At 71.5% G+C, this 115,343-nt stretch carries 101 protein-coding genes, 5 tRNA genes, 2 pseudogenes and 1 riboswitch (1 of these 109 running past the window's edge); of the genes and pseudogenes, 82 read left to right on the top strand and 26 right to left on the bottom strand.

All coding sequences use genetic code 11. From position 1 onward, the window contains the following. Positions 1-1,309: the beginning of a nitrate- and nitrite sensing domain-containing protein gene (locus HTV45_RS19025; RefSeq protein WP_215207011.1), read on the bottom strand. Its footprint begins 2,546 nt before the window's first position; only the first 1,309 of its 3,855 coding nucleotides appear in the window; its start codon is at positions 1,307-1,309; the stop codon falls past the left edge of the window. A 622-nt stretch (positions 1,310-1,931) separates the two neighbouring features. Between HTV45_RS19025 and HTV45_RS19020 the strand changes: the two genes are divergently transcribed. From HTV45_RS19020 to HTV45_RS18980, 9 genes are all read left to right on the top strand, one after another. Beyond that, positions 1,932-2,105, top strand: a complete 174-nt coding sequence (locus HTV45_RS19020) for a hypothetical protein (protein WP_251692377.1) — start codon at positions 1,932-1,934, stop codon at positions 2,103-2,105. 166 nt (positions 2,106-2,271) lie between these two features. Then, the gene (locus tag HTV45_RS19015; RefSeq protein ID WP_215207009.1) at positions 2,272-3,057 is read left to right on the top strand and encodes a fumarylacetoacetate hydrolase family protein; all 786 of its coding nucleotides are present in this window, start codon (positions 2,272-2,274) and stop codon (positions 3,055-3,057) included. Next, positions 3,050-4,573: a glutamate--tRNA ligase gene (gene gltX, locus HTV45_RS19010; RefSeq protein ID WP_215207008.1), complete on the top strand. Its 1,524-nt coding sequence runs from the start codon at positions 3,050-3,052 to the stop codon at positions 4,571-4,573. Before HTV45_RS19015 ends, gltX begins: the two co-directional genes overlap by 8 nt. Positions 4,574-4,646: 73 nt before the next feature. After that, a complete protein-coding gene (locus tag HTV45_RS19005; protein WP_215207007.1) occupies positions 4,647-5,378 on the top strand; it encodes an HAD family hydrolase in 732 nt (243 codons plus the stop codon). A gap of 91 nt (positions 5,379-5,469) precedes the next feature. Continuing rightward, positions 5,470-5,541, top strand: a tRNA-Gln gene (locus HTV45_RS19000). Between the two features lie 39 nt (positions 5,542-5,580). After that, positions 5,581-5,653, top strand: a tRNA-Glu gene (locus HTV45_RS18995). Between the two features lie 62 nt (positions 5,654-5,715). Next, positions 5,716-5,788, top strand: a tRNA-Glu gene (locus HTV45_RS18990). 21 nt (positions 5,789-5,809) lie between these two features. Then, a tRNA-Gln gene (locus HTV45_RS18985) sits at positions 5,810-5,881 on the top strand. A 27-nt stretch (positions 5,882-5,908) separates the two neighbouring features. Then, positions 5,909-5,981: transfer RNA gene (locus HTV45_RS18980), tRNA-Glu, on the top strand. Between the two features lie 127 nt (positions 5,982-6,108). On the opposite strand, the gene ndgR is transcribed toward HTV45_RS18980, so the two are convergent. After that, positions 6,109-6,822: an IclR family transcriptional regulator NdgR gene (gene ndgR, locus HTV45_RS18975; RefSeq protein WP_215207006.1), complete on the bottom strand. Its 714-nt coding sequence runs from the start codon at positions 6,820-6,822 to the stop codon at positions 6,109-6,111. A 196-nt stretch (positions 6,823-7,018) separates the two neighbouring features. Between ndgR and leuC the strand changes: the two genes are divergently transcribed. The 4 genes from leuC (at position 7,019) to HTV45_RS18955 (ending at position 10,328) form a co-directional block, all read left to right on the top strand. After that, positions 7,019-8,449 (top strand): 3-isopropylmalate dehydratase large subunit, encoded by a 1,431-nt coding sequence (leuC, locus tag HTV45_RS18970; RefSeq protein WP_215207005.1) that lies wholly within the window; start codon positions 7,019-7,021, stop codon positions 8,447-8,449. A gap of 5 nt (positions 8,450-8,454) precedes the next feature. Then, a complete protein-coding gene (gene leuD, locus HTV45_RS18965; RefSeq protein WP_215207004.1) occupies positions 8,455-9,048 on the top strand; it encodes a 3-isopropylmalate dehydratase small subunit in 594 nt (197 codons plus the stop codon). Between the two features lie 277 nt (positions 9,049-9,325). After that, on the top strand, positions 9,326-9,556 hold the full coding sequence (locus HTV45_RS18960; RefSeq protein ID WP_215207003.1) for a hypothetical protein: 231 nt from the start codon (positions 9,326-9,328) through the stop codon (positions 9,554-9,556). A gap of 136 nt (positions 9,557-9,692) precedes the next feature. Continuing rightward, positions 9,693-10,328: an HU family DNA-binding protein gene (locus HTV45_RS18955; protein ID WP_215207002.1), complete on the top strand. Its 636-nt coding sequence runs from the start codon at positions 9,693-9,695 to the stop codon at positions 10,326-10,328. A 127-nt stretch (positions 10,329-10,455) separates the two neighbouring features. On the opposite strand, the gene HTV45_RS18950 is transcribed toward HTV45_RS18955, so the two are convergent. Further along, positions 10,456-10,659, bottom strand: a complete 204-nt coding sequence (locus tag HTV45_RS18950) for a hypothetical protein (protein ID WP_215207001.1) — start codon at positions 10,657-10,659, stop codon at positions 10,456-10,458. 9 nt (positions 10,660-10,668) lie between these two features. Then, positions 10,669-11,307, bottom strand: a complete 639-nt coding sequence (gene cofC, locus HTV45_RS18945; protein WP_215207000.1) for a 2-phospho-L-lactate guanylyltransferase — start codon at positions 11,305-11,307, stop codon at positions 10,669-10,671. A gap of 230 nt (positions 11,308-11,537) precedes the next feature. On the opposite strand from cofC, the gene HTV45_RS18940 reads away from it, so the two are divergent. The 3 genes from HTV45_RS18940 to HTV45_RS18930 all read left to right on the top strand — a co-directional run bounded on the left by HTV45_RS18940 (position 11,538) and on the right by HTV45_RS18930 (position 14,585). Beyond that, a complete protein-coding gene (locus HTV45_RS18940; RefSeq protein ID WP_215206999.1) occupies positions 11,538-12,335 on the top strand; it encodes a 1-acyl-sn-glycerol-3-phosphate acyltransferase in 798 nt (265 codons plus the stop codon). Further along, on the top strand, positions 12,332-13,342 hold the full coding sequence (locus HTV45_RS18935; RefSeq protein ID WP_215206998.1) for an NAD(P)H-dependent glycerol-3-phosphate dehydrogenase: 1,011 nt from the start codon (positions 12,332-12,334) through the stop codon (positions 13,340-13,342). The genes HTV45_RS18940 and HTV45_RS18935 overlap by 4 nt, the downstream gene beginning before the upstream one ends. A gap of 82 nt (positions 13,343-13,424) precedes the next feature. Next, complete coding sequence (locus HTV45_RS18930) at positions 13,425-14,585, top strand: D-alanine--D-alanine ligase family protein (RefSeq protein ID WP_215206997.1); 1,161 nt, start codon at positions 13,425-13,427, stop codon at positions 14,583-14,585. A gap of 45 nt (positions 14,586-14,630) precedes the next feature. Here the strand turns inward: HTV45_RS18930 and HTV45_RS18925 are convergent, their stop codons facing one another. Together HTV45_RS18925 and HTV45_RS18920 are read right to left on the bottom strand one after the other, a co-directional pair. Next, the gene (locus HTV45_RS18925) at positions 14,631-15,140 is read right to left on the bottom strand and encodes a DUF3515 domain-containing protein (protein WP_215206996.1); all 510 of its coding nucleotides are present in this window, start codon (positions 15,138-15,140) and stop codon (positions 14,631-14,633) included. A 20-nt stretch (positions 15,141-15,160) separates the two neighbouring features. Continuing rightward, positions 15,161-15,394: an Lrp/AsnC family transcriptional regulator gene (locus tag HTV45_RS18920; protein WP_103543226.1), complete on the bottom strand. Its 234-nt coding sequence runs from the start codon at positions 15,392-15,394 to the stop codon at positions 15,161-15,163. Between the two features lie 206 nt (positions 15,395-15,600). Between HTV45_RS18920 and HTV45_RS18915 the strand changes: the two genes are divergently transcribed. Together HTV45_RS18915 and thiD are read left to right on the top strand one after the other, a co-directional pair. Next, positions 15,601-16,566, top strand: coding sequence for a thiamine-phosphate kinase (locus HTV45_RS18915; protein ID WP_215206995.1), 966 nt, complete (start codon positions 15,601-15,603; stop codon positions 16,564-16,566). Continuing rightward, on the top strand, positions 16,563-17,372 hold the full coding sequence (gene thiD, locus HTV45_RS18910) for a bifunctional hydroxymethylpyrimidine kinase/phosphomethylpyrimidine kinase (RefSeq protein ID WP_215206994.1): 810 nt from the start codon (positions 16,563-16,565) through the stop codon (positions 17,370-17,372). Before HTV45_RS18915 ends, thiD begins: the two co-directional genes overlap by 4 nt. 291 nt (positions 17,373-17,663) lie before the next feature. Here thiD and rpmB read toward each other — a convergent pair whose 3' ends face one another. Further along, the gene (gene rpmB, locus HTV45_RS18905; protein ID WP_003993230.1) at positions 17,664-17,849 is read right to left on the bottom strand and encodes a 50S ribosomal protein L28; all 186 of its coding nucleotides are present in this window, start codon (positions 17,847-17,849) and stop codon (positions 17,664-17,666) included. Positions 17,850-18,117: 268 nt separating this feature from the next. Here rpmB and HTV45_RS18900 point away from each other — a divergent pair, with 268 nt between their 5' ends. The 9 genes from HTV45_RS18900 (at position 18,118) to mutM (ending at position 27,806) form a co-directional block, all read left to right on the top strand. Next, positions 18,118-19,809 carry a DAK2 domain-containing protein gene (locus HTV45_RS18900; protein WP_215206993.1) on the top strand — a complete coding sequence of 564 codons (1,692 nt, stop codon included), beginning with the start codon at positions 18,118-18,120 and terminating at the stop codon, positions 19,807-19,809. Positions 19,810-20,146: 337 nt separating this feature from the next. Further along, entirely contained in the window at positions 20,147-22,351 is a 2,205-nt protein-coding gene (gene recG, locus HTV45_RS18895) for an ATP-dependent DNA helicase RecG (protein WP_215206992.1), read from the top strand. A gap of 131 nt (positions 22,352-22,482) precedes the next feature. Then, a complete protein-coding gene (gene rsmD, locus HTV45_RS18890; RefSeq protein ID WP_215206991.1) occupies positions 22,483-23,070 on the top strand; it encodes a 16S rRNA (guanine(966)-N(2))-methyltransferase RsmD in 588 nt (195 codons plus the stop codon). A gap of 26 nt (positions 23,071-23,096) precedes the next feature. Next, on the top strand, positions 23,097-23,576 hold the full coding sequence (gene coaD, locus HTV45_RS18885; RefSeq protein WP_215207025.1) for a pantetheine-phosphate adenylyltransferase: 480 nt from the start codon (positions 23,097-23,099) through the stop codon (positions 23,574-23,576). A 143-nt stretch (positions 23,577-23,719) separates the two neighbouring features. After that, a complete protein-coding gene (locus tag HTV45_RS18880) occupies positions 23,720-24,835 on the top strand; it encodes a cell division initiation protein (RefSeq protein ID WP_215206990.1) in 1,116 nt (371 codons plus the stop codon). A 149-nt stretch (positions 24,836-24,984) separates the two neighbouring features. Continuing rightward, the gene (locus HTV45_RS18875) at positions 24,985-25,629 is read left to right on the top strand and encodes a DUF177 domain-containing protein (protein ID WP_215206989.1); all 645 of its coding nucleotides are present in this window, start codon (positions 24,985-24,987) and stop codon (positions 25,627-25,629) included. Between the two features lie 2 nt (positions 25,630-25,631). Continuing rightward, positions 25,632-25,805, top strand: a complete 174-nt coding sequence (gene rpmF, locus HTV45_RS18870) for a 50S ribosomal protein L32 (protein ID WP_007493396.1) — start codon at positions 25,632-25,634, stop codon at positions 25,803-25,805. Positions 25,806-25,824: 19 nt separating this feature from the next. Next, positions 25,825-26,646: a ribonuclease III gene (rnc, locus tag HTV45_RS18865; protein WP_215207024.1), complete on the top strand. Its 822-nt coding sequence runs from the start codon at positions 25,825-25,827 to the stop codon at positions 26,644-26,646. Between the two features lie 299 nt (positions 26,647-26,945). Continuing rightward, a complete protein-coding gene (gene mutM / locus HTV45_RS18860; protein ID WP_215207023.1) occupies positions 26,946-27,806 on the top strand; it encodes a bifunctional DNA-formamidopyrimidine glycosylase/DNA-(apurinic or apyrimidinic site) lyase in 861 nt (286 codons plus the stop codon). Here the strand turns inward: mutM and HTV45_RS18855 are convergent. Together HTV45_RS18855 and HTV45_RS18850 are read right to left on the bottom strand one after the other, a co-directional pair. Beyond that, positions 27,779-28,180 (bottom strand): helix-turn-helix domain-containing protein, encoded by a 402-nt coding sequence (locus tag HTV45_RS18855; RefSeq protein ID WP_215206988.1) that lies wholly within the window; start codon positions 28,178-28,180, stop codon positions 27,779-27,781. The genes mutM and HTV45_RS18855 overlap by 28 nt on opposite strands. Positions 28,181-28,388: 208 nt before the next feature. Further along, positions 28,389-29,690, bottom strand: coding sequence for a CAP domain-containing protein (locus tag HTV45_RS18850; protein WP_215206987.1), 1,302 nt, complete (start codon positions 29,688-29,690; stop codon positions 28,389-28,391). A 176-nt stretch (positions 29,691-29,866) separates the two neighbouring features. Here HTV45_RS18850 and HTV45_RS18845 point away from each other — a divergent pair, with 176 nt between their 5' ends. From HTV45_RS18845 to ftsY, 5 genes are all read left to right on the top strand, one after another. Continuing rightward, the gene (locus tag HTV45_RS18845; protein ID WP_215206986.1) at positions 29,867-30,148 is read left to right on the top strand and encodes an acylphosphatase; all 282 of its coding nucleotides are present in this window, start codon (positions 29,867-29,869) and stop codon (positions 30,146-30,148) included. Positions 30,149-30,517: 369 nt separating this feature from the next. Further along, positions 30,518-30,721 (top strand): hypothetical protein, encoded by a 204-nt coding sequence (locus HTV45_RS18840; protein WP_215206985.1) that lies wholly within the window; start codon positions 30,518-30,520, stop codon positions 30,719-30,721. Positions 30,722-30,995: 274 nt separating this feature from the next. Continuing rightward, entirely contained in the window at positions 30,996-34,730 is a 3,735-nt protein-coding gene (locus tag HTV45_RS18835) for an AAA family ATPase (protein WP_215206984.1), read from the top strand. Positions 34,731-34,924: 194 nt separating this feature from the next. Next, on the top strand, positions 34,925-36,343 hold the full coding sequence (locus tag HTV45_RS18830) for a sugar porter family MFS transporter (protein ID WP_215206983.1): 1,419 nt from the start codon (positions 34,925-34,927) through the stop codon (positions 36,341-36,343). Positions 36,344-36,632: 289 nt separating this feature from the next. Further along, complete coding sequence (gene ftsY / locus HTV45_RS18825; protein WP_215206982.1) at positions 36,633-37,835, top strand: signal recognition particle-docking protein FtsY; 1,203 nt, start codon at positions 36,633-36,635, stop codon at positions 37,833-37,835. Between the two features lie 187 nt (positions 37,836-38,022). On the opposite strand, the gene HTV45_RS18820 is transcribed toward ftsY, so the two are convergent. After that, on the bottom strand, positions 38,023-38,688 hold the full coding sequence (locus tag HTV45_RS18820; RefSeq protein WP_215206981.1) for a bifunctional DNA primase/polymerase: 666 nt from the start codon (positions 38,686-38,688) through the stop codon (positions 38,023-38,025). A gap of 446 nt (positions 38,689-39,134) precedes the next feature. Between HTV45_RS18820 and HTV45_RS18815 the strand changes: the two genes are divergently transcribed. From HTV45_RS18815 to ffh, 5 genes are all read left to right on the top strand, one after another. Further along, complete coding sequence (locus HTV45_RS18815) at positions 39,135-40,631, top strand: hypothetical protein (protein ID WP_215206980.1); 1,497 nt, start codon at positions 39,135-39,137, stop codon at positions 40,629-40,631. 344 nt (positions 40,632-40,975) lie between these two features. Further along, a complete protein-coding gene (locus HTV45_RS18810; RefSeq protein WP_215206979.1) occupies positions 40,976-42,316 on the top strand; it encodes an ammonium transporter in 1,341 nt (446 codons plus the stop codon). Then, positions 42,313-42,651, top strand: coding sequence for a P-II family nitrogen regulator (locus HTV45_RS18805; RefSeq protein WP_215206978.1), 339 nt, complete (start codon positions 42,313-42,315; stop codon positions 42,649-42,651). The genes HTV45_RS18810 and HTV45_RS18805 overlap by 4 nt, the downstream gene beginning before the upstream one ends. A 44-nt stretch (positions 42,652-42,695) precedes the next feature. Further along, the gene (locus HTV45_RS18800) at positions 42,696-45,176 is read left to right on the top strand and encodes a [protein-PII] uridylyltransferase (RefSeq protein ID WP_215207022.1); all 2,481 of its coding nucleotides are present in this window, start codon (positions 42,696-42,698) and stop codon (positions 45,174-45,176) included. Positions 45,177-45,373: 197 nt separating this feature from the next. Next, complete coding sequence (gene ffh, locus HTV45_RS18795; protein WP_215206977.1) at positions 45,374-46,924, top strand: signal recognition particle protein; 1,551 nt, start codon at positions 45,374-45,376, stop codon at positions 46,922-46,924. 61 nt (positions 46,925-46,985) lie between these two features. Here the strand turns inward: ffh and HTV45_RS18790 are convergent, their stop codons facing one another. Next, the gene (locus HTV45_RS18790) at positions 46,986-47,840 is read right to left on the bottom strand and encodes a methyltransferase domain-containing protein (RefSeq protein ID WP_215206976.1); all 855 of its coding nucleotides are present in this window, start codon (positions 47,838-47,840) and stop codon (positions 46,986-46,988) included. A 504-nt stretch (positions 47,841-48,344) separates the two neighbouring features. On the opposite strand from HTV45_RS18790, the gene HTV45_RS18785 reads away from it, so the two are divergent. The 17 genes from HTV45_RS18785 to HTV45_RS18705 all read left to right on the top strand — a co-directional run bounded on the left by HTV45_RS18785 (position 48,345) and on the right by HTV45_RS18705 (position 61,763). After that, on the top strand, positions 48,345-48,941 hold the full coding sequence (locus tag HTV45_RS18785) for a hypothetical protein (protein ID WP_215206975.1): 597 nt from the start codon (positions 48,345-48,347) through the stop codon (positions 48,939-48,941). A gap of 370 nt (positions 48,942-49,311) precedes the next feature. After that, complete coding sequence (gene rpsP, locus HTV45_RS18780; RefSeq protein WP_215206974.1) at positions 49,312-49,740, top strand: 30S ribosomal protein S16; 429 nt, start codon at positions 49,312-49,314, stop codon at positions 49,738-49,740. A gap of 2 nt (positions 49,741-49,742) precedes the next feature. After that, on the top strand, positions 49,743-49,982 hold the full coding sequence (locus tag HTV45_RS18775; protein ID WP_215206973.1) for an RNA-binding protein: 240 nt from the start codon (positions 49,743-49,745) through the stop codon (positions 49,980-49,982). Between the two features lie 109 nt (positions 49,983-50,091). Continuing rightward, positions 50,092-50,646, top strand: coding sequence for a ribosome maturation factor RimM (rimM, locus tag HTV45_RS18770; RefSeq protein ID WP_215206972.1), 555 nt, complete (start codon positions 50,092-50,094; stop codon positions 50,644-50,646). Further along, positions 50,646-51,479 carry a tRNA (guanosine(37)-N1)-methyltransferase TrmD gene (trmD, locus tag HTV45_RS18765; protein ID WP_215206971.1) on the top strand — a complete coding sequence of 278 codons (834 nt, stop codon included), beginning with the start codon at positions 50,646-50,648 and terminating at the stop codon, positions 51,477-51,479. Before rimM ends, trmD begins: the two co-directional genes overlap by 1 nt. A 131-nt stretch (positions 51,480-51,610) precedes the next feature. After that, positions 51,611-51,961: a 50S ribosomal protein L19 gene (rplS, locus tag HTV45_RS18760; protein ID WP_215206970.1), complete on the top strand. Its 351-nt coding sequence runs from the start codon at positions 51,611-51,613 to the stop codon at positions 51,959-51,961. A gap of 45 nt (positions 51,962-52,006) precedes the next feature. Next, a complete protein-coding gene (gene lepB / locus HTV45_RS18755; RefSeq protein ID WP_215206969.1) occupies positions 52,007-52,741 on the top strand; it encodes a signal peptidase I in 735 nt (244 codons plus the stop codon). Further along, positions 52,734-53,804, top strand: a complete 1,071-nt coding sequence (lepB, locus tag HTV45_RS18750) for a signal peptidase I (protein ID WP_215206968.1) — start codon at positions 52,734-52,736, stop codon at positions 53,802-53,804. The genes lepB (HTV45_RS18755) and lepB (HTV45_RS18750) overlap by 8 nt, the downstream gene beginning before the upstream one ends. Beyond that, positions 53,713-54,699, top strand: coding sequence for a signal peptidase I (gene lepB / locus HTV45_RS18745; RefSeq protein ID WP_215206967.1), 987 nt, complete (start codon positions 53,713-53,715; stop codon positions 54,697-54,699). The genes lepB (HTV45_RS18750) and lepB (HTV45_RS18745) overlap by 92 nt, the downstream gene beginning before the upstream one ends. A gap of 33 nt (positions 54,700-54,732) precedes the next feature. Beyond that, positions 54,733-55,509, top strand: a complete 777-nt coding sequence (gene lepB / locus HTV45_RS18740) for a signal peptidase I (protein ID WP_215206966.1) — start codon at positions 54,733-54,735, stop codon at positions 55,507-55,509. Further along, positions 55,499-56,029: an NUDIX hydrolase gene (locus HTV45_RS18735; protein ID WP_215206965.1), complete on the top strand. Its 531-nt coding sequence runs from the start codon at positions 55,499-55,501 to the stop codon at positions 56,027-56,029. The genes lepB (HTV45_RS18740) and HTV45_RS18735 overlap by 11 nt, the downstream gene beginning before the upstream one ends. A 53-nt stretch (positions 56,030-56,082) precedes the next feature. Next, positions 56,083-56,391, top strand: coding sequence for a DUF2469 domain-containing protein (locus HTV45_RS18730; protein ID WP_003965949.1), 309 nt, complete (start codon positions 56,083-56,085; stop codon positions 56,389-56,391). A gap of 206 nt (positions 56,392-56,597) precedes the next feature. Beyond that, a complete protein-coding gene (locus tag HTV45_RS18725; RefSeq protein ID WP_215206964.1) occupies positions 56,598-56,999 on the top strand; it encodes a YraN family protein in 402 nt (133 codons plus the stop codon). 1 nt (position 57,000) lies between these two features. Continuing rightward, complete coding sequence (locus HTV45_RS18720; RefSeq protein WP_215206963.1) at positions 57,001-58,635, top strand: YifB family Mg chelatase-like AAA ATPase; 1,635 nt, start codon at positions 57,001-57,003, stop codon at positions 58,633-58,635. A gap of 209 nt (positions 58,636-58,844) precedes the next feature. Continuing rightward, complete coding sequence (dprA, locus tag HTV45_RS18715; protein ID WP_215206962.1) at positions 58,845-60,002, top strand: DNA-processing protein DprA; 1,158 nt, start codon at positions 58,845-58,847, stop codon at positions 60,000-60,002. A 271-nt stretch (positions 60,003-60,273) separates the two neighbouring features. Continuing rightward, a complete protein-coding gene (whiG, locus tag HTV45_RS18710; protein WP_215206961.1) occupies positions 60,274-61,116 on the top strand; it encodes an RNA polymerase sigma factor WhiG in 843 nt (280 codons plus the stop codon). Positions 61,117-61,205: 89 nt separating this feature from the next. Further along, positions 61,206-61,763, top strand: a complete 558-nt coding sequence (locus tag HTV45_RS18705) for a TetR/AcrR family transcriptional regulator (protein ID WP_215207021.1) — start codon at positions 61,206-61,208, stop codon at positions 61,761-61,763. Positions 61,764-62,251: 488 nt separating this feature from the next. Here HTV45_RS18705 and HTV45_RS18700 read toward each other — a convergent pair whose 3' ends face one another. Next, on the bottom strand, positions 62,252-62,857 hold the full coding sequence (locus HTV45_RS18700) for a M23 family metallopeptidase (protein ID WP_215206960.1): 606 nt from the start codon (positions 62,855-62,857) through the stop codon (positions 62,252-62,254). A 282-nt stretch (positions 62,858-63,139) separates the two neighbouring features. Between HTV45_RS18700 and rpsB the strand changes: the two genes are divergently transcribed. From rpsB to HTV45_RS18675, 5 genes are all read left to right on the top strand, one after another. Continuing rightward, entirely contained in the window at positions 63,140-64,069 is a 930-nt protein-coding gene (gene rpsB / locus HTV45_RS18695; RefSeq protein ID WP_215206959.1) for a 30S ribosomal protein S2, read from the top strand. A 151-nt stretch (positions 64,070-64,220) separates the two neighbouring features. Then, positions 64,221-65,057 carry a translation elongation factor Ts gene (gene tsf / locus HTV45_RS18690; protein ID WP_215206958.1) on the top strand — a complete coding sequence of 279 codons (837 nt, stop codon included), beginning with the start codon at positions 64,221-64,223 and terminating at the stop codon, positions 65,055-65,057. Positions 65,058-65,247: 190 nt separating this feature from the next. Next, positions 65,248-66,006: a UMP kinase gene (gene pyrH, locus HTV45_RS18685; RefSeq protein WP_215206957.1), complete on the top strand. Its 759-nt coding sequence runs from the start codon at positions 65,248-65,250 to the stop codon at positions 66,004-66,006. 120 nt (positions 66,007-66,126) lie between these two features. After that, positions 66,127-66,684 (top strand): ribosome recycling factor, encoded by a 558-nt coding sequence (frr, locus tag HTV45_RS18680; protein WP_215206956.1) that lies wholly within the window; start codon positions 66,127-66,129, stop codon positions 66,682-66,684. Continuing rightward, positions 66,684-67,820, top strand: coding sequence for a phosphatidate cytidylyltransferase (locus HTV45_RS18675; protein WP_215206955.1), 1,137 nt, complete (start codon positions 66,684-66,686; stop codon positions 67,818-67,820). Before frr ends, HTV45_RS18675 begins: the two co-directional genes overlap by 1 nt. A gap of 202 nt (positions 67,821-68,022) precedes the next feature. Here the strand turns inward: HTV45_RS18675 and HTV45_RS18670 are convergent, their stop codons facing one another. Next, on the bottom strand, positions 68,023-69,216 hold the full coding sequence (locus tag HTV45_RS18670; protein ID WP_308309707.1) for a PP2C family protein-serine/threonine phosphatase: 1,194 nt from the start codon (positions 69,214-69,216) through the stop codon (positions 68,023-68,025). A 477-nt stretch (positions 69,217-69,693) separates the two neighbouring features. Here HTV45_RS18670 and rlmN point away from each other — a divergent pair, with 477 nt between their 5' ends. The 5 genes from rlmN to HTV45_RS18645 all read left to right on the top strand — a co-directional run bounded on the left by rlmN (position 69,694) and on the right by HTV45_RS18645 (position 75,637). Beyond that, complete coding sequence (gene rlmN, locus HTV45_RS18665; RefSeq protein WP_215206954.1) at positions 69,694-70,800, top strand: 23S rRNA (adenine(2503)-C(2))-methyltransferase RlmN; 1,107 nt, start codon at positions 69,694-69,696, stop codon at positions 70,798-70,800. A 35-nt stretch (positions 70,801-70,835) separates the two neighbouring features. Beyond that, positions 70,836-70,941: riboswitch (TPP riboswitch) on the top strand. 80 nt (positions 70,942-71,021) lie between these two features. After that, positions 71,022-72,107: a thiamine ABC transporter substrate binding subunit gene (locus tag HTV45_RS18660; RefSeq protein WP_215206953.1), complete on the top strand. Its 1,086-nt coding sequence runs from the start codon at positions 71,022-71,024 to the stop codon at positions 72,105-72,107. 47 nt (positions 72,108-72,154) lie between these two features. Beyond that, the gene (locus HTV45_RS18655) at positions 72,155-73,756 is read left to right on the top strand and encodes an iron ABC transporter permease (RefSeq protein ID WP_251692383.1); all 1,602 of its coding nucleotides are present in this window, start codon (positions 72,155-72,157) and stop codon (positions 73,754-73,756) included. Further along, a complete protein-coding gene (locus HTV45_RS18650) occupies positions 73,757-74,776 on the top strand; it encodes an ABC transporter ATP-binding protein (protein ID WP_215206951.1) in 1,020 nt (339 codons plus the stop codon). A 24-nt stretch (positions 74,777-74,800) separates the two neighbouring features. Then, complete coding sequence (locus HTV45_RS18645; protein WP_215206950.1) at positions 74,801-75,637, top strand: maleylpyruvate isomerase N-terminal domain-containing protein; 837 nt, start codon at positions 74,801-74,803, stop codon at positions 75,635-75,637. A gap of 67 nt (positions 75,638-75,704) precedes the next feature. On the opposite strand, the gene HTV45_RS18640 is transcribed toward HTV45_RS18645, so the two are convergent. The 7 genes from HTV45_RS18640 to HTV45_RS18610 all read right to left on the bottom strand — a co-directional run bounded on the left by HTV45_RS18640 (position 75,705) and on the right by HTV45_RS18610 (position 82,606). After that, the gene (locus HTV45_RS18640; RefSeq protein WP_308309706.1) at positions 75,705-76,406 is read right to left on the bottom strand and encodes an LAETG motif-containing sortase-dependent surface protein; all 702 of its coding nucleotides are present in this window, start codon (positions 76,404-76,406) and stop codon (positions 75,705-75,707) included. Positions 76,407-76,554: 148 nt separating this feature from the next. Continuing rightward, positions 76,555-77,676 carry an LOG family protein gene (locus HTV45_RS18635; protein ID WP_215206949.1) on the bottom strand — a complete coding sequence of 374 codons (1,122 nt, stop codon included), beginning with the start codon at positions 77,674-77,676 and terminating at the stop codon, positions 76,555-76,557. A gap of 25 nt (positions 77,677-77,701) precedes the next feature. Further along, a complete protein-coding gene (locus HTV45_RS18630; protein ID WP_215206948.1) occupies positions 77,702-78,109 on the bottom strand; it encodes a VOC family protein in 408 nt (135 codons plus the stop codon). 135 nt (positions 78,110-78,244) lie between these two features. After that, complete coding sequence (locus HTV45_RS18625) at positions 78,245-79,753, bottom strand: hypothetical protein (RefSeq protein WP_215206947.1); 1,509 nt, start codon at positions 79,751-79,753, stop codon at positions 78,245-78,247. Then, positions 79,735-80,484, bottom strand: a complete 750-nt coding sequence (locus HTV45_RS18620) for an ABC transporter ATP-binding protein (RefSeq protein ID WP_215206946.1) — start codon at positions 80,482-80,484, stop codon at positions 79,735-79,737. Before HTV45_RS18620 ends, HTV45_RS18625 begins: the two co-directional genes overlap by 19 nt. A gap of 227 nt (positions 80,485-80,711) precedes the next feature. Then, positions 80,712-82,085, bottom strand: coding sequence for an aspartate aminotransferase family protein (locus HTV45_RS18615; RefSeq protein WP_215206945.1), 1,374 nt, complete (start codon positions 82,083-82,085; stop codon positions 80,712-80,714). A gap of 2 nt (positions 82,086-82,087) precedes the next feature. Next, positions 82,088-82,606 (bottom strand): Lrp/AsnC family transcriptional regulator, encoded by a 519-nt coding sequence (locus tag HTV45_RS18610; RefSeq protein ID WP_215206944.1) that lies wholly within the window; start codon positions 82,604-82,606, stop codon positions 82,088-82,090. A 203-nt stretch (positions 82,607-82,809) separates the two neighbouring features. Here HTV45_RS18610 and HTV45_RS18605 point away from each other — a divergent pair, with 203 nt between their 5' ends. Continuing rightward, positions 82,810-84,249: a gamma-aminobutyraldehyde dehydrogenase gene (locus HTV45_RS18605; protein WP_215206943.1), complete on the top strand. Its 1,440-nt coding sequence runs from the start codon at positions 82,810-82,812 to the stop codon at positions 84,247-84,249. A 177-nt stretch (positions 84,250-84,426) separates the two neighbouring features. Continuing rightward, positions 84,427-84,978, top strand: coding sequence for a hypothetical protein (locus HTV45_RS18600; RefSeq protein ID WP_215206942.1), 552 nt, complete (start codon positions 84,427-84,429; stop codon positions 84,976-84,978). On the opposite strand, the gene HTV45_RS18595 is transcribed toward HTV45_RS18600, so the two are convergent. Further along, positions 84,914-86,920 (bottom strand): AfsR/SARP family transcriptional regulator, encoded by a 2,007-nt coding sequence (locus tag HTV45_RS18595; protein ID WP_215206941.1) that lies wholly within the window; start codon positions 86,918-86,920, stop codon positions 84,914-84,916. The two genes, HTV45_RS18600 and HTV45_RS18595, sit on opposite strands and share 65 nt — an antisense overlap. A gap of 131 nt (positions 86,921-87,051) precedes the next feature. Between HTV45_RS18595 and HTV45_RS18590 the strand changes: the two genes are divergently transcribed. Further along, positions 87,052-87,933: an alpha/beta fold hydrolase gene (locus HTV45_RS18590; RefSeq protein ID WP_215206940.1), complete on the top strand. Its 882-nt coding sequence runs from the start codon at positions 87,052-87,054 to the stop codon at positions 87,931-87,933. On the opposite strand, the gene HTV45_RS18585 is transcribed toward HTV45_RS18590, so the two are convergent. Together HTV45_RS18585 and HTV45_RS18580 are read right to left on the bottom strand one after the other, a co-directional pair. Next, positions 87,934-88,629, bottom strand: a complete 696-nt coding sequence (locus HTV45_RS18585) for a glycerophosphodiester phosphodiesterase (protein ID WP_215206939.1) — start codon at positions 88,627-88,629, stop codon at positions 87,934-87,936. A gap of 23 nt (positions 88,630-88,652) precedes the next feature. Next, positions 88,653-89,808: pseudogene (locus HTV45_RS18580) on the bottom strand (adenosine deaminase); the annotation flags it as partial. Positions 89,809-89,867: 59 nt separating this feature from the next. On the opposite strand from HTV45_RS18580, the gene HTV45_RS34365 reads away from it, so the two are divergent. After that, the gene (locus HTV45_RS34365; RefSeq protein WP_251692370.1) at positions 89,868-90,764 is read left to right on the top strand and encodes a DUF4190 domain-containing protein; all 897 of its coding nucleotides are present in this window, start codon (positions 89,868-89,870) and stop codon (positions 90,762-90,764) included. Between the two features lie 224 nt (positions 90,765-90,988). Here the strand turns inward: HTV45_RS34365 and HTV45_RS18570 are convergent, their stop codons facing one another. Beyond that, the gene (locus tag HTV45_RS18570; protein ID WP_215206937.1) at positions 90,989-91,618 is read right to left on the bottom strand and encodes an NADAR family protein; all 630 of its coding nucleotides are present in this window, start codon (positions 91,616-91,618) and stop codon (positions 90,989-90,991) included. A gap of 224 nt (positions 91,619-91,842) precedes the next feature. On the opposite strand from HTV45_RS18570, the gene HTV45_RS18565 reads away from it, so the two are divergent. The 6 genes from HTV45_RS18565 to HTV45_RS18540 are packed head-to-tail and all read left to right on the top strand — an operon-like array spanning position 91,843 to position 99,039. Next, positions 91,843-93,378: a gamma-aminobutyraldehyde dehydrogenase gene (locus tag HTV45_RS18565; protein ID WP_215206936.1), complete on the top strand. Its 1,536-nt coding sequence runs from the start codon at positions 91,843-91,845 to the stop codon at positions 93,376-93,378. 49 nt (positions 93,379-93,427) lie between these two features. After that, entirely contained in the window at positions 93,428-94,675 is a 1,248-nt protein-coding gene (locus tag HTV45_RS18560) for a spermidine/putrescine ABC transporter substrate-binding protein (RefSeq protein ID WP_215206935.1), read from the top strand. Positions 94,676-94,679: 4 nt separating this feature from the next. Continuing rightward, complete coding sequence (locus HTV45_RS18555) at positions 94,680-95,852, top strand: ABC transporter ATP-binding protein (protein ID WP_215206934.1); 1,173 nt, start codon at positions 94,680-94,682, stop codon at positions 95,850-95,852. Next, positions 95,852-96,781, top strand: a complete 930-nt coding sequence (locus HTV45_RS18550; protein ID WP_215206933.1) for an ABC transporter permease — start codon at positions 95,852-95,854, stop codon at positions 96,779-96,781. The genes HTV45_RS18555 and HTV45_RS18550 overlap by 1 nt, the downstream gene beginning before the upstream one ends. Continuing rightward, on the top strand, positions 96,782-97,582 hold the full coding sequence (locus tag HTV45_RS18545) for an ABC transporter permease (RefSeq protein WP_215206932.1): 801 nt from the start codon (positions 96,782-96,784) through the stop codon (positions 97,580-97,582). A 38-nt stretch (positions 97,583-97,620) separates the two neighbouring features. Then, on the top strand, positions 97,621-99,039 hold the full coding sequence (locus HTV45_RS18540) for an FAD-binding oxidoreductase (RefSeq protein WP_215206931.1): 1,419 nt from the start codon (positions 97,621-97,623) through the stop codon (positions 99,037-99,039). Positions 99,040-99,082: 43 nt separating this feature from the next. Here the strand turns inward: HTV45_RS18540 and HTV45_RS18535 are convergent, their stop codons facing one another. Together HTV45_RS18535 and gabT are read right to left on the bottom strand one after the other, a co-directional pair. Continuing rightward, positions 99,083-99,739, bottom strand: coding sequence for a phosphatase PAP2 family protein (locus HTV45_RS18535; protein ID WP_215207017.1), 657 nt, complete (start codon positions 99,737-99,739; stop codon positions 99,083-99,085). A 453-nt stretch (positions 99,740-100,192) separates the two neighbouring features. Beyond that, a complete protein-coding gene (gene gabT / locus HTV45_RS18530; protein ID WP_215206930.1) occupies positions 100,193-101,527 on the bottom strand; it encodes a 4-aminobutyrate--2-oxoglutarate transaminase in 1,335 nt (444 codons plus the stop codon). A gap of 319 nt (positions 101,528-101,846) precedes the next feature. On the opposite strand from gabT, the gene HTV45_RS18525 reads away from it, so the two are divergent. The 8 genes and pseudogenes from HTV45_RS18525 to ispG all read left to right on the top strand — a co-directional run. Continuing rightward, the gene (locus HTV45_RS18525; RefSeq protein WP_215206929.1) at positions 101,847-104,264 is read left to right on the top strand and encodes an ATP/GTP-binding protein; all 2,418 of its coding nucleotides are present in this window, start codon (positions 101,847-101,849) and stop codon (positions 104,262-104,264) included. A gap of 121 nt (positions 104,265-104,385) precedes the next feature. After that, positions 104,386-105,942, top strand: a complete 1,557-nt coding sequence (locus HTV45_RS18520) for a PucR family transcriptional regulator (RefSeq protein ID WP_215206928.1) — start codon at positions 104,386-104,388, stop codon at positions 105,940-105,942. 194 nt (positions 105,943-106,136) lie between these two features. Beyond that, positions 106,137-107,108 carry an alpha/beta fold hydrolase gene (locus HTV45_RS18515; protein WP_215206927.1) on the top strand — a complete coding sequence of 324 codons (972 nt, stop codon included), beginning with the start codon at positions 106,137-106,139 and terminating at the stop codon, positions 107,106-107,108. Between the two features lie 348 nt (positions 107,109-107,456). Continuing rightward, a complete protein-coding gene (locus tag HTV45_RS18510) occupies positions 107,457-108,902 on the top strand; it encodes an aldehyde dehydrogenase family protein (RefSeq protein ID WP_215206926.1) in 1,446 nt (481 codons plus the stop codon). A 403-nt stretch (positions 108,903-109,305) separates the two neighbouring features. Beyond that, entirely contained in the window at positions 109,306-111,246 is a 1,941-nt protein-coding gene (locus tag HTV45_RS18505; RefSeq protein ID WP_215206925.1) for an acyl-CoA dehydrogenase family protein, read from the top strand. 125 nt (positions 111,247-111,371) lie between these two features. Beyond that, positions 111,372-112,634 (top strand): 1-deoxy-D-xylulose-5-phosphate reductoisomerase, encoded by a 1,263-nt coding sequence (gene dxr, locus HTV45_RS18500; protein ID WP_215206924.1) that lies wholly within the window; start codon positions 111,372-111,374, stop codon positions 112,632-112,634. An 8-nt stretch (positions 112,635-112,642) separates the two neighbouring features. Further along, a complete protein-coding gene (locus tag HTV45_RS18495) occupies positions 112,643-113,935 on the top strand; it encodes an RIP metalloprotease (protein WP_215207016.1) in 1,293 nt (430 codons plus the stop codon). A gap of 193 nt (positions 113,936-114,128) precedes the next feature. Beyond that, positions 114,129-115,343 (top strand): annotated as a pseudogene (ispG, locus tag HTV45_RS18490) (flavodoxin-dependent (E)-4-hydroxy-3-methylbut-2-enyl-diphosphate synthase); the annotation flags it as partial.

The following is a 115,343-nucleotide window of genomic DNA, read 5'->3' as shown; positions in this document are numbered from 1 at the left end:
CCTGGGCGACCCTGGTCGCGGTCTCCTCCAGCCGGCGCAGCGAGCGGATCATGGAGCGGGCCACGACGAAGGCGCCGACCAGTGACACACCGAGCACGATCAGGATCAGCGCACCGGAGATGATCGCGTCGCGCTCGGTGGCGCTGCGCAGCTCGCGGGCCTTCTGTTCCATCTCCTCGAGCAGCGAGAGCTCGATGTTCTTCATCTGCTGGATCTTGGTGGAGCTGTCGTCCAGCCAGTCCCGGTAGGAGCGGGCGCCGACCGAGGCGAGACCGAACTCCGAGGCCAGCGCGCGGCCGGCGTACTCGTCGGTGGCCTTGATCGTGGTGTTGCCCTCTTCGATCGGCAGCAGCAGGCGGGCGGCGGCGGCCTCGCCGTAGATGCTCTTGAAGCTGCGGATCTCGGACTTCTGGCTCGCCAGGGAGGACTCGGCGTAGAGCCGGTCGTTCTCGGAGAGCTCGCCCTTGGTGGTGTTGCTCGCGGGCAGAGCCGCGGCGAGGACCGCGCGCTGGATCGAGGCGTATTCCTTGGCGGAGGAGAAGGACGCCAGGGCACGCGTGCGCTGGATCATCTCGGGGTTGCTGGTCGCCTCGGCCATGTCCTGCGAGAGGTCGATCAGGTTCTCGATCAGACGGTGGTAGCCCTCGACGGTCTGGGTCGAGTTCTTCTCCGTCTGGAAGGCCGTGTTGCGGATCTTCTCGAGCTCACCCAGGTCGCCGGCGAGCTGCACCAGGTTGTCGCGGACTCCCTTGAGGTTGCCGTCCTTGCTCGCGGCGTCGATCGCCTCCGAGCTGTCCAGGAAGTTGTTCCGCGCCCGGTCGGTCTTCTCGCGGTGGCCCTTGACCGAGAAGTCGGTGCCCTTGCCGCCGTGCGCGAGCGGGCCGGCCGACTGGTCGCGCTCCTCCTGGAGCGCGGCGGCGAGTTCGGTGGCCTGCTGGGTCATGTCGGTGAGCAGCTTCATGTTGTCGAGCTGCTGGATGTCGTCCATCGACTGCTGGATACGCAGGGCACCCAGCGAGGTGGCCGCGACCACCGGAAGGGCGAGCAGCGACACCAGTCGGGTCGAGATGCGCCAGTTGCGCAGCGCTATTCGGGGCCCGGGGCCGGTCGGGCCCTTGGGGGCGGCCGGTGCCTGGGCCGGCTGTGCCGGCGGCGCGGAGCCACCGGACTGCTCGCCGTTGCTCCCGGGCGTGGTCGGGCCCTGGTTCTGGGCGTGCTGGGGCGAGGAGCTGACGGCCTTGGGGCCAGTCCCGCCCTGCGGCTCCGGCCCTGCCGAAGCGCTGCCATCCCTCTTGAAACGTCCCTGCACTAGCGTCGCAACCTCTGAACCAGGCACCCCTCCGCGTGAACGGCGAGGCACGGTGTCGGCGTCATAGGGGCGCCCTGAATACGCCCCCGTGGTGTCGTGAGTGACCGGCGCCGGTTCCCCCTTCTACGCCCGCCACTCGGCGCGTCTGTGCGCCGCCTGTGCGCCGGCTTCGATCCCTGCGGCGGTCCGTGGAATTCCAGCACAGTGCAGGATCTCCAACAAGGCCCGTGGCCTTACAGGTGAGATACGTGACAGGGCGTGAGTGGTGGATCACCAGGGGTAGAAAGTGATCCCGTGCATAACGGGCGGAACGGGGCGTACACCCCTGGCAGGCCGGGTGTCCCAGTCGGCATGATCAGGAGCGGAATGGTGGCTTCAGTGAGTGAATGTCCGATTCCGCCGTTCCGGAGGCGGGACCGGATTGGCCGGTTTGTCCCGCCCTCAGTGAGCAAACTCACACCTAGATCATGTGCTCCGGCCCCGGCCGGGCGGGAACCGGATGTTTAGCCTGACGCTTTACAGGGATGGCAGAACCGACAACCCGCGTCCGCGGCCGGTGTGACGCACCCCGCCGGGCGCCCGTGAACAGGACAGGGCCGAGTAAACAGTGAAGACGACGACGATGTTCCACAGAATCGCCAACCCGCGGCGCACGACGCTGGCTCACCTCGAAGGCGCCGGCGATCTGCAGACGCCCCTCCAGCCGGAGCACACCGTCGACCTCCCGGCCCAGACTGCCAATCCCAAGCGCACCGTCCTCATGGAGATCCCGGCCGCGGCAGGCGTCGCGGTCTGACACCGATCCATACGCACGGCGGCCGCGAAACGCTCAAGGTTCTCGGTGCGACGCCGAAGGGGCGCCCCTCCAGGGGCGCCCCTTCGTTATTGCGCGAGGCCACGGCCCCCTCGCGTTAGCCTGGAGCGTCAGACTCCAGCCGATCGGTCAAGGGGACAAGCATCCCGTGCGCATCGCCAGATTCTCCATCGACGGGAACGTCGCCTTCGGCGCGGTCGAAGGTGAGAGGCAGGACGAACTCGTCCTGGACATCATCAAGGGCATCCCGTTCGCGGACTTCGAGCTCTCCGGCACCAAGGTCCCGCTGAGCAAGGTCAGGCTGCTGCCGCCGGTGCTCCCCAACAAGGTGGTCGCCTTCGGGCGCAACTACGCCGACCACGCGAGGGAAATGGGCGGCGAGGTACCCGACGCCCCCTTCGCCTTCTTCAAGCCGGCCACCTCGGTGATCGGGTCCGGCGACGCGATCCAGTACCCCTCCTTCTCGCAGGAGGTGCACCACGAGGCCGAGCTGGCCGTGGTGATCGGACGGATGTGCCGGGAGGTCCCGCGCGAACGCGTCCGGGACGTGATCTTCGGCTACACCTGCGCCAACGACGTCACCGCCCGGGACGTGCAGAGGCGCGAGAAGCAGTGGGCCCGAGCCAAGGGCTTCGACACGTCCTGCCCGATCGGCCCCTGGGTGGAGACGGACCTGGACCTCGCCGCGGCGAACGACCTGACGGTCCAGCTCACGGTCAACGGTGCCCAGCGCCAGCTCGGCCGCACCAGCGAGATGATCCACTCCATCGAGGATCTGATCGTCAACATCACCGAGGCCATGACCCTGCTGCCCGGCGACGTCGTCCTCACGGGCACCCCGGCCGGAGTCGGCCCCCTCAACGTCGGCGACGAGGTCGCCGTCACCATCGAAGGCATCGGCACTCTCACCAACAAGGTTGTCAAGCGTGGCTAGCGCATCCGGCTCCTCCTCCCCCAAGTCCTCGACGGCGCTCGGACAGGGGGCACCCCCACGCGTCCGTTTCTGCCCGTCGCCCACCGGTAACCCCCATGTGGGCCTGGTCCGCACCGCCCTGTTCAACTGGGCGTTCGCCAAGCACCACGGCGGCACCCTGGTCTTCCGGATCGAGGACACCGACGCGGCCCGCGACTCCGAGGAGTCCTACCAGCAGCTCCTCGACTCCATGCGGTGGCTGGGCTTCGACTGGGACGAGGGCCCCGAGGCCGGCGGCCCCCACGCGCCGTACCGCCAGTCGCAGCGCATGGACATCTACCGGGACGTCGCGCGAAAGCTCCTCGACGCCGGCCACGCCTACCGCTGCTACTGCTCCCAGGAGGAGCTGGACAGCCGCCGCGAGGCCGCCCGCGCCGCCGGCAGGCCCTCCGGCTACGACGGCCACTGCCGCGCGCTCACCGACGCCGAGGTCGAGGAGTACACGGCCCAGGGCCGCGAGCCGATCGTCCGCTTCCGGATGCCCGACGAGACGATCACCTTCACCGACCTGGTCCGCGGCGAGATCACCTATCTCCCGGAGAACGTCCCGGACTACGGCATCGTGCGCGCCAACGGCGCACCGCTCTACACCCTGGTCAACCCGGTCGACGACGCCCTGATGGAGATCACCCACGTCCTGCGCGGCGAGGACCTGCTCTCCTCCACCCCGCGCCAGATCGCCCTCTACAAGGCCCTGACCGAGCTGGGCGTCGCGAAGGGGACCCCCGCCTTCGGTCACCTGCCCTATGTGATGGGCGAGGGCAACAAGAAGCTCTCCAAGCGCGACCCGCAGTCCTCGCTCAACCTCTACCGCGAGCGCGGCTTCCTCCCCGAGGGCCTGCTCAACTACCTCTCCCTGCTCGGCTGGTCGCTCTCCGCCGACCAGGACGTCTTCACCGTCGACGAGATGGTCGCCGCCTTCGACGTCGCCGACGTGCAGCCGAACCCGGCCCGCTTCGACCTGAAGAAGTGCGAGGCGATCAACGCCGACCACATCCGCATGCTCGAGGTGAAGGACTTCACCGAGCGCTGCGCCCCCTGGCTCAAGGCCCCCGTCGCTCCCTGGGCCCCGGAGGCCTTCGACGAGGCCAAGTGGCAGGCCATCGCCCCGCACGCGCAGACCCGCCTCAAGGTGCTGTCCGAGATCACGGACAACGTCGACTTCCTCTTCCTGACGGAGCCGGTCCTCGACGAGGCGAGCTGGAGCAAGGCGATGAAGGAGGGCAGCGACGCCCTTCTCCGTACCGCCCGGGAGAAGCTGGAGGCCGCCGACTGGACGTCCCCGGACTCCCTGAAGGAAGCCGTCCTGGCGGCCGGCGAGGCCCACGGCCTCAAACTCGGCAAGGCCCAGGCCCCGGTCCGCGTCGCCGTCACCGGCCGCACGGTCGGCCTGCCGCTCTTCGAGTCCCTGGAGGTCCTGGGCAAGGAGAAGACGCTCGCGCGCATCGACGCGGCGCTGGCGAAGCTCGCCGCCTAGCCACACGCCGTCGAGGGGACGCCCGCGGAAGCGCCGGGCGTCCCTTTCGCCGTCTGCGGGTACCGTCGGGGACATGGTGATCCGAGCAGTTGTCTGGGACGTCGACGACACGCTTTTCGACTACACCACCGCAGACCGGGAGGGCATGCGGGCGCATCTGGCCGCCGAGGGGCTGCTCGCCGGGTATGCCACCGTCGAGGAGGCGCTGACCCGGTGGCGGGAGATCACCGAGTTCCAGTGGGCCCGGTTCGCCGCCGGGGAGGTCGACTTCGAGACGCAGCGGCGCGACCGTACCCGGGTCTTCCTGGGACGTGAGATGACCGACACCGAGGCCGACGACTGGTTCCGGCGGTACGTCACGCACTACGAGTCCGCGTGGAGCCTCTTCCCGGACGTGCTGCCCGTGCTCGACGCCCTGGCCCCCAGCCACCGCCACGCGGTGCTCTCCAACTCCAGCCTTCGCGTCCAGGACCGCAAGCTGCGCCTGCTCGGTGTGCACGACCGCTTCGAGACCATCCTGTGCGCCGCCGAACTGGGCGTGTCCAAACCCGAGGCCGGCGCCTTTCTCGCCGCCTGTGACGCGCTGGCGCTCCCTGCGGACCAGGTCGCGTACGTCGGGGACCACCCGGAGATCGACGGCCGGGGCGCCGCGGACGCCGGTCTGCTCTCGGTCTGGATCGACCGCGGGGGCGTGTACGCCACCGTCGAGCCGCCCGTGGGGCCGCGGCGTATCGCCTCGCTCGCCGAACTGCCGTCGCTGCTGCGCGCCGATACTCGTTTTGGAGCCCCGTCGACCTTCGGGTAATGTTCTTCCTGCGCCGCGGGGAGCGGGCCGGAAGGCCGGAGCCCCGAAGCGTACAACTAGAACAAGAAGCCTTCAGGGGCTTGCGTTCCAGTGGCCTATGGTGTAATTGGCAGCACGACTGATTCTGGTTCAGTTAGTCTTGGTTCGAGTCCAGGTAGGCCAGCTCGCAGAGCTCATCTGCAATCGCGGATCGTATCCGCAGGCCCCCGTTGTGTAGCGGCCTAGCACGCCGCCCTCTCAAGGCGGTAGCGCCGGTTCGAATCCGGTCGGGGGTACAGATCCTTCCCGCGAGGAGAGATCGGGTCGCACCCTCTCTCTTCGACGCAGGATCGCTAGGGCCCCCGTTGTGTAGCGGCCTAGCACGCCGCCCTCTCAAGGCGGTAGCGCCGGTTCGAATCCGGTCGGGGGTACTGACTGGTCTAAACCATCATTGGTCTATGGTGTAATTGGCAGCACGACTGATTCTGGTTCAGTTAGTCTTGGTTCGAGTCCAGGTAGACCAGCAGGATCTGCGGAAACGCGTGATCCGAGCCCCCGTTGTGTAGCGGCCTAGCACGCCGCCCTCTCAAGGCGGTAGCGCCGGTTCGAATCCGGTCGGGGGTACATATGAGGAAGGCCCTCCACTTCGGTGGAGGGCCTTCCTCTCTGTTCCGGGCTTGTGCCGGGATCCGGGGAGAGGCCCGCCGCGGCGTTGAGGCGGGCCGGTCCCACGGGGAGGTGCGGACGGTGGTCAGGTGCGGCGCAGCGCCTCGGAGAGGCGGCCGGCGGCGTCGATGATGGCCTGGGCGTGCATCCGGCCCGGGTGACGGGTCAGCCGCTCGATGGGGCCGGAGACCGACACGGCCGCCACCACGCGGTTCGAGGGTCCGCGCACCGGCGCCGAGACGGACGCCACACCCGGCTCGCGCTCGCCGATCGACTGGGCCCAGCCCCTGCGCCGTACGCCCGACAGGGCCGTGGCCGTGAAGCGGGCGCCCTGCAGGCCGCGGTGCAGCCGCTCGGGCTCCTCCCAGGCCATCAGGATCTGCGCCGAGGAACCGGCCTTCATCGTGAGCGTGGAGCCCACCGGGACCGTGTCCCTGAGGCCCGACAGCCGCTCCGCCGCGGCGACACAGATACGCAAGTCGCCCTGGCGGCGGTAGAGCTGGGCGCTCTCGCCGGTCACGTCCCGGAGGTGGGTGAGCACCGGGCCCGCCGTGGCGAGCAGCCGGTCCTCGCCCGCCGCCGCGGCCAGTTCGGCCAGGCGTGGACCGAGGATGAACCGGCCCTGCATGTCACGCGCCACCATGCGGTGGTGCTCCAGCGCCACGGCCAGGCGGTGGGCCGTGGGTCGTGCCAGTCCGGTGGCCCCGACCAACCCCGCGAGGGTGGCCGGACCGGACTCCAGAGCGCTCAGGACGAGGGCCGCCTTGTCCAGAACGCCGACGCCGCTACTGTTGTCCATGAAACGATACTTGCGTCTCACTCTGTGAAACGCAAGTTCAATTTTCCGTGGAACACGCCACTCTTGAAGCACGGAAGCGACGAGGCCCGTGGACCACCGGGCCTGGCGGCGGACGCCCGGGACCAGGGGGCGAGGGCGCCGGCGCCGCACAGATCTAGTTGGGCCGGCGCACCACTCGCCGGCCGGAGGGAAAGCGATGGGTAGGACACTCGCGGAGAAGGTCTGGGACGACCACGTCGTCCGGCGCGCCGAGGGCGAGCCCGACCTCCTCTTCATCGATCTGCACCTGCTGCACGAGGTGACCAGCCCCCAGGCCTTCGACGGCCTCCGCAAGAACGGCCGCCCGGTGCGCCGTCTCGACCTCACCATCGCCACCGAGGATCACAACACCCCGACCCTGGACATCGACAAGCCGATCGCCGACCCGGTCTCCCGGATCCAGCTGGAGACGCTGCGGAAGAACTGCGCCGACTTCGGCGTCCGGCTGCACCCGCTGGGCGACGTCGAGCAGGGTGTCGTCCATGTCGTCGGCCCGCAGCTGGGCCTGACCCAGCCCGGCATGACCGTCGTCTGCGGTGACTCGCACACCTCCACGCACGGCGCCTTCGGCGGGCTGGCGTTCGGCATCGGCACCTCCCAGGTCGAGCACGTCCTGGCCACCCAGACGCTGCCGATGGCCCGCCCGAAGACCATGGCGATCACGGTCAACGGCGAACTGCCCGACGGCGTCACCGCCAAGGACCTCATCCTCGCCATCATCGCGAAGATCGGCACGGGCGGCGGCCAGGGCTATGTCCTGGAGTACCGCGGCGAGGCCGTCGAGAAGCTCTCGATGGAGGCCCGGATGACCATCTGCAACATGTCGATCGAGGCCGGCGCCCGCGCGGGCATGATCGCCCCCGACGAGACGACCTTCGCCTACCTGGAGGGCCGCCCGCACGCCCCGAAGGGCGAGGACTGGGACGCGGCCGTCGCGTACTGGAAGACGCTGAAGTCCGACGAGGACGCCGAGTTCGACGCCGAGGTCGTCATCGAGGCCGCCGAGCTGTCCCCGTTCGTCACCTGGGGCACCAACCCCGGCCAGGGCGCCCCGCTCTCGGCGTCCGTCCCCGACCCGGCTTCGTACGAGGACGCCTCGGAGCGGTTCGCCGCCGAAAAGGCCCTGGAGTACATGGGGTTGGAGGCCGGCCAGGAGCTGCGCTCCATCAACGTGGACACCGTCTTCGTAGGTTCCTGCACCAACGGCCGCATCGAGGACCTGCGGGCCGCCGCGGACATCATCAACGGCCGCAAAGTCGCCGACGGCGTACGGATGCTGGTCGTCCCGGGCTCCGCGCGGGTGGGTCTGCAGGCCGTCTCCGAGGGCCTGGACGTGGTCTTCAAGGACGCCGGCGCCGAATGGCGGCACGCGGGCTGTTCGATGTGCCTGGGCATGAATCCCGACCAGCTCGCTCCCGGCGAGCGCTCCGCCTCCACCTCCAACCGCAACTTCGAGGGCCGGCAGGGCAAGGGCGGCCGCACCCACCTGGTGTCCCCGCAGGTCGCCGCCGCCACCGCGGTCCTCGGTCACCTGGCCTCCCCGGCCGACCTCGCCGCCGCCGACGCCCGTACGCCCGCTGGAGTCTGATCGCCATGGAAGCATTCACCACCCACACCGGCCGGGCCGTCCCGCTGCGCCGCAGCAACGTGGACACCGACCAGATCATCCCCGCCCACTGGCTCAAGAAGGTGACGCGGGACGGGTTCGAGGACGGGCTGTTCGAGGCCTGGCGGGGGGACCCGGAGTTCGTGCTCAACCGCCCCGAGCGCGAGGGCGCCACGGTGCTCGTCGCCGGCCCCGACTTCGGCACCGGCTCCTCCCGTGAGCACGCCGTCTGGGCCCTGCAGAACTACGGTTTCAAGGCCGTGATCTCCTCACGCTTCGCCGACATCTTCCGCGGCAACTCGCTGAAGAACGGGCTGCTGACGGTGCTCCTCGACCAGCGAATCGTCGACGCGCTGTGGGAGCTCACCGAAGCGGACCCCACCGTCGGGATCACCGTCGACCTGGAGGCCCGCGAGGTACGCGCCGAGGGCGTCACCGCCTCCTTCGAGCTCGACGAGAACGCCCGCTGGAGGCTGCTCAACGGGCTCGACGACATCTCCATCACGCTGCGGAACGAGGCGGACATCGCCGCGTACGAGGCGAAGCGCCCGTCGTTCAGGCCGAGGACGCTCACGGTCTGACGCGCACCGCGGCCGAAGTCCTCGCACGAGGTCGACTTTCGGCCACCGCCACCACCCTCCCGTACCCCCGATCAGCCCGATCGGGGGTACGGCCGTGTCTGCACCCGTTCGGCTCCGCGCGTCGTCTTGGGCGACCTCAACTCGCCACGTTATGAAGGTGGTTGCCGGGGTACACGTGTCACGTGCGCGTGATCCCGGAGTGTGCGCGGAGGGCCGTCCGAGGCGGCAGTTGCCCCCTGGGCAGGCGACAACTCGCCCCAGATGGCACAATCTGTGCATGGAACGCGACGGCCAACTCGAGCTCTATGCGGCGGTCGCGGCTCAGCTCAAAGAAGCGCACGCAAGAGTGCGCGCACTGCAAGTCCCGGAGGGCGTACGGATGGCGCTGGCCCGGAAGCTGCTGGTCATTACGGCCGCGGCCAAACACGATCTCGCCGGTGCGGCAAGGCGTCTGGAGCGGTTCACCGCGGACCTCGACGCGGGTCGATTCCCCGAAGAGGAACGCTGAACCGGTCGAGACGGCCGAGTTCGTTGCGGCACAAGGGTGATTAGCCCGTTTCGTGTTTGATTTGCGGTATATATCTGCCTAACGTGCGAAAAAGCTTGAACACATTCGTTCTGGCGATGTCTCCGAAGGGGAAGACGTGAACAAGGCGCAGCTCGTAGAAGCGATTGCCGACAAGGTGGGCGGCCGCCAGCAGGCCGCCGAGGCCGTCGACCACGTACTGGACGCCATCGTCCGCGCGGTCGTCTCGGGTGAGCGGGTCTCCGTCACGGGCTTCGGTTCGTTCGAGAAGGTCGACCGTCCGGCCCGTTACGCCCGCAACCCCCAGACCGGCGAGCGGGTGCGGGTCAAGAAGACCTCCGTTCCGCGCTTCCGCGCGGGCCAGGGTTTCAAGGACCTGGTGAGCGGTTCCAAGAAGCTGCCGCGCGGTGGTGAGGTCTCGGTCAAGAAGGCGCCCAAGGGCAGCCTGACCGGCGGCGCTTCCGCGACGGTCAAGAAGGCCGCCGCGAAGAAGACCACGGCCAAGAAGGCCGCCGCGAAGAAGACCACGGCCAAGAAGACGACGGCCAAGAAGGCCGCCACCAAGACGGCCGCGAAGAAGACCCCGGCCACAAAGGCGGCCGCCAAGACCTCGGCGACCGCCAAGACCACCGCCGCGAAGAAGACGACGGCCAAGAACGCCCCCGCGAAGAAGGCGACGGCTAAGAAGGCCCCCGCCAAGAAGTCGACCGCGCGCAAGACCACCGCCAAGAAGACCACCGCCCGCAAGAAGTAGCGGTCGCTCCCGCCGGGCGGACGCCCAGCCCCTTCGGGCAAGCGATCCTCACGCACCGGGCCGGACTCCCCCGGGAGTCCGGCCCGCGGTGTGTCCAAGGCCGGAGGAAGCGCCGGCGGGCAGCCGGTCAGAACGTCTGAAGCGTCACCAGCGTGATCCGCCGGGCCTCGCCCTCGCCCGCGGTCTCGATGCGCACCCGCTGCCCCGGACGCAGGAGTCGCAGGCCCCCCGCGTCGAACGCCGGGGCCTCGAAGGGCACCGGGGTGCCGTCGTCCAGAAGCACCTGACCGCTGCGGCTGTCGGGGTCGTAGGTGTACGCGGTGGCCTGCATGACGGCAGCCTACTGCTCTGTTGTCAGCAGCCGCGCGGCGACCGCGGCCGTGCGGGGGCCCACCCCCAGGGCCAGCGCCGCCCGCAGATCGTCCCCGGTGTCCACGTCCTGCCGTACGGAATCCACCGCCCCCGGGAACAGTTCCACCGCCCCGGACGCCCGGTGCCGGGCCCGGGATCCGGACCCGAAGAAGGGGCGCAATTCCCCGCCCCGGCTCACGGCCAGCAACGTCGTACCGAAAGCGGCGGCATCGGCGAGAAAAGCGCGCGGAAACGCGGCCGCCGAATCGAGAACACGGGCCAGTTCGGGTGGACGGAGGGCCGGCAGATCGGCGTTGAGTGCGGCGACGGATGCCCCGGGACGGGAGGAACCCGCCGCGGCCGCGCCATGCGCGAGCGCCGCGTTCAGTCCGTCGCGCGGCTGGTCGGTGAGGATGTCGGCGCCCAGCGCCGCCAGCTCGCGGGAGGCCAGGGAGTCGTTGGTGACGACCACCACGTCGCGCACCGCCGGGCATGCCAGCGCGGCCGCCACCGTGTCCTGGGCGAAGGCGAGCGCGAGGCCCGGACGCAGCCCGTCGTCCGCGGTGTCCGAGAGCCTGCTTTTGGCCTGGGCCAGCGGCTTCAGGGGTACCACCAAGGTCCACTGCACGAGTGTTACGTCCCTCTCTTGTCGCGGCCATTGTCACCCGGAGCACGGGGTGGGAACGGGGCCGGGGGAGGGGTGCGAAGCTCCTTGCGAGGGCGGTGGTGGGAGACGGGCGGGCGTACGGTGTTCTCGACAGACCGGCGGCTCGGGGCGACACTTGTGCGGCCCGTCCGGCCCCCGGGTCCGGGCGCTGGGCCTGTCATGCGACAAGGTCGGAAGAGGAAGGTGTAATCGTGCCGCGCCGCAGAATCGGCTTCTGGTACCGCTTCGCCGCGGTGATCTCCAAACCTCCGCTGGTGGTTCTGCTCAAGCGGGACTGGCGCGGAATGGAGAACATTCCGGCCGAGGGCGGCTTTATCACCGCGGTGAACCACAATTCGCACATCGATCCCTTCGCCTACGGCCACTTTCAGTACAACACCGGACGCGTTCCGCGATTCCTGGCGAAGAGCGGGCTTTTCAACAAGGGATTCATCGGCACCGCGATGCGCGGCACCGGCCAGATCCCCGTCTACCGCGAGAGTTCGGACGCGCTCAGCGCCTTCCGCGCCGCGATCGAGGCGGTGGAACGCGGCGAATGCGTCGCCTTCTACCCCGAGGGCACCCTGACCCGGGACCCGGACGGCTGGCCCATGACCGGCAAGACAGGTGCCGCGCGCGTCGCGCTGCAGACCAGGTGCCCCGTGATCCCGGTCGCCCAGTGGGGCGCCAACGAGTTGCTGCCGCCCTACGCCAGGAAGCCCAGCCTGCTGCCGCGCAAGACCAGCCGGGTGCTCGCCGGACCACCGGTGGACCTCGACCGCTTCTACGACCGGGAGATGACCCCGGAACTGCTGAAAGAGGCGACGGAGGCCATCATGGCGGCCGTCACCCGCCAACTCGAGCTGATCCGCGGCGAGAAGGCCCCCGAGACGCCCTACGACCCGCGCCGGGAGCGGATCGAGCAGCGCGGCAAGACACACAGGCAGACGCGGCAGGACCCGACGCGGGACGCCGCGCCCACCGTGAGGGAAGAAGGGCTGGGCACGTGAGCAAGCCGGTCAAGGCGGCCGTATTCGGCACCGGATCATGGGGGACGGCCTTCGGCATGGTCCTCGCCGACGCGGGCTGCGACGTGGTGCTGTGGGGACGGCGTCCCCAAGTCGCCGAAGCGGTCAACTCCACCCGCACCAATCCCGACTACCTGCCGGGCGTCGAACTCCCGGAGAACCTGCGGGCCACCGCGGACGCCGCCGAGGCCGCGCAGGGCGCCGACTTCACCGTCCTCGCCGTGCCCTCGCAGACGCTGCGCGGCAACCTCGCCGAGTGGACACCGCTGCTCGCGCCCGGGACGGTCCTCGTGTCCCTGATGAAGGGCGTCGAACTCGGCTCAGCCATGCGGATGAGCGAGGTGATCGACGACGTCGCCAAGGTCGGCACCGACCGCATCGCCGTGGTCACCGGCCCCAACCTGGCCCGGGAGATCGCCGCCCGGATGCCCGCCGCCTCCGTGGTCGCCTGCACCGACGAGGCGGTGGCCCAGCGGCTGCAGACCGCCTGCCACACCCCGTACTTCCGCCCGTACACCAACACCGACGTCATCGGCTGCGAGCTGGGCGGCGCGGTGAAGAACGTGATCGGACTGGCCGTCGGCATCGCGGACGGCATGGGACTCGGCGACAACACCAAGGGCTCGCTCATCACCCGCGGCCTCGCCGAGACCACCAGGCTGGGCGTCGCGCTCGGCGCCGACCCGCTGACCTTCTCCGGACTCGCGGGCCTGGGCGACCTGGTGGCCACCTGCTCCTCGCCCCTCTCCCGCAACCACACCTTCGGCACCAACCTCGGCAGGGGACTGACGCTGCAGGAGACCATCGCGGTCACCAAGCAGACCGCCGAGGGCGTCAAGTCCTGTGAGTCGGTACTGGATCTGGCCCGCCGGCACGGCGTCGACATGCCGCTCACCGAGACGGTCGTCGCCATCGTGCACGAGGGCAAGCCCCCGGTGGTCGCCGTCAAGGAGCTCATGTCGCGCAGCGCGAAGCCGGAACGACGCTGAGCGAGGACCCCCGCCGTTCGGCCCACGCGCGGCGTTGCGGGCACTGACTCCCGGCTGTGCCAGCGGGTACTCTCATCGCGATATGAGCACCGAGAACCTCCCCCAGAGCCCCGGACAGCAGCCGCCCCGCAAGCCGCGTGTGGCCGTCGTGTTCGGCGGGCGCAGCTCCGAGCACGGGATCTCCGTGGTCACCGCCGGCGCCGTCCTCAGCGCCATCGACCGGACCAGGTACGACGTCCTGCCGATCGGCATCACCCAGGACGGCCGCTGGGCGCTCACCGCCGACGAGCCGGAACGCATGGCGATCACCGACCGCCGCACCCCCAGCGTGGACGAGATCGCCGAGTCCACGGAAGGCGCCGTGGTGCTCCCCGTGGACCCCGCCGACCGTGAGGTCGTGCACAGTGAGCCGGGCTCGGTGCCCAAGGCGCTGGGCGAGGTCGACGTGGTCTTCCCGGTGCTGCACGGCCCCTACGGCGAGGACGGCACCCTCCAGGGCCTCCTCGAACTCTCCGGCGTCCCCTATGTCGGCTCGGGCGTGCTCGCCTCCGCCGTCGGCCAGGACAAGGAGTACATGAAGCGCGTGTTCACCTCCTTCGGGCTCAAGGTCGGCCCGTACCTGGTGATCCGGCCGCGCGAGTGGGAGCAGGACGAGTCCGCGGCCCGCAAGAAGATCATCGGTTTCGCCGGGGAGCACGGCTGGCCGCTGTTCGTGAAGCCCGCCCGCGCGGGTTCGTCGATCGGCATCACCAAGGTCGACGACCTCTCCGGCCTGGACGAGGCGATCGCCGAGGCGCAGCGGCACGACCCGAAGATCCTGGTGGAGGCGGCACTGCGCGGCCGCGAGATCGAGTGCGGCGTGCTGGAGTTCGAGGACGGCCCGCGCGCCTCGGTGCCCGCCGAGATCCCGCCGCCCGACGCGCACGCGTACTACGACTTCGAGGCCAAGTACATCGACTCCACGCCCGGCATCGTGCCCGCGCCGCTCACCGGGGAGGAGACGGCCGAGGTGCGCCGGCTCGCGGTCGAGGCGTTCGACGCGGCGTCCTGCGAGGGACTGGTGCGCGCGGACTTCTTCCTCACCGAGGACGGCGAGTTCGTGATCAACGAGATCAACACCATGCCCGGCTTCACCCCCATCTCGATGTACCCGCAGATGTGGCAGGCCACCGGGGTGAGCTACCCGGAGCTGGTGGACCGGCTGGTGCAGGCGGCACTGCGCCGGCCGACCGGACTGCGCTGAGCGGCGGACGCACGTTCACGGTCCGTGCGTGCCCTCGCGCGTGTCTCAGGAGGCGATCCCCTCGGGGATCGCCTCCTTCACGGCCGGGGCGAGATCGATCAGGACCCCCGTGCTGTCCCGCCCGTCGGTCACCCGGACCTCCACATAGGCCTCGCGGTTGGCGGTGGTGAAGTGGTACAAGTCGTCGTCCCGCCGCTCCATGAGCCAGTCCACGCCGTCCACCCCGCCCGGCACCGCGTCGGCGTCGCCCCCGTTGGCCACCTCGGGATCGGCCATCTTCGGGGGTCGTTCGACGCCGCACCGCAGTATGATCGCCACGCCGCCCCAGCCCGCGGTCAGTTCGGACGCGGGTTCGGGATCGTCGCGGCTCTCACCGTCCACCTTCGCCGGCAGGGCCTTGTCCAGGTCCTGACACAACTGGGTGACCTTCGCGTCCGGGTCGGGAACCGCCGCGGACGCGCTGTCGTCTGCTGAGGAACAGCCCACGGCGGTGATCAGCACCGCGAGCGCGGAGAGGGCGGACAGTACGGTTCGCCGGTGACGGAAGGAGTTCACCGGCACAGGGTAGACGGGGGCTACAGATGGACGACCGGGCAGGTCAGGGTGCGGGTGATGCCGTCCACCTGCTGGACCTTGGCAACCACCATGCGGCCCAGCCCGTCGACGGTGTCGGCCTGGGCACGCACGATCACGTCATACGGTCCGGTCACGTCCTCGGCCTGGATGACTCCAGGAATCTTGCCGATCAGCTCGGCGACGGTCGACGCCTTGCCGACCTCGGTCTGGATCAGGATGTACGCCTGTACCACGGAACCTCCAGGGCGGCCACGAGGATCATGTGGGGAAAAGGAACGCCACGGTATCGCGTCGCCGCTCGCCGCGGGGAGACCTGCGGGAACCGGGCCTTGCGCGCCGGGGTACAGGCACGAGAGAAGTTGACGGTCATATCGACCGTAGCGAGGACTTCGGAGCCTCGCGACCGGGCACGGACAGGTACAGAAGGGGCGAAAGGGTAATGAAGGGCACTGTTGGTGAGCTCGGTGAGTTCGGGCTCATCAGGGAGCTCACCTCCCGTCTCACCACCACCCCGGCGGTCCGGGTCGGACCCGGCGACGACGCCGCGGTGGTCTCCGCGCCCGACCGCAGGGTCGTGGCCAGCACCGACATCCTGCTGGAGGGCCGGCACTTCCGGCGCGACTGGTCCACGGCCTACGACGTCGGACGCAAGGCCGCCGCGCAGAACCTGGCCGACATCGCCGCCATGGGCGCCGTGCCGACCGCGCTGCTGCTCGGCCTCGTCGTCCCGGCGGAACTGCCGGTGACCTGGCCGAGCGAGCTGATGGACGGCCTGCGCGACGAGTGCCAGGTGGCCGGGGCGGCGGTCGTCGGCGGAGACGTCGTACGCGGAGACACGATCATGGTGTCGATCACCGCGCTCGGCGATCTGCGCAACCAGGAGCCCGTCACCCGCGGCGGAGCACAGCCCGGTGACCTCGTCGCGGTGACCGGCTGGCTGGGCTGGTCCGCGGCCGGACACGCGGTGCTCTCGCGCGGGTTCCGCTCGCCGCGCGCCTTCGTGGAGGCGCACCGGCGCCCCGAGCCGCCGTACCACGCGGGACCGGCCGCCGCCGGGCTCGGCGCCACCGCGATGTGCGACGTCAGCGACGGGCTGATCGCCGACCTCGGGCACATCGCGGAGGCCAGCAAGGTCCGCATCGACATCCGCTCCGGGGCGGTGGACATCCCGTCGCAGATGAACGACATCGGCCAGGCCGTCGGCGTCGACCCGATGCAGTGGGTGCTGACCGGGGGAGAGGACCACGCGATCGTGGCCACCTTCCCGCCGGACGTGAAACTCCCCGCCCGCTGGAAGGTGATCGGCGAGGTGCTCAACCCCTCGGCGCTGCCCCAGGTGACGGTCGACGGGGCGCCCTGGACCAGCCAGGGCGGCTGGGACCACTTCGGGGACATCGAGTCATGAGCGGCCCTACCGCCCCGCCCGGGGTCCTCACCGTGGCCGGCTCCGACTCGGGCGGCGGCGCCGGCGTCCAGGCCGACCTGAAGACGATGCTCGCGCTCGGCGTGCACGGCATGAGTGTGCTCACCGCGGTCACCGCGCAGAACTCCCTCGGTGTGCAGGGCGCCTGGGAACTGCCGGTGGAGGCGGTGCGGGCCCAGTACCGCAGCGTCGTCGACGACATCGGGGTGCGGGCGGTCAAGACCGGCATGCTGTCCTCCGCGGAACTCGTGGAGGCGGTGGCCGACCTGATCGCCGGCACGGACGCGCCGGCGGTGGTCGACCCGGTGGGGGTCTCCAAGCACGGGGACTCCCTGCTGGCGGCCTCCGCGCTGGACTCCGTACGGACCAGACTGCTGCCGGTGGCGACCGTGGCCACGCCCAACCTGGACGAGGTGGCGCAGTTGACGGGCGTACGGGTCGAGTCGGAGTCCGGCCTGCGCGTGGCGGCGCGGGCGGTGCTGGAGTTCGGACCGCGCTGGGTGGTGATCAAGGGCGGCCACCTGTCCGGTGACGCGGTGGATCTGCTCACCGACGGTTCCGAGGAACACTGGCTGCGCGCCCCCCGGCACGACAACCGCCACACCCACGGCACGGGCTGCACCCTGGCCTCGGCGATCGCGTCGGAACTGGCGAAGGGCCGCACCGTGCCGGAGGCGGCGACGGCGGCCAAGGCGTACGTCACCGGAGCGATAGCCGCGGGCTTCCCCCTGGGCACCGGCATAGGCCCGGTGCGCCACGCCTGGAACCTACGGCCCGCATCCCCCTGACCCCATGCCCGCGCGTCGCGTGGTTCCGGTCTGGCCCCCGTGCCCACGCGTCCCGATCACCTGTGCCCCTGCCGCTCTCGGGGGCAGTCGTGCCTCTCCCCGTTCGAGCGGAGCCGGGAGCGGGGGAGGCGCCCCGCACGCGCCGGGCTGCGCACACCACCCCCGGCCCACCCCACCACGCCACCCCACCACGGCCCCCGCGAGCGCACCGCCGCACAGCAAAAAGCCGGCCCACCGAAGTGGGCCGGCCGTTGCGGCGAAACCGGTATGGCCGCGCGCTCAGCGAATGCGTCAGCGCGAGACCTTGCCGGCCTTGATGCACGAGGTGCAGGCGTTCACGCGCTTCGGCGTCCCGCCGACCACAGTACGTACACGCTGGATGTTCGGGTTCCAGCGGCGGGACGTACGGCGGTGCGAGTGCGAGATGTTGTTGCCGAAGCCCGGCCCCTTGCCGCAGACGTCGCAGTTGGCAGCCACGGGTCACTCCAAAGACTTCAGATGCACTTACGGTTGATCCCGGCATGCCGGGATCAAAATCCAGGCTCCGGGGAGCCTTGCGGAATCTGAGTGGCGTTGCCAGGGGGAGAGGCCCGATCGGATCGGGCAACCGGAGCAGCATACAACGGCTGCACCCGTGACACGAAACTACCATGGCAGCTCAGAGGCCCGGCCGCCTCCCTCTTCCGGTGGACAGGGCCCCGAGGTCTACGCTGCGTGCCACGGTCGGCAGCTCAGGGAGGCGCAGGTGGCGCAGGTGCCGCAGACATTCTTCGATGCTCTCGCGGTGCGTTCCTGGTGCGGTCTCGCGCTCGATGCGCTGGGACGGGCCCGGGAAGAGATCGACGCGATCAACGTCTATCCCGTGGCGGACGGAGACACCGGCACCAACCTCTATCTGACGGTCGAGTCGGCGGCCGCCGCGGTGGAGGCGGTGTTCGAGGGCCACGAGGCCGGCGGGAATCCGGGCCCCGGACCCGGGCCGGGGCCGACCCTGGCGGACGCGGTGCACGCGATGGCGCACGGGGCACTGATCGGCGCCCGCGGGAACTCCGGGACGATCCTGGCCCAGCTGCTGCGCGGAATGGCCCAGGTGCTGGCCGGTGACGAGACCGCGGGCCGGGCCGACGGCCGGGGACTGCGGCTCGCCCTGCGACAGGCGGCCGACTCCGCGCGTCAGGCGGTGGCACACCCCGTCGAGGGCACGGTCCTCACCGTCGCCTCGGCCGCCGCCGACGCCGCCGGAGCGGCGGAGGGGGACTGCGGCGCGGTGGCCCGGGCGGCCCACGAGGGCGCTCGGGCGGCGCTGGCCGAGACACCGGACCGGCTGGCGGTCCTGCGCCGCGCGGGCGTGGTGGACGCCGGCGGCAGAGGGCTGGTGGCGGTGCTCGCGGCACTCGTCGCGACGTTCACCGGGGAGACGCCGCGCGACCTCCACGCGCGCGTGGACGCCGGTGCGGGCCCGCACCGCGACGCGGCCGGGTGCGCGGACGGCGCTGCCGTACCGGAGTCCGAAGGACCCGCTTTCGAGGTCATCTACCTGCTGGAGGCCGGGGACACGGCGGTCGCGCGGCTGCGGGAGCGGCTCGACCGGCTGGGCGACTCGCTCGTCGTGGTCGGCGGCGACGGGCTGTGGAACGTCCATGTGCATGTCGACGACGCCGGCGCCGCCGTGGAGGCCGGCGTCGAGGCCGGGCGGCCGTACCGGATCCGGATCACCCACTTCGGTGCCGGGGACGTCCACACCACCGGGGCCGGGCGGGCACCGGGCGAGCGTGCGGAGCGGGCCGTGGTGGCCGTGGTGCCCGGTGAGGGCCTGGCGGAGCTGTACACGCAGGCGGGTGCGACGACCGTGCTCGCGCGCCCCGGGGAGCCGCCCGCCAGCGGCGAGCTCGTCGAGGCCGTACGCCGGGCGCACGCACGCGAGGTCGTGCTCCTGCCCAACGACGCGGAGCTGCGCCACACCGCCGCCGCGGCGGCCGAGCAGGTCCGGGCCGAAGGCGTCAGGGCGGCCCTGATCCCGACCCGTTCCGCGATCCAGGGCATCGCCGCGCTCGCCGTGCACGAACCGGGGCGCCGCTTCGACGAGGACGTGGTGTCGATGACATCGGCGGCGGGCGCGACCCGCTACGCCGAGGTGACCGTGGCGGAGCGGCAGTCCTGGACGATGGCGGGCATCTGCCAGGCCGGGGACATCCTCGGTCTGGTCGACGGGGACGTCGCCGTGATCGGCCAGGACGTCACGGCCACCGCCGAAGCCGTCCTCGACCGCATGCTCGCGGGCGGCGGCGAACTGGTCACCCTGGTCCTCGGCGACGACGCCCCCGAGTCCGTCGCCGCCCATCTGGAGGGCAGGGTCCGTGCGGGGCATCTGGCCGTCGACACGGTGGTCTACCACGGGGGCAGACAGGGTGCCGTGCTGCTGATCGGCGTCGAGTGACCGCCGCCCGCGACCCGCCCGTCGCGGTGGTCGTAGCCGGTGGCGTCGTCTCCCGGTACGCGGCCGTGCGTGCTGACGCGCGGGACCGCGAGGCCCGCTCCCGGACCCCCGGACCGGGCGGCTGCCTCTCGGCAGCCGGAGACGTCGGCGGGCGCCCGGGCCTCCGGGCCGGCGCTGTCAGGTGTCCCGGACATCGGGCACGGCACATCGGAGCGCCGCTCGACACCGCCGGCACCCGTTGCCTCGAACGCGTGAACGGGATCACCCGGGGCCACGGCCGGACACCCGGCCGAAACCGGTGTCCCGCGGCCACGCGTTGTCAGTGCCGTGGTGTCCAATGGATCTCGTGCCCGCACTGGATGAACCCCTGAAAAAGGTGCTCGGCCCCGCCACCGCGAAGGTGATGGCCGAGCATCTCGGCCTGCACACCGTCGGCGACCTGCTCCACCACTACCCCCGCCGGTACGAGGAGCGCGGCCGGCTCACCCACCTCGCCGAGCTCCCCATGGACGAGCACGTCACCGTGGTCGCCCAGGTCGCCGACGCCCGTCTGCACACCTTCGCCTCCGCCAAGGCCCCCCGCGGCAAGGGGCAGCGCCTGGAGGTGACCATCACGGACGGCAGCGGACGGCTGCAACTGGTCTTCTTCGGCGCCGGTGTCCACAAACCGCACAAGGAACTGCTGCCGGGCACGCACGCGATGTTCGCCGGCAAGGTCTCCGTCTTCAACCGTCGTCTCCAGCTCGCCCACCCCGCCTACGAGCTGCTGCGCGGCGATGCAGAGGAGACGGTCGAGACCTGGGCCGGCGCGCTCATCCCGATCTACCCCGCCACCGCCAAGATGGAGTCCTGGAAGATCGGCAAGGCCCTCCAGACGGTGCTGCCCAGCGCCCAGGAGGCCCTCGACCCGCTCCCGGACTCCCTGCGCGAGGACCGCGGACTGCTCCCGCTCCCCGAGGCGCTGCTGAAGATCCACCGCCCGCACACCCCGGCGGACACCGAGGGCGCCAGGGCCCGCCTCAAATGGGACGAGGCCTTCGTCCTCCAGACCGCTCTCGCCCGCCGCCGCCACGCGGACGCGCAGCTCCCCGCCGTCGCCCGCCGCCCGAAGCCCGACGGCCTGCTCACCGCCTTCGACGACCGTCTCCCCTTCACCCTCACCGAAGGCCAGCGGAAGGTCTCCGAAGAGATCTTCGCCGGCCTCGCCGCCGAACACCCCATGCACCGCCTGCTCCAGGGGGAGGTGGGTTCCGGAAAGACCCTGGTCGCCCTGCGCGCCATGCTCGCCGTCGTCGACGCGGGCGGGCAGGCGGCGATGCTGGCGCCGACCGAGGTGCTCGCCCAGCAGCACCACAGATCGGTCACCGAGATGATGGGCGAACTGGCCGAGGGAGGCATGCTCGGGGGCGCGGACGACGCGACCAAGGTGGTGCTCCTGACCGGCTCCATGGGAGCCGCGGCCCGCCGCAGGGCCCTGCTCGACCTGGCCACCGGTGAGGCCGGCGTCGTCATCGGCACCCACGCGCTGATCGAGGACAAGGTGCAGTTCCACGACCTGGGCCTGGTCGTGGTGGACGAGCAGCACCGCTTCGGTGTGGAGCAGCGTGACGCCCTGCGCGGCAAGGGCAGGCAACCCCCGCACCTGCTCGTGATGACCGCCACCCCCATTCCGCGCACGGTCGCGATGACGGTCTTCGGCGATCTGGAGACCTCCGTCCTCGACCAGCTCCCGGCCGGGCGCTCGCCGATCGCCAGCCATGTCGTACCGGCCGCCGACAAGCCGCACTTCCTCGCCCGCGCCTGGGAGCGGGTCCGCGAGGAGGTGGAGAAGGGTCATCAGGCGTACGTGGTCTGCCCGCGCATCGGTGACGAGGAGGACGACCCCAGGGGCGGCAGGAGGAAGCCCCCCGAGGACGAGGCCGGGAAGCGGCCCCCGCTCGCCGTCCTGGAGATCGCCGACCAGCTCGCCAAGGGCCCGCTGCGAGGGCTCGGGGTCGAGGTGCTGCACGGGCGCATGCAGCCCGACGACAAGGACGCCGTCATGCGCCGCTTCACCGCCGGCGACGCGGACGTCCTGGTCGCCACGACCGTCATCGAGGTCGGGGTCAACGTGCCGAACGCCACCGTGATGGTGATCATGGACGCCGACCGCTTCGGCGTCTCCCAGCTCCACCAGCTGCGCGGCCGCGTCGGCCGGGGCTCGGCCCCCGGCCTGTGTCTGCTGGTCACCGAGATGCCGGAGGCGAGCCCGGCCCGGCAGCGCCTGGGTGCCGTCGCCTCCACCCTCGACGGCTTCGAGCTCTCCCGCATCGATCTGGAGCAGCGCCGCGAGGGCGATGTGCTGGGCCAGGCCCAGTCCGGCACCCGTTCCAGCCTGCGCATGCTCGCCGTCATCGAGGACGAGGAGATCATCGCCGAGGCCCGCGAGGAGGCCACGCGGGTCGTCGCCGCCGATCCGGAACTGGAGCACCTGCCCGCCCTGCGCACCGCTCTGGACGCGCTGCTGGACGAGGAACGGGAGCAGTACCTGGAGAAGGGCTGAGCCGCGGCCGTCCCGCAGGGCGGGGGAAGCGCGGGAGCCGTCGCGGCGCAGCGGCGGCCGTTCACCACGCGAGCGGCCGCCGCCCCGGCCTGCCAGACTGAACCGATACATCCCACGACCAAGGAACCCAGATGACCCGCGTGATCGCCGGCAAGGCCGGCGGACGCCTCCTGGCCGTCCCGCCGGGAAACCGCACCCGCCCGACCTCCGACCGGGCGCGCGAGGGCCTCTTCTCCACCTGGCAGTCGCTGCTCGGCGGCCCGCTGGACGGCGAACGCGTCCTCGATCTGTACGCCGGTTCCGGCGCTGTGGGTCTGGAGGCACTGTCCCGGGGTGCCGGAGGCGTCCTGCTCGTCGAGGCCGACGCCCGCGCCGTCCGCACGGTCCGGGAGAACGTGGAGGCGCTCCGACTCCCCGGCGCCGAGGTCAGATCCGGCAAAGCGGAACAGATCATCCGCGGGGCACCCCCGCGGGAGCCGTACGACATCGTCTTCCTCGACCCGCCGTACGCCGAGTCGGACGACGATCTTCGCGAGATCCTGCTCACACTCCGCTCGGGGGGCTGGCTCACGCCGGACGCCCTCGTCACCGTGGAGCGCAGCACCAGAGGCGGGGCATTCGCCTGGCCGCCCGGCTTCGAGGCCATCCGGGCCCGTCGCTACGGCGAGGGAACCTTTTGGTACGGTCGCGCCGCCTCTACGTGCGAAGACGCACGATGACCGGACCGGAGAGCGAGGGATCAACAGTGCGCCGCGCCGTATGCCCCGGGTCATTCGACCCGATCACCAACGGACACCTCGACATCATCGCCCGGGCCTCCCGGCTGTACGACGAGGTCTACGTCGCGGTGATGATCAATCAGTCCAAGAAAGGGCTGTTCGAGATCGAGGAGCGGATCGACCTGATCCGCCGGGTCACCGCCGAGTTCGGCAACGTCCGTGTCGAGGCCTTCCACGGTCTCCTGGTCGACTTCTGCAAGCAGCGCGACATCCCCGCCATCGTCAAGGGCCTGCGCGCGGTGAGCGACTTCGACTACGAGCTGCAGATGGCCCAGATGAACAACGGGCTGTCGGGCGTGGAGACCCTCTTCGTCCCCACCAACCCCACCTACAGCTTCCTGTCCTCCTCGCTCGTCAAGGAGGTCGCGGCCTGGGGCGGCGACGTGGCGCACCTGGTGCCGCCGGAGGTCCTGACGGCCCTCACCGAGCGCCTGCGCAAGGACTGACCGAGCGCCTGCGCAAGGGCTGACCGAGCGCCTGCGCAAGGGCTGACCAGGGCTGTCGACAGGCCGGTGTCCACCGGGCGCCCCGGGGTCGTACAGTCGTCCCGTCCGTCTCCAACACAGCTGTAGAGAGTGGCGAGCACACGGTGGACGTGCAGAAGAAGCTCGACGAGATCGTCGCCGCGGTCTCCGGTGCCCGGTCGATGCCCATGTCGGCCTCGTGCGTGGTCAACCGCGCCGACCTGCTCGCGCTGCTCGAAGAGGTACGCGAGGCGCTGCCCGACTCCCTCGCCCAGGCCCGGGAACTGATCGGCGGCCGGGAGCAGATGGTCGAGCAGGCCCGCCAGGAGGCCGAGCGGATCATCGAGGGCGCCCACGCCCAGCGCGGCTCCCTGATCTCCGACACCGAGATCGCCCGCCGCTCCCGGTCCGAGGCCGACCGGATCCTCGCCGAGGCCCGCAAGGAGGCGGAGGAGGTCCGCGCGGAGGCCGACGAGTACGTCGACTCCAAGCTCGCCAACTTCGAAGTGGTCCTCACCAAGACCATCGGCTCCGTCGGCCGCGGCCGGGAGAAGCTGCTCGGTACGGGACCGGGTCTCGACGAGCAGGGCTACGAGGACGAGGACGCGCCCGAGCGCAGCCACGACCCCGAGACCCTGCGCCGCAGCGCCGACGAGTACGTGGACGTCAAGCTGGGCGCCTTCGAGGCGGTCCTGGCCAAGACCCTGGACGCGGTCGGCCGGGGCCGGCAGAAGCTGCACGGCCGGCTCGCCTCCGACGACCTCGGTGCCCTCGGCGACGACCTCACGTCCGTCCAGCACTCCAGTGACGCCGACTACCTCGCAGGCCTCGCCTCGATTCCCGACCAGGAGGCCCCGCCCAGGCAGCCCGAGCCGCCGCGGCAGGAGCCCCAGCAGCCGTACGCCCAGCCCGAGCCCGCCTCCTACGGCTACCAGCAGCAGCCGGACCCCTACGCCGACTATCAGCAGCAGTACGGCGGTCAGCAGGACCAGTACGGCGGTCAGCAGGACCAGTACGGCTACCAGCAGGCCGACCCCTACGCCGCGTACCAGGGCTACGACGTCCAGCAGCAGGCGTACGACCCGAACCAGGCACAACAGCAGCAGCCCCAGCAGCCCCAGCAGTCGCACCAGGGTCAGCAGGGCCAGCAGGGCTACGCACTGGACGAGACCAGCCTCTTCGACACCAGCATGATCACGCCGGAACAGCTGCGCGCCTACGAGCGCGAGCGGGGTCTGTAGGGGCGGATTGGGCCATGAGCGAAAGGTCCAGTATCCTGGCTCTTCGGTCGCGTGTGCGCTTGCGCTGTCCGCGTATACGCCCGCGATCCGCGCTGCCCGGGATGCCCGTACCGCAGCGCTACCCCTGAGTTCGAAGACCGGAAGCTGGAATGGCCCTGAACGCCCGCCTCGACCACCGCAACCCCCTCGTGTTCGACACACACGAACTGGGGCGGCGTCCTGGCGCGCTGCAGCGCCTGAACCGTACGGTCGACGCTCCCCGGGATCTCGGTCTCGCAGGGGTCATCGGAGTGCCGGAAGGCGCCCCGGTAGAGCTCGGACTCCGGCTCGAGTCGGTCATGGAAGGTGTGCTCGTCACAGGCACCGCCCGTGCCAAGGCCGAGGGGGAGTGCGTAAGGTGTCTGGAGCCGCTGGAGCAGGAGCTCGAAGCGGACTTCCAGGAAATGTTCTCGTACCCTGACGCCGACGACCGGGGCCGCGTGACCGCGGAACCGGGCGACGACGCCGAGGACGACGAGGACAGGCTCTTTCTCGAGGACGGCCTGTTCGACCTCGAGCCGGTGCTGCGTGACGCGGTGGTGCTCGCACTGCCGATGCAGCCGGTGTGCCGGGAAGACTGTCCGGGTCTGTGCTCCCAGTGCGGAGCGCGGCTCGCTGACGACCCGGAACACCACCATGACGCCGTCGATATTCGTTGGGCGGCTTTGCAGGGACTCGCCGGCACCATGCCGGACGGCGAGAAGGACGAGATGAGCGGCGCCGAACCGGGCGTCGACGAGAAGCAGGAGAAGTAGCCGTGGCTGTTCCGAAGCGGAAGATGTCGCGCAGCAACACGCGCCACCGCCGGTCGCAGTGGAAGGCTGCGGTCCCCACCCTGGTTGCGTGCGAGCGCTGCCACGAGCCCAAGCTGCAGCACATCGCGTGCCCGTCTTGCGGCACTTACAACAAGCGCCAGGTCCTCGAGGTCTGAGCGGCTGGTGAGAGGCACTGTGTCCACGCCGAAGAAGAACTCTGCGGACAACCAGGCCTCGTCCCACACGCTTCTGGAAGGGCGGCTCGGCTACGACGTCGAGTCCGCCCTTCTGGTGCGAGCGCTGACCCACCGTTCGTACGCGTACGAGAACGGCGGTCTTCCGACGAACGAGCGGCTGGAGTTCCTCGGGGACTCCGTGCTCGGCCTCGTCGTCACGGACACGCTGTACCGTACCCACCCCGATCTGCCCGAAGGCCAGCTGGCCAAGCTGCGGGCCGCGGTGGTCAACTCGCGTGCGCTGGCGGAAGTGGGCCGCGGGCTGGAACTGGGCTCCTTCATCCGGCTCGGCCGTGGTGAAGAGGGCACGGGAGGCCGGGACAAGGCATCCATCCTCGCCGACACCCTCGAAGCGGTGATCGGCGCCGTCTATCTCGACAAGGGCCTGAACGCGGCGGCGGAGCTGGTGCACCGCCTGTTCGATCCCCTGATCGAGAAATCCTCGAACCTCGGTGCCGGCCTGGACTGGAAGACCAGTCTCCAGGAGCTCACCGCGACCGAGGGACTCGGTGTTCCCGAGTACCTGGTCACGGAGACCGGCCCGGATCACGAGAAAACCTTCACTGCTGCCGCCCGCGTCGGAGGCGTCTCGTACGGCACCGGCACCGGCCGCAGCAAGAAGGAGGCGGAGCAGCAGGCCGCCGAGTCCGCGTGGCGGTCCATCCGCGCCGCGGCGGACGAGCGGGCCAAGGCTGCCGCCGAGGCCGAGGAGGTCGTCCAGGCCGCCGAAGCCGAAGCCTCCGGCAGCCAGGAAGTCGACGCTCCGTCGGCCTCCGCCTGAAGGAAAGCACGACCCGAGCGCCCGTCCCGGTCCCGGGACGGGCGCTCGGCGCGGGTCCTGCCCGGCGGACACGGCCGCGGGACACCGGGAGCGAGCGGAGCCGGGCCGTTGGCCGGGCCGGCTCCGGCAGGACCGGCGAGGCGCTCCCCGCACAGGGGCCCGCCCGGCGCGGCGGCCGAGCACAGGAGCCCGGCCGCCGCCGGCCGGGCCCCGGGCGCCGCCCGCGCCCTTCCCACAGCCGGGGAAGGCGCGCCGGACAGCCCTGGGACACGGGGACACACCGGATGCTGGAGGAGACCATGCCCGAGCTGCCCGAGGTCGAGGTCGTACGGCGCGGACTCGAGCGGTGGGTTGCCCACCGGACCGTCGCCGAGGCCGAGGTGCTGCACCCGCGCGCGGTGCGCCGCCATGTCGCCGGCGGGGAGGACTTCGGGCAGCGGCTCAAGGGCCACCGCGTCGGCGTGCCCAGCCGCCGAGGCAAGTACCTCTGGCTGCCGCTGGAGGACACCGGCCAGTCCGTGCTGGCCCACCTCGGCATGAGCGGTCAGCTGCTGGTCCAGCCGCACTCGGCCCCGGACGAGAAACACCTGCGGGTCCGCGTCCGCTTCACCGACGCCCTGGACACCGAACTCCGGTTCGTCGACCAGCGCACCTTCGGTGGTCTCTCGCTCCACGACAACACCCCCGACGGCCTGCCCGACGTCATCGCGCACATCGCCCGGGACCCCCTCGACCCGCTCTTCGACGACGACGCCTTCCACCACGCTCTGCGCCGCAAGCGGACCACCATCAAGCGCGCCCTGCTCGACCAGTCGCTCATCAGCGGCGTCGGCAACATCTACGCCGACGAGGCGCTGTGGCGCGCCCGGGTCCACTACGACCGCCCGACGGGCGGCTTCACCCGCCCGCGCACCCAGCTCCTGCTCGGCCATGTCCGGGACGTCATGAACGCCGCGCTCTCGCAGGGCGGCACCAGCTTCGACAGCCTCTACGTCAACGTCAACGGCGAGTCCGGCTACTTCGACCGCTCCCTGGACGCCTACGGCCGCGAGGGCCTGCCCTGCCGCCGCTGCGGTACGCCGATGCGCCGGCGGGCGTGGATGAACCGGTCCAGCTACCACTGCCCGAGGTGTCAGCGGGCGCCGCGCGTCTCGTCGTAGCGCTCACGCGCCCGGAGCACGGTGTCCATGCTGTCCTCGACGCAGTGGATGAGGGACAGCAGGCGCTCCGCCACCTCACGTCCCAGCGGAGTCAGTTCGTAGTCCACGCGGGGCGGGTTGGTCGGCTGGGCCTCACGGTGCACCAGGCCGTCGCGCTCCAGCGCGTGCAGCGTCTGGGAGAGCATCTTCTCGCTCACCCCGTCGACGCGCCGGCGCAGTTCGTTGAACCGCAGCGAGCCCTCGTACAGCGCACCCAGGGTGAGTCCGCCCCAGCGACCGGTCACATGCTCCAGCGTCCTGCGCGAGGGACACGCCTTGGCGAACACGCTGAAGGCAAGATCCTGCTCCTCCGGGCCCCGCTCCGTGGTCGTCATGCTCCCAGACTACTGCAGAACAGCGCGTTCCCAAGGGTTGCGCTAACTCGTGGTTAGTTCATGCGGGGGCCGAGGCAGAGTGATCACCCACTCGGCCTCATGACATGCCCCGGAGCGACGAGGCCCACGCCGACGACCCCGGGGGCGGCGGAGGACACCGGGGTCGCGGATGCCCCGGGTCTTGCCCCGGTCCCTGCCGCGGAGTTGCTCAGTAGCCGAAGTTCTGTGTCCACCACGGGCCGCCCGGGCCCATGTGGACGCCCACGCCGAGTGTCTTGAAGTCGCAGTTCAGGATGTTCGCCTTGTGGCCGGGGCTGTCCATCCAGGCCTGCATCACGGCCTCCGCGTCGGCCTGGCCCCGGGCTATGTTCTCGCCGCCGAGGCCGCTGACGCCGGCCGTCTGGGCGCGGTCCCACGGGCTGTCGCCGTCGGGATCGGTGTGGTCGAAGAAGCCGCGCTTCGCCATGTCGTCGCTGAACGCCGTGGCCAGATCGGTCAGCGCGCTGTTCGCGGCGACCGGGCTGCAGCCCACCTTGGCCCGCTCCGCGTTGACCAGCCGGAGCACCTCGGCACCTGCGGCGGCCTCCGCCGACACGGGCCCCGGGTTGTTGGTCTTCTTCTCCGGTTCCGGCGTGGCCTTGCGGGAGGGCGCCTTCTCCGCGCCCCTCTCCGCGGTCCGCTCCGGCGTCACCGCGGGCTTCTCCTTCTCCGGCTCGGTCTTCTCCGGGGTCTTCGGCCGCGTGTCCGGTGTGGAGGGCGTCGCGGACGGCTCGGAGCGGGCCGGCGGGGCGGAGCGGTCGGAGTCACGGCTCGCCGGGCTGCCCGCGTCCCGGCCGGGGGACTCCGCGGGGCCGGAGGTGCCGCCCTGCTCGGTGGGCAGGCTGGTCGCCAGATCCCCGGCCTGCACTTCCTCACCCGGGGCGCTGTCGCCGCCGAGCTTGTAGTTCTCCAGGCCCGGGATCGCGCCGGTGGCCACCGCGACCGTGCCGATGGCCATGGCGGCGGAGACACCGAGCAGACCGGTGCGCACCGGGGTCGCGGCCTTCTTCTTCCGGCGCCGGTGCGCACTCGTGGGCCGTCCGATCTCGTCGGCGGCGAAGCCGTCGGTGGACGCGAAGCCCCGCGCGGAGGTGGACTCCTCCCGGGTGGCGTAGCTGACGCGGGTGGCGAAGCCGTCGTCCGGGACGGGGGCGCTGTCACCGGCGAAGGCATGGCCGGGGCGGTCCTGGACCCTCGGGAAGTCGCCGCCCGGGAAGCCACCGCGGGTGAAGTCGGCGTCGGCGGAGTACGCGGCGGCCTCGTCCGGCGCGTAGAGGTACGCCTCGCTCCTCGCGTACGTCTCGGCGTAGGCCTCCGGGTTGAGGTACGGCGCGGTGCCCATGGTGGGCGGACCGTCCGCCAGGTCGGCCAGGGAGTCCGTACCGACCTCGTAGGGGTGTTCGTGGTGGGTGGCTCCGGCGGCGCGGCCCGTGGCGGCGCGGCCGGCGGCGGAGCGTCGGTGGCGTCCCATGTCCTGGCCTTCCCTCGTCCTGCGGTCGACTCGTCCTCGCGACCAGTCCGAAACTCGATGATCACAAAACTCACACCAACGAGTGAGTTTCATATGAGATTCATGGGTCGGGACGGTACCGCATGGCACCAAGGGGCGGAGTGCCCGGTGTGACTTTGTGCGGTTAGGTTGCGGGCATGAGCGAGGATGTGCGACTGGTCGCCTGGGTGCGGGGGCGTGTCCAAGGGGTGGGTTTCCGCTGGTTCACCCGGGCCAAGGCGCTGGAGATCGGCGACCTGAGGGGTTTCGCTCTCAATCTGGGCGACGGCAGGGTCCAGGTGGTCGCCGAGGGCTCTCGTGAGCGCTGCGAAAGGCTGCTCGACTGGTTGCAGACCGGCGACACGCCCGGACGCGTGGACGGAGTCACCGAGATCTGGGACACACCCCGTGGCGGCTACGAGGCCTTCGCCATCCGCTGATCCGGCCCTCCGGAGCCGGGGGTCCGGGGGCCAGGGGGCCCGTCGTGACCGGCCCCGCGGATATAAACGTCCTGGTGATTGCGGAGAACGGCTTGCCACGGGACGCGTCGGAGGCCAGGATGACCGCCACGTCCCGAGGACCCGCGATGCCGCCGCTCACCGGCCGTGCGCACCCGGTTGTCCGCCAATACGGGGCGTGATCGTGTTGACCCTCAAACTTTTTGGTGAGACGCTGAAAACCCCGCGCACCCCAGCTGTTTGGCATGGCTGAACGGCAGTACAACTCCAGGCCTGCCAAGCACCGCGGGTGCTCATCCCTCACGACCCACACCGCATCGGTCGGTCACTCATTGTGGAGGACCATCCATCATGGCAAAGGCGCTTCTCGGTTACGTCGGCGGCTCCGACCCGCGACTCCTCGCCGAGATGCGACGGCTCCAGCAGCGCGTCCAGGACCTGGAATCCGAGCTCGGACGGATCCAGGCGGAGAAGGACGCGCTGGCGGCTGCCGCTTCTCACGACAGGATCATGGAGAGCGTTGACGCACACCAGGCGGAGCCTGCGCTCACCTGATCACTGCACCGCTCCTCGAACAGCACCAGCAGTGGTCGGGCCCGCCCGTCACCACCGCCAAGCAGTCAGAATGGCAAGGGACGCCCCGGCGTCCCTTCTTTCTTTCCCGCCTCCGGGCCCCGCCCCGGCGCCCACGCCCCCGCGCACGGCGCACGGTGATTGTTGTCCCGCGCATCCTTTCACCGTCTTCAACGTGTGATGTGCCCTGCGCGTTCACCCGCGAAACCGTGCGTTCATGAAAGTGAGACCTGCCCGGCCGGTAAAGTCCGGGTGCGTGCACCTCAAGGCCCTGACCCTCCGCGGCTTCAAGTCGTTCGCCTCCGCGACCACGCTCCGGTTCGAGCCGGGGATCACCTGCGTCGTCGGTCCGAACGGCTCGGGCAAGTCCAATGTGGTGGACGCCCTCAGCTGGGTCATGGGCGAACAGGGCGCCAAGTCGCTGCGTGGCGGCAAGATGGAGGACGTCATCTTCGCCGGCACCACCGGCCGCCCGCCGCTGGGCCGCGCCGAGGTGTCGCTGACCATCGACAACTCCGACGGGGCGCTCCCCATCGAATACGCCGAGGTCACCATCACGCGGATCATGTTCCGCAACGGCGGCAGCGAGTACCAGATCAACGGCGACACCTGCCGTCTCCTCGACATCCAGGAACTGCTCTCCGACTCCGGCATCGGCCGCGAGATGCACGTCATCGTCGGCCAGGGCCAGCTCGACTCCGTACTGCACGCCGACCCCATGGGCCGCCGCGCCTTCATCGAGGAGGCGGCCGGCGTCCTGAAGCACCGCAAGCGCAAGGAGAAGGCGCTGCGGAAGCTGGACGCGATGCAGGCCAACCTCGCCCGTGTGCAGGACCTCACCGACGAACTCCGGCGACAGCTCAAACCGCTCGGCCGCCAGGCCGCCGTCGCCCGGCGGGCCGCCGTCATCCAGGCCGATCTGCGCGACGCGCGGCTGCGCCTGCTCGCCGACGACCTGGTACGGCTGCGCGAGGCGCTGCAGGCCGAGATCGCCGACGAGGCCGCGCTCAAGCAGCGCAGGGAGGCCGCCGAGGCCGAGCTGAGCAAGGCCCTCCAGCGCGAGGCGCTTCTCGAGGCCGAGGTGCGGCGGCTCAGTCCACGGCTGCACAACGCCCAGCAGATCTGGTACGAGCTCTCCCAGCTGGCCGAGCGGGTGCGCGGCACCATCTCGCTGGCCGACGCACGGGTGAAGAGCGCGACGTCCGCGCCCCCCGAGGAGCGGCGCGGGCGCGACCCCGAGGACATGGAGCGCGAGGCCGCCCGTGTCCGCGAGCAGGAGGCCGAACTGGAGGCCGCCCTGGAGGCGGCCGAACGCGCCCTGGAGGACACGGTCGCCCACCGCGCGGAACTGGAACGCGAACTCGCCGCGGAGGAACGGCGCCTCAAGGACGCGGCGCGGGCCATCGCCGACCGGCGGGAAGGGCTCGCCCGGCTCAGGGGACAGGTGGGCGCCGCCCGCTCACGTGCCGCTGCGGCCCAGGCCGAGATCGAGCGGCTGGCCGCCGCGCGGGACGAGGCCCAGGAGCGGGCCGTCGCCGCGCAGGAGGAGTACGAGGCACTCCGGAGCGAGGTCGACGGCCTCGACGCGGGCGACGCCGAACTCGCCGAGCGGCACGACACGGCGAAGCAGCGCCTCGCCGAGGCCGAGACCGCCCTCACCACCGCGCGCGAGGCCATCACCTCGGCGGAACGCGGACGCGCCGCGACCCGGGCCCGCCACGAGACCCTCGCCCTCGGTCTGCGCCGCAGGGACGGCACCGGCGCGTTGCTGGGCGCACGGGACCGCCTCACCGGACTGCTGGGCCCGGCCGCGGAACTCCTGACGGTGACGCCCGGCTATGAGGTCCCGCTCGCTGCCGCGTTCGGCGCGGCGGCGGACGCCCTGGCGGTGACCTCACCGTCCGCCGCGGCCGACGCGATCCGGCTGCTGCGCAAACAGGACGCGGGCCGAGCCGCCCTCCTGGTCTCGGGCCCCGACACCCACGACGCCGGTGAGGCAACAGCCCCTGGGGGCGCGGGGAACTGCGTGCCCGGTCACGGCAGGCCCGCATCCGCTGATCCCTCCGCGGATCGTCCGTCCTCGGCCGGCGGTGCCTCCGTCGGCCCCGGCCTCGCGGCAGCACCCCGCGGGGGCGCGGGGAACCGCGCGACCAGCACCGACGGACCCGCAGCCGCCGAACCCTCCGTCACCGTCCTCCCCGCCGAGCGTCTCGTGAGCGGCCCCGCCGAGATCATGGCGGCCGTACGACGGCTCCTGGCGGGCATCGTCGTCGTCGACACCCTGGAGGACGCCGAGGACCTCGTCTACATCCGCCCCGGCCTCACCGCCGTCACCGCCGAAGGCGACCTTCTCGGCGCCCACTTCGCCCACGGCGGCTCGGCAGGCGCCCCCAGCCTGCTGGAAGTACAGGCGTCCGTGGACGAGGCCGCCGCCGAACTCGCGGAACTGGACCTGCGGTGCGAGGAGCTGACCGGGGCGCAGGAGGCCGCGGCCGGACGGCGCCGGGAGTGCGCGGCCCTCGTCGAGGAGCTCGGCGAGCGCCGCCGGGCGGCCGACCGGGAGAAGTCCTCCGTCGCCCAGCAGCTCGGCCGGCTCGCCGGACAGGCGCGCGGTGCCGCGGGCGAGGCCGAGCGGGCCGGCGCCGCCGCGGCCCGCGCACAGGACGCCCTCGAGAAGGCACTCACGGACGCCGGGGAACTCGCCGAACGGCTCGAGGTCGCCGAGGAGATGCCGTACGAGGAGGAGCCCGACACCTCCGTGCGCGACCGGCTCGCCGCCGACGGGGCCAACGCCCGCCAGACCGAGATGGAGGCCCGACTCCAGGCCCGTACGCACGAGGAGCGGGTCAAGGGGCTGGCCGGACGGGCCGACTCCCTCGACCGCGCCGCCCGCGCGGAGCGCGAGGCACGCGCGCGCGCCGAACAGCGCCGCGCCCGGCTGCGCCACGAGGCGGCCGTCGCCGGCGCCGTGGCCTCCGGCGCCCGGCAGCTGCTGGCCCACGTCGAGGTGTCCCTCGCCCGCGCCGACCGGGAGCGCGCAGCGGCCGAGGCAGCCAAGGCCCGCCGTGAGCAGGAACTCGCCCGTGCCCGCACCGAGGGGCGCGATCTCAAGGCGGAACTCGACAAGTTGACGGATTCAGTTCACCGAGGCGAGGTACTGGGAGCCGAGAAGCGGTTGCGGATGGAGCAACTGGAGACCAAGGCGCTGGAGGAACTGGGTGTCGAGCCGGGGGGACTGGTGTCGGAGTACGGCCCGCACCAGCTGGTGCCGCCCTCGCCCCCCGCCGAGGGCGAAGAGCTGCCGGAGGACCCGGAGCACCCGCGCAACAGGCCCCGTCCCTTCGTGCGGGCCGAGCAGGAGAAGCGCCTGAAGGCCGCCGAGCGCGCATACCAGCAGCTCGGCAAGGTCAACCCGCTCGCCCTGGAGGAGTTCGCGGCGCTCGAGGAACGCCACCAGTTCCTCGGCGAGCAACTGGAGGACCTGAAGAAGACCCGCGCGGACCTGCTCCAGGTCGTCAGGGAGGTCGACGAACGCGTCGAGCAGGTCTTCACCGAGGCCTACCGGGACACCGCGCGGGAGTTCGAGGGCGTCTTCTCCCGGTTGTTCCCGGGCGGCGAGGGCCGGCTGGTGCTGACCGACCCCGACAACATGCTCACCACGGGCGTGGACGTCGAGGCGCGTCCGCCCGGAAAGAAGGTCAAGCGGCTCTCGCTGCTCTCGGGCGGGGAACGGTCGCTGACCGCCGTGGCGATGCTCGTATCGATCTTCAAGGCGCGGCCCAGTCCGTTCTACGTCATGGACGAGGTCGAGGCCGCGCTCGACGACACCAACCTCCAGCGGCTGATCCGGATCATGCAGGAGCTGCAGGAGGCCTCGCAGCTGATCGTGATCACGCACCAGAAGCGGACCATGGAGGTCGCCGACGCGCTGTACGGCGTCTCCATGCAGGGCGACGGCGTGTCCAAGGTCATCAGCCAGCGCCTGCGCTGAAGCGACACACTTTCTTCAAGACGTGAACACCCCATGCTGTGTTGCGACCCCGAAGTCACAACAGGCTGCCTTTTGACTTCAAGAATTGAAGACATATTCTCTCCACTGTTCTTTTTACCTTCAGGTACCTTCCGCTGGACCTCGAAGGGCTGACCCCCCATCCGGCGATGCTGCCGGTGGCCCGAGGAGTACACGTGACCAGCACATCGCAGGCACAGAAGTCAGGAGCCGGGACGGCTCAACCCGAACATCTCGGGCACGTCGTCTTCATCGCGGCGGCGGCCGCCATGGGCGGTTTCCTCTTCGGCTACGACAGCTCCGTGATCAACGGCGCCGTCGAGGCCGTCCGCGACCGCTACGACATCGGCTCCGCCGCGCTCGCCCAGGTCATCGCCGTCGCTCTGATCGGCTGTGCCGTCGGCGCCGCGACCGCCGGCCGGATAGCCGACCGCATCGGCCGGATCCGGTGCATGCAGATCGCCGCCGTCCTGTTCACCGTCAGCGCCATCGGCTCCGCGCTGCCCTTCTCGCTGTACGACCTCGCCTTCTGGCGGGTCGTCGGCGGCTTCGCCATCGGTATGGCCTCCGTCATCGGCCCGGCCTACATCGCGGAGGTCGCCCCGCCCGCCTACCGCGGCCGGCTCGGCTCCTTCCAGCAGGCCGCGATCGTCATCGGCATCGCCGTGTCGCAGCTGGTCAACTGGGGCATCCTGAACGCCGCGGACGGTGACCAGCGCGGCGAGATCATGGGCCTGGAGGCCTGGCAGGTCATGCTCGGTGTGATGGTCGTCCCCGCCGTCCTCTACGGCCTGCTCTCCTTCGTCATCCCCGAGTCCCCGCGCTATCTGATCTCCGCCGGCCGGCAGGAGCGCGCCCGGAAGATCCTCGAAGAGGTCGAGGGCAAGGGCATCGACCTCGACGCCCGCGTCGCCGAGATCGAGACGGCGATGCGCCGCGACGAGAAGTCCAGCTTCAAGGACCTGCTCGGCGGCAGCTTCTTCTTCAAGCCGATCGTCTGGATCGGCATCGGCCTGTCCGTCTTCCAGCAGTTCGTCGGCATCAACGTCGCCTTCTACTACTCGGCGACGCTGTGGCAGTCGGTCGGCGTCGACCCGACGGCCTCCTTCTTCTACTCCTTCACCACATCGATCATCAACATCCTCGGCACGGTCATCGCGATGATCTTCGTCGACCGCATCGGCCGCAGGCCGCTCGCGATCATCGGCTCCGTCGGCATGGTGATCGGTCTCGCGCTGGAGGCCTGGGCCTTCTCCTTCGACCTCGTCGACGGCCAGCTGCCCGCCACCCAGGGCTGGGTCGCCCTGATCGCCGCACACGTCTTCGTTCTCTTCTTCGCCCTGTCGTGGGGCGTGGTCGTCTGGGTGATGCTCGGCGAGATGTTCCCCAACCGGATCCGCGCCGCCGCCCTCGGCGTCGCCGCCGCCGCGCAGTGGATCGCCAACTGGGCCATCACCGCGAGCTTCCCCTCGCTGGCCGACTGGAACCTCTCCGCCACCTACGTGATCTACACGGTCTTCGCCGCGCTCTCCATCCCCTTCGTCCTGAAGTTCGTGAAGGAGACGAAGGGCAAGACGCTGGAGGAGATGGGCTGACCGCCGTCCCGGCGAACCGGGGGGAAGCGGGGTTCAGGTCCGCCGCCCGACCCGGGCACTGCCCGGGTCGGGCGGCGGTGTGGTTCCTGAGGACCAGGTGTGCGACGTCGCCTTCGCGGACCCCGTACACGTCCGACACCGGACGCGTGGTGACCCCACCCCCGGAGGCTTCCCGCCCGGCACGGGGCAGAACGGGGCAGAGCGGCGGGCCGGGCCGGCCCGGCGGCGCCGAGGGCCCCGCGCGTACAACGAACGGCCTCGCAGGCGGCCACGCCATACTGGGGCTGTTATGGACATCGTCATCCTTGCTGTAGTCATCGCCGTGGTCGTGCTCGGCGCACTCGGCGGGCTCATCGTCGGCAGCCGGCGCAAGAAGCCGCTGCCCCCGCCGCCCCCCGCCGCGCCCGACATCACCGCCCCTCCGGCCGAGCCGCACGTCGGCGAAGAGGCCGAGACGCCGCGGGAGGAACCGCGGCGCACCATCGAGGAGGTTGATCTTCCGGCGGGCGCCGGTCCCGTCGTCATCGAGGAACCGCCCGCCGCCGAGGCTCCCGAGATCGAGATCCCGGAGCCCACCGCCGGCCGGCTGGTCCGGCTGCGGGCCCGTCTCTCCCGTTCACAGAACGCCCTGGGCCAGGGCCTGCTCGCCCTGCTGTCCCGCGAACACCTCGACGAGGACACCTGGGAGGAGATCGAGGACACCCTGCTCACCGCGGACGTCGGTGTGCAGCCCACCCAGGAACTGGTCGACCGGCTGCGCGAACGCGTGAGGGTGCTCGGCACCCGCACCCCCGCGGAACTGCGCACACTGCTCCGCGAGGAGCTGATCACCCTGGTCGACCCCACCATGGACCGCACCGTGCACACCGAGAACGCGGCCGGCGGCCCCGGCGTCGTGATGGTCGTCGGCGTCAACGGCACCGGCAAGACCACCACCACCGGAAAACTGGCCCGCGTGCTGGTCGCCGACGGCCACACCGTCGTCCTCGGCGCCGCCGACACCTTCCGTGCCGCCGCCGCCGACCAGCTCCAGACCTGGGGCGAGCGCGTCGGCGCCCACACCGTGCGCGGGCCCGAGGCCGGTGACCCGGCCTCCGTCGCGTTCGACGCGGTCAAGGAGGGCAAGGACATGGCCGCCGACGCGGTGCTCATCGACACCGCCGGGCGGCTGCACACCAAGACCGGCCTGATGGACGAGCTCGGCAAGGTCAAGCGCGTGGTGGAGAAGCAGGCTCCGCTGGACGAGGTGCTGCTCGTGCTGGACGCGACCACGGGGCAGAACGGCCTGGTGCAGGCCCGGGTCTTCGCCGAGGTCGTCGACATCACCGGCATCGTGCTCACCAAGCTGGACGGCACGGCCAAGGGCGGCATCGTGATCGCGGTCCAGCGTGAGCTGGGGGTGCCGGTCAAGCTGATCGGCCTCGGCGAGGGCGCGGACGACCTGGCGCCGTTCGAGCCGGAGGCCTTCGTGGACGCGCTCATCGGGGAGTGACGGCCCGCAGTACATCCGCCAGAGGCGAAGAAGCGTCCGCTCCCGAGCAGACCGGGGGACGGGCGCTTCGCTCTGCCCGACCCGACCCGATCTGACCCGCCCGATCCTGCCCGACCCGACCCGCCCCTACCTCCGGCCGCACGGCCGGACAACGTCACGGACAGCCGTGTCCCGCCCGGTGCCTTGGTCAGGCGCCCGACCGGTGCGCCATGTAGGCGAGGGTGCCCAGCAGCAGGCTTGCCTCCGGCGGCCGGGACGCCGAGTCCGGGGCGGGGGAGCGCAGCCAGCGCACCGGACCGAGGCCGCCCCGGTCGGACGGCGGTGCCGTGATGTGCGTACCGGGGCCGAGACCGCGCAGATCGAGGGCTGCCGGGTCGTCCCAGCCCATGCGGTAGAGCAGTCCGGACAGGGCGGCCGCGGCACCGGGGGCGACGAGGAACTGGGCGCGGCCGTCGGGAGTCGCCGCGACCGGGCCGACCGGCAGGCCCATGCGCTCCAGCCGGGCCAGCGCGTGGCAGCCGGCGGGCCGGGCCACCTCGATCACGTCGAACGCCCGCCCCACCGGCAGCATCAGCGAGGCTCCCGGGAACTCGGACCAGACGGCCGTCACCTCGTCCAGCGGTGCCCCGGCGCGGATCACCGGCGCGTGCCCGAGCGGATGCGCGCCCGGTGCCGGGCAGACGGCGCGTCCGCAGGAGCAGGCGCTCGCGGACGTCCGGGCTCCCGGCACCACGTCCCATCCCCACAAGCCGGTGTACTCCGCCACGACGGTCCCGTCCGACGAGCGGCCCCGGCGACGGGAGCCGGACCGGATGTCGCGGATGCCCCGACTGATGCCGATCGTGAAGCCCATACCCCCTCCAACGGGTCCGGCCCGCGTTGGTCACGTTGTGGACTCGTGGCGTGACTCTCTGCTTCCGATTTCCCCGTGCCCTGCTCGATCACACGGCGCCTCGAAGTGCCGAGGGTGGTGCATCGGGCGGTGCGCGCCCCTGTGTGCACCGCTGCACCCACTCTTGGCTGTCCGACGTCAAGTGAAGCGCGGGTCGGCGACGGTGAGTTCATTCGAAGGGGTGGCGAATGGTGGCGATTGCGGTTCCGCCATGGTGGGGCGAGTGATCGTGGGGTTACTTTGTGTGCACGGCTTCTTGGGGCACATGCACTCGTGGGTATGCCGGAGGCAACTCGGCTTTCCGTTCGAAGGGTGGTAACCGCCGGACGGGCGGCCCCGACAACCGGCATTCTGATAGGGCTTGGCGCACTCAGCGACAAGTGGTCTTCAGGGATGGGGGCGTTCCAGTGAGCGGCAAGGGCGACGGCGGGACGAGCACAGCGAGTCCGGAGAAACGCCCCAACGGGCTTCTCGCCTCGTGGTTCGTCCGCAGCGGCTGGTCCAAGGGCGAACTGGCCCGACAGGTCAACCGCCGAGCACGCCAGTTGGGCGCCAACCACGTCTCCACCGACACCTCACGGGTGCGCCGCTGGCTCGACGGGGAGAACCCGCGCGAGCCGATCCCCAGAATCCTGTCCGAACTGTTCTCCGAGCGCTTCGGCGTCGTCGTCTCCGTCGAGGACCTGGGCCTGCGCACCACCCGCCCCGCGCCCTCCGCGACCGGCGTCGACCTGCCCTGGACGGGTCCGCAGACGGTGGCTCTGCTCAGCGAGTTCTCGCGCAGCGACCTGATGCTGGCGCGGCGCGGCTTCCTCGGGAGCTCGCTCGCCCTCTCCGCGGGCCCGTCCCTCATCGAGCCCATGCAGCGCTGGCTCGTCCCGGGCCCGCCCGCCCCGCTGCCCCGGAGCGAACCGGACCCGGTCTCCTCCGCCTCCCGCGCCCGCGGCCGGCTCTCCAAGCCCGAGCTGGACCTGCTGGAGACCACCACCACGATGTTCCGGCAGTGGGACGCCCAGTGCGGCGGCGGCCTGCGCCGCAAGGCGGTCGTCGGACAGCTGCACGAAGTGACCGACCTGCTCCAGGAACCCCAGCCGGAGACCACCACCCGACGGCTGTTCAAAGTCGCCGCCGAACTCGCCGAACTGGCCGGCTGGATGTCGTACGACGTGGGGCTCCAGCCCACCGCGCAGAAGTACTTCGTCCTCGCCCTGCACGCCGCCAAGGAGGCCGGTGACCGGCCGCTCGGCTCCTACGTGCTGTCCAGCATGAGCCGCCAGATGATCCACCTCGGCCGGCCCGAGGACGCCCTGGAGCTGGTCCACCTCGCCCAGTACGGCAGCCGCGACTGCGCGAGCCCGCGCACCCAGTCGATGCTGTATGCGATGGAGGCCCGCGCCTACGCCAACATGGGCCAGCCCGGCCGGTGCAAGCGGGCCGTGCGGATGGCCGAGGACACCTTCGCCGAGTCCGGCGAGTGGGACGAGCCCGACGCCGACTGGATCCGCTTCTTCTCCGAGGCCGAACTCCACGCCGAGAACTCCCACTCCTACCGCGACCTCGCCTACGTCGCCGGCCGCAGCCCCACCTACGCCTCGCTCGCCGAGCCGCTGATGCGGCGGGCCGTGGAACTCTTCGGACAGGAGGGCGGCGAACACCAGCGCTCCTACGCCCTCAATCTGATCGGCATGGCCACGGTCCACCTGCTCCAGCGCGAGCCCGAACAGAGCACGGTTCTCGCCACCGAGGCCATCAAGGCGGCCAAGAAGGTCCGCTCCGAGCGCGTCAACACTCGTATCCGAAAGACGGTCGACACCGCCGTACGCGACTTCGGCGATCTCGGCGAAGTCGTCGACCTCACGGAGCGGCTCGCGATCGAACTGCCCGAGAGCGCAGAGGCCGTCTGACCCGGCACAGCCACCCGACCCCGGCCGCGGCCGGCCCTCCCGAACTGCCCGACTCGGCTCCCCCATGCCAGTCATTCGGAGGCCGGTCGCGGCCGGCTTTCTCGTCTCCCCGGCCGCGGGCTCACCGCCGTAGACCGAAGGTTGCGCCACGATAACGATCGGCGCTCCGCGGATCCGGCTGTTCACCGACCCGTAACACGCCGGGTGCCTTCGTCACGGCGGCGAAACAACGAGGGGCCTCCACCGAAACGGCGCTGCGCGAATCTCATGGCGCATAACCGGCCCACCCCTCAATCCGCTCAAGGCTCGCCCGCACGGGCCGTACCAACGACGAGGAGACGCCGATGGCACCAGCCATCACCCTGGCCGCAGACACGCCCACGCTGTCCGCCGCCAACACAGGGTTCATGCTCATCTGTTCCGCCCTGGTCATGCTGATGACCCCGGGCCTCGCCTTCTTCTACGGAGGCATGGTCCGCGTCAAGAGCACCCTGAACATGCTGATGATGAGCTTCATCAGCCTGGGAATCGTCACGGTTCTGTGGGTGCTGTACGGCTTCTCCATGGCGTTCGGCACCGACTCCGGCGGCCTCATCGGCTGGAACTCCGACTGGGTCGGCCTCAGCAACATCGGACTGACGGAACTGTGGGACGGCACCACCATCCCGCTCTTCGTGTTCCTGGTCTTCCAGATGATGTTCGCGATCCTCACCCCCGCGCTGATCAGCGGCGCCCTCGCGGACCGGGTGAAGTTCACCGCGTGGGCGCTGTTCATCGCCCTGTGGGTCACCGTCGTCTACTTCCCCGTCGCCCACTGGGTCTGGGGCTCCGGCGGCTGGGCCTTCGAGCTCGGCGTCATCGACTTCGCCGGCGGTACGGCCGTCCACATCAACGCCGGTGCCGCGGCGCTCGGTGTGATCCTGGTGATCGGCAAGCGCATCGGCTTCAAGAAGGACCCGATGCGTCCGCACAGCCTCCCGCTGGTGATGCTGGGCGCGGCCCTGCTGTGGTTCGGCTGGTTCGGCTTCAATGCCGGCTCGTGGCTCGGCAACGACGACGGCGTCGGCGCGCTGATGTTCGTCAACACCCAGGTCGCCACGGGTGCCGCCGTCCTCGGCTGGCTCGCCTACGAGAAGATCCGCCACGGCGCCTTCACCACGCTGGGCGCCGCCTCCGGCGCCGTCTCCGGCCTGGTCGCCATCACCCCGGCCGGCGGCGCGGTCTCCCCGCTCGGCGCGATCGCGGTCGGCCTCATCGCCGGTGTGCTGTGCGCCATGGCCGTCGGACTGAAGTACAGGTTCGGCTACGACGACTCCCTCGACGTCGTCGGCGTCCACCTCGTCGGCGGCATCATCGGCTCCCTTCTCGTCGGCTTCTTCGCCACCGGCAAGGGCCAGTCCGACGTCGAAGGCCTCTTCTACGGCGGCGGCCTGGACCAGTTCTGGAAGCAGTGCGCCGGAGTCGCCGGTGTCCTCGCCTACTCGCTGGTCGTCTCCGCGGTCCTCGCCTTCCTCCTTGACAGGACCATCGGTATGCGAGTCTCCGAGGACGACGAAGTGGCCGGCATCGACCAGGCCGAGCACGCCGAGACCGCGTACGACTTCAGCGGCGCCGGCGGCGGCGCGGCCCGCACCGCGGCCAGCACCCCCGCCGGCCCGGCCGAGAACAAGAAGGTGGACGCATGAAGCTCATCACCGCCGTCGTCAAGCCGCACCGGCTCGACGAGATCAAGGAGGCGCTGCAGGCCTTCGGAGTCCAGGGCCTGACCGTCACCGAGGCCAGCGGCTACGGCCGCCAGCGCGGCCACACCGAGGTATACCGCGGTGCCGAGTACACCGTCGACCTGGTGCCCAAGATCCGCATCGAGGTACTGGTCGAGGACGACGACGCCGAGCAGCTGATCGACGTCGTGGTGAAGGCCGCCCGTACCGGGAAGATCGGCGACGGCAAGGTCTGGTCGATCCCCGTCGAGACGGCCGTACGGGTACGGACGGGCGAGCGCGGCCCGGACGCACTCTGACGGCACACGAACGGAACAGGAGTCGCCGGGTGACGGGTACGGACATGGACAACGGGACGACGGACTCGGGACCCAGCGGCTACGCGGCGGCCCGGCTGCGCCTCCTCTCCGAGGGGGCGCGGTCCGGGCCGCCGCGCCGTGCCGCCCTGGCGGACCTCACCGACACATGGCTGGGCGGACTGTTCGCCGCGGGCGCCGAGGTCCCGCGCGGCGTCGCCCTGGTCGCCGTGGGCGGCTACGGACGCGCGGAGCTCTCCCCGCGCAGCGACCTCGACCTGCTCCTGCTGCACGACGGCGGCGACCCGAGGGCGGTCGCCGCCCTCGCCGACCGCCTCTGGTATCCCGTCTGGGACCTCGGCCTCGCCCTCGACCACTCCGTCCGCACCCCGGCGGAGGCCCGCAGGACCGCGGGCGAGGACCTCAAGGTGCAGCTCGGACTGCTGGACGCCCGGCACATCGCCGGTGACCTCGGCCTCACCACGGCACTGCGCACGGCCGTACTCGCCGACTGGCGCAACCAGGCGCCGAAGCGGCTCCCCGCCCTGCGCGAGATGGGCGAGGAACGCGCGGCCCGCATGGGTGAGCTGCAGTACCTCCTGGAACCCGACCTCAAGGAGGCCCGCGGCGGACTGCGCGACGTCACCGCCCTGCGGGCGGTCGCCGCCTCCTGGCTCGCGGACGCCCCGCGCGACGGCCTCGCCGACGCCCGCCGCCGGCTCCTCGACGTGCGGGACGCCCTGCACCTGACCACCGGCCGCGCCGCCGACCGCCTCGCGCTCCAGGAACAGGACCAGGTCGCGGCCGAACTCGGCATGCTCGACGCGGACGCGCTGCTGCGGCAGGTCTACGAGGCCGCGCGGGTCATCGCCTACGCCAACGACGTCACCTGGCGCGAAGTGGGACGCGTCCTGCGCTCCCGCGCGGTGCGGCCGCGACTGCGCAGACTGGCAAGGGAGCGAAGCGACTTCCTCAGAAGGGCGGTGGCGGGCGACGGGAGGGCGCTGGGCGGGGGGAAGACCACGCCCGAGCGCTCGCCGCTGGCCGAAGGGGTGGTGGAACAGGACGGCGAGGTGGTACTCGCCCGCGCCGCGCGCCCCGAACGCGACCCCGTACTACCGCTGCGCGCCGCGGCCGCCGCCGCCCAGGCGGGACTCCCGCTCTCCCTGCACGCCGTACGGCGCATGGCGGCCGGTGCCCGCCCCCTGCCCGCGCCCTGGCCCGCCGAGGCACGGGAACAGCTGGTGACCCTGCTGGGCTCCGGACCGCCCACCGTGCAGGTCTGGGAGGCACTCGAGGCGGAGGGCCTGGTCAACCTCCTGCTCCCCGACTGGGAACGGGTCCGCTGCCGGCCCCAGCGCAACGCCGTGCACCTGTGGACCGTGGACCGGCACCTCATCGAGACCGCCGTGCGCGCCTCCGAGTTCACCCGGCGCGTGCACCGGCCCGACCTGCTGCTGGTCGCCGCGCTGCTGCACGACATCGGCAAGGGCTGGCCGGGCGACCACTCGGTGGCCGGCGAGGTCATCGCCAAGGACGTGGCCACCCGCATCGGCTTCGACCGGCACGACGTCACCGTGATCGCCACCCTCGTACGCCACCACCTCCTGCTCGTCGAGACCGCCACCCGGCGCGATCTGGAGGACCCCGCCACCGTGCGCGCGGTCGCCGGAGCCGTCGCCTCCCAGGGCACCCTCGAACTGCTGCACGCCCTCACCGAGGCGGACGCCCTCGCCACCGGACCGGCCGCCTGGTCGTCCTGGCGCGCCTCGCTCGTCACCGACCTGGTCAAGAGGGTCGCCGCCGTGCTCTCCGGCGAGGTACCGGCCGACCTCGCGGACGCCGCGCCCACCGCCGAACACGAACGTCTCGCGCTCGAGGCGGTCGCCACGGGCGCGCCCGTGCTGTCCCTGCGGGCCCAGACCGGGCCGCCCGCCGAACCCTCCGGCGACCCCGAACCGCTGGGCGTGGAACTGCTCATCGCCGTCCCCGACCAGGCGGGCGTTCTTCCCGCGGTGGCCGGCCTGCTCGCCCTGCACCGGCTGACCGTGCGGACCGCCGAGCTGCGGGCGCTGGACCTCCCGGCGGGCGTCGAAGGATCCGTACTGCTGCTGGACTGGCGGGTCGCCGCCGAGTACGGCTCCCTGCCCCAGGCCGCCCGGCTCCGCGCCGACCTCGTACGCGCCCTGGACGGCAGCCTCGACATCGCCGCCCGCCTCACCGAGCGGGACGCCGCCTACCCCCGGCGCCGGGGTGTGGTCGCGCCCCCGCCGCGTGTGACGGTCGCCCGGGCCGCCTCCCGGCACGCCACGGTGATCGAGGTCCGCGCGCAGGACGCCCCCGGCCTGCTGTTCCGCATCGGGCGGGCGCTGGAGGACGCCGGGGTGCGGGTGCGGAGCGCGCACGCGAGCACGCTGGGGGCGAACGCCGTGGACGCCTTCTACGTGACCGGCCCCGAGGGTGCGCCGCTGCCCGCCGAGGAGGCCGTGGCGGTGGCCCGGAAGCTGGAGGAGACCCTGCGGGCGTGATCCTGCCGTCGCTTCCCCGTTGAACGGGTGTGCTCCCCGCCGGTGGGGGGATGTTCCGATGGCCAGGGAGTGCTCCCCGCCGCTTGCAGGGAGCCGTCCCCGTCCGCTGAACGAAGCGGGCGGGGACGATTCGCTTGCGGAGCCGGATACTCTGGAGGGCAGCCCAAACGCCCCCGACATCGAGGACCGACGCCGCCGTGTTCGACACCCTCTCCGACCGCCTCAGCGCGACCTTCAAAAACCTCCGCGGAAAAGGCCGGCTGAGCGAAGCGGACATCGACGCCACGGCGCGTGAGATCCGTATCGCTCTCCTGGAAGCGGACGTGGCCCTGCCGGTCGTCCGCGCGTTCATCAAGAACGTCAAGGAACGCTCCCTCGGCGCCGAGGTCTCCAAGGCGCTCAATCCAGCGCAACAGATCATCAAGATCGTCAACGACGAGCTGATCGCCATCCTCGGCGGCGAGACCCGCCGTCTGCGCTTCGCCAAGCAGCCTCCCACCGTGATCATGCTGGCCGGTCTGCAGGGTGCCGGTAAGACGACCCTCGCGGGCAAGCTCGCCAAGTGGCTCAAGGACCAGGGGCACTCCCCGGTCCTGGTCGCCGCCGACCTCCAGCGCCCGAACGCGGTGAACCAGCTGAGCGTCGTCGCCGAGCGCGCGGGCGTGGCCGTCTACGCGCCCGAGCCGGGCAACGGTGTGGGCGACCCGGTGAAGGTCGCCAAGGACTCCATCGAGTTCGCGAGGACCAAGGTCCACGACATCGTGATCGTGGACACCGCCGGCCGCCTGGGCATCGACCAGGAGATGATGCAGCAGGCCGCGGACATCCGCGACGCCGTCAGCCCCGACGAGATCCTGTTCGTCGTCGACGCGATGATCGGTCAGGACGCGGTCAACACCGCGGAGGCCTTCCGCGACGGCGTCGGCTTCGACGGCGTGGTGCTCTCCAAGCTCGACGGTGACGCGCGCGGTGGTGCGGCGCTGTCGATCCGGCAGGTCACCGGCAAGCCGATCATGTTCGCCTCGAACGGCGAGAAGCTCGACGAATTCGACGCCTTCCACCCGGACCGGATGGCTTCCCGCATCCTCGACATGGGTGACCTGCTCACCCTGATCGAGCAGGCGGAGAAGACGTTCAGTCAGGAAGAGGCCGAGAAGATGGCCTCCAAGCTGGCGTCGAAGAAGGGCCAGGACTTCACCCTGGACGACTTCCTGGCCCAGATGGAGCAGGTCCGGAAGATGGGCAGCATCAGCAAGCTGCTCGGGATGTTGCCCGGCATGGGTCAGATCAAGGACCAGATCAACAACCTCGACGAGCGGGACGTCGACCGCACCGCCGCGATCATCAAGTCGATGACCCCGGCCGAGCGCCAGGAGCCGACCCTTATCAACGGCTCCCGCCGTGCCCGTATCGCCAAGGGTTCCGGTGTCGAGGTCAGCGCGGTGAAGAACCTGGTCGAGCGGTTTTTCGAGGCGCGGAAGATGATGTCCCGCATGGCGCAGGGCGGCGGCATGCCGGGGATGCCCGGGATGCCGGGCACGGGCGGCGGTCCGGGCCGGGCGAAGAAGAAGCAGAAGCAGGCCAAGGGCAAGCAGCGCTCCGGCAACCCGATGAAGCGCAAGCAGCAGGAGCAGGAGGAGGCCGCGCGCCGTGCCGCCGCGGCCGAGGGCGGTAACGCCTTCGGGCTGCCGCAGCAGGGCGGCAAGGACTTCGAACTGCCCGACGAGTTCAAGAAGTTCATGGGCTGAGGCGCTCCCCGGCGCGCCGCTGGGGCGTCCCCTCACCGAGGGGGCGCCCCAGCGGTGTGTCTCAGGGGGTGCGCGCGACGAGGTAGCGGAACACGTTCGGCATCCACACGGTCCCGTCCGGCCGCTGGTACGGATGCAGGGCCTCCGCCAGTTCCTTGTCGACCTGTGCCTGGTCCGTGGCGGTGATCGCCGGATCGAACAGGCCCGTCGACTTCAGGCCCCGCACCGCGCTGTCCGGGTCGGCGTAGCCGAACGGGCACGCCACCCGGCCGGAGCCGTCGGGCCGCAGCCCGGCCCGCGCGGCGACCCGTTCCAGGTCGTCGCGGCCGGTGGGCCGCCAGACACCCAGGCCGCACAGCGGCTCCGCCAGTTCGGTGGCGACCCGGAGCACGGAGGTCGTCGCGCAGCGCTCCGGCGGGCCCCAGCCGGCCAGCACCACGGCCGCTCCGCTCCCGGCCAGCGGCACCGATTCGGTGAGCAGTTCCGTCAGCCCCTCGGCGTCCCCGGAAAGGCAGCCGATCGGATCGAAGGCGGTCACGACGGTGTACCCGGGCGTGTCCGTGCGGGCCGTGTCCGCCGGCGAGCCGTGCACGATCCGGGCGGCGGTACGGGCGCCCGCGTCCCGCCCGTCCGGCGTCAGCCGCTCGCGGGCCAGGGCCAGCCGGTCGGCGGCGGTGTCGACACCGGTGACCGCGGCTCCCCGCGCGGCCGCCATGAGCAGGGCCAGTCCGGAGCCGCAGCCGAGCCCGAGGAGCCGTGTCGTGGCATCCACGTCCAGTCGCTCGTAGACGGCCTCGTAGAGCGGTACGAGCATGCGCTCCTGAATCTCGGACCAGTCACGCGCGCGTGCACGCTGGTCCACACGGGAGGCGGCCCCCGTGCGAGGCGGGTGCTGCCGCACGAGCGTAGGTGTCATAGGTAAGCGCCCCAATCAGCCGAGAGTTGCCGCGGTGCCCGATTCCCTGGCCCCCGTGCGGTGCGCGCACACCCCCCGTATGCCAGGAAACTCCGCCCCCGCCGTGTCGTCCAGTGGAATGCGCGGGCGGCTTGGTACTCGCTCATGACAGTGGCAAGAACGCTCGCTGTGCCGCGCCGGGGCAGGGCGGTGCGCGGTGCCGCCGGGGGAGGGAGTAGCGTCACGGGCGTGGCGGTTCCGGTGAGCCGGACGCCCGGCCGCCGAAGGCGGCCGAAACGCCCCTTGCGCAACCGGGGACCTCGCGCACCACCGCGCGGGTGAGGGCGGCAGACGGGTGGGCGTACGTCAGCCTACGCACCACCTTGAGGTGAGCTGCGAGGCTTCTCCGCAGATCAGCGCACCCGCCCTCGTCAGGACGCATCAGTGGCAACTGACGGGTACGTGCAAATTATTTGGGATGCCCCGGAATCGGAACACTGAGGCACCCGCGCTCGTTGTCATTACGTGAGCACGACACAGACACCACCTGTTCTCGCCGCAGAACTGGCACAGGCGTGGGCCGATATTCAGCGGTACCACCCCGAGCTGCCCGATCTTGCCGCGCCCGAGTCACTGATCGGGGAGTCGTCGTCCGCGTGCGGTCACGAACTCTCCTTCGAGCGACTGCTGCACGAAGCAGTCCACGGCGTCGCCGCCGCGCGCGGCGTACGCGACACATCCCGCGCCGGCCGCTACCACAACCGCAGATTCCTCGCGATCGCCGAGGAGCTGGGCCTGGACCACCCCGAGGAGCCGCATCCCAGCAGCGGCTTCTCGCTGGTCACGCTCACCCCCGAGGCGAAGCGCCGCTACCGTCCGACCACGGAGCGCCTCCACCGGGCTCTGAAGGCCCACACGGTGGCGACGGCGGCCGACACCGCCCGCAGCTTCCGGGGGCCGGCCGCGCGCCACGGCTCCTCCGGAGGCGGGGTGCGCGTCAAAGCCGTCTGCGACTGCGGTCGCAACGTCCGCGTGGTCCCGTCCGTCCTGGCCCAGGCCCCCATCGTCTGCGGCGGCTGCGGCAAGCCGTTCCAGATCCCGGAAGTAGTGGTGGCAAGCTGACCCCCGGCACCTCGTGGGTGCCGGGACAGACTTCCCCTGTTGCCCGGGCCGCCGTCGCGTCCCGCCACCGCCACTGCGGGCCTTCCCGCCGCAGAGCGGCCCGCGCGGGGCGCCGGCGGGCCCGGTGGCGCATCCGCCGTACGCGGACGGAGGCGCCGCTGCCCGCTCGACCGCCGTTCTGTCGTGCCCACCTGTCACCCCCACGGCAACCCGGCCCCGCAGGGTGTGGCACAATGGCTAGCTGTACTCGACAGTCGCACAGGACCCCTCTCTCCTCCGGCTGACGCGTCCATCGGGCACTCGGGTACCGCAACCCCACGCGGCATCTCCGCCGTGCCCACCCACGTCAAATCCAGGAGAACCCACTCCCGTGGCAGTCAAGATCAAGCTGAAGCGTCTGGGCAAGATCCGTTCGCCTCACTACCGCATCGTCGTCGCCGACTCCCGTACCCGCCGTGACGGCCGGGCCATCGAGGAGATCGGCAAGTACCACCCGACGTACAACCCGTCGGTGATGGAGGTCGACGCCGAGCGCGTGGCGTACTGGCTCCGTGTCGGCGCCCAGCCGACCGAGCCCGTGCTCGCCATCCTGAAGAAGACCGGCGACTGGCAGAAGTTCAAGGGCGAGCCCGCCCCGGCTCCGCTGCTGGAAGCGGCCGAGAAGCCTGCCCGTCCGTCGTTCGAGCAGTTCGGCGGCGACGACGAGGGCAAGGGTGAGGCGATCACCCAGAAGAAGAAGGCCGAGAAGAAGGACGAGGCCGCCGCCGCGTCCTCTGCGTCTGCGTCGACCGAGGCCTGAGCATGCTCGAGGAGGCTCTCGAGCACCTCGTGAAGGGCATCGTCGACCATCCTGACGATGTGCAGGTCGCCTCGCGTGACCTGCGCCGCGGGCGCGTGCTCGAGGTCCGGGTCCACCCGGACGACCTCGGCAAGGTGATCGGCCGCAACGGCCGCACCGCTCGCGCTCTGCGTACCGTAGTGGGCGCCATCGGCGGCCGCGGTATCCGTGTCGACCTCGTCGACGTGGACCACGTCCGCTGACGCCGTCGCAGCACCGGCTCGGGCCGGGGAGGGCCACTGGGCCGTCCCCGGCCCGTGGTCGTTCCGGGCCCCGAGGGGTTCGTCGCAGTCCGACAGGAGATCAAGCACAGTGCAGCTGGTAGTCGCTCGCATCGGCCGTGCCCATGGCATCAAGGGCGAGGTCACCGTGGAGGTCCGCACCGACGAACCGGAGCTGAGACTCGGGCCCGGTGCCGTCCTGGCCACCGACCCCGCCTCGGCCGGGCCGCTCACCATCGAGACCGGCCGGGTGCACAGCGGCCGCCTCCTGCTGCGCTTCGCGGGCGTCCACGACCGCACCGGCGCCGAGGCGCTGCGCAACATTCTCCTCATCGCCGACGTCGACCCGGACGAACGGCCCGAGGACGACGACGAGTACTACGACCACCAGCTCATCGACCTCGACGTCGTCACGAAGGACGGGGAGGAGGTCGGCCGGATCACCGAGATCTCCCATCTGCCCACCCAGGACCTCTTCGTGGTCGAGCGTCCCGACGGCACCGAGGTGTACGTACCGTTCGTCGAGGCGATCGTCACCGGGATCGATCTGGAGGAGCAGCGTGCGGTCATCGACCCGCCGCCCGGTCTGATCGACGACCGTGCCGAGGTCGCGTCCCAGCGGGACGCCGCCGGGGAAGAGACGTGATGCGGCTCGACGTCGTCACGATCTTCCCCGAGTACCTGGAACCGCTGAACATCTCCCTCGTCGGCAAGGCCCGCGCGCGCGGTCAGCTGAACGTGCACGTGCACGACCTGCGTGAGTGGACCTACGACCGGCACAACACCGTCGACGACACCCCGTACGGCGGCGGCCCCGGCATGGTCATGAAGACGGAGCCGTGGGGAGACGCGCTGGACTCCGTCCTGGCGGACGGCTACGAGACGGGTTCCGGCGAGCCGGCCCTGATCGTCCCCACCCCCAGCGGCCGCCCCTTCACCCAGGAACTCGCCGTCCACCTCTCCGGACGCCCCTGGCTGATCTTCACCCCGGCCCGCTACGAGGGCATCGACCGCCGTGTCGTCGACGAGTACGCCACCCGGATGCCGGTGTACGAGGTCTCCATCGGGGACTACGTCCTGGCCGGCGGCGAAGCGGCGGTACTCGTCGTCACCGAGGCCGTGGCCCGCCTGCTGCCGGGAGTCCTCGGCAACGCCGACTCGCACCGCGACGACTCCTTCGCGCCGGGCGCCATGGCCGGCCTGCTCGAAGGCCCCGTCTACACCAAGCCGCCGCGGTGGCGCGAGCGGGGGATCCCGGACGTACTGCTCAGCGGCCACCACGGGAAGATCGCCCGCTGGCGGCGCGACGAGGCGCTGCGCCGCACCACGGCCCACCGGCCCGACCTCATCGAACGCTGCGATCCCGGTGCCTTCGACAAGAAGGACCGCGAGATGCTGTCCATCCTGGGCTGGGCGCCGGATCCGGCGGGAGAACCCTACGGCCGATTTTGGCGCAGGACCGACGACGTGGAAGAATAGGCCGCTGTTGTGCGTCGTCAGGCGTGCGCCCCTGCCGCAGGGGGACATGACGCCCGCCCGTACCGCACCCTTTGAACCGGAACTCTAGTTGCCGTTGATGACCTGCGGCATCAGCGAAGAAAGCAGACGAAATGTCTCACCTGCTCGACACCGTCGACTCCGCGTCGCTGCGCAGCGACGTCCCGGCCTTCCGCCCCGGCGACACCGTCAACGTCCACGTGCGCGTCATCGAGGGCAGCCGCTCCCGTGTGCAGCAGTTCAAGGGCGTGGTGATCCGCCGCCAGGGTGCCGGCGTGCGCGAGACCTTCACGGTCCGCAAGGTCTCCTTCTCCGTCGGCGTCGAGCGCACCTTCCCGGTGCACACCCCGATCGTGGAGAAGATCGAGCTCGTCACCAGGGGTGACGTCCGCCGCGCCAAGCTGTACTACCTGCGCGAGCTGCGCGGCAAGGCGGCGAAGATCAAGGAGAAGCGCGAGAACTGAGCGCTTTACCGGCGTCACATCGGGGCCGGATAGCATCTGGCCCCGATGGACACCGAAGCACAGCCGACGGAGCGCGACCGTTCCTCCCCCACGGCCGGACCCGAGAACACCTCGGGAACGCCGGGGCCGGAGGAGCGGTCGCGCTCCGCGTTGGTGCGGCGTATCACGCACTGGCTCCCCGGCGGGCGCATTACCCTGACCCTGTTGCCCTGTCTGCTGTTCCTGCTGGCCGTCAACACGTTCGTCGCACGGCCGTTCGAGATCCCGAGTGGATCGATGGAACCCGGATTGAGGGTCGGGGACCGCGTTCTCGTAAATAAGCTGGCGTACGGGTTCGGTGAGGGGCCCGGCCGGGGCGACGTGATTGTGTTCGACGGCACCGGGTATTTCGGTGAGGCCGACTACATCAAGCGGGTCGTCGGGGTGGGCGGAGACCACGTGGTCTGCTGTGACGGGGAGGGGAGAGTCCGGGTGAACGGCCGGTCGGTCGACGAGTCGCGCTTCGTGTTCCCCGGGGACAGCCCCTCCACGGTTCCGTTCGACGTCGTCGTGCCCGGCGGGCGGCTGTTCGTCCTCGGTGACCACCGCGGCAACTCCAGCGACTCCCGCGACCGCCTGGGTTCGCCCGGCGGCGGCATGATTCCGGTGGACAGGGTGATCGGCCGCGCCGGCGCGATCGTATGGCCCTTGGCCCGAGCCACCCGGCTGCAGCGGCCCGACGCCTACGACCGCGTGCCCGCGCGGGACGCGGCCGGTCCGGGGGAGGGCGGTCATGGGTAACCGCGGCAAGCCCCGCGGGGTCCCGGCGAGCGCCGCGGAGAACCTGCTGCCCACGGGCTTCCGCCGCGCGGCCGCCGCGTCGTCCGGACGCAGCCGGGCCGAGCGCCGCAAACTGCAGCGCAAGGTCAAACGCCGCCGCAGGCGCGGGGCGGTCAAGGAGATCCCCCTCCTCATCGGCGTCGCCGTGCTGATCGCGCTGGTGCTGAAGACGTTCCTCGTACAGGCCTTCGTCATCCCGTCCGGCTCCATGGAGCAGACGATCCAGATCGGCGACCGCGTCCTGGTGGACAAGCTCACGCCGTGGTTCGGGTCGGAGCCGCAGCGCGGTGACGTCGTCGTGTTCAAGGATCCCGGTGGCTGGCTCCAGGACGAACCGGGGGCCACGAAGAAGGACGATCCGGTCGGCATCAAGCAGATCAAGGAAGGGCTCACCTTCATCGGACTGCTGCCGTCGGAGAACGAGAAGGACCTCATCAAGCGGGTCGTCGGCGTCGGCGGCGACCGGGTCCAGTGCTGCGACCAGCAGGGCCGGGTCACCGTCAACGGCGTGCCCCTGCGAGAGGACTACCTCTATCCCGGCAACGCTCCCTCCACGATCCCCTTCGACATCACGGTGCCCGAGGGGCGGCTGTGGGTGATGGGTGACCACCGGGCGAACTCCGCCGACTCCCGCTCCCACCAGGACACCGACTACGGCGGCACCGTCTCCGAGGAGGAGGTGGTGGGCCGGGCCGTGGTCATCGCCTGGCCGTTCGGCCGCTGGAGCACTCTGGAGGAACCCACGACCTACGCCTCCGTGTCGGACTCCGCGCCGGGGTCGACCGCTGCCGCTCCGCTGTCGCATAGGGTTGCCCCGGACGATCCCCATGGGTTGGTCCAGCTCCCGAGCCCTGCGGAACTCCCGCTCGTTATGGGAGTAGTGGGCCTGCGCCGGGCATGGCGCGGGCGGCGGCAGAGAGTGAGGAGTTGGCGTGGGGGATGCGGCGGTTGGCGCACGGTCCGGACGCGAGGGCGAGGAGCACCGCGGGCGTCCCGCGGAAGCGGCCTATCCGGCGGCGGATGACTCCGTGACTCCCGGGAATCACTCGGCGGCGGGCGGCGAAGGTCCCGGGGACGGGCAGCCCCCGGCCGAGCGGGGAGGGTCGGACGACGGTTCTCCGCGGGCGAAGCAGCACCGCTCCTTCTGGAAGGAGCTGCCGATCCTGATCGGTATCGCGCTGGTGCTGGCGCTGCTGATCAAGACGTTCCTGGTGCAGGCGTTCTCGATCCCCTCCGACTCGATGCAGAACACCCTCCAGCAGGGTGACCGGGTCCTGGTCGACAAGCTCACCCCCTGGTTCGGCTCCGAGCCCGAGCGCGGCGAGGTCGTCGTCTTCCACGACCCGGACAACTGGCTGGCGGGCGAGCCGACGCCCGAACCGAATCCGCTGCAGAAGGTCCTCAGCTGGATCGGCCTGATGCCGTCCGCGGAGGAGAAGGACCTGATCAAGCGGGTCATCGGCGTAGGCGGTGACACGATCGAGTGCAAGGGCACCGGCCCGCTCAAGGTCAACGGCATGGCGCTGGACGAGTCGTCGTACGTGTATCCCGGCAACACCCCGTGCAGCCAGGACGACCAGGGCGGCCAGTTCAAGCTGAAGGTCCCCGAGGACCACATCTGGGTCATGGGCGACCACCGCCAGAACTCCCGGGACTCCCGGTACAACCGGGCCGACAGCAACGAGGGCTTCGTCCCCGTGGACAAGGTCGTCGGCCGCGCCATCGTCATCGCCTGGCCGGTCAACCGGTGGACCAACCTGCCCGTCCCGGACACCTTCGACCAGCCCGGCCTGGACGCCGCGTCGTCCGCCGGGGCCCCGTCGGTCGCGCCGCAGGGGCTGGCGCTCGCGGGCGCGGTGCCGCTGGTGCTGTGGCGGCGTCGGCGGTACGGCGGCGGAGCGGGCCGGGAAGAGGGCTGACCGCGTCCGGTACCGCCGGGTAGGGTGCGGCCCATGAGTGGTCGGAGCACGACGCGTACGGTCCCCGGCACGGGCGGTCCGGGCAGTGGCCGGGCGCCCGGCCGGACCGGCCGGGTGCTGTCCAACCTGGCCGTGGCCCTGGGTCTGACGCTGTTCCTCGGCGGATTCGTCTGGGCGGCGGTGGTGTACCGGCCGTACACCGTGCCCACCACCTCGATGGCGCCGACGATCGGCGCGGGGGACCGGGTGCTGGCCGAGCGGGTCGACGGCGGCGAGGTCCGCCGTGGTGACGTCGTCGTCTTCACGGACGAGACATGGTCGAACGTGCCCATGGTGAAGCGGGTGGTCGCCGTCGGCGGTGACAAGGTCTCCTGCTGCCAGGGCGGCAGGCTGACGGTCAACGGCGAGGAGATCGACGAACCGTATCTCGCCGAGGACACGGTGACCGGGTTCGCCGACTTCCCCGAGGTGATCGTGCCGAAGGGGCGCCTGTTCCTGCTCGGTGACGAGCGCTCCGGGTCGGTGGACTCCACCGCCCACCTCACCGACGCCGCCGGCGGCACCGTCTCCCGCGACGCGGTCCAGGCCCGGGTCGACGCCGTGGTCTGGCCCATGAACGGCACACTGCGGGCGCCCGCCGGTTTCGAGAAGCTCGGCGCGCTCTCCTCGCCCGGCCCGTTCGGGACGGTCGTCGCCGCGGTGATCGCCGGCGCCGTCCTCGTGCTCGGCGGGGCCGCCTACGGCCCTGTCGCCACACGGGCGGCGGTGTCCCGGGCGCGGGCGAACGGAGAGACCGCCGGTGTCCGCTGAGCCCGTCACGGCGGCCGGGGGTTTCTACGAGGGCGGACTGCGCAGGGTCGCCCGGGTCGTGCTGCTCGACCCGCGGGACCGCATCCTTCTGCTGCACGGCCATGAACCCGACGACCCCGCCGACGACTGGTGGTTCACGCCCGGCGGCGGAGTCGAGGGCGAGGAGACCCGGGAACAGGCCGCGCTGCGCGAACTGGCCGAGGAGACCGGCATCACCGATGTCGCACTGGGCCCGGTGCTGTGGCGGCGCAGGTGCTCCTTCCCGTTCGCCGGGCGCCGCTGGGACCAGGACGAGTGGTACTACCTCGCCCGCACCACCCGGACGGTGACCGCGGCCGCCACGGCGCTGACCGAGCTGGAGCGGCGCAGCGTCGCCGGAGCGCGCTGGTGGACGTGCCCGGAACTCACGGGGGCGCGTGAGACGGTGTACCCGACCAGACTCGCCGGGCTGCTGCGGACACTGCTCGATGAGGGTCCCCCCGCCCGCCCCGTGACCCTGGACACCGAAATCGTCCGGTGACCCCCGGGGCAGGCGCACAATGGTGGGATCGCACCGCTGAAGGGGAACATGCCATGAGCGCCGAGGACCTCGAGAAGTACGAGACCGAGATGGAGCTGAAGCTCTACCGGGAGTACCGAGATGTCGTCGGTCTGTTCAAATACGTGATCGAGACCGAGCGCCGCTTCTATCTGACCAACGACTACGAGATGCAGGTGCACTCGGTCCAGGGCGAGGTCTTCTTCGAGGTGTCGATGGCGGATGCCTGGGTGTGGGACATGTACAGGCCGGCCCGGTTCGTCAAGCAGGTGCGGGTGCTCACGTTCAAGGACGTGAACATCGAGGAGCTCAACAAGAGCGATCTGGAGCTCCCCGGCGGGTGATCGGCAGGGTCGCCGCGCGAGTGGGCGCCGGTGCTGCGGTGCTGCGGTGCTGCCTGTGCTGCCGGGCTTCTGTGCGCGCTTCTGCCCGCGGGCGGTGAGCGGCGGGTGGCGAGGAGCGGCCGGAGGCGGGTGACGCCCGTGCGGGTGACGGAGTTCTCCACAGTCGCCGGCTTGTGCACCAAGATCCACTTCTTGGGGCGGGATGCGTGAGCTTGGGCGCCGGAGGTGGTGCCGACATGAACGCACAACGGGCACACGGCGCGCTCGGCAGGTACGGCGAGGATCTGGCCGCACGGCGGCTGACACAGGCGGGGATGACGGTCCTGGAGCGCAACTGGCGCTGCGGCAGGACCGGCGAGATCGACATCGTGGCCATGGACGGCGACGCCCTGGTCGTCTGTGAGGTGAAGACCCGCAGGGCAGGGTCCTTCCAGCACCCCATGGAGTCGGTCACTCCGGCCAAGGCGGCCCGGCTGCGGGGCCTCGCCGAGCGCTGGCTCCAGGAACACGGGGGAGCGCCGCCCGGAGGGGTCCGCATCGACGTGGTCGGGGTGCTGCTGCCGGCCCGCGGCGCACCCGCGGTCGAGCACGTCAGGGGGGTGGCCTGAGATGGGGTTCGCCCGTACGTGTTCGGTGACGCTGGTGGGCGTCGAGGGCGTGGTGGTGGAGGTCCAGGCCGACCTGGAACCGGGAGTCGCGGCATTCACGCTGGTGGGACTGCCGGACAAGAGTCTGACGGAGAGCCGGGACCGGGTCAGGGCGGCCGTGGTCAACTCCGGTGCGGAGTGGCCGCAGAAGAAGCTCACCGTGGGGCTCAGTCCGGCGTCGGTGCCGAAGTCCGGCAGCGGTTTCGACCTCGCCGTCGCCTGTTCCGTGCTCGGCGCCGCCGAGCGGATCGATCCGCGGGTGCTCGCCGACCTGGTGATGATCGGTGAACTCGGGCTGGACGGCCGGGTGCGGCCGGTCCGCGGCATCCTGCCCGCGGTGCTGGCGGCGGCCGACGCGGGGTACGAGCAGGTGGTGGTACCGGAGTGTGCCGCCGCCGAGGCCTCACTGGTGCCGGGTGTGTCCGTCCTGGGCATCCGCAGCCTGCGCCAGCTGATCGCGGTGCTCACCGACGAACCGGTGCCGGAGGAGCCGGCCGAGGACCCGGAGCGCCCCGACCCGTCGCTGGCGGGGCTGCGCGTCCCCGGCACCGGGGCGGCGACCGGGATCCACGGCATCGGAGCGGCACAGCACGACCGGGGCCACGACCTCGCGGACGTCGTCGGCCAGCTGTCTGCGCGGACGGCGGTGGAGGTGGCCGCGGCGGGCGCCCACCACCTCTTCCTGGAGGGGCCACCCGGTGCCGGCAAGACCATGCTCGCGGAGCGGCTGCCGTCGGTCCTGCCGGCACTCGACCGGCAGGCGTCCCTCGAGGTGACGGCCGTGCACTCGGTAGCGGGCCTGCTGCCGCCGGGCAAACCCCTGATCGACACGGCTCCCTACTGCGCCCCGCACCACTCGGCCACGATGCAGGCCCTGGTCGGCGGCGGCCCCGGGACGGCCCGGCCGGGAGCGGTGTCCCTCTCCCACCAGGGCGTGCTCTTCCTGGACGAAACGCCCGAATTCAGCAGCAAGGCCCTGGACGCGCTGCGCCAGCCGCTGGAGGCCGGGCATGTGATCATCGCGCGCAGTGCGGGGGTCGTGCGCTTTCCGGCGCGCTTCCTGATGGTGCTCGCCGCCAATCCCTGTCCCTGCGGGCGCTTCTCGCGGACGGACGACCACTGCGAGTGCCCGCCCGCGGCGGTCCGCCGCTACCAGGCCCGGCTGTCCGGACCGCTGCTCGACCGGGTCGACCTGCGGGTCGAGGTCGACCGCGTCACCCGCGGCGAACTGACGGCGAGCGGCGCCCGGGGCGAGTCCACCGTGACGGTCGCCGACCGGGTGCGCGCGGCCCGGGAGCGTGCGGCGGCGCGGCTCGGCGGCACTCCGTGGCGTACCAACAGCGAGGTCCCGGGGCGCGAACTGCGCAGCCGCTGGCAGGCCGCCCCCGGCGCCATGGACGACGCGGAGCGGAGCCTGGAGCGGGGCGTGCTCAGCGCCCGGGGACTCGACCGGGTCCTGCGGGTCGCCTGGACCGTCGCCGACCTGTCCGGCCGCGACCGGCCCGGCGCCACCGACGTCGCCCTCGCCCTGCAGCTGCGCACCGGCGTCCCGCGCGGGGTGCCCATGGCCATCGGAGCCGTCGGAGCCGCGGTATGAGCGCCGGGACCGGTTCGGAGTCCGGATCCGGGACCGCGTGGAGGGCTGACCCCGGCACGGGGGCCGGGGTGGTGCAGCCAGGTTCCGGGAGAAGCCCGAAGGCCGGCACACGGACCGGCTCCGGGAGCCAGGCGGGGACCGACTCCGAGTCGGGCCCCGGGACGGGCGCGGGGTCCGCGACCGGGCCGGGAGGCGGACCGGGGGTCGGCGTGGCGAACTGCCGTGAGGACGACGTGCGGCTCGGCCGGGCCCTGCTCACCCGGGTCCTCGAACCGGGTGACGAGACCGGTGGACGCTGGGTGCGGGAACTCGGGGTGGAGACGCTGGTGCGACGGCTGCGGGAAGGCGGCGAGCCGCCGCCGGGGGTCAGCGGCAAGCGGTGGGCAGGGCTGCTGGCGCGGGCCGAGCGGGCCGAGCCGCGCAGGGACCTCGCCGTCGGCCGGGACGCCGGGGTGCGGTTCGTCTGCCCGGGGACCCCGGAATGGCCCGGACAGCTCGACGACCTGGGGGACGCGAGGCCGCTCGGGCTGTGGGTGCGCGGCGGCGCGAACCTGCGGATGTGGGCGCTGCGCTCGGTCGCCGTCGTGGGCGCCCGCGCCTGCACCGAGTACGGCGCCCACATGGCCGCCACACTCGCGGCGGACCTGGCCGAGCGCGGCTGGGTCGTGGTCTCCGGCGGCGCCTACGGGATCGACGGCGCCGCCCACCGAGGGGCGCTCGGGTCCGGCGGTGCCACCATCGCCGTCCTCGCCTGCGGAGTCGACCGGCCCTACCCGCGCGGACATGCCGGACTCATCGGCAGGATCGCGGAACAAGGACTGGTCGTCGGCGAGCTGCCGCCGGGCGATCACCCCACACCGAGCAGATTCATCCTCCGCAACCGGGTGATCGCCGCGCTCACCAGGGGGACGGTCGTCGTCGAGGCCGCCCACCGCAGCGGCTCCCTGGCGACCGCCCGCGCCGCGCGGCGCCTGGGACGGCACACCATGGGGGTCCCGGGGCCGGCCACCAGCGGACTCTCCGCCGGGGTGCACGAACTGCTCCGCCAGGACGCGGTCCTGGTCACCGATGCCGCCGAGGTCGTCGAACTGGTCGGCGACATGGGCGAGCTCGCGCCGGAGCGCCGGGGACCGGTACTGCCCCGGGACCTCCTCGCGCCGGCCGGCCGCCGGATCCTCGACGCCCTCCCGGCCCGCGCGACGGCCCGGCCCGGGGAGATCGCGCTCGTCGCGCAGACCACACCGGACGACGCGATCGCGAGACTGTACGAACTGCGAGCACTTGGTTACGTCGAACGACACGGCGACGGCTGGAAGTTGACGCGACAGGCGATGACGCCGGTCCGGGACGCCCACGGCACCCGTTGACGGAGCGTGTTCGGCCGTCCGGGGGGCCCTGACGCCCCATGGGAAACACGCCAGTTGGGGCACTCGGGTGATCACACAGAGCGACGGTCGTGCCCCGGTGGAGCGGCACCCGGAACGTATCTGCGCACGGCCCGGCCCCACTTCTTCGCACACCGCGACGTCACAGTCACGCTACGCTCACGAGGATCCCGACACGGACAGGCAACCCGACATCGGACAGACAGCGAATCCGGCCAGCACCAGCCCACGGCAGAACGGCACTAGGCGACGAATGCCCCAGCACACCTCCGGGTCCGACCGGGCGGCGATCCCCCCAGCCGCCCGCGACGGTGGCAGCGTGCGGCCGCCCGCTCCCTCGACGCTCGAGGAGCTGTGGCGGTCGTACAAGGCGACGGGGGACGAACGACTGCGGGAACAGCTGATCCTGCACTACTCGCCGCTGGTGAAGTACGTGGCCGGCCGGGTCAGTGTGGGGCTGCCGCCCAATGTCGAGCAGGCCGACTTCGTCTCCTCCGGGGTCTTCGGGCTGATCGACGCGATCGAGAAGTTCGATGTCGACCGGGAGATCAAGTTCGAGACCTACGCGATCACCCGTATCCGGGGCGCGATGATCGACGAGTTGCGGGCGCTGGACTGGATCCCGCGCTCGGTGCGGCAGAAGGCGCGCAACGTCGAGCGTGCCTACGCCACGCTCGAGGCGCGGCTGCGGCGTACGCCCTCGGAGAGCGAGGTCGCCGGCGAGATGGGCATCGCCGTGGACGAGCTGCACGCGGTTTTCAGCCAGTTGTCGCTGGCGAACGTCGTCGCCCTGGAGGAACTGCTGCACGTCGGCGGTGAGGGCGGCGACCGGCTGAGCCTCATGGACACCCTGGAGGACACCGCCGCCGACAACCCGGTGGAGGTGGCGGAGGACCGGGAGCTGCGAAGGTTCCTTGCCCGGGCCATCAACACGCTGCCCGATCGGGAGAAGACCGTGGTCACGCTCTACTACTACGAAGGGCTCACGCTCGCCGAGATCGGCAATGTGCTGGGCGTGACCGAGAGCCGGGTCAGCCAGATCCACACCAAGTCCGTGCTCCAGCTGCGCGGCAAACTGGCGAGCTTCGGCCGCTGAGCCGTTCCCGCGGAGCGGGCCCATCCTCTGGCCGCCATGGGCGGCGCGTCCGTAAAGTGGTCGACGTGCCAAGGATTCGAGCGGCCTCCGTGGCCGAGCACCGGTCGATGCAGCGAGCCGCCCTGCTGGACGCGGCACGCTCACTGCTGTCCGAGGGCGGTACGGATGCGCTGACCTTCCCGGCCCTCGCCGAGCGCACCGGCCTCGCACGGTCGTCCGTGTACGAGTACTTCCGCTCGCGCGCGGCCGTCGTCGAGGAACTGTGCGAGGTCGACTTCCCGGTCTGGGCCGCCGAGGTCGAGGCCGCGATGGCGGACGCCGACGGGGCCGGGGAGAAGATCGAGGCCTATGTCCGCAAGCAGCTGGAACTCGTCGGCGACCGGCGGCACCGCGCCGTCGTCGCGATCTCCGCGAGCGAGCTGGACGCCGGCGCCCGGGAGAAGATCCGCGCCGCGCACGGCGGGCTCATCGCGCTGATCGTCGAAGCCCTCGCCGAACTGGGCCACGCCGAGCCCCGCCTTACGGCCATGCTGCTCCAGGGCGTGGTCGACGCGGCCGTGCGCCGTGTCGAACTGGGGGCGGCGGAGCACCCCGACACGATCACGGCAGCCGCGATTTCGATGGCTCTCAGGGGCGTCCGCGGCTGACGGCCGCCTCGCACCGGCCCTCCCGCGGTCGTCCCCGAGGCCCCGGATCGCGCCGGCGAGCCGTCCCGGGTGCGGATGCCCTGGTTGCCGCGTACGCGCCGAGGTCTGTCACCCTGCCGGGCCCGGTGACACCGAGCCGTGCGCAGCAGGTGCGCTACGTGCGTGTGGGCGAGGGTGGGTGCGCAGTCCGGTGAGGGCGGAGTGCCTCCCCGACTCCAGGCTCCTCCCCTCGCTTCCGGCTTCGCTCGAGCGGGGGACCCCATGAGCGGGGGGTTCATGAGCGGGAGGTACCCCCACCGTCCGCCCGTGCCGCCCAGCGGCCCGGCTGCTCGCGTGGGGCGGAGGAGCGGCGCACGTGCCTGCGCGCTTGCCCCTGGTGGGCAGGGTGCCGGCCTGACTGGCCGTGAGGTGTGGTCACCGGGGAGGGGTGCTGGGCGCCGCCTGGCGCAACATGGCCGGCGGTTCGGCTGCGGGGCGCGGGGTGGAAGTCAGGGCGGCAGCGGGACACCCAGGACCGGCAGCAGCCTCGACGGGCCCGCGCGCAGGAGCCAGGGCGGCAGCAGGGTGAGCGGGTTCAGGTAGGTACCGGCCCGCAGGAGGCCCCAGTGCACACAGGGAGCTGTGCAGTGGGAGCCCGTGGGTTCCACCGTGCCGACCACCTCGCCCGCCGTCACCTCGTCGCCCCCGGCCACCGACGCGCGGACCGGCTCGTAGGTCGTGCGCAGCGGAGGATCACTTGTCCCCGGCAGCTCCACCGAGACCACGCCCCTCCCGGCCACCCGGCCGGCGAACGACACCCGGCCCGCCGCCACCGCGCGTACCGGCGCACCCGGAGCCGCCGCCAGATCCACGCCGCGGTGCCCGCGCCCGTACACCGTCACCGGCGGCTCCCACCCGCGCAGCACCCGCGGCCGTACGCCCACCGGCCACGCCCGCCCCACGGCCGGCGTCGCTCCGTCCTCACCCGCCGGCTCCGCCACCCGTGCCCCCGCCGGCGCCCAGGAAGCGGGCGGCGGCGCGAGCAGTGCCGCCAGGGTCGGGATCACCAGCAGGGCCAGTCGCGCACCGGCCCGGGTCCATCGACTCGTTCGCATGCCGGACAGCGTCCCGGAGACACAGGGTCACCGCCCGGACCTGTGGACCACCACCCGATTGTGGACAACGGCGTCACCCGGCGCCCCGGGTGTCCCGTACACTTCTGGTGGCGATCCGGGTCACCGGGTCGACTTCGCACGCCCCGACATCGAGACCGGTCACGGCCGTACCCCCGATGTCAGCGCCCCTCGGTCCTTCGTGGCAACGGCGCGTCGTGGGCGTCAGGCGCGGGAGCCGTCCGGCATCCGCGGCACAACCGAGAAACTCAAGGAGATACGGCCATGGCCGTCGTCACGATGCGGGAGCTGCTGGAAAGCGGCGTCCACTTCGGTCACCAGACCCGTCGTTGGAACCCGAAGATGAAGCGCTTCATCTTCACGGAGCGCAACGGCATCTACATCATCGACCTGCTCCAGTCGCTGTCGTACATCGACCGCGCCTACGAGTTCGTCAAGGAGACCGTCGCCCACGGCGGCACGGTCATGTTCGTCGGTACGAAGAAGCAGGCGCAGGAGGCCATCGCCGAGCAGGCGACCCGCGTCGGCATGCCCTACGTGAACCAGCGCTGGCTGGGCGGCATGCTCACCAACTTCTCGACCGTCTACAAGCGTCTGCAGCGCCTCAAGGAGCTCGAGCAGATCGACTTCGAGGATGTGGCCGCCTCCGGCCTCACCAAGAAGGAGCTGCTGGTCCTCTCCCGCGAGAAGGCCAAGCTGGAGAAGACCCTCGGCGGTATCCGCGAGATGTCCAAGGTGCCCAGCGCCGTCTGGATCGTGGACACCAAGAAGGAGCACATCGCGGTCGGTGAGGCCCGGAAGCTCAACATCCCGGTCGTCGCCATCCTCGACACCAACTGCGACCCCGACGAGGTCGACTACAAGATCCCGGGCAACGACGACGCGATCCGCTCCGTCACGCTGCTCACCCGCGTGATCGCCGACGCGGTGGCCGAGGGCCTCATCTCCCGTTCCGGTGTCGCCACCGGTGACAAGGGTGACAAGGCCGCCGGTGAGCCGCTCGCCGCGTGGGAGCGCGACCTGCTCGAGGGCGAGAAGAAGGCCGAGGAGGCCGCTCCGGCCGCCGACGCCGAGAAGCCCGCCGAGGAGGCCGAGGAGGCCGAGAAGCCGGCCGAGGCCCCCGCGGCCGAGGCCCCCGCCGCCGACGCCGAGAAGCCCGCCGAGGCCCCCGCGGCCGAGGCCGAGCAGGCCTGACCCGTCAGAGCCGTTGACGGCGGGAGCGGTGACACAGGAACCGCTCCCGCCGTCCACCCGTAGGTCGGTGGCGCGCCGGGAGCCCGCTCTCGGGCGGTCCCTGACCCCGCGGATCTGAGAACCTCCAGACTTCGAGAAAGATTCAGGACTCATGGCGAACTACACCGCCGCCGACGTCAAGAAGCTCCGGGAGCTCACCGGCGCCGGCATGATGGACTGCAAGAAGGCGCTGGACGAGGCCGACGGCAGCGTCGACAAGGCCGTCGAGGCGCTCCGTATCAAGGGCCAGAAGGGTGTCGCCAAGCGCGAGGGCCGCTCCGCCGAGAACGGCGCCGTGGTCTCGATCATCGCGGGTGACAACTCCTCCGGTGTCCTCGTCGAGCTGAAGTGCGAGACGGACTTCGTCGCCAAGGGCGAGAAGTTCCAGGCCGCGGCCACCGCCATCGCCGAGCACATCACCAAGACCTCCCCGGCCGGCCTCGAGGCGCTGCTCGCCTCCGAGATCGAGCCCGGCAAGACCGTCCAGGCGTTCGTGGACGAGGCCAACGCGAACCTGGGTGAGAAGATCGTCCTGGACCGCTTCGCGCAGTACTCCGACGGCTACGTCGCCGCGTACATGCACCGCACGATGCCCGACCTGCCCCCGCAGATCGGTGTCCTCGTCGAGCTCGACAAGCCCGACGCCGAGGTCGCCAAGGGCGTCGCCCAGCACATCGCCGCCTTCGCGCCGAAGTACCTCGCCAAGGAGGACGTGCCGGCCGAGGTCGTCGAGTCCGAGCGTCGCATCGCCGAGGAGACCACCCGCGCCGAGGGCAAGCCCGAGGCCGCGATCTCCAAGATCGTCGAGGGTCGTCTGAACGGCTTCTTCAAGGACGCCACCCTGCTCGGCCAGCCCTACGCGCTGGACAACAAGAAGTCCGTCCAGAAGGTTCTGGACGAGGCCGGTGTCACCCTGAAGCGCTTCACGCGCATCAAGGTCGGCATCTGAGTCCGTACCGCGACGGGCGCACGACCCCGATAGGGTCGCCGGCAGTCGTTCGGACACGCGTCCACGCAACGGCGCGTGCCGGACGGCAGCAGATCTGACAAGGAGGCCATTGCCGCATGGGATGCGAACACCGCCCCGCCGGCAATGGCCTTCTTCGTATGTGCAACACGCGAAAGAGGCGGGATCCCCGATGACCACCAAGGCTGAGAAGAGCGACGACGGCAAAGGACGCGGCCGGTTTCTGCTGAAGCTGTCCGGAGAGGCGTTCTCCGGTGGCGGGGGCCTGGGCGTCGACCCCGACGTGGTACACGCCATCGCGCGTGAGATCGCGGCGGTCGTCAGGGACGGCGCGGAGATCGCGATCGTCATCGGCGGCGGCAACTTCTTCCGCGGCGCCGAGCTCCAGGTACGCGGCATGGACCGCGCCCGCTCCGACTACATGGGCATGCTCGGCACCGTGATGAACTGCCTCGCCCTCCAGGACTTCCTGGAGAAGGAGGGCGTCGACTGCCGCGTGCAGACCGCCATCACCATGGGGCAGGTCGCCGAGCCCTACATCCCGCTGCGCGCGGTACGGCACCTGGAGAAGGGCCGTGTGGTCATCTTCGGCGCCGGTATGGGGATGCCGTACTTCTCCACCGACACCACCGCCGCCCAGCGTGCCCTGGAGATCGACGCCGAGGCGCTCCTCATGGGCAAGAACGGCGTGGACGGGGTCTACGACTCGGACCCGAAGACCAACCCCGACGCCGTGAAGTTCGACGCGCTCGGCTACAGCGAGGTCATCACCCGGGACCTGAAGGTCGCCGACGCCACGGCCGTCACGCTGTGCCGGGACAACAGCCTGCCGATCGTCGTCTTCGAGCTCCTGAAGGAGGGCAACATCGCCCGCGCCGTCAAGGGTGAGAAGATCGGCACGCTGGTGGGTGACCAAGCCGGGCGCAACTGACCGGGGGATGGACAATGTCCTGCCGGTCGGGAACCGTGCAGGAAGAAGACGCGACGCAGCCGGCCGCCGCCCCGAAGAGGAACCGCAGCCGGGCCTACTCAAGACACGCAGGAGCAAGTGGTGATCGAAGAGACCCTCCTCGAGGCCGAGGAGAAGATGGAGAAGGCCGTCGTGGTCGCCAAGGAGGACTTCGCCGCGATCCGCACCGGCCGTGCGCACCCGGCGATGTTCAACAAGATCGTGGCCGACTACTACGGCGCGCTGACCCCGATCAACCAGCTGGCGTCGTTCTCCGTGCCCGAGCCGCGCATGGCCGTGGTGACGCCGTTCGACAAGACCGCGCTGCGCAACATCGAGCAGGCGATCCGCGACTCCGACCTGGGCGTCAACCCGAGCAACGACGGCAATATCATCCGGGTGGTCTTCCCTGAGCTGACCGAGGAACGCCGCCGCGACTACATCAAGGTCGCCAAGGCCAAGGCCGAGGACGCCAAGATCTCGATCCGCTCCGTGCGCCGCAAGGCCAAGGAGACCATCGACAAGATGATCAAGGACGGCGAGGTCGGCGAGGACGAGGGCCGCCGTGCGGAGAAGGAGCTCGACGACACCACCGCGAAGTACGTCGCCCAGGTGGACGAGCTCCTGAAGCACAAGGAAGCCGAGCTGCTCGAGGTCTGATGAACCACTCTTCCTGGGGGGCGCCGCAGACCGGGTACCGGGGCCCGTCCGACCAAGGGCCCGGCCACGCGCCCGGCCAGGGAGCCGCCCCGGCGGGTCCCGCGTACGATGCGCACTACGCGCAGCAGACTCGCCCCATGCCCATCGTGCCCGACGTACCCGAACACGGCGGTGACCAGGATATGGACCAGGGGGCCGCTCGGCTGAGCGGCCCCCTGTTCCGAGACGAGATGCCGCAGGCACGGCCCCATCCCGGGGAGGTGTCGCAGAATCCGGAGCCCATGCCACACGCCCCGCAGCCGGCGCCCGCCCCGCGGAAGAAGAGCGCGGGTCGCGACCTCGGGTCCGCGATAGGCGTCGGCGTCGGCCTCGGGGCGGTGATCGTCGCCTCGCTGTTCGTCGTCAAGGCCGCGTTCGTCGGCGTCGTCGCCGTCGCCGTGGTGGTGGGTCTGTGGGAGCTGACCAGCCGGCTCGAGGAGCGCAAGGGCACCAAGGCGCCCCTCGTCCCGCTGGCGCTCGGCGGTGCGGCCATGGTCGTCGCCGGGTACGCGCGGGGGGCCGAGGGCGCGTGGGTCGCCATGGCGCTCACCACGCTGGCGGTCCTCGTCTGGCGCATGACGGCGCCGCCGGAGAATTACCTCAGGGATGTCACGGCGGGTGTCTTCGCGGCGTTCTACGTCCCGTTCCTCGCCACCTTCGTCGCGATGATGCTCACCGCCGACGACGGTGCCTGGCGGGTCCTCACCTTCCTCCTGCTGACCGTGGTCAGCGACACGGGAGCGTACGCCGTCGGCTGGCGCTTCGGCACCCACAAGCTCGCTCCGCGGATCAGCCCCGGAAAGACCCGCGAGGGTCTGCTGGGCGCGATCGGCTTCGCGATGGCCGCGGGCGCGCTGTGCATGCAGTTCCTGATCGACGGCGGAAGCTGGTGGCAGGGCCTGCTGCTCGGCCTCGCGGTCGCCGCCAGCGCCACCCTGGGCGACCTCGGCGAGTCCATGATCAAGCGTGACCTCGGCATCAAGGACATGGGCACCCTGCTCCCCGGCCACGGCGGCATCATGGACCGGCTGGACTCGCTGTTGCCCACGGCACCGGTGGTGTGGCTGCTGTTGGTGCTCTTCGTGGGATCCGCCTGATCCGCGCACCGCGCCGGGACGCGCTGCCGCGTCCCGTGCCGGAGAACCCTTCGCTTCCCCGCGTCCCGTCGGGGGACGGCCGCCGACGGCCCGGGGCTCGCCCCGGACGCCGGCCCCCGAACCGCGCGGACCACCGCGCGAACCACCGATCAGGCCGGGGAATGCCGCCCGGGTCGCCCTCCCGTCCGACGGCCCGGACCGGTTATCGGACCGGGTCATCGGGTCGGTCCTCGATGCCGCGCGCGGGGCGCTGACCGTCCGCCGAGCCCGCGAGCGGCCGCCGCAGCGCCACCATGGCGACGTCGTCCTCGAGCCGGGTCCCCGAGTACCGTCGCAGGTCCGCGTGGAGCGTGCTCAGCAGCGCCTCCGGTTCCTTCTCCGTCCAGTGCCGCACCCGCTCGGCAAGCGGATAGAAGGCCCCTGATCCGTCACGGGCCTCGGTCACCCCGTCGGTGTACAGCAGCAGCGTGGATCCGGGCGGCATGGAGGCGGTGTCCACGACCGGTCCATCGGCGGTCAGGTCTCCCAGGCCCAGCGGCGGGGCCGGAGCGGTCGGTGCCAGAGCCGTGACCGTGCCTCTGTGCAGCAGCAGCGGCGGCGGATGGCCGAGGTTCACCAGACACACACGGCCGTCGTCGGACAGCTCGACCACCACGGCCGTGACGAACGACTCGGCCGTGAAGCGGCCGACCGGACCGTTGCCCGGCCCGGTGACGGCGGACTGCTCCCGGACCTCCTGGCGCAACGCCGCCTCGATCTCACCGGCCGTCTTGAGCAGGGGAACGTCGTGCCGCGCCGTCCACCGGAAGCCGTTCAGCACACACCCGACGATCTCCAGTGAGGCCAGTCCCTTGCCCTGGACGTCCCCGATCAGCACCCGCGTGGTGTGCCCGGACCGCACGAGGGCGTAGAGGTCACCGCCCACGGCGGCCTCCTCGTCCGCCGCGAGGTACAGCGAGGCCACGCCGAAAGGGCCGGTCCGGCGGGGGAGCGGGTGCAGCAGTACCCGTTGGGTGACCTCGGCCACCCACCGGGACGCGGCCAGCCGGCGCTCACCGCGTACCCGTACGGCGCTGGCCGCCACGGATCCCGCGCTGATCAGCAGCAGGGTGCTGAGCTGGACCGGGAAATTCGTGGTGTCCATCTGCTGGTTCGCCGTGGCGGCCACCAGCGCGCAGGGCAACGCCACGGCGAGCACCGCGAGGACGCACAGGGGGGTGCAGAAGATCGCGGCGAAGGTCGGGCCGGCCACCATCAGCGGACCCAGGCGCACATCCCGTCCCGCCACCAGGTCCACCAGCAGCAACAGCAACGGCAGCATGCCGAAGGCCGCCACCCGGACCGCGGGATGCCGCAGGGCATCGGCCGCCCCTGCTCCCGTGGAGATGGCTCGCACATCGATCACCTCCGACACCGACCTCGCCCACCGAGAACTTTAGGGTGAGATGGTCGCATCTGTGACATGTGTGCCCCGATCACATGCGGCCGGGGAGGGGCGCGGGAGTGTCCGCGAGTGGAGCTGACCGGCGCCCGTCGCGGCCCTTCTTCGTAGATGCCCGGATCACCGACGAGCCCGTCGGCCGCCGGTCCTTCGGACTCCTCCCGCGTACAGGTGTCGTGCAGGTGACGTGCCGAACGCCATAGCGCCGGCGGAGATCACGGCCATACCGCGCGGGGGGGGCCTCCCGGCCCTCGGGCCTCCGTCGGTGGGGAGATCCTCGGGAACGCCGCTCACGACCAGCGACGAATGATCTCGCTGCCCCGTCCCCGGACCGTCCGGGGCCGCGGCAGCGACCGGTGGTGACCACCAGCGACACCCGTAGCGGGCGACGCCCGCAGGCCACCCCTGTGGATCTGCGACACTGGTACAGCCATGCCTAAGCCCGGAGAACTCACATTCGTAGCGCCGCGCGGAGCGAAGAAGCCGCCGCGGCACCTTGCCGACCTCACGCCCGCCGAGCGCAAGGAGGTGGTCGCCGAGGCCGGTGAGAAGCCGTTTCGGGCCAGACAGCTCTCGCAGCACTACTTCGCGCGGTACGCGCACGAGCCGGAGCAGTGGACCGACATCCCGGCCGGTTCGCGCGGCAGACTCCAGGAGGCCCTGCTTCCGGAGCTGATGACGGTCGTACGGCATCTCTCCACCGACCAGGGCACCACCCGTAAGACGCTGTGGAAGCTGTTCGACGGGACGCTGGTCGAGTCGGTGCTGATGCGTTATCCGGACCGGGTGACCATGTGCATCAGCTCCCAGGCGGGCTGCGGCATGAACTGCCCGTTCTGCGCGACGGGGCAGGCCGGGCTGGACCGCAATCTGTCGACCGCCGAGATCGTGCACCAGATCGTGGACGGGATGCGGGCGCTGAGGGACGGCGAGGTCCCGGGCGGTCCGGCGCGGCTCAGCAACATCGTGTTCATGGGGATGGGCGAGCCGCTCGCCAACTACAACCGGGTCGTCGGGGCCATCCGCCGCCTCACCGACCCGGAGCCGGACGGGCTCGGGCTGTCACAGCGCGGGATCACCGTGTCCACCGTCGGTCTCGTCCCGGCGATCCACCGGTTCACCGGTGAGGGTTTCAAGTGCCGGCTCGCCATCTCGCTGCACGCCCCGGACGACGAGCTGCGCGACACCCTCGTCCCCGTGAACACGCGGTGGAAGGTGCGCGAGGTGCTCGACGCCGGGTTCGAGTACGCGGCCACCTCCGGGCGGCGGCTGTCCATCGAGTACGCGCTGATCCGGGACATCAACGACCAGGCGTGGCGCGGTGACCGCCTCGGGCGGATGCTCAAGGGCCGCCCCGTGCACGTCAACCTGATCCCGCTCAACCCCACGCCCGGATCCAAGTGGACCGCCTCCCGTCCCGAGGACGAGAAGGCGTTCGTGGAGGCGATCGCCGCGCACGGTGTGCCGGTGACGATCCGGGACACCCGTGGGCAGGAGATCGACGGGGCGTGCGGCCAGCTCGCCGCGAGCGAGCGGTAGGGTGACCCGAGTAAGCCAGAGTTAAGTACATCTTCATATTCCGACAGGGGAGCGCCACAGCGCTGAGAGTGCGGCACCGGCCGCAGACCCTCCGAACCTGGCCCAGGTCATTCTGGGTAGGGAGATCGGTCATCACTCGAGCTGTTGCGCCCTGTCCGGGTCCCCACCCGGGGGCCCCGGACAGGGCCGCGTCTCTTCCTGGTCACTCCAGGAGGAATCAAGTGGGTATCACCAAGAAGGTCTCGGTCCTGGCTGTCGGGCTGGGACTGGTCACGCTGTCCGCGTGCGGGTCGTCCGACGGGGACGGCGGCGGCAGCGGCGGCGGGTCCAAGGCCGTGACCCTCGTCAGCCACAACTCGTGGGCCGTCTCGAAGGACGTCGTCGCCGCCTTCGAGAAGCAGTCCGGCTTCGAGCTCAAGGTTCTCGAGGACGGCGACGCCGGGCAGGCTGTGAACAAGGCGATCCTGACCAAGGACAACCCCCAGGGCGACGTCTTCTTCGGCGTCGACAACACCCTGCTGTCCCGCGCCCTCGACAACGGGCTGTTCCAGCCGTACGAGGCGAAGGGCTCCGACCGGATCCTGCCCGGGTACCGGGCCGACGAGGACAAGCACCGGGTGACCCCCGTGGACAGCGGTGACGTCTGCGTCAACTACGACAAGGCGTGGTTCGCCGAGAAGGGACTGACCCCGCCGAAGACCCTCGACGACCTGATCGAGCCCGAGTACAAGGACCTCCTCGTCGTCGAGAACGCCTCCACCTCCTCGCCCGGCCTCGGTTTCCTCCTCGGGACGGCCGCCCAGTACGGGGACGAGGGCTGGCAGGACTACTGGAAGAAGCTCAGGGCCAACGGCGTGAAGGTGGTCGACGGCTGGGAGCAGGCCTACAACGAGGAGTTCTCCGGCTCGGCCGGCGGCAAGCAGGCCAAGGCCGACCGCCCGCTGGTGGTGTCGTACGCCTCCTCGCCTCCCGTCGAGGTGATCTACGCCGACCCGAGGCCGGACACCGCCCCCACCGGCGTCGCCGAGGGCACCTGCTTCCGCCAGGTCGAGTACGCGGGCCTGCTGGAGAACGCGAAGAACCCCGAGGGGGGCAAGGCGCTGCTGGACTTCCTGCTCACCGAGCGGTTCCAGGAGGACATGCCGCTCAACATGTTCGTGTACCCGGTGCTGGAGAACGCCCAGGTGCCCGAGGAGTTCGCGAAGTTCGGGCCGCCGGCGAAGGACCCGCGGACCATGGACCCGGAGAAGATCGCCGCCAACCGTGACCAGTGGGTCAAGTCGTGGACCTCGCTCGTACTGAAGTGACGCGGTCCGCGGCGAAGCGGCGGGGGAGCGCGGCGCGGCTCGGCCTGATGGCCGTGCCGGTCGCGTTCTTCGCCGTGTTCTTCGCCTATCCCGTCGCCGCGATCGTCGCGCGCGGACTGAAGGTCGACGGGGTCTGGCAGCTCGGGCGGATCGGGGAGGTGCTGGCCCAGCCCGACGTCCGGCAGGTGCTGTGGTTCACCACCTGGCAGGCGCTCGCCTCCACCGCCCTCACCCTGCTGATCGCCCTGCCCGGCGCGTACGTCTTCGCCCGTTTCGACTTCCCCGGCAAGCAGGTGCTGCGGGCGGTGGTCACCGTGCCGTTCGTCCTGCCGACGGTCGTCGTCGGTACGGCGTTCATGGCGCTGGTCGGGCGCGGCGGCCTGCTCGACGAACTCTGGGGCGTACGGCTGGACACCACGGTGTGGGCGATCCTGCTCGCGCATGTCTTCTTCAACTACGCCGTGGTGGTACGCACCGTGGGCGGGCTCTGGTCCCAGCTCGACCCGCGGCAGGAGGAGGCCGCGCGGATGCTCGGCGCCTCGCGGTTCGCGGCCTGGCGGACCGTGACGCTGCCCGCGCTCGCGCCCGCCGTGGCAGCCGCCGCGCTGATGGTCTTCCTGTTCACCTTCACCTCCTTCGGGGTGGTGCAGATCCTGGGCGGGCCGACCTTCTCCACCCTCGAGGTGGAGATCTACCGGCAGACCTCCGAGATCTTCGACCTGCCCACCGCCGCCGTCCTGACGATGATCCAGTTCGTCGCCGTGGGCTCGGTCCTCGCCCTGCACGCCTGGACCGTACGGCGCCGGGAGGCCGCGCTGCGGCTGGTGGACGCCTCGGCGACCGCACGCCGGCCGCGCGGCGCGGGACAGCGGGCGATGCTCGGCTCAGTCGTCGCCACCGTCGCCGTACTGATCATCCTGCCCCTCGCGGTGCTGGTGGAACGGTCCTTCGGCGCCGCGGGCCTCGGCTACTACCGTGCACTGACCGAGGACGACGGGGGCGTGTTCCTCGTCGCGCCCATCGAGGCGGTCGGCAACTCGCTGCGGTACGCCGTCGCCGCCACGGCCATCGCCGTGGTGATCGGCGGTCTCGCCGCCGTCGCGCTGACCCGGCGGGACGCGGGGCGGCTGGTGCGCGGGTTCGACGCGCTGCTGATGCTCCCGCTCGGCGTGTCCGCGGTGACCGTGGGCTTCGGATTCCTGATCGCCCTCGACGAGCCACCGCTGGACCTGAGGGCGTCCTGGATCCTGGTCCCGCTCGCCCAGGCACTGGTCGGGGTCCCCTTCGTCGTACGGACCATGCTGCCCGTACTGCGGGCCGTGGACGTGAGGCTGCGGGAGGCGGCGGCGGTGCTCGGGGCGTCGCCGTGGCGGGCGTGGCGGGAGGTGGACCTGCCGATGGTGCGGCGGGCGCTGCTGATCGCGGCCGGATTCGCCTTCGCCGTGTCGCTGGGGGAGTTCGGGGCGACCGTGTTCATCGCACGGCCGGAGAATCCGACCCTGCCGGTCGCCGTGGCGCGGCTGCTGGGGCGGCCGGGGGAGCTCAACTACGGCCAGGCGATGGCCCTGTCGACGATTCTGATGATCGTGTGCGCGGTGGCGCTGCTCGTACTGGAGCGGCTGCGGACCGAGAGGAGCGGGGAGTTCTAGATGCTGCTGAGCCTGGAGGCCGCGACGGTCCGCTTCGGCGGTCGGGCGGTGCTGGACACCGTCGGCCTGGGGGTCGCCGAGCACGAGATCGTGTGCGTGCTCGGCCCCAGTGGCAGCGGCAAGTCGACGCTGCTGCGGGCGGTCGCCGGGCTGCAGTCCCTCGACTCCGGGCGGATCCGGCTCGACGGACGGGACCAGTCGGGCGTGCCCGCGCACCGGCGCGGCGTCGGGCTGATGTTCCAGGACCACCAGCTGTTCCCGCAGCGGGACGTGGGCGGCAACGTGGCCTTCGGGCTGCGGATGCACGGTGCGTCGCGCGCTGAACAGGCTGATCGCGTAAAGGAGTTGCTGGACCTGGTGGGACTGCCGGGGGCTGCCGGACGGGCCGTCGCCGCGCTGTCCGGAGGTGAGCAGCAGCGTGTGGCGCTGGCCCGTGCCCTCGCCCCCAGCCCCCGGCTGCTGATGCTCGACGAGCCGCTGGGCCAGCTGGACCGGTCGCTCAGGGAACGCCTCGTCGTCGAACTGCGCGAGCTGTTCGGCCGGTTGGGCACCACAGTGCTGGCGGTCACCCACGACCAGGGCGAGGCCTTCGCCCTGGCCGACCGGGTGGTGGTGATGCGGGACGGGCGGATCGCCCAGTCCGGTACCCCGCTTGAGGTCTGGCAGCGGCCGGCCGACGCCTTCGTGGCGCGGTTCCTCGGCTTCGAGAACGTCGTCGGGGCGACGGTGACGGACGGGATCGCCGTGACGCCCTGGGGCAAGGTCCCGGTGCCGGACGGCGCCCCGCAGGGCACCCGCACCCTGCTCGTCCGGCCCGCCGGCGTCCGTCTGGTCCCGGACGGTGAGGGTCTGCGCTGCACGGTGGCCGCGCGCACCTTCCGGGGTACCCATGTCGCCGTCCGCCTCCAGCCCGATGACGCGCCGGTCCTGGAGGCGGCCTGCGCGCTCAGGGCCGCGCCCGCGGTCGGGGACGAGGTCGGCGTGGAGTTCGACGCCGCGGAAATCGCTGTGCTGGGATGAACGCCGCTCCCTAGGGTGGGCGGCATGAGCCGACTCACCCATGACCGCTGTTGCCAGGAGATCGCCTGCCGGACGGAGCAGTTGCGTACCGTCGTCACGTCCGGCGCCGATCTGTCGGGCACGGTGCCCACCACCCCCGACTGGTCCCTGGAGCAGCTGATCCGGCACGTCGGCGGCTCCCTGCGCTGGGCCGCGCAGATGGTGCGCACCGGCGCGGAGGACGAGCTGGACGAGGATCAGGTGCCGGACTTCGACGGACCCGCGCAGTGGGGCGATCCGGGTGCGCTGGACGCGTGGCTGGCGGAGTCCGGCGAGCTGATCGTGGGCGCGCTGCGGGACGCCGGGCCGGACGCGGAGGTGTGGAGCTGGGCGGGGGTCCGCAACGCCGGATTCTGGTCCCGCCGCATGGCGCACGAGCTGATCGTGCACGGCGCGGACGCGGCCCTGGCCGCCGGGCTGCCCTTCGAGGTCGCGCCCGACGCCGCCGCCGACGCGATCGACGAGTGGCTGGAGATCGTGGAGTGGGCGCAGCGGACCCTGCCCGAGGACACCGTGCACCAACTGCGCGGGCCCCGGCGCACGATCCTTCTGCACGCCACGGACGCCGGTGAGGAGGCGGACGCCGAGCGAAGCGGGACGGAGATCCCCCCGTCGAAAAGGTGGGGGAGGCTCATCGTGCTCGCCGAGGACGGTGTCTCCTGGAGCCGGGGCCACGAGAAGGCCACCGTCACCCTGCGCGGGCCGCTCACCTCCGTGCTCCTCGCCTTCTACCGCCGGCTGCCGCTGGACGCGCCGGAACTGGAGGTGCTCGGCGAGCAGGATGTGCTCGAACTCTGGCTGACACACGCGACGTTCGGCTGAGCGGCCGGACGCGGCAGTGGCCCGCCCCCCTGAGCGGGGAACGGGCCACCCGGGTGTCCGTGGGGTGTCAGCGCTCGCTGTTGGCACCGCGGCGGCGCATGCCGTAGAAGACCGCGCCACCGCCGACCGCGACCAGAGCGGCCGCGACGCCGACGATCAGACCGGTGTTGGAACCGGCACCGGTCTCGGCGAGGCTCGACTCACCGGCCGGGGACGGCGCGTTGCTCGAGGTGTCCGCCGGAGGGGTGCTCTCGCTCTCCGACGGCGACGGGGCCGGCGCGCCGGGCTCCTCGGCCGGGGGAGAGGAGGGCTCCGACGCAGACGGCTCGGGCTCCTCCGGAGCCGGGGGCTCCTCGTCCGTCCCGCAGGCCGTCGCCGGGGTGGTCAGGTTCGGCTTGATGTCCTCGTCGACGTAGGACTTCGCCTTGACGTGGACGCGGTATTCGGCGTTCGGCTTCCACTCCTCCTCGAAGGTGATGGTGGTGCCCTCACGGGTGCCCTTGACCACCTGTTCGCCGACCTTCTTGATGTCGGCGCCGTTGTTCTGCAGGAAGACGCTGACGGTCGCGGGGATACCGGCCGGGTCGACGTCGGTCACGGTGATGACACCGTTGTCACCGTCGCACTTGGCCGCGGCCGAGAATTCGCTGATGTCGCACGCCGCCGCGGTGCCGGCGACGCCGAGTGCGAGTGCGACGGACGCGGAGACGACACCGAGGGCGCGCGCCGAGCGCGCGACGGTACGGCGTGATACGGACAGAACTGCCACGTTTGTCCTTTACGGGGATGCGCAAATGCGGGGGGTTGAGGGAGTGTTGATGAAGCATCAGCACTCCCATGTGGCTCTCAGGTCTATAAGTGCCGCATAAGGAGTGTCAACGCATATGCCAACCGTGGGCCCGAGCTTTGCCCTTTTATTAACCACCCAGGCGTTTCAAGGCCTCCGGAGCCTCCTCGATCCGGTCGACCAGGGCGATCCTGGCCTCCATCGACCGCTCCCGGGCGAGGGACCGCAGCAGCGGCCAGGCCGGCAGCCTCTCCGTCCAGTGGGCCCGGTTCACCAGCACCATGGGTGTGGGCTCGCCGCGCGACTCGTAGTAGTTCGGCGTCGCGTTGTCGAAGATCTCCTGCACGGTGCCGGCGGCGCCCGGCAGGAACACCACCCCCGCGTTGCAGCGGGCCAGCAGGCCGTCCTCCCGCGTGGCGTTGGCGAAGTACTTCGCGATGTGCGAGGCGAAGGCGTTCGGCGGCTCGTGGCCGTAGAACCAGGTGGGGATGCCGACCGAGTGATTGCCCTTCGGCCAGCGGGTGCGCACCTCGAAGGCGGCCCGCGCCCAGTCGGTGACCGACGGGGTGAACGAGGGTGCGGACGCCAGGAGCCGGCAGGCCTCGTCCAGCATGGCGTCGTCGTAAGGGGCCGTGTAGGCGCCGAGGTTCGCCGCCTCCATCGCGCCCGGACCGCCTCCGGTCGCCACGGTGAAGCCGGCGTGGCTCAGCGCCCGTCCGAGCCGGGCGGCGCCCCTGAACTCCTCGGTGCCCCGGGCCATCGCGTGACCGCCCATCACCCCTACGACCCGGGCGCCGCGCAGGAGTTCGTCGAGGGCGTCGGACATGGAGTCGTCGTGGACCGCGCGCAGCATGGAGGCGAAGATGTCTCCGTCGTCCCTGGTCCGCTGCAACCAGGTGTAGGCGAGCGCGTCCGGAGTCGCCTCGTAGCCCTTGTCGAGCGAGGCGAACAGGTCGTCGGGGGTGTAGAGATGCCCCCGGTAGGGGTCGAAGGGCAGGCCAGGGACGGGCGGCAGGACCAGCGCGCCGTCGGCGCGGAGCTTCTCCGCCGCGTCGGGGCGCATGCGGCAGCCGAGGAACACCGCCTCGGCGGTGTCGGTGGTGAGCAACTCCCGCGTCCGGTCGGTCAGATCGACGGCCTGGACGCGAAAACCGGAGAGTGTGCCGCGGGCCGAGACGACGGCGTCGAACTCCTCGAGCGTCTCGATCTCGCGGTCCCCGTGATGGACGGCATGGGCGGGACTGGTCTGCACCCGCCCATGCTGGGCCCCGTGTCCCTCAGCCTTCGACGGCGGCCGGGTCCATCCACACGACCTCCCAGGTGTGGCCGTCGAGGTCGTCGAAGGAACGGCCGTACATGAAACCGAGGTCCTGGGTGTCGCCGGCCACCGATCCGCCCGCCGCCAGGGCCTTGTCCACCAGTTCGTCGACCTTCTCGCGGCTCTCGGCGCTCAGCGCGATCAGCACCTCGCTGGTCCGGGTGGCGTCCGCGATCTCCTTCTTGGTGAACTCCGCGTACTTCGACTTGCTCAGCAGCATCGCGACGATCGTGTCACTGATCACGACCGAGGCGGTGGACTCGTCGCTGAACCGGGGGTTGATGGAGTAGCCGAGTCCGGTGAAGAACTCCTTGGAGGCGGCGAGGTCGTTGACGGGCAGGTTCACGAAGATCATCTGCTGGTACATGGCGGGGCCTCTCCCGTTCGGTGCGTTGCGTTCATGGGGTAGACCGGGGGTCCGCGCGGAACTCATCGGCCCGCGGAGATCTTTTCCGGGCCCGCAGGCGTACGGCCCGGCGTGCCCCCCATGGCCGCGTGGTGCTCAGCCGGTCAGCGGCCACGCCGACAGCTCGGCCACGAGCAGCGACAGCGGCCCGAACAGGGCCAGCAGCGCACCGGCGCGGAGCACCGCCGCCCTGCGCAGCGTCACTCCGGGCGCCCCGAGGAGGCGCAGTGCGGCGGTGGTGTCGGCCCGGGCCTGACGGGACTCGACGGCGGCGGTGAACAGGGTCGCCACCGTGCAGCCGGCCACCAGCAGTACCCCGAGGGCGACGAGCGGACCGGAGGACGCGTCCTCGCGCTCGTGCAGCGAGGCCATCGCGTACACGGCCGACATCACCGCGCAGACCACGCCCAGCGGGCGGCCGATGCGGGCGGCCTCCGTCATGAGCACCCGCCCGGCCAGCAGCCGCAGCGCGCCCGGGCGGGCCGTCTGGAGCAGCCGGCCGCACAGATGGGTGAGCCCGGGACCGGCGAGGGCGAGCCCCACGCAGGCCAGGGCCAGCCCGAGCAGCGCGGCCGGCCGGTCGCCCGGTGAGCCGGTGTCCGAACGGCTGGCGAAGGCCTCCACGGCCAGTCCCACCGCCAGCACGGTGATGCCCCAGGGCAGTCCGGACGGCGCCGCGTGTGCCAGGGCGGGCGGAGTGCCGGTGACCGTCCCGGCGCGGGACCCCTCGACGCCGCCGGGGCCGGCCGCGGTGCCGGATTCGTCGGCGCTCCCGGGAGCGCCGACGGCCCCGTCCCGCCCGGGTGCCGCCGCGCCGTCCCGCTCCGGTGCGGTCGTACCGCCCTGCTTCAGGGCCACCGCCCCGTGCCGCTCCGGTGCCGTCACGCCGTTCTGCTCCAGGGCCGCCGTCCGGTTCAGTTCCGGCGCCGCCGGGCCGCCCCGGCCCGCTGCCGCCCCGGCCGTGTGCCGGACGCGCGGAGGGGCCGCCAGCTGCTTGCCGAACCGCCCGTATGCCCCGAACGACTCCAGTGCCGCCGTGCGCCGGTACGCGCCGAACCGGCCGTACGCGCGCACCCCGCGGGGCGCGCCCGGCACCGGCTCGCGCGGCCGCAGTACCACCGCCACCGCCGCCGACGCGCTGAGCGGGACCAGCGCCAGCAGGGTCAGCGCCGCCGGCAGCGGAAGCGGCCGGCCGGCCGCGAGGAAGTCCGTCGCGGCGCCGACCAACGGCATCCCGGTGAGATCGCCGCGCAGCTGGAGGAAGGCCAGCAGGGCCAGTGCCGAGCCCAGCAGGCAGGAGAGCGCCGTGGTGAGCGCCGAGATCAGCATCAGCCGGGCGGGGCCGAGGCCGATCGCCGACAGGCCGGGCCGGGGCCGGGTGGCCGGGTCGGTGCGGGCGACCGCGACCGCGAAGTACACGGTGGCCGCCAGCGGCGCCGCGCACCAGGCCAGCCGGAGCGCCGAGACGGACGGGTCCGGGTGGCCCAGGGCGTGGCCGAGGGCGCTCAGCAGCAGGAAGCCGGTGCCCGCCGACGCGGCCGCGACCAGGAGGCGGCGCAGCTGGACGGCGGGGTGGGCGCCGAGGCTCAGACGGAGAGCGAGCACGCTGCCCGGCCCTCCGTCTCGGCCGTCCGGGAGACCGGCGGCAGGTGGACGGTGTGCACGCACCGCCCGTCGAGCAGCGACACGGTGCGGTCGGCGAGGCCGGCCGTCTGCGCGTCGTGCGTCGCGAGGACCACGGTGATGCCGTGCGAGCGGGCGGCGGTGGTGAGCGTACGCAGCACATGCGCGCGGTCGACCCGGTGCAGCGGGGCGGTCGGCTCGTCGGCGAAGAGAACCGAGGGCGCCGGGGCGAGGGCGCGGGCGATGCACACCCGCTGCCGCTCCGCGTGCGTCAGCTCCACGGAGTGCTTGCGGGCCTTGTCGCCGATGTCCAGGCGCTCCAGCCACTCGAGGGCGGCCGTCCTGGCCAGGCGCCTGCCGGTGCCGCGCAGCATCAGCGGCAGGGCGGCGTTCTCCCAGACGTTCAGCTCGGGGACGAGGAGCGGGGCCGGGTCGATCCAGCCGAAACGGTCCCGGCGCAGCCGCTCGCGGGCCGTGGGGCTCATGGTGTGCACGGGAACGCTGTTGAACCAGACCTCACCGCTCTTCGGGGGCAGCAGGCCTGACAGACAGCGCAGCAGGGTCGTCTTGCCGCTGCCGCGCGGGCCGCCGACGGCGACGATCTCGCCCTCCCGGACACCGAGCGAGACCCCGCTCAGCCCGAGCGAGCCGTCGTCGTGCCGGAAGTGCAGGGCGCGCGCCCAGAGCACATCGTTGTCCGGTGGGGCCACCATGGCGTACACCTCGGTTCGGATCGGAAATGCCGTGCGCGATTCGGGTAAGTCCCCCGTCCGGGGGAACGAAGGCGCGGCCGATCGGTCACTGGGCACGCTAGGCAGGCCACGGCGGCGGGCCGGACAGCACGCGGCCCCGGGCCGCCGTTTCTCACTCGAACGGGCGGCACCGGGGCCGGTGTTGATCATCCAGAAGGAAGATCGGAACCTCGGACGGAGCAAGCGGCTCAGAGCTTGGTCCAGGCCTCCGTCAGGGTCGTGCGCAGGATCTGCTCGATCTCGTCGAAGGTCCCCTGGTCGGAGATGAGCGGCGGGGCGAGCTGGACGACCGGGTCGCCGCGGTCGTCGGCCCGGCAGTACAGGCCGTTCTCGAAGAGCTTCTTCGACAGGAAGCCGTACAGGACGCGCTCGGTCTCGTCGGCGTCGAAGGACTCCTTGGTGTTCTTGTCCTTGACCAGCTCGATGCCGTAGAAGAAGCCGTTGCCGCGCACGTCGCCGACGATGGGCAGGTCGTGCAGCTTCTCCAGGGTCGATCGGAAGGCGCCCTCGTTGTCCAGCACATGCTGGTTGAGGCCCTCGCGCTCGAACAGGTCGAGGTTGGCGAGACCGACCGCGGCGGAGACCGGGTGGCCGCCGAACGTGTAGCCGTGCAGGAAGGTGTTGTCGCCCTTGTAGAACGGCTCGGCCAGACGGTCGGAGATGACGCACGCGCCGATCGGGGAGTAGCCCGAGGTCATGCCCTTGGCGCAGGTGATCATGTCCGGCACGTAGCCGAACTTGTCGCAGGCGAACGTCGTGCCGAGGCGGCCGAAGGCGCAGATGACCTCGTCGGAGACGAGCAGCACGTCGTACTGGTCGCAGATCTCGCGCACCCGCTGGAAGTAGCCGGGCGGGGGCGGGAAGCAGCCGCCGGCGTTCTGCACCGGCTCCAGGAAGACCGCCGCGACCGTGTCCGGGCCCTCGAAGAGGATCTGCTGCTCGATCTGGTCGGCGGCCCAGCGGCCGTACGCCTCCGGATCGTCGCCGTGGATCGGCGCCCGGTAGATGTTGGTGTTCGGCACCTTGTACGCACCCGGGACGAGGGGCTCGAACGGGGCCTTCAGGGCCGGCAGGCCGGTGATGGACAGGGCGCCCTGCGGGGTGCCGTGGTACGCCACCGCGCGGGATATGACCTTGTACTTGGTCGGCTTGCCGGTCAGCTTGAAGTACTGCTTGGCGAGCTTCCAGGCGGTCTCCACCGCCTCGCCGCCGCCGGTGGTGAAGAAGACCTTGTTGAGATCGCCCGGCGCCTCGTGGGCGAGCCGCTCCGCGAGCTCCACCGCCTTGGGGTGGGCGTAGGACCAGATGGGGAAGAAGGCCAGCTCCCGCGCCTGCTTGGCGGCCGTCTCCGCGAGTTCCTGGCGGCCGTGACCCGCCTGCACCACGAAGAGGCCCGCGAGGCCGTCGAGGTAGCGCTTGCCCTTGTCGTCGTAGATGTAGGTGCCCTCACCCCGGACGATGGTGGGGACGGGGGCGCTCTCGTACGAGGACATGCGGGTGAAGTGCATCCACAGGTGGTCGTACGCGGACGTGCCGAGGTCCTCGGTGTGGTCGGTGCTCACGATTATCGGGTTCCCCACATGTAGGTCTGCTTCTTGAGCCTGAGGTAGACGAAACTCTCGGTGGAGCGCACTCCGGGGACGGCCCGGATGCGTCGGTTGATGACCTCCAGCAGGTGGTCGTCGTCCTCGCAGACGATCTCGACCATGAGGTCGAACGAGCCCGCGGTCATCACCACGTACTCGCACTCGTCCATGGCGGTCAGCGCGTCGGCCACGGACTCCACGTCGCCCTCGACGTTGACCCCGACCATCGCCTGCCGGCGGAAGCCCACGGTCAGCGGGTCCGTGACGGCGACGATCTGCATCACGCCCTGGTCGAGCAGCTTCTGGACACGCTGGCGCACGGCCGCCTCCGACAGGCCCACGGCCTTGCCGATGGCGGCGTACGGCCGGCGGCCGTCCTGCTGGAGCTGCTCGATGATGGCGAGGGAGACGGAGTCCAGGTGGGGACCGCCGCCGTTCTTGGACTCGCGGGAGTCCTTCGGGTCTGCGCTTCGACTGGCCACGGGGCCACTGTGCACGACGTATCGACAGTATTGCAAGGCTCGATCGATGAAATTCGTTGTCTGAGGTGCTCCGTCCTGCGGATTTCGCAGGAGCGGGGCGGCTGGGGGTATTGATATCGGCAGCCGTCGGTCTAGGGTGGGTGTCTCAGAGGATGGACACCCAGACATCTCACCCCCAATACCTCGGACACACCCACAAGAGACCAGGAGGGCCTGCAGTGAGCACCGAGCTGCGTCGTCTGCGCAACTACATCGGCGGGGAGTTCCGGGACGCCGCCGACGGACGGACCACCGAGGTGGTCAACCCCGCGACGGGCGAGGCGTACGCGACCGCTCCGCTGTCCGGGCAGGCGGATGTGGACGCCGCGATGGCGGCCGCCGCCGAGGCGTTCCCCGGCTGGCGCGACACCACCCCGGCCGAGCGCCAGAGGGCTTTGCTGAAGGTCGCGGACGCCTTCGAGGAGCGCGCCGAGGAACTGATCGCGGCCGAGGTGGAGAACACGGGCAAGCCCACCGGGCTCACCCGCACCGAGGAGATCCCGCCGATGGTGGACCAGATCCGCTTCTTCGCGGGTGCGGCGCGGATGCTCGAGGGCAAGGGCGCCGGCGAGTACATGGAGGGCCTGACCTCCTTCGTGCGCCGGGAGCCGGTCGGCGTCTGCGCGCAGGTCGCCCCCTGGAACTACCCGATGATGATGGCCGTGTGGAAGTTCGCCCCGGCCATCGCCGCGGGCAACACGGTCGTCCTGAAGCCGTCGGACACCACCCCGGCCTCCACGGTCCTGCTCGCCGACATCCTCGGTTCCCTCCTTCCCAAGGGTGTCTTCAACGTCGTCTGCGGTGACCGGGACACCGGCCGTCTGATGGTCGAGCACCCCACCCCGGCGATGGCCTCCATCACCGGTTCGGTGCGCGCCGGCATGTCGGTCGCCGAGTCCGCGTCCAAGGACCTCAAGCGGGTCCACCTGGAGCTGGGCGGCAAGGCCCCGGTCGTCGTCTTCGAGGACACCGACATCGCGGGCGCCGTCGCGGGCATCTCGGAGGCGGGCTTCTTCAACGCCGGCCAGGACTGCACGGCCGCCACCCGTGTGCTGGTCCACGAGGCCATCCACGACGAGTTCGTCTCGGCGCTCGCCAAGGCCGCCGCGGACACCAGGACCGGTATGCCGGACGACGAGGACGTCCTGTACGGCCCGCTCAACAATGCCAACCAGCTCCGGCAGGTCGAGGGATTCATCGAGCGGCTGCCCGCGCACGCGCGCGTGGAGGCCGGGGGCAAGCGCGTCGGCGACACGGGCTTCTTCTACGCGCCGACCGTCGTCTCCGGCCTGAACCAGGACGACGAGATCGTCCAGAAGGAGGTCTTCGGCCCGGTCATCACCGTCCAGCGCTTCACCGACGAGGACCAGGCCGTCGAGTACGCCAACGGCGTCGAGTACGCGCTGGCCTCCTCGGTGTGGACCAGGGACCACTCCCGCGCGATGCGGATGTCCCGGCGGCTCGACTTCGGCTGCGTCTGGATCAACACCCACATCCCGCTGGTCGCGGAGATGCCGCACGGCGGCTTCAAGAAGTCCGGCTACGGCAAGGACCTGTCGGCGTACGGCTTCGAGGACTACACCCGGGTCAAGCACGTGATGACGTCGCTGGACGCGTAGCGCTCCGCCGGGTGGGCCGTCGCTGCCGTGGCGCCGTCGGGGCTTCGGCGGTCGTGAGGCCGCGGGCCGTCCGTGGCCGGTCGCGCAGTTCCCCGCGCCCCTTCCTGGGGTGCGGGGAACTTTTCCGTGACCGGGACGCCTTTTTGAACATGTTCAACTCCGGCGTACGCTGCCTCCATGAGCGACAGAGCCGCCCTGCTCAAGGGCATTCGCGTCTGGCTGGTGTTCTTCGTCGTCTGCCTGGTGCTCAGCGGCGCCACGGCCTTCCCCCTGGTGCACGAACTGCGCTGGACCGAGGAGGCGCTGCGCTCCCTCGGAGCCCCTGAGCACCTTCCCGGCCTCATGGAGTGGATCGAACGGGTCCGGGACGGGCTCGACACCGCCGACGCGGAGTACCCGTTCCTCCTCTACGGCACCGACTGGCTCGCCTTCGCCCACCTCGTCATCGCCGTCGCCTTCTACGGCCCCTACCGCGACCCGGTCCGCAACATCTGGGTGATCGAGTTCGGCATGATCGCCTGCGCCGGCATCATCCCGCTCGCCCTGATCTGCGGCCCCGTCCGGGGCATCCCCCTCTGGTGGAGCGTCCTCGACATGGCGTTCGGAGTGTTCGGCGTCGTCCCGCTGTACGTCGTGCGGCGGAGGATCAAGCGCCTGGAGGCGCTCACCACGCCACCGGCCGCGCCCGCTCCAGGGCGTCCAGGTGTTCCCCGACCGGGCCGAGCGTGACCAGGCCGCTGCCGGCCGCCTGTTCACCCGCCGCCGGCAGCAGCCGGGCGTGTGCCCGGAGCAGCGTGGGCCCGTCGCCTGCCAGCACGGCGGCGCGGGCCACCAGGCACCACAGCGCCTCGTACAGCAGGTCGCGGGGTGGTGAGGGAAGCATGCGCAGGGCCGCCCGGGCCTCCTCCGAGCGGCCCCCGGACGCCAGGAGCAGGGGCCGCACCCAAAGCGCGTACGGCCCCCAGTCCGTGCCCGGGGTGTCCGGCAGCGGGCGGCCGTGACGGACGGCGACGCTCAGCCGGGCCAGGGGCAGCAGCCCGGTGCTCAGCCCGGGCATGCCGGAGCCGTCGAGCAGGGCGCCGGCCTCCTCGTAGGCCGCGAGGGCGGTGTCCGGCGGCGCCGTCGTCGCGGTGCGCAGGGCCCGGTACCAGGTGGTGAACACCCGCACCAGCGGTACCTCCTCGCGAGCGGCCAGGGCGTCGGCCGCCGCCGCGTGCCGGTCGGCGCCCGCCAGGTCGGCCACGGCGCAGCGGGACTGGATCCGGACGAGGTGCCCCAGAATCTCGTACCGGGGCAGGCCGTTGCGGGCCGACAGCGCGACGAGTTCCGCGCCGATGGCGTCCCGCCGGGCGGACAGGCCCGCCCTCTGGAACGTCTGCATGAACGTGCCGTTCAGGGCGAACGCCAGCAGCGAGGCGTCGTCGAGCCGGCGCGCGATCTCTTCCGCCTGCCGCGCCGCCCGGAGCGGCCGTGCCGACTCCCCGGGGGCGGCGTCCGCGCCCGTCGGCAGGGTGCCCCGGGACTCGACGGCGACCGTCGCCAGCAGCCGGCACCGTGCCGCGTCGTGGCCCTCGGCGGGCAGCAGACGCAGGGTGCGTTCCGCGGCGTCCACCAGCCGCCGCGCCTCGTCCGGGTCGTCGGAGCGGGTCCAGACCGCTGGGACGTCGTACACACCGATCACCCGGGCCGTCAGCTCGGGGTCGCCGGACCGCTCGGCGGCGGCGACGGCCGCGGCCCGGTGCCGGCGTGCCGCCTCCAGGCCCCCACCGCCCGTGACGGCCAGGTCGCGCATCAGGCCCGCCGCCGACTCCAGCCGCGTCCGCGCCCGCGAGGCCACCGCACTCTCGTAGGCGGCGGCCGCCCCGGCCCACACCCGGTCGGCCTCCGCGTCCCCGGCCGGCCGGCCCGCGCCCGGGTCGAGGTGGTCGGCCTGCCGCAGCAGGTCCTCCTCCAGGCGGCGCAGCCGCGGGCCCGGGTCCACGCCCAGCTGCTCGGCGAGCAGGGCGCGGGCCCGCCGCAGCACCGCCAGCGCATCGGCCTGCCGCCCCGACCGGTACAGCGCGAGCGCGAGCAGCCGCCAGGCCTGCTCCCGCCAGGGGTGCTCGGTGACGTGGGCGTCCAGGTCCGGCACCGCCTCGGCCGGCGTGCCCAGCGCGATGCGGGCCTCGGCCCGCCGCTCCACCGCGTGCAGCCGCAGCTCGGTCAGCCGGGCCCGCTCCGCCCGCAGCCAGCGCTCGTCGCCGAAGTCCGCGAAGGCCGGTCCCCGCCACAGCTCCAGCGCCGCCGAGAGCACGGACAGCACCCGGGCGGGGTCCGCGTCGCCCGGCACGCCCGCCTCCTGCTCGAACCGCCAGGCGTCGACCTCCTCCGGGGTGGCGCGCAGCGCGTACCCCGGGCCCTCCGTGACCAGCAGGCGGGACGGGGTCCTCGGCGGCCGGTCCGGCTCCAGCGCCTTGCGCAGACCGCCGACGAACGTCCGCAGGGCGCCCACGGCACGCTGGGGCGGCTCGTCCCACAGGTCCTCCACCAGCCGGGCCACCGGAACCACCCGGCGGTGGGCGACCACCAGCCGGGCCAGGACCGCCCGGTGCCTCGGCCCGCGCAGCGGCAGTTCCCGGCCGGCCTCGTCCCACGCCGTCACCGCGCCCAGCACCCCGAACGTCACCCGCACGACCGCGTCCCGTCCCTCCTGTCCGGGCCCGGCCCGGCATCGCCGTTCATCCGTTGCTGATCCGCTTCCCGGAGGGTGGGGACACCGCCCCGGGCACCGGCCGGGGCAGCCCCGAGCAGAAGAGATCAGCCATGCCCCATCCCACCATCCCCGGTTTCACCCACCGACGCGTCTCCGTGGACGAGGGCGTCGAACTCCACGCCGCGGTCGGCGGCACCGGCTCCCCGGTCGTCCTGCTGCACGGCTTCCCGCAGACCCACCTGATGTGGCGGCACGTCGCCGCCGACCTCGCTGCCGACCACACCGTCATCTGTCCCGACCTGCGCGGCTACGGCGCCAGCGACAAGCCCGACGAGGCCGGACCGGACACCTACTCCAAGCGCACCATGGCGCGGGACGTCGTCACGCTGGCCCGCAGGCTCGGACACGAACGGTTCGCCCTCGCCGGCCACGACCGGGGCGCGCTCGTGGCCTTCCGGGCCGGGCTCGACCACCCGGCCGCGGTGTCCCATCTGGCCTGCCTCGACGTGCTGCCCACCCTCGACATGTGGGAGGCCCTGCACGGCACCTCGGCCGCCGTCGGCTTCCACCTCTACCTGATGGCGCAGCCGCCCGGACTGCCCGAGCGGATGATCGAGGCGAGTGCCGACGCGTTCTTCGGCCACTTCCTGGACGTCTGGGCGAAGGACCCCGGTGCCGTACCGGCCGATGTCCGGGCGGCCTACCTCGCGGCCTGCCGCGACGCCGTCCCGTCGATCGTCGCCGACTACCGCGCCTCCGCCGGGGTGGACGTGGAGCACGACCGGGCCGACCGCGCGGCCGGGAACCGGCTCGGCATGCCCGTCGCCGTGCTCCAGCAGGACTGGGGCGCCGCCCTCGGCTACGAGGCGGCCGCCCTGTGGGGCGCCTGGGCCGCCGACCTGCGCCACACCACCGTCGACTGCGGGCACTTCATGGCCGAGGAGGCGCCGGGAGACGTCGCCGCCGCCCTGCGCGACCTCGTGAAACGCTAGCTAGCGCCGACCTGGCCCGTCGCGCAGCGCGCACAGGACGTCGATGCGGTTGGTGGTGACCGAGTCGGCGCCCAGGGCCAGCAGGCGGCGCATGGCGCGGCGGGTGTCCGGGGTCCAGACGGAGAGCAGGTGGCCGCCGCGGTGGACGCGGCCGGCCAGGGCGCGGTCCACCAGGCCGAAGCGGTAGTTCAGCCAGCGGGGGCGGATCACGTCCAGCAGACCGGCGCGCGGCGGGGCCAGTGTGGTCCGCGTGAGCGCGATCTCGGCGGACGGGTCCGCCGCGCGGACGGCGAGCATGGCGGGAGCGCCCGCGCAGTAGTAGACGCGGTCCCGGGCACCGCTCCCGCGCACCGTGTCCACGATCCGGCGTGCCGCGCCGACGTCCGGTGTGCCGGGCAGGTCGATCATCACCCGGCTGCCGTCCGTCGCGGCCAGCGCCTCGGCGAGCGCCGGCACGCCGTCGTCCGTCAGCCCGCGCACCTCCTCCCACGACAGCGACCGCAGCGGGCGGTCGTGCTCCCACAGCCGCTTCAGTGTCTCGTCGTGCAGCAGCACCGGAACGCCGTCGCGGGTGAGCCGTACGTCGATCTCCACCGCGTCCGCGCCACGGTCGAGCGCGGAACGCAGCGAGGCCAGGGTGTTCTCACGGACGCGGTAGGGGTCGCCGCGGTGGGCCACGGCGGTCACGTGCGGCATGGCGGCCCTTCGCGGGGTGGTGGTCAGGAGGTGATCCGGGCGGCGGTGTAGGCGTCGATCTCGGCGGTCAGCCGCGCCTTGCCGGCGGCGTCCAGGAACGACGCCTCGACACCGTTCTTCGCCAGTTCGGCCACGCCCCGCTCGTCGAGGTCCAGCAGCCGCGCGGCGACGGCGAACTCGCTGTCGAGGTCCGTGCCGAACATCGGCGGATCGTCGGAGCCGATCGTCACCAGGACACCGGCCCGCACGAACTCCCTGAGCGGATGCTCGTCGAGCGTGGTCACCGCGCGGGTGGCGATGTTGGAGGTGGGGCACACCTCCAGCGGGATACGCCGCTCGGCCAGGTGCCGGAGCAGTTCGGGGTCCCGGGCGGAACTCGTGCCGTGCCCGATCCGCTCGGCGCCCAGCTCGCCCAGGGCGTCCCACACCGTCTCCGGGCCCGTGGTCTCGCCCGCGTGCGGCACGGAGTGCAGCCCGGCGGCGATGGCACGGTCGAAGTACGGCTTGAACTGGGGGCGGGGCACGCCGATCTCGGGGCCGCCGAGCCCGAAGGAGACCAGGCCCTCCGGACGCAGCCGGTCGTCGGTGGCCATCCGGACGGTCTCCTCGGCGGACTCCAGACCGGCCTCGCCCGGAATGTCGAAGCACCAGCGCAGCACCGTCCCGAACTCGGTCTCGGCGGCCTTGCGGGCGTCCTCGATCGCGTCCATGAAACCGCGCTCGTCGATGCCGCGGCGGGTGGAGGAGAACGGCGTGATGGTCAGCTCCGCGTACCGCACCTGCTGCCGGGCCAGCTCCCGGGCCACCTCGAAGGTCAGCAGCCGGACGTCCTCCGGGGTGCGGACCAGGTCCACGACGGACAGGTAGACCTCGATGAAGTGGGCGAAGTCCGTGAAGGTGAAGTAGTCGGCGAGGGCCTCGGGGTCGGTGGGCACCTTGGAGTCGGGGTGGCGGGCGGCCAGCTCCGAGACGATGCGGGGAGAGGCGGAGCCGACGTGGTGCACATGCAGTTCGGCCTTCGGCAGTCCGGCGATGAAGGCGCGCAGGTCACGGACCTGCCCCGTGGCTGCGTCGAGGTGGTCGGTCAATGTTCCTCCCCGGGAACGGCGGCCCGGCCGGGTCGCGGCGGGACGCGGGTGATCGGCTGATCGGCGGTTCGGGATCATCGTAGGCCGGGCGCGCACGGTGCGGGTCCGGGCCGTAGCATGACGGGACGTCCGACGGAGGGGGCCCGGCATATGGCCGACGACGCGCAGACGCCCGAGACGCGGCGACAGACCGCGGGTGGCACGCCGCCGAGTGATCCGCAGGCCGGTTCGCTGTGGCCGGCTCCGGCCGACGGCGGTGCACGGGACACCGCGGCGCAGGACGGATCCCTGGTGGACGCGCGGAGCACCGCGACATCGGCCGCCGCGGACGCCCTCGCCCCCGACCCCTGGGCGCTGCCGGAGGGCCGCACCCCCGCGACCCCGGCTCCGACTCCGACCGCGGGCTCCGGTGCCGACGGGCGGGGGGCGGGCGGTCCGGGGGAGACGGTCGTGGCCGGAGATCCCCTGCCGTGGTCCGCGCCGTCCGGCTCCGCCGCGCCCTCCACGCCTTCCTCCGTCCATGATCAGCAGACGGTGACGTCCTTTCCGGCGGCGGGCGGTGATCCCGCTCCCGCCCAGCAGTACGCCCAGCCGTGGGCCGGTCCGTCCGTGCCGTCCGCTCCCGTGCCGCCCTCCGCCCGGACCGCGGCCAACCCGTTCGCTCCGCCGGCCGGGGGCGAGCCCGTGCCTCCGCCGCCGATCGGTCCCGAAGGGCCCGGACGGATCCCGTACGGCTACCCGGGCGGTGGCGGGTACGGCGCGGCGCCGGCCCAGGGGTATGCCGGCTGGGCCGGTCCGGCTCCGGCGCCGAGCAACGGACTCGGCGTCACGGGGCTCGTGCTCGGCATCATCTCGGCCGTCGTCTTCTGCCTCTGGCCGGTGTCCATCCTGCTGGGCGTGCTGGCCCTGATCTTCGGCGGGATCGGCCGGGGCAAGGCCCTGCGGGGCGAGGCGACGAACGGCGGGCAGGCGCTGGCCGGCATCATCTGCGGCTCGATCGGCACCGCCCTGGGCATCGCCTTCGGCGCGTTCGTCATCTTCGTCTAGCCTGCGGGTGTCCGTGGGGCGATGGCGTCGTGCTCCGCCGTGCGTGGGGCCGTTGCATGCGGGGTGTGGGTGTGTGGGTGGTTGTTCGCGCACTTCCCCGCGCCCCTGAGGAGGGTGTCCGGACGGTGCGTCCAGGCAGCGTGAGGGGTGCTCCGGGGCGTCGCGGCTGTCCGGAGGCCTACCGCCGCCGGCTGTGTCCGGCCCGGGTCACCGCGGCACGGGTGTCAGCGTACGGACGTCCCGCTCGCCCGGGCGCGCAGCCGAGCGCGGGCCTCCATCAGGGCGAAGCCCAGCAGATTGCTTCCCCGCCACCGCGCCGGGTCCGTCGCCCCCTCGGCGTCCGCCGCGAGCCCGATGCCCCACACCCGGTCCACCGGGCTCGCCTCGACCAAGACCCTCCCCCGGCCTTCGGCCGGGGATACCCCCCTCTCGCTTCGCTCGCCGGTCCTCAGGAGGAAGTCCCGCAGATCCGCGTGGGCCGCGAACTTGTGCACGCTGCCCTCGAGGACGATGCCGAACCGCTCCCGGCGCCACAGCGTCTCGTCGAAGCCCCGCACCAGCCGCCCCGCCTTCTGCGCCTGCGCGGGGTGCTCCGCGGCCAGCACCCGCCGCTCACCTTCCGGATCATCGAAGAGCCGGGCCTTGGCCGCCATCATCCAGTGCTCGGCGGTCGCGTACTCCACGCCGTCCACCGTGAACGGTGACGGCCACCACTGGCTCAGGCAGCTCGCCCCGATGCGCCCGTCGGGCAGCGGCCGGGGTTTGAAGAAGCGCAGGTACTCGACCCTCGTCCCGGTCGCCAGCGCCTCGATCAGCGCTTCCCTCGAGCCGATTCCCCGCGCAGTCCTGTTCATCGCCACCCCCCGGTGATCTCTTCCCTGCACGCGAGTCTGGCAGGAACCACTGACATCCCGTCGCGCCTTTTCCGTGTCCGCTCGACACACGGTCGACAGATTCCGTTGCGTAATCAAAATTAAACAACGGAATCACTTGTTGCGGTCACATGGCTCTGTCAGGATCGGCACTCAAATCGAGCTGGAGCCACGCCGCCCCCCTCGGGGACACGGAGGAGAGCGACATGCACAACCCGGGCAGTACCACCCCGGAACGATTTCCCGCCCAGGACCGGTTCGCCGACGGGGCGCAGTTCATCGCGGGCCGCCTGACGAAGGGCACCTCGGGCCGTACGCACGCGGTCGTCGACCCGGCCACCGGCGCGCAGGTGTACACCTACGAGCTCGCCGGCACCGAGGACGTCGACGCGGCCGTCGCCGCCGCGCGGGAGGCGTTCGCCGCCTGGGCCGGTGCCACCCCCGGTGAGCGCTCCGACGCCCTGCACCGGTTCGCCGCCGTGGTCGCCGACCGCGCGGAGGACTTCGCCCGCGCGGAGTCCCTGCAGTGCGGCAAGCCCCTGAAGCTGAGCCGTGAGTTCGACGTCCCGGGCACCATCGACAACATCGCCTACTTCGCCGGCGCAGCCCGCCGTCTCCCGGGTCAGTCGGCGGGCGAGTACTCCGGCGACCACACCTCCTACGTCCGCCGCGAGCCCATCGGCGTGGTCGGCTCCATCGCACCCTGGAACTACCCGCTCCAGATGGCCGCCTGGAAGATCCTCCCGGCGATCGCCGCGGGCAACACCATCGTCCTCAAGCCCGCCGAGCTGACCCCGCTGACCTCCCTGCTCTTCGCGCAGGCCGCCACCGACGCCGGAATCCCGGACGGTGTGATCAACGTCGTCACCGGCACCGGCAGGGAGGCCGGCGAGCACCTGGTCGGTCACCCCGGCGTGGCCATGACCTCCTTCACCGGCTCCACCGCCGTCGGCAGGCGGGTCGCCGAGATCGCCACCGCCACCGTCAAGCGCCTCCACCTCGAACTCGGCGGCAAGGCCCCCTTCCTCGTCTTCGACGACGCCGACCTCGACGCCGCCGTCAACGGCGCGGTCGCGGGCGCGCTGATCAACACCGGACAGGACTGCACCGCCGCCACCCGCGCGTACGTGCAGCGGCCGCTCTACGAGGCGTTCGTGGAGCGCACCGCCGCCCTGATGGAGACCGTCCGGCTCGGTGACCCCTTCGCTCCCGGTACCGATCTGGGCCCGCTGATCTCGCACGTCCAGCGCGACCGGGTGGCCGGGTTCGTCGACCGGGCGCGTGGCTACGCGCGCGTGGTGACCGGTGGTGAGACACCCCTGGGCGAGCTGGGTGACGGCGCGTACTATCGCCCCACGCTCATCGCCGGCGCGGCGCAGGACAGCGAGATCGTGCAGTCCGAGATCTTCGGTCCGGTGCTGGTCGTCCTGCCCTTCGACACCGACGACGAGGGCATCGCGCTGGCCAACGACACCCCGTACGGGCTCGCCGCCTCCGCGTGGAGCCGGGACGTGTACCGGACGGGCCGGGCCACCCGGGAGATCAAGGCGGGGTGCGTGTGGATCAACGACCACATCCCGATCATCAGCGAGATGCCGCACGGCGGCTATAAGGCGTCCGGCTTCGGCAAGGACATGTCCTCGTACTCGTTCGAGGAGTACACGCAGATCAAGCACGTCATGTTCGACAACACGGCGGTGGTCCGCAAGGACTGGCACCGCACCGTCTTCGGGGACCGATAGCAGCCAGGCCGCCCGACCGCGGCCATCCTCCCGAAAGGGCACCACGCGCATGGAGCAGTATGAGCCCCACCGCCTCTCGCCGGCCCAGGAAGCCGCCGTACGGCGAAGTCTCCGCGACGGAAGGGCGGCACTGTCCCGCCGTTCCCTGCTGCGCGCCTCCACCGGCGGTGCGCTCGCGGTCGGCGGACTCGGCGCACTGAGCGGCTGCGGCATCCCCGCCGCCGGGAACACCCAGGGCGGCGTCTCGGCGGAGGACCACTCGAAGGAGGAGAAGAGCGTCAGCTTCTCCAACTGGACCGAGTACATGGACGTCGACGAGAGCGGGCGCAGGCACCCCACGCTGGAGGAGTTCACCCGGCGCACCGGGATCAAGGTCAAGTACACCGAGGACATCAACGACAACACCGAGTTCTTCGGCAAGATCAAACCGCAGATGGCCGCGGGCCAGGACACCGGCCGCGACATCATCGTGCTCACCGACTGGCTCGCCGCCCGGCTGATCCGGCTCGGCTGGGTCCAGAAGCTGGACCCGTCCCACCTGCCGAACGCGTTCGCCAACCTGTCACCCCAGTTCCGCAGCCCCGACTGGGACCCGGGCCGCGCCTACTCCTACCCCTGGCAGGGCATCGCGGCCGTCATCGCCTACAACAAGAAGGCGCTCGACGGCGTCGAGGTGAGGACCCTCTCCGACCTGCTGGACAACCCGAAGCTCAAGGGCCGCGTCGGTCTGCTCACCGAGATGCGCGACACCATGGGCCTCACCCTGCTCGACATGGGCAAGGAACCGGAGAAGTTCACCGCCGACGACTACGACGCGGGCATCGCGCGGATCCAGAAGGCCGTCGACAAGGGCCAGATCCGCCGCTTCACCGGGAACGACTACACCGCGGACATCAGCAAGGGCGACTTCGCCGCCTGTGTGGCCTGGGCCGGGGACGTCGTCCAGCTGAAGGCGGACAACCCGGACATCGACTTCCTGATCCCGGACAGCGGCTACATGATGTCCAGCGACAATCTGATGATCCCCAACAAGGCCCGGCGCAAGGAGAACGCCGAGCGGCTGATCGACTACTACTTCGAGCAGCAGGCGGCCGCCGAACTCGCCGCCTACATCAACTTCGTCTGTCCCGTCGACGGAGTGAAGGACGAGCTCGCGAAGATCGACGACGACGCGGCGAACAACCCGCTGATCATTCCCGACAAGGCCATGCAGGCCAAGTCCCGTGCCTTCCGCTCCCTGAGCTCCGAGGAAGAGACGGAATTCGAAGAGAAGTTCGCGAAGCTCACTGGGGCGTGACGAGATGAAGACCACCGAAGACACCACCGCGCCCGGCCACGGCGGGGACGTCCGCCTCACCGGCATCGGCAAGACCTACGGCTCCTTCACCGCCGTGCATCCGCTCGACCTGACCGTTCCGCAGGGCTCCTTCTTCGCCCTGCTCGGCGCGTCCGGCTGCGGCAAGACCACCACCCTCCGCATGATCGCCGGCCTGGAGGAGCCCACCGAGGGCACCGTCCACCTCGGCGACCAGGACGTCACCGCGCTCCCGCCGTACAAACGGCCGGTGAACACGGTCTTCCAGTCCTACGCCCTCTTCCCGCACCTCGACATCTTCGAGAACGTCGCCTTCGGCCTGCGCCGGCGCGGCATCAGAAGCGTGAAGAAGCAGGTCGGGGAGATGCTGGAGCTGGTCCAGCTCGGCGAGCAGGCCCGCAAGAAACCCCATCAGCTCTCCGGCGGCCAGCAGCAGCGCGTGGCCGTGGCCCGCGCGCTGATCAACCACCCCAGGGTGCTCCTCCTCGACGAGCCGCTCGGCGCCCTCGACCTGAAGCTGCGCCGGCAGATGCAGCTGGAGCTCAAACGCATCCAGACCGAGGTCGGCATCACCTTCGTCCACGTCACACACGACCAGGAGGAGGCCATGACCATGGCCGACACCGTCGCCGTGATGAACGCGGGCCGGGTCGAGCAGCTCGGCTCACCCGCCGACCTCTACGAGAACCCGCGCACCACCTTCGTCGCCAACTTCCTCGGGACCTCCAACTTCATCGAGGCCGAGGTCGACTCCGCGTCCGGCGACGAGATCGTCCTCAAGGCGGGCGGCGGCAAGCTCGTCCTGCCCGGAGCCCGCAACAGCGCCTCCACGACCACCGGCGGAAAGGTGCTGGTCGGAGTACGTCCGGAGAAGATCTCCCTCACCCATGCGGACGACGCCGGCGAGATACCCGACGGCCGCAACCGCATCACCGGCAGGATCGCCGACTCCAGCTTCACCGGCGTCTCCACGCAGTTCGTCGTCGACAGCCCGGTCTGCACCGACTTCGAGGTCTACGTCCAGAACATCGACCGCGACGCCCGGCTCACCCCCGGCGCCGAGGTCGTCCTGCACTGGAACCCGGCGCACACCTTCGGCCTGGACGCGACCCAGGACATCGACGCGGGCGTCGAGACCGGTGCGGAAGAGGTCGCCTGATGGCCACGGTCACCCAGGCGCCGCCCCCTGTGGCGCCGCCCCTCCCCGAGAAGAGGCCCCCGCGCAGAAGGGGCCGCTGGACGCCGTACCTGCTCCTGCTGCCCGGACTGCTGTGGCTGTTCGTCTTCTTCGCGCTGCCGGTGATCTACCAGGCCTCCACGTCCGTGCAGACGGGCTCCCTGGAGGAGGGCTACCAGGTCACCTGGCACTTCGCCACCTACTGGGACGCGCTGTCCGACTACTGGCCGCAGTTCGTCCGCTCGGTGCTCTACGCGGCCTCCGCGACCGTGCTGTGTCTGCTGCTCGGTTACCCGCTGGCGTATCTGATCGCCTTCCGCGCGGGGCGCTGGCGGAATCTGATCATGATTCTGGTGATCGCGCCGTTCTTCACCAGCTTCCTGATCCGCACCCTCGCCTGGAAGACGATCCTCGCCGACGGCGGCCCGGTGGTCGACGTCCTCAACACCCTGCACGTCCTGGACGTCACCGCGTGGCTCGGCTGGACCGCCGGCGACCGGGTGCTCGCCACGCCGCTCGCGGTGGTCTGCGGTCTGACGTACAACTTCCTGCCGTTCATGATCCTCCCCCTCTACACCTCGCTGGAGCGCATCGACCCCCGGCTGCACGAGGCGGCGAACGACCTCTACGCCAGGCCGTCGACCACCTTCCGCCGGGTCACCTTCCCGCTGTCGATGCCGGGCGTGGTCTCCGGCACGCTGCTGACCTTCATCCCGGCCTCCGGCGACTACATCAACGCGGATCTGCTCGGCTCCACCGACACCCGCATGGTCGGCAACGTCATCCAGTCGCAGTTCCTGCGGATCCTCGACTATCCGACGGCCGCGGCACTCTCGTTCATCCTGATGGCCGCGATCCTCTTCATCGTCACGTTCTACATCCGCAAGTCCGGCACGGAGGATCTGGTTTAAATGACCTTCGTCAACTGGCTCAAGCGCCATTTCGTCGTCATCGCGGGACTGCTGACCCTCGCCTATCTCCTGCTGCCGAACATCATCGTCACCGTGTTCTCCTTCAATAATCCGAAGGGGCGCTTCAACTACACATGGCAGGAATTCTCCACCGGGGCGTGGCAGGACCCCTGCGGTGTCTCCGGGCTGTGCGAATCGCTGTCGCTGAGCCTGCGGATCGCGGTGTGGGCGACGCTCGGCGCCACCCTGCTCGGCACGATGATCGCCTTCGCGCTGGTCCGCTACCGCTTCCGCGCCCGCCCCGTGGTGAACTCGCTGATCTTCCTGCCGATGGCGATGCCCGAGGTGGTCATGGCCGCCTCGCTGCTCACGCTGTTCCTCAACATGGGCGCCCAGCTGGGCTTCTGGACGATCCTGATCGCCCACATCATGTTCTGCCTCAGCTTCGTCGTGGTCGCCGTGAAGGCGCGCGTGATGTCGATGGACCCCCGGCTCGAACAGGCCGCGCAGGATCTGTACGCCGGCCCGGTCCAGACGTTCCTCCGGGTGACGCTGCCGATCGCCGCCCCCGGTATCGCGGCGGGCGCGCTGCTCGCCTTCGCGCTCTCCTTCGACGATTTCATCATCACCAATTTCAACGCCGGCTCGACCGTGACCTTCCCGATGTTCGTCTGGGGATCCGCCCAGCGCGGAACGCCCGTACAGATCAACGTCATCGGTACGGCCATGTTCGTCATCGCCATCGCGCTGGTACTGGTCTCCATGGTCATCGGCAATCGCCGCAACCGCCGGAAGGCGTAGGAACCAGCACACGCAGTCCCCTGTGAGGAGTTGAAATCATGGCCCCGAGCGCCATGAGCCGTTGTACGAGATCCCTTTCCGAGGCCCGGCCGGTCTCCTTCTGGCTGGACGACCCCGGCAGGCCCGCACCCGAGCCCGCCCTCACCGGAGCCGAGACCTGCGACCTGCTCGTCGTCGGCGGCGGTTACAGCGGACTGTGGACCGCGCTGATCGCCAAGGAGCGCGACCCCGCACGGGACGTCGTGCTGGTCGAGGGCCGCGAGGTGGGCTGGGCCGCCTCCGGCCGCAACGGCGGATTCTGTGCCGCCTCCCTCACCCACGGCCTGCCCAACGGGCTGACCCGCTGGCCGAAGGAGATCCACGCCCTGGAGCGGCTGGGTGCCCGCAACCTCGACGCCATCGAGGAGACGGTCGCCCGCCACTCGATCGACTGCGACTTCGAACGCACCGGCGGGATCGATGTCGCCACCGAGCCCTACCAGGCCCGGGAGCTCAGGAACTGGTACGCGGAGATCCGGTCCGAGGGCCTCGCCGACGGCGTCGAGTACCTGGACACCGAGGCCGTACGGGAACAGGTGAACTCCCCGACCTTCGAGGCCGGCCTGTACGACCGGCGGGGCGTGGCGATGCTCCACCCCGCCAGGCTCGCCTGGGGACTGAAGCGGGCCTGCGTCGACCTCGGCGTGCGCGTCTACGAGCACACCCCCGCCCTCACCCTGAAGCCGTACGGCGCCGGCATGGCCGTACGCACCCCGTACGGGGCGATCCGCGCCGGCACGGTGGCGCTCGGCACCAACATCTTCCCCAGCCTGCTCAGACGCGTCCGCCCCTACACCGTCCCGGTGTACGACTACGCCCTGATGACCGAGCCGCTCACCGCCGGGCAGCTCGCGTCCATCGGCTGGAAGAACCGCCAGGGACTCGGGGACAGCGCCAACCAGTTCCACTACTTCCGGCTCTCCGCCGACCACCGCATCCTGTGGGGCGGTTACGACGCGGTCTATCCGTTCGGCGGCCGGGTGCGGGCCGAGTACGACGACCGCCCGGAGACCTACGCCAAGCTCGCCGGTCACTTCTTCACCTGTTTCCCGCAGCTGGAGGGTGTCCGCTTCACCCACGCCTGGGGCGGCGCGATCGACACCTGCTCGCGCTTCTCGGCGTTCTTCGGCACGGCGCACGCGGGGAAGGTGGCCTACGCGGCGGGCTACACGGGGCTCGGTGTCGGCGCCACCCGCTTCGGTGCGGAGGTCATGCTGGACCTGCTGGCCGGGGAGCGGACCGAGCGCACGGAGCTGGAGATGGTGCGCAGGAAGCCGCTGCCGTTCCCGCCGGAGCCGTTCGCCTGGACCGGCATCGCCCTCACCAAGTGGTCGCTGGCCAGGGCGGACGCGCGGGGCGGGCACCGCAACCTGTGGCTGAGGACGATGGACAGGCTGGGCCTGGGTTTCGACAGCTGAGCCGCGCGAGGGCTCGACATCCGAAGCGGTCCGGACCGAATCGTCAACCGGGACCGAATCGTCGACCGGGACCGGTCCGCGGGCGGGGAGTTCCAGCGGACCTTCGGCGGCTGCTTCGGCTGACCAGCAGCCACAGACCCGTCAGCAGCACCGCGCCCAGGCACCAACTGGCCGCCACGTCCAGCGGCCAGTGGTAGCCCCGGCGCACCAGCCCGTACGAGGCGCCGAGCACCAGGGCGCCGCAGAGGACGACCAGTGCGCGGCGTACGGCCGGCGACCGCAGCAGCGGAAGGAGCAGCAGCGTCGCCGCGCCGTACGCCACCACGGCGGTGGCGGTGTGGCCGGAGGGGTAGTAGCCGACCGCCGGGGGCACGGCCGGGGTGCCCGGGCGGTCGGTCCACTCCTTCAGCGGTGCCACGAGCGCCGGCACCAGCGCCATCGCGACGGCGCCGGCGAGGGGCGGCAGCCACCAGCGGTCGCCGCCGCGCGCCCGTCCGCGCCAGGCGACGTACGCCAGTGCGACCCCCAGGACCGGTACGGCCACCTGGATGTTGCCGAGGTCGGCGAGATGTTCGGAGGCCCGGTCCGGCCGCACCAGGTCCTCGCTCAGCCGCTCGTCGAGACCCACCAGCGGTCCGCCGGTGACGACCTGCCAGGTGATCAGCGCGAAGAGGAGGACGGGCGGTCCGAGCAGCAGCACCATGCCGCCCAGTGTGCCAAGCGGCGCGGCCCGTCCTTCCGCACCGTCCGGACATGCCGAAGGGCCGGCGCAAAGGGGGGGTGTGCGTCGGCCCTTCGGGGAACGGCTTGCCGTATGGGGTGCCCGGACGGCCGTCCGGATCGGAACGCCGCGCGCCCCGGGGGGTTTGGGGCGGGCGACCGTCCGATCGTGAGGAGACCCGGAGCCTTCCGGCCCCGGTTGTGTGCGCGGAGGCACTACCAGGTCGAAGCTGGGGAGGCCCCGGCCTGAGCCGCCCGCGGTTCCCTGCGGGCGGGGTGTATCTCTCATCCGCGGAGAAACCTACGGCAGGGCGTGGCCCGGCGACAGGGCCCACGGGCACCTGTCATCCACCCCGCACACCTTCTTCACACCCTCTGCCGTTCGGCGGCTCCGGCTCTCCGGGGCAGGCGGCTCACCTGCCCCGATGCCGGCTCAGATGCGTGCGAAGGCCTGCTCGAGGATGTCGAGGCCCTCGTTGAGCAGGTCCTCGCCGATGACCAGCGGGGGCAGGAAGCGCAGGACGTTGCCGTAGGTGCCACAGGTCAGGACCAGCAGGCCCTCCTGGTGACAGGCCTTCGCCAGCGCGGCGGTCGCCTCCGCGTCCGGCTCCTTGGTCGCGCGGTCCCGGACCAGCTCGATGGCGATCATCGCGCCACGGCCGCGGACGTCGCCGATGATGTCGAACTTCTCGGCCATGGCGGACAGACGGGTCTTCATGACCGCCTCGATCGCCTTCGCCCGCGCGTTGAGGTCGAGCTCCTTCATCGTCTCGATGGAACCGAGCGCGCCCGCGCAGGCCACCGGGTTGCCGCCGTAGGTGCCGCCCAGGCCGCCCGAGTGCGCGGCGTCCATGATCTCCGCGCGGCCGGTGACGGCGGCCAGCGGCAGACCGCCCGCGATGCCCTTCGCCGTGGTGATCAGGTCCGGGACGATGCCCTCGTCCTCGCAGGCGAACCACTGGCCGGTACGGCAGAAGCCGGACTGGATCTCGTCGGCGACGAAGACGATGCCGTTGTCCCGCGCGAACGCGCTGATCGCCGGCAGGAAGCCCTTGGCCGGCTCGATGAAACCGCCCTCACCGAGCACCGGCTCGATGATGACCGCGGCCACGTTCTCGGCGCCGACCTGCTTGGAGATCTGGTCGATCGCCTGCGCGGCGGCCTCCGGACCCGCGTTCTCGGGGCCGGTCGGCCAGCGGTAACCGTAGGCGACCGGAACCCGGTACACCTCGGGCGCGAACGGACCGAAGCCGTGCTTGTACGGCATGTTCTTCGCGGTCAGCGCCATGGTGAGGTTGGTGCGGCCGTGGTACCCGTGGTCGAACACGACGACCGCCTGCCGCCCGGTGTGCGCCCGCGCGATCTTGACCGCGTTCTCGACGGCCTCGGCGCCGCTGTTGAACAGCGCGGACTTCTTGGCGTGGTCGCCCGGGGTCAGCTCGGCGAGCGCCTCGGCGACGGCCACGTAGCCCTCGTACGGCGTGACCATGAAGCAGGTGTGCGTGAAGTCGGCGAGCTGGGCGGTGGCACGGCGCACGACAGCCTCGGCGGAGGCTCCGACGGAGGTCACGGCGATGCCGGAACCGAAGTCGATCAGCCGGTTGCCGTCGACGTCCTCGATGATCCCGCCGCCGGCCCTGGCGGTGAACACGGGCAGTACGGAGCCCACGCCCCGCGCGACCGCGGCGGTACGGCGGGCCTGCAGCTCCTGCGACTTCGGTCCGGGGATGGCGGTGACGACGCGGCGCTCCTGCGGAAGTGCGGTCATGCGGGGCTCCTGGGGGGTGTAACGGACGCTTTTTCCTTCTTTTCTCGCAGGTTAGGGCCGCTCACGGAGGCTGGGCATGCTCCATGTGGGCGTTGTCCGGGGGGCCGGGTTGTCCGTGATGGACATACCTGGCCGCGGGCAGGCGTGTCTCCGCGGAGCGGGCGCCCGGGGGCTGTCCGGGAGAGGGCGGGCGCGCGGGCACGGACGAGTGACACCGCCGCCGTCAGGCAACGGCCGCGTAAGCGGTGGACTCCGCCTGTCGGGGCGTTAGATTGGCTCGCGGATGGCGGATGGCGCGGCTGCTCAGGGGGCAAGGGCGATGGACGGCGAGGGTACGCAGGACGCACGGGGCACGGACGCCCGCTCCGTACCACGCCCGGCCGGACCGCCGGAGGTACCGGCGGCGCCACCGCGCCCGGCCCGGACCCCGGGCGCGCCACCCGTCCCCGGACAGGCGCCCCGGACCGCGTCCGCCGTCGCCGGCTGGCTCGACGCGGCCAGGCCCGCCGCCCGTCCCGGTATCTGGCGGTACGGCTACCGCCCGCCGCAGCGGACCACGCAGCGGATCGCGCCGGTGACGGTCGCCGGCATGCTGGTCCCGCTCGCGCTCGCGGCGCTCGTCTGGTCGCTCTGGCAGCGCGGCGTCACCTCCTACCAGATGGCACCGCTGCGGGCGTTCACGCCGGACGACTGGTGGTGGGGCGGTACGGTCGTCTCGCCCAAGGTGTTCGAGGGGCGGGCGGTGCCGGCGCCGGGGGCGGAAGCCCTGGTGGTCTACGAGGGCGTCTCCTTCGCGGTACTGGCCGTCGCGGTGGCCGTCCTGGGCAGCTGGCGCGCCATCGTCCGCCACTACGTGGCCCTCAGGCCGCAGCCCGCCCGGGCGCTGACCGCCGCCCTCCTCGCCCTGGTCGCCCTCGCCCTGGTCTTCCCCGAGGCGTTCCCGCTCGTCGGATGGTCCCCGGTGCCGGTCGTCGATCCGCTGCTCTCCCTGACCGTACTGATCACCGACAGTTACGATCTGATGGCGTCCGCGTTCTACACGAACGGCCTCTACACGGTCGTCACACTGCTCGTGGTGTGGCCGTTCGCCCGGCTCGGTGCGTGGCTGCCGTACGCGAAGGAGCTGTCGGCCCGCCGCAGGGCGAGCGGCACCCCCGGTGCCCCGGTGCCGGAGCGCCCCCGCTCCCAGTGGCCCGAACTGCGTGAGGCGGGCCAGCAGGAGGCCGCCGAACTGCTCACCGCCGAGGTCGCCGGCGGCCGGATGAACGACGTCGACTGCGCCCGCGTCGAGCACGCCTTCGACGCCGCCCGGCGCGGCGGCACACCGGCCGCCTTCCGGGACACCGTCCTGCGGCAGGCCGGCGCGGCCTGGACCCACCCCTCCGGCGCCCGGGACCTGCCGCGCCGCACCGCCTCCCACGACCTGCTCGCCGCACAGGTGCGGATCGGCGGCTGGGTGGCGGCCGACGGCGTGCCGCAGCCCTACCACGACGCCGGGGCGGCCCTCGGACCGGATGTGCTCGGCACGTCGCTGCTGGCGGTCGGGCCCCCCGGGTCCGGCAAGACCCGCACCCTCGTCGAGCCGGTGACCGAGGCACTGGCGCTCCAGGCGCTCACCGGACGCTGCGCCGTGGTCGCCGTCTCCGCCGCCGGGAGCCCGCTCGGCGCGGACGACGCCTTCGACGTGATCGTGCGGATCGGTGATCCGTCCTCGGTGCACGACCTCGACCCGTACGCCGAGTCCGACGATCCGGACGAGGCCGCCGGCGTCCTCGCCGAGGCGCTGGCGGGCGACCTCGACGCGGTCGGCGCCCAGCGCGCCGCCACCACGCTGGCCCAGCTGCTCGGCCCGTTCCGGGCGGTGCACGGCCGCTTCCCCACGCTGCCGGAGCTGCGTGAGCTGCTGGAGGGCGAGGAGACGGCGCTGACGCCGCTGCGGGAGGCGCTCGCCGCGAGCGGAAACGACGTGATGCGCCGTGAACTCGACGCGCGCGCCCGGCAGACCGGCACGCCGGGCGACCCGGGCCGCACCCTCGCCGACCGGCTGGCCCTGCTCGACCGGCCGGTGTTCGCCGGCTTCTTCGGCGGTGGCGGCCCCGGCCGTCCGTTCTCCCTGCGGGCCGTCGCCCACCACCCCCTGCGGGTGCGGATCGACCTGCCCGAGCGTGGTCACGAGGAGGCCGGCCGGCTGATCACACGGCTGGTCCTCGCGCAGTTCCACGCCGTCGTGCGGGAGGACCGGCGCGCCCACTTCGCCTGTCTGGTCCTGGACGACGCGACCGGCACGGTCACCGCGGATTCGGTACGGCGCATCCAGCGGCTGCGCTCGCAGAACGCGGGCGTGCTGCTCACCCTGCGCACCGTCGCCGACGTGCCCGAGGCGCTGCACGGGCCGCTCTACGGTGCGGTGGGCTGCCGGATGGCCTTCTCCGGTGTCACCACCTGGGACGGCAACCGGTTCGCGCAGACCTGGGGGACCGAGTGGGTGGAGACGACGGAGGTCGCCAAGCACACGGTCTTCGCCGACCAGCCGATGACCCGTGCCCTGCACGCGCTGCGCAAGCTGGTGACGGGCAGGGCGGTGACCACGGACGCGGTGACGGTACGCCAGGTCGAGAAGGAGCGGTGGTCCGCGTCCCAGCTGGCCCACGCGGTGCCCGCGGGGCACGCGGTGCTGTCGTTGACGAATGTCGGGGGCGAGCACACGCCCCCGCTCCTGGTGGACCTGCGGGGGTGAGCGGACGGGCAGACGGTGACCGTACAGTGAGGCAGAATCGACACAGGCCGTTCATACGAGGCGGCCAAAAGATCACCGCGTTCTCACCCGCCCGACGCGCACCCGAAGGCACAAGGCTCCGATGCCCCCGACGCTCGCCTCGCTCGTCCACCACTCCGCGCTCAAGCTGACCGTGCGCGCGGGCGAGGACCGCCTCGACGCGCCCGTCCGCTGGGCGCACGCCAGTGAACTCGCCGACCCCGTGCCGTACATGGAAGGCGGGGAGCTGCTGCTGATCACCGCGCTCAAACTCGACGCCGAGGACCGGGAGGCGATGCGCCGCTATGTGAAGCGGCTGGCGGGAGCAGGCGTCGTCGGGCTCGGCTTCGCCGTCGGGGTGCACTACGAGGACATCCCGGACGCCCTCGTCGACGCCGCCCGTGCGGAGGGGCTGCCGCTGCTGGAGGTGCCGCGCCGCACCCCGTTCCTCGCGATCAGCAAGGCGGTCTCCGCCGCCATCGCCGCCGACCAGTACCGCGCGGTGACCGCCGGCTTCGCCGCCCAGCGGGAACTGACCCGGCAGACACTGACCGACGGCCCCGAGGGCCTGCTGGCCGCGCTCGCCGCCCAGGTCGACGGATGGGCCGCGCTCTACGACGCCTCGGGCGCCGTCGTCGCCACGGCACCGGAGTGGGCCGGCCGGCGCGCCGCCCGGCTCACCGCGGAGGTGACCCGGCTGCGCGAGCGGCCCGCGCCCGCGTCCTCCGTCGTGGCCGGCCCGGACCACGAGGACCGGGTCGAACTGCACTCCCTCGGCACCGGACGCCGCCCCCGCGCGGCGCTCGCGGTCGGCACGGCGGCGGCTCCCGGCACCGCCGAGCGGTACGCCGTCCACTCCGCCATCGCGCTGCTCACCCTGACCACCGAACGCTCCCGCTCCCTGCACGCGGCCGAACAGCGGATCGGTGCCGCCGTGCTGCGCATGCTGCTCGCCGGGGAACCGGATCACGCCCGCGCGGTGGCCGGGGACCTGTACGGCGGACTCCTCGACGCACCCTTCCGGATCATCGTCGCGGTCGGCACCGAGACCGGCGGTGAGGGCCTCGGAGCCCTCGCCGAGACCGCGGAGTCCGCCGCCGCCCACTCCGGCGAGACGGTCCTGGTCGTCCCGGAGGGGGAGCGGCTGGTCGTGCTGGCCGCCGACGGGGGCGTCGCGCTGGCCGCCTGCTGCGATCACGCCGCCGCGCGGGAGACGGCCCGCAAGACCGACGACGACCTGGTGATGGGACTGTCCGCTCCGGCCGGTCCGATCACCGCGGCCACCGCCTACAAACAGGCCATGCAGGCGCTCTCGGTGGCCAGACGCCGGGGCAGGGCGCTGGTGGAGCACGAGCACATGGCCGCCGGGTCCGTACTGCCGCTGCTCGCCGACGACGCGGTCAGGGCGTTCGCCGACGGGCTGCTGCGCGCCCTGCGCGAACACGACGCGACCGGCCGCGGCGACCTCGTCGCCTCCCTGCGCGCGTGGCTCTCCCGGCACGGCCAGTGGGATGCCGCGGCCGCCGACCTCGGCGTCCACCGCCACACCCTGCGCTACCGCATGCGCCGCGTCGAGGAGATCCTCGGCCGCTCCCTCGACGATCCCGACGTCCGCATGGAACTGTGGCTGGCCCTCAAGGCGACGTCCGAACCCGGCTGAGCAGCGCCGGAGCGGTCCGGCCCCGGGCCGTGTCCCCCGAGCGAGCTACGCGCGGGTGTCCACCGTGAGGTGACGCTTTCGGCCGACGGGCTCCGTAGCGTTCGGGGCAGCCGCGGCACTCCGGTCGCGGAGGCGGGGAGACACCGCCCCACCAGGACGTCTCCCCTCCACCCCCTGTTCTGGAGGACATCGTTATGCGCACGATCCGGGCAACCGCTGTGGCCGCACTCTGCTGTGCCGCGCTCGGCGCAGGGCTCGTCGGATGCGAGAGCGATCCGCAGTCGGGCCCGGAGCCCGCCGCGACCGACAAGGCGGAGACGGGCGAGGGAGAGACGGGCAAGGGTAACGAGGGCCTGCTCACCGGCACGGCGAAGATCCAGGCCGAGGGCCTCTCGGTGAACGTCTCCTGCTCCGGCGACGCGGTGGACGGCCGGCCGGTCGTGGTCCTGATGGCCGGTCTCGGCGACGGGCTGGACAAGCTGGCCGGCATCCAGAAGACGCTGAGCGAGAAGGGCCGGGTCTGCTCGTACGACCGGCCCGGCGAGGGTGCGAGCGACCAGCCGGCCGGGCCGCAGACCGTCACCGACACCGGAAAGGTGCTCACCGCCGTACTCGACAAGGTCGCCGGCGACGGCCCCGTGGTCCTCGCCGGCCATTCGCTGGGCGGACTCATCGCCGCGCGGTACGCCCCCGACCACCAGGACCGGGTCAAGGGGCTGGTCCTGATGGACGCCACATCGCCGACGACGACCGAGGACGTCACCGGGGTGATCCCCGAGTCGGCCACCGGCCCGGGTGCCCAACTGCGCGCTCAGGTCGTCGCGGTGAACGAGGGCCAGAACCCGGAGAAGCTGGCCGTCACCGACGCCGGGGTCCGCTCCGCCGGAGACATCCCCGTGGAGGTCATCCAGCACGGCGTCCCCTACCTCTCCGCCGTGCCCGAATACGGTCCCGGCCTGGAGCGGGGCTGGGCCGACGGCCAGCGCAAGTGGCTGGAGGTCTCCGGCAACAGCAGGCTCAGCACCGCCGAGAAGAGCGACCACGAGATCTACACCAAGCAGCCCGCCCTCGCCGTCCAGGCGATCGAGCGCGTCACTGAACAGGCCGCGAGCGGCGCTCCCGCGCAGTCTCCGCGTGCGACCCCCACCGTCGGCGAAGGTTCCTGACGGCGGGTGGCGGTACCGTCCCGCGGCCCCGCCGCACGGACGCGGTCACCACGACGGACCCGCGGCCGGCGCACCGTCCGCGGGCGCCGCGCAGGCATCCGGGTCCCCCGCGACCGGGTCGAGGACGACGGTCGGGGCCGGCACCCTGCCGGGTGGAGGACGACGGCCGTGGGTGGCACCCCGCCGCGGACCAGGTACGCCGCCGGCCGGATGACGCCCTTTGCGCCGATGCGGCACACCGCCGTCCGCCACCCGTACGTGCCGGACAAACGCCCACCCGGTGGCGCGCCCCTACCGTGGACCGGAGAAACCCATGGACACCCCTACGCGGAAGGGCCGGGACTCCCTATGACTTCCACCCACGCCTTCTGGCTCGCCGGCCGCCAGGCCACCGGTGAGGCCGCCTTCGACGTCACCTCCCCGTGGGACGGCCGGGTCGTCGGCACGGTGAGCGTGCCGACCGACGCCCAGACCGAGGAGGCCGTGGCCGCCGCGTACGCCGTACGGGACGCGTTCGCCGCCACTCCCGCCCACGTCCGCGCCGCCGCCCTGGACCACGTCAGCAGGCGACTCGTCGAGCGCACCGAGGAGATCGCCCGGCTGATCTCCGCCGAGAACGGCAAGCCGATGAAGTGGGCCCGCGGCGAGGTCGGACGGGCCGTCTCGGTGTTCCGCTTCGCGTCCGAGGAGGCCCGCCGGTTCAACGGCGGTGAGGCGCAGCGCCTGGACACCGACGCCGGCGGCCAGGGGCGGCTCGCGTTCACCCGCCGCTTCCCCAAGGGCGTCGTCCTCGGCATCGCGCCGTTCAACTTCCCGCTGAACCTGTGCGCCCACAAGATCGCCCCGGCGATCGCCGCCGGCGCCCCGATCATCCTCAAGCCGGCGCCCGCCACGCCGCTGTCCGGACTGATCCTCGGTGAGCTGCTCGCCGAGACCGAGCTGCCCGCCGGTTCCTGGAGCATCCTCCCGGTCCCCAACGACCGCATGCCCGCCCTCGTACAGGACGAGCGGCTGCCGGTGATCTCCTTCACCGGTTCGGAGAAGGTCGGCTACGCGATCATGGACTCGGTGCCGCGCAAGCACTGCACCCTGGAGCTGGGCGGCAACGGCGCGGCCGTCGTCCTCGCCGACTTCGCCGGCGACGAGGACCTGGACCGGGCCGCGCAGCGCATCGCGGCCTTCTCCAACTACCAGGGCGGCCAGTCCTGTATCTCGGTGCAGCGGGTGATCGCCGACGCGTCGGTGTACGACCGGCTGCTGCCGCGCATCGTCGCCGCCGTCGAGGCGCAGGTCACCGGCGACCCGGGGGACGACGCCACCGACGTGGGCCCGCTGGTCAGCGAGGAGGCGGCGCAGCGCGTCGAGGCGTGGGTGCAGGAGGCCGTCGAGGCGGGCGCCACCCTCCTCACCGGCGGGAAGCGCGACGGCGCCTCCTACGCGCCGACCGTGCTCACCGACGTGCCCGCGGACGTCACGATCTCCTGCGAGGAGGTCTTCGGACCGGTGCTGACGGTGCGCAGGGTGGACGGCGAGGCCGAGGCCTTCGCGGCCGTCAACGACTCCAGGTACGGCCTCCAGGCGGGCGTGTTCACCCACGACCTGCGGACCGCCTTCCGGGCCCACCGCGCCCTGGAGGTCGGCGGCGTGGTCATCGGCGACGTGCCCTCCTACCGCGCCGACCAGATGCCGTACGGCGGTGTCAAGCAGTCCGGGGTGGGCCGCGAGGGCGTGCGGTTCGCGATGGACGACTACACCTACGAGCGCGTCATGGTCCTCACCGGCCTCGCTCTCTAGACGGACGCGGGGGCCCGGCACCGAGCGCGTCGGTGCCGGGCCCTCCGCACGGGCACCGCCACGTACAGGGCCGTACGCGGGGCCGCCGGCGCGACGACGGCGTCTGTGCCGCCGGCCGGCGCACGGTCCCGCGGGCTCTGGTGCACCCGGGCTCGCGGATGCCACGCCGGACCCGCCGGCGGGGATGCCACGCCGGACCGGCCGGCGGGGATGCCACGCCGGACCGGCCGGCGGGTGATGTCCGGCATTCTCCAGCGGGTGAAGCGCTCTCCGCCGGACCGGCGCCGTATCGGCCGAACGGACGCACGAAGGGTGGCGGGGTTGCCGCGAATCGGGTACATACGATCGAGTAGCACCAGTCAGTAACGCACGACTCCAACCTATTCGCGGCGAGGTGAGCCTCATGTCCGCAGTACCCGAGTCTCCGTCCCGGCCCACGGTCACCGAACGGGAGGCCCGTCAGGTCGCGGAGGCCGCCCGGGAACAGGACTGGCGCAAGCCCAGCTTCGCCAAGGAACTGTTCCTCGGCCGCTTCCGGCTCGACCTGATCCACCCCCATCCCCTGCCCGCGGACGAGGACGTCCAGCGCGGGGAGGAGTTCCTCGCCAAGCTCCGCGACTTCTGCGAGACGAAGATCGACGGGGCCGTGATCGAGCGTGACGCGCGCATCCCCGACGAGGTGATCACCGGGCTCAAGGAGCTCGGCGCCCTGGGGATGAAGATCGACACCAAGTACGGCGGCCTCGGCCTCACCCAGGTCTACTACAACAAGTCCCTCGCCCTGGTCGGCTCGGCCAACCCGGCCATCGGTGCGCTGCTCTCCGCCCACCAGTCGATCGGCGTCCCGCAGCCGTTGAAGATCTTCGGCACGCGTGAGCAGCAGGAGACCTTCCTCCCGCGCTGCGCCCGCACCGACATCTCGGCGTTCCTGCTCACCGAACCGGACGTCGGCTCCGACCCGGCCCGGCTCGCCACCACCGCCGTCCCGGACGGCGACCACTACGTGCTCGACGGCGTGAAGCTGTGGACCACCAACGGCGTGGTCGCCGACCTGCTCGTCGTCATGGCCCGCGTGCCCAGGTCCGAGGGCCACCGGGGAGGTATCACCGCGTTCGTCGTGGAGGCGTCAGCCGACGGTGTCACCGTCGAGAACCGCAACGCCTTCATGGGCCTGCGCGGGCTCGAGAACGGCGTCACCCGCTTCCACCGGGTCCGTGTCCCCGCCTCCCACCGCATCGGCGAGGAGGGCCACGGTCTGAAGATCGCGCTCACCACGCTCAACACCGGACGGCTGTCACTGCCCGCGATGTGTGTCGGCTCCGGCAAGTGGTGCCTCAAGATCGCCCGCGAGTGGTCGGCGGCCCGCGAGCAGTGGGGCAGGCCGGTGGCCCTGCACGAGGCCGTCGGCTCCAAGATCGCGTTCATCGCGGCGACCACCTTCGCGCTGGAGGCCGTCGTCGACCTGTCCTCCCAGATGGCCGACGAGGACCGCAACGACATCCGCATCGAGGCGGCCCTCGCCAAGCTGTACGGCTCGGAGATGGCCTGCCTGATGGCCGACGAACTGGTCCAGATCCGCGGCGGACGCGGCTTCGAGACCGCCGAGTCCCTCCGCGCGCGCGGCGAACGCGCGGTCCCCGCCGAGCAGATGCTGCGCGACCTGCGCATCAACCGCATCTTCGAGGGCTCCACCGAGATCATGCACCTGCTGATCGCGCGGGAGGCCGTCGACGCCCATCTGTCGGTCGCCGGTGATCTGATCGACCCGGAGAAGTCCCTCGGCGACAAGGCGAGGGCGGGCGCGGGAGCCGGCCTCTTCTACGCGAAGTGGCTGCCCAAGCTCGTCGCCGGACCGGGACAGCTCCCCGGCTCATACAACGAGTTCAAGCACGGCGTCGACCTGTCCCCGCACCTGCGCTACGTCGAGCGCACCTCCCGCAAGCTGGCCCGCTCCACCTTCTACGCCATGTCCCGCTGGCAGGGGAAGATGGAGACCAAGCAGGGCTTCCTCGGCCGGATCGTCGACATCGGCGCCGAACTGTTCGCGATGAGCGCCGCCTGCGTCCGTGCGGAACTCCTGCGCGGCCGTGGTGAGAACGGCCGCGAGGCGTACCAGCTCGCCGACGCGTTCTGCCGCCAGTCCCGCATCCGCGTCGAGGAGCTCTTCGGCCGGCTGTGGTCCAACACCGACGACCTCGACCGCAAGGTCGTCAAGGGTGTGCTCTCCGGTACGTACGAGTGGCTCGAACAGGGCGTCATCGACCCCTCCGGCGACGGCCCCTGGATCGCGGACGCGACGCCGGGCCCCTCCGAGCGGGAGAACCTGCACCGCCCGGTCCGCTGACCGCGCGGCGAAGGGCGGTGGCCGGCCCGCGGGAACGCGGCCGCCGCCCTTCGCACGGAAGAACACACGTCCCGGCTGCCGGGGTGGGGCCCCGGCGGCGGGCGGCACCCGACACAATGGGGTCCATGACCGACGCTCCAGCTCCCCTCGCCGATCCGCATCTGGTGTACGACCCCGTGGCGGGAGACGGCCCGAAGGACGTGGTGATCCTCGGTTCCACCGGGTCGATCGGCACCCAGGCCATCGACCTCGTGCTGCGCAACCCCGACCGCTTCCGGGTCACCGCGCTGTCCGCGCACGGCGGCCGGATCGCCCTCCTCGCCGAGCAGGCCCACCGGCTGCGGGTGCGCACGGTCGCCGTCGCCCGCGAGGACGTCGCAGCGGCGCTGCGCGAGGCGCTGGCCGCGCGGTACGGCGGGGGAGAGCCGCTGCCCGAGATCCTGGCCGGGCCGGACGCGGCCACCGAGGTCGCCGCCTCCGACTGCCACACCGTCCTCAACGGCATCACCGGCTCGATCGGGCTCGCCCCGACCCTCGCCGCCCTCGAGGCGGGCCGTACCCTCGCGCTCGCCAACAAGGAGTCGCTCATCGTCGGCGGCCCGCTGGTCAAGGCGCTCGCCGGCCCCGGGCAGATCATCCCGGTCGACTCCGAGCACGCGGCCCTCTTCCAGGCGCTGGCCGCCGGCACCCGCGCCGATGTGCGCAAGCTGGTCGTCACCGCCTCCGGCGGTCCCTTCCGCGGCCGGACCAGGGAGCAGCTGGCCGGCGTCACCGTCGAGGACGCCCTCGCCCACCCCACCTGGGCGATGGGCCCGGTCATCACGATCAACTCCGCGACCCTCGTCAACAAGGGTCTGGAGGTCATCGAGGCGCACCTGCTGTACGACATTCCCTTCGACCGCATTGAGGTGGTCGTGCATCCGCAGTCGTATGTCCACTCGATGGTTGAGTTCACAGACGGATCGACACTGGCCCAGGCGACGCCCCCCGACATGCGCGGGCCCATCGCCATCGGCCTCGGCTGGCCCGAACGGGTCCCCGACGCCGCCCCGGTCTTCGACTGGAGCAAGGCGTCCACCTGGGAGTTCTTCCCCCTCGACAACGAGGCGTTCCCCTCGGTGAACGTCGCCCGGCACGTCGGCGAGCTCGCGGGAACCGCCCCGGCGGTGTTCAATGCGGCGAACGAGGAGTGCGTCGAGGCCTTCCGCTCCGGCGCGCTGCCCTATCTCGGCATCATGGAGACTGTCACCCGGGTCGTCGAAGAACACGGCACCCCGGCGACGGGAACCTCCCTGACCGTGTCGGACGTCCTCGAAGCGGAGACCTGGGCCCGGACGAGGGCCCGGGAACTGACAGTCCGTACGGCGAGCGCGGAGGCGCGTGCATGACGACCCTGATGTTCATCCTCGGCATAGTCGTCTTCGCGGCCGGCCTGCTGTTCTCTATCGCCTGGCACGAGCTCGGGCATCTGTCCACCGCCAAGATGTTCGGCATCCGGGTGCCGCAGTACATGGTCGGCTTCGGCCCCACCCTCTTCTCGCGGCGCAAGGGCGAGACCGAGTACGGCATCAAGGCGATCCCGTTCGGCGGCTACATCCGCATGATCGGCATGTTCCCGCCCGGCCCGGACGGACGGCTCGAGGCCCGTTCCACCTCACCGTGGCGCGGCATGATCGAGGACGCCCGCTCCGCCGCCTTCGAGGAACTGCGGCCCGGTGACGAGAAGCGCCTGTTCTACACGCGCAAGCCGTGGAAACGGGTCATCGTGATGTTCGCGGGCCCGTTCATGAACCTCGTCCTCGCGATCGCGCTGTTCCTCACCGTGCTCATGGGCTTCGGCATCCAGCAGGAGACCACGACGGTCAGCTCCGTCTCGCCGTGCGTCATCTCGCAGAGCGAGAACCGCGACAAGTGCAAGGGTTCCGACCCGCAGTCCCCGGCCGAGGCCGCCGGGATGAAGGCCGGCGACGAGATCGTCGCCTTCGCGGGCGTCAGGACCGACGAGTGGGCCACACTCTCCGACCTGATCCGCGACAGCGCCGGCGAAGCCGTGCCGATCGTCGTCGACCGTGACGGCCGGGAGGTGACCCTCCAGGCGGAGATCGCCACCAACCAGGTCGCCAAGAAGGACTCGAACGGGGCCTATGTCGAGGGTGAGTACGTGAAGGCCGGCTTCCTCGGTTTCACCCCCGCCAACGGCGTCGTCAAACAGGACCTCGGGGACTCCGCGGTCTGGATGACCGACCGGGTCGGCGACGCCGTCGACGCCCTCGCCGCCCTGCCGTCCAAGATCCCCGCTCTCTGGGACGCCGCCTTCGGCGACGGCCCGCGCGAACAGGACTCGCCGATGGGCGTCGTCGGAGCGGCCCGCGTCGGCGGGGAGATCGCCACCCTGGAGATCCCCGCCTCGCAGCAGATGGCCCTGTTCGTGATGCTGCTCGCGGGCTTCAACCTTTCGCTGTTCCTCTTCAACATGCTCCCGCTGCTGCCACTCGACGGCGGACACATCGCGGGCGCGCTCTGGGAGTCACTGCGCCGCAACCTCGCCAGGGTGCTGCGCCGCCCCGACCCGGGCCCCTTCGACGTGGCGAAACTGATGCCGGTGGCCTACGTGGTGGCCGGGATCTTCGTCTGCTTCACGCTCCTCGTCCTGATCGCGGACGTGGTGAACCCGGTACGGATCTCCTGACCCCCGGCCCGCGACACCCGCCGTGCACGACGGCCCGGAACCCCCTGGGGTCCCGGGCCGTCGCCCTATGGGTGGGTTTACCGGCGCGATGTGCCCCAGCGTTGGCCCGTGCCGTAATCTCGGAGCCCGGAGACCGCTGCTCACAGGGAGCCGGAAGCCGGACCTTGATCCACGACTTGGGGTTGCACAGCAGATGACTGCGATTTCTCTCGGCATGCCGTCCGTTCCGACCAGGCTCGCCGAGCGCCGGAAGACCCGGCAGATCCAGGTCGGTTCCGTGGCGGTCGGCGGGGACGCCCCCGTGTCCGTGCAGTCGATGACGACCACGCGGACGTCCGACATCGGCGCGACCCTCCAGCAGATCGCCGAGCTCACCGCGTCCGGCTGCCAGATCGTGCGGGTGGCCTGTCCCACCCAGGACGACGCGGACGCGCTCGCGACCATCGCGCGGAAGTCGCAGATCCCGGTGATCGCCGACATCCACTTCCAGCCCAAGTACGTCTTCGCCGCGATCGAGGCGGGCTGCGCCGCGGTCCGGGTGAACCCGGGCAACATCAAGCAGTTCGACGACAAGGTCAGGGAGATCGCCCGGGCGGCCAAGGACCACGGCACCCCGATCCGGATCGGNCCCGGGCAACATCAAGCAGTTCGACGACAAGGTCAGGGAGATCGCCCGGGCGGCCAAGGACCACGGCACCCCGATCCGGATCGGTGTGAACGCCGGATCGCTGGACCGGCGCCTGCTGCAGAAGTACGGCAGGGCGACCCCCGAGGCGCTGGCCGAGTCCGCCCTGTGGGAGGCGTCCCTCTTCGAGGAGCACGACTTCCGGGACATCAAGATCTCCGTGAAGCACAACGATCCGGTCGTGATGGTGGAGGCGTACCGTCAGCTGGCGGCCCAGTGCGACTATCCGCTGCACCTGGGGGTCACCGAGGCCGGTCCGGCCTTCCAGGGCACGATCAAGTCGGCTGTCGCCTTCGGTGCTCTGCTCTCCCAGGGCATCGGTGACACGATCCGGGTCTCGCTGTCGGCTCCGCCGGTGGAGGAGGTGAAGGTCGGCAATCAGATCCTGGAGTCGCTGAATCTGCGCCGGCGCGGTCTGGAGATCGTCTCCTGTCCGTCGTGCGGGCGTGCGCAGGTGGATGTGTACAAGCTGGCCGAGGAGGTCACGGCCGGTCTGACGGGTATGGAGGTGCCGTTGCGCGTGGCCGTCATGGGCTGTGTGGTCAACGGGCCGGGTGAGGCGCGTGAGGCGGATCTCGGTGTCGCTTCCGGCAACGGCAAGGGGCAGATCTTCGTGAAGGGCGAGGTCATCAAGACGGTGCCCGAGTCGAAGATCGTGGAGACGCTGATCGAGGAGGCGATGAAGATCGCCGAGCAGATGGAGAAGGACGGCATCGCGTCGGG

Origin of the sequence: Streptomyces sp. CHD11 (genome assembly GCF_018638295.1) — a bacterium.
In the GTDB taxonomy this organism is placed as follows: Bacteria; Actinomycetota; Actinomycetes; order Streptomycetales; family Streptomycetaceae; genus Streptomyces.
Note: the sequence above shows the minus strand (reverse complement) of the source record. Positions and strands in the feature narration are given on the sequence as shown.

Excerpts from the sequence above, each read along its gene's own strand:
- HTV45_RS18540 (WP_215206931.1), top strand. The coding sequence starts at position 97,621 with ATGGCCCCGAGCGCCATGAGCCGTTGTACGAGATCCCTTTCCGAGGCC.
- pyrH (WP_215206957.1), top strand. The coding sequence starts at position 65,248 with ATGACCACCAAGGCTGAGAAGAGCGACGACGGCAAAGGACGCGGCCGG.
- ftsY (WP_215206982.1), top strand. The coding sequence starts at position 36,633 with ATGGACATCGTCATCCTTGCTGTAGTCATCGCCGTGGTCGTGCTCGGC.
- HTV45_RS18790 (WP_215206976.1), bottom strand. The coding sequence starts at position 47,840 with ATGACACCTACGCTCGTGCGGCAGCACCCGCCTCGCACGGGGGCCGCC.
- HTV45_RS18800 (WP_215207022.1), top strand. The coding sequence starts at position 42,696 with ATGGACAACGGGACGACGGACTCGGGACCCAGCGGCTACGCGGCGGCC.
- leuC (WP_215207005.1), top strand. The coding sequence starts at position 7,019 with ATGGGTAGGACACTCGCGGAGAAGGTCTGGGACGACCACGTCGTCCGG.
- HTV45_RS18730 (WP_003965949.1), top strand. The coding sequence starts at position 56,083 with ATGAGCGCCGAGGACCTCGAGAAGTACGAGACCGAGATGGAGCTGAAG.
- HTV45_RS18915 (WP_215206995.1), top strand. The coding sequence starts at position 15,601 with ATGAAGGGCACTGTTGGTGAGCTCGGTGAGTTCGGGCTCATCAGGGAG.
- ndgR (WP_215207006.1), bottom strand. The coding sequence starts at position 6,822 with ATGGACAACAGTAGCGGCGTCGGCGTTCTGGACAAGGCGGCCCTCGTC.
- HTV45_RS18720 (WP_215206963.1), top strand. The coding sequence starts at position 57,001 with ATGGGGTTCGCCCGTACGTGTTCGGTGACGCTGGTGGGCGTCGAGGGC.
- lepB (WP_215206969.1), top strand. The coding sequence starts at position 52,007 with ATGGACACCGAAGCACAGCCGACGGAGCGCGACCGTTCCTCCCCCACG.
- HTV45_RS18960 (WP_215207003.1), top strand. The coding sequence starts at position 9,326 with ATGGAACGCGACGGCCAACTCGAGCTCTATGCGGCGGTCGCGGCTCAG.
- HTV45_RS18590 (WP_215206940.1), top strand. The coding sequence starts at position 87,052 with ATGCCCCATCCCACCATCCCCGGTTTCACCCACCGACGCGTCTCCGTG.
- HTV45_RS18805 (WP_215206978.1), top strand. The coding sequence starts at position 42,313 with ATGAAGCTCATCACCGCCGTCGTCAAGCCGCACCGGCTCGACGAGATC.
- HTV45_RS18560 (WP_215206935.1), top strand. The coding sequence starts at position 93,428 with ATGGAGCAGTATGAGCCCCACCGCCTCTCGCCGGCCCAGGAAGCCGCC.
- HTV45_RS18630 (WP_215206948.1), bottom strand. The coding sequence starts at position 78,109 with ATGTACCAGCAGATGATCTTCGTGAACCTGCCCGTCAACGACCTCGCC.
- HTV45_RS18930 (WP_215206997.1), top strand. The coding sequence starts at position 13,425 with ATGAGCACCGAGAACCTCCCCCAGAGCCCCGGACAGCAGCCGCCCCGC.
- rsmD (WP_215206991.1), top strand. The coding sequence starts at position 22,483 with ATGACCCGCGTGATCGCCGGCAAGGCCGGCGGACGCCTCCTGGCCGTC.
- HTV45_RS19020 (WP_251692377.1), top strand. The coding sequence starts at position 1,932 with ATGTTCCACAGAATCGCCAACCCGCGGCGCACGACGCTGGCTCACCTC.
- HTV45_RS18810 (WP_215206979.1), top strand. The coding sequence starts at position 40,976 with ATGGCACCAGCCATCACCCTGGCCGCAGACACGCCCACGCTGTCCGCC.
- HTV45_RS18820 (WP_215206981.1), bottom strand. The coding sequence starts at position 38,688 with ATGGGCTTCACGATCGGCATCAGTCGGGGCATCCGCGACATCCGGTCC.
- whiG (WP_215206961.1), top strand. The coding sequence starts at position 60,274 with ATGCCCCAGCACACCTCCGGGTCCGACCGGGCGGCGATCCCCCCAGCC.
- HTV45_RS18700 (WP_215206960.1), bottom strand. The coding sequence starts at position 62,857 with ATGCGAACGAGTCGATGGACCCGGGCCGGTGCGCGACTGGCCCTGCTG.
- tsf (WP_215206958.1), top strand. The coding sequence starts at position 64,221 with ATGGCGAACTACACCGCCGCCGACGTCAAGAAGCTCCGGGAGCTCACC.
- HTV45_RS18600 (WP_215206942.1), top strand. The coding sequence starts at position 84,427 with ATGAGCGACAGAGCCGCCCTGCTCAAGGGCATTCGCGTCTGGCTGGTG.
- HTV45_RS18570 (WP_215206937.1), bottom strand. The coding sequence starts at position 91,618 with ATGAACAGGACTGCGCGGGGAATCGGCTCGAGGGAAGCGCTGATCGAG.
- lepB (WP_215206968.1), top strand. The coding sequence starts at position 52,734 with ATGGGTAACCGCGGCAAGCCCCGCGGGGTCCCGGCGAGCGCCGCGGAG.
- HTV45_RS18855 (WP_215206988.1), bottom strand. The coding sequence starts at position 28,180 with ATGACGACCACGGAGCGGGGCCCGGAGGAGCAGGATCTTGCCTTCAGC.
- dxr (WP_215206924.1), top strand. The coding sequence starts at position 111,372 with ATGACCGACGCTCCAGCTCCCCTCGCCGATCCGCATCTGGTGTACGAC.
- HTV45_RS18550 (WP_215206933.1), top strand. The coding sequence starts at position 95,852 with ATGGCCACGGTCACCCAGGCGCCGCCCCCTGTGGCGCCGCCCCTCCCC.
- HTV45_RS18840 (WP_215206985.1), top strand. The coding sequence starts at position 30,518 with ATGGCAAAGGCGCTTCTCGGTTACGTCGGCGGCTCCGACCCGCGACTC.
- HTV45_RS18565 (WP_215206936.1), top strand. The coding sequence starts at position 91,843 with ATGCACAACCCGGGCAGTACCACCCCGGAACGATTTCCCGCCCAGGAC.
- leuD (WP_215207004.1), top strand. The coding sequence starts at position 8,455 with ATGGAAGCATTCACCACCCACACCGGCCGGGCCGTCCCGCTGCGCCGC.
- HTV45_RS18495 (WP_215207016.1), top strand. The coding sequence starts at position 112,643 with ATGTTCATCCTCGGCATAGTCGTCTTCGCGGCCGGCCTGCTGTTCTCT.
- HTV45_RS34365 (WP_251692370.1), top strand. The coding sequence starts at position 89,868 with ATGGCCGACGACGCGCAGACGCCCGAGACGCGGCGACAGACCGCGGGT.
- HTV45_RS18525 (WP_215206929.1), top strand. The coding sequence starts at position 101,847 with ATGGACGGCGAGGGTACGCAGGACGCACGGGGCACGGACGCCCGCTCC.
- HTV45_RS18505 (WP_215206925.1), top strand. The coding sequence starts at position 109,306 with ATGTCCGCAGTACCCGAGTCTCCGTCCCGGCCCACGGTCACCGAACGG.
- HTV45_RS18520 (WP_215206928.1), top strand. The coding sequence starts at position 104,386 with ATGCCCCCGACGCTCGCCTCGCTCGTCCACCACTCCGCGCTCAAGCTG.
- HTV45_RS18555 (WP_215206934.1), top strand. The coding sequence starts at position 94,680 with ATGAAGACCACCGAAGACACCACCGCGCCCGGCCACGGCGGGGACGTC.
- rpsB (WP_215206959.1), top strand. The coding sequence starts at position 63,140 with ATGGCCGTCGTCACGATGCGGGAGCTGCTGGAAAGCGGCGTCCACTTC.
- mutM (WP_215207023.1), top strand. The coding sequence starts at position 26,946 with ATGCCCGAGCTGCCCGAGGTCGAGGTCGTACGGCGCGGACTCGAGCGG.
- rlmN (WP_215206954.1), top strand. The coding sequence starts at position 69,694 with ATGCCTAAGCCCGGAGAACTCACATTCGTAGCGCCGCGCGGAGCGAAG.
- HTV45_RS18775 (WP_215206973.1), top strand. The coding sequence starts at position 49,743 with ATGCTCGAGGAGGCTCTCGAGCACCTCGTGAAGGGCATCGTCGACCAT.
- HTV45_RS19005 (WP_215207007.1), top strand. The coding sequence starts at position 4,647 with ATGGTGATCCGAGCAGTTGTCTGGGACGTCGACGACACGCTTTTCGAC.
- HTV45_RS18845 (WP_215206986.1), top strand. The coding sequence starts at position 29,867 with ATGAGCGAGGATGTGCGACTGGTCGCCTGGGTGCGGGGGCGTGTCCAA.
- HTV45_RS18645 (WP_215206950.1), top strand. The coding sequence starts at position 74,801 with ATGAGCCGACTCACCCATGACCGCTGTTGCCAGGAGATCGCCTGCCGG.
- HTV45_RS18545 (WP_215206932.1), top strand. The coding sequence starts at position 96,782 with ATGACCTTCGTCAACTGGCTCAAGCGCCATTTCGTCGTCATCGCGGGA.
- thiD (WP_215206994.1), top strand. The coding sequence starts at position 16,563 with ATGAGCGGCCCTACCGCCCCGCCCGGGGTCCTCACCGTGGCCGGCTCC.
- HTV45_RS18620 (WP_215206946.1), bottom strand. The coding sequence starts at position 80,484 with ATGGTGGCCCCACCGGACAACGATGTGCTCTGGGCGCGCGCCCTGCAC.
- HTV45_RS18950 (WP_215207001.1), bottom strand. The coding sequence starts at position 10,659 with ATGCAGGCCACCGCGTACACCTACGACCCCGACAGCCGCAGCGGTCAG.
- gabT (WP_215206930.1), bottom strand. The coding sequence starts at position 101,527 with ATGACCGCACTTCCGCAGGAGCGCCGCGTCGTCACCGCCATCCCCGGA.
- trmD (WP_215206971.1), top strand. The coding sequence starts at position 50,646 with ATGCGGCTCGACGTCGTCACGATCTTCCCCGAGTACCTGGAACCGCTG.
- rplS (WP_215206970.1), top strand. The coding sequence starts at position 51,611 with ATGTCTCACCTGCTCGACACCGTCGACTCCGCGTCGCTGCGCAGCGAC.
- HTV45_RS18515 (WP_215206927.1), top strand. The coding sequence starts at position 106,137 with ATGCGCACGATCCGGGCAACCGCTGTGGCCGCACTCTGCTGTGCCGCG.
- recG (WP_215206992.1), top strand. The coding sequence starts at position 20,147 with ATGGATCTCGTGCCCGCACTGGATGAACCCCTGAAAAAGGTGCTCGGC.
- HTV45_RS18655 (WP_251692383.1), top strand. The coding sequence starts at position 72,155 with ATGGCCGTGCCGGTCGCGTTCTTCGCCGTGTTCTTCGCCTATCCCGTC.
- HTV45_RS18585 (WP_215206939.1), bottom strand. The coding sequence starts at position 88,629 with ATGCCGCACGTGACCGCCGTGGCCCACCGCGGCGACCCCTACCGCGTC.
- lepB (WP_215206966.1), top strand. The coding sequence starts at position 54,733 with ATGAGTGGTCGGAGCACGACGCGTACGGTCCCCGGCACGGGCGGTCCG.
- HTV45_RS18875 (WP_215206989.1), top strand. The coding sequence starts at position 24,985 with ATGGCCCTGAACGCCCGCCTCGACCACCGCAACCCCCTCGTGTTCGAC.
- HTV45_RS18850 (WP_215206987.1), bottom strand. The coding sequence starts at position 29,690 with ATGGGACGCCACCGACGCTCCGCCGCCGGCCGCGCCGCCACGGGCCGC.
- HTV45_RS18650 (WP_215206951.1), top strand. The coding sequence starts at position 73,757 with ATGCTGCTGAGCCTGGAGGCCGCGACGGTCCGCTTCGGCGGTCGGGCG.
- HTV45_RS18675 (WP_215206955.1), top strand. The coding sequence starts at position 66,684 with ATGAACCACTCTTCCTGGGGGGCGCCGCAGACCGGGTACCGGGGCCCG.
- HTV45_RS18510 (WP_215206926.1), top strand. The coding sequence starts at position 107,457 with ATGACTTCCACCCACGCCTTCTGGCTCGCCGGCCGCCAGGCCACCGGT.